Origin of the sequence: Paraburkholderia sp. A1BS-2L (assembly GCF_051125205.1) — a bacterium.
Classification (GTDB): domain Bacteria; phylum Pseudomonadota; class Gammaproteobacteria; order Burkholderiales; family Burkholderiaceae; genus Paraburkholderia.
On record NZ_CP120429.1, the window covers coordinates 684,120 to 799,462 of the forward strand.

At 62.8% G+C, this 115,343-nt stretch carries 93 protein-coding genes, 7 pseudogenes and 2 riboswitches (2 of these 102 cut by a window edge); of the genes and pseudogenes, 37 read left to right on the forward strand and 63 right to left on the reverse strand.

Annotated features, from left to right (window positions below):
- Together P5W98_RS17935 and P5W98_RS17940 are read left to right on the forward strand one after the other, a co-directional pair.
- Positions 1-973 carry the 3' portion of a putative glycoside hydrolase gene (locus tag P5W98_RS17935; RefSeq protein ID WP_421026685.1) on the forward strand. 329 nt of this gene lie to the left of the window's left edge, so only the last 973 of its 1,302 coding nucleotides appear in the window; its start codon lies off the left edge, out of view; its stop codon occupies positions 971-973.
- Complete coding sequence (locus P5W98_RS17940; RefSeq protein ID WP_421026684.1) at positions 928-3,363, forward strand: serine hydrolase; 2,436 nt, start codon at positions 928-930, stop codon at positions 3,361-3,363. Before P5W98_RS17935 ends, P5W98_RS17940 begins: the two co-directional genes overlap by 46 nt.
- Positions 3,364-3,481: 118 nt before the next feature.
- On the opposite strand, the gene P5W98_RS17945 is transcribed toward P5W98_RS17940, so the two are convergent.
- Positions 3,482-6,025 carry a Lon protease family protein gene (locus P5W98_RS17945; protein WP_421042702.1) on the reverse strand — a complete coding sequence of 848 codons (2,544 nt, stop codon included), beginning with the start codon at positions 6,023-6,025 and terminating at the stop codon, positions 3,482-3,484.
- A 605-nt stretch (positions 6,026-6,630) separates the two neighbouring features.
- Between P5W98_RS17945 and P5W98_RS17950 the strand changes: the two are divergent.
- The 4 genes and pseudogenes from P5W98_RS17950 to P5W98_RS17965 all read left to right on the forward strand — a co-directional run.
- A pseudogene (locus P5W98_RS17950) lies at positions 6,631-6,760 on the forward strand (DUF3141 domain-containing protein); the annotation flags it as partial.
- Positions 6,761-6,778: 18 nt separating this feature from the next.
- Positions 6,779-9,673, forward strand: a complete 2,895-nt coding sequence (locus P5W98_RS17955; protein ID WP_421026683.1) for a heavy metal translocating P-type ATPase — start codon at positions 6,779-6,781, stop codon at positions 9,671-9,673.
- Positions 9,670-10,047 (forward strand): cupredoxin domain-containing protein, encoded by a 378-nt coding sequence (locus P5W98_RS17960; protein WP_421026682.1) that lies wholly within the window; start codon positions 9,670-9,672, stop codon positions 10,045-10,047. The genes P5W98_RS17955 and P5W98_RS17960 overlap by 4 nt, the downstream gene beginning before the upstream one ends.
- A gap of 53 nt (positions 10,048-10,100) precedes the next feature.
- Positions 10,101-10,322 (forward strand): hypothetical protein, encoded by a 222-nt coding sequence (locus P5W98_RS17965; RefSeq protein ID WP_421027083.1) that lies wholly within the window; start codon positions 10,101-10,103, stop codon positions 10,320-10,322.
- Between the two features lie 59 nt (positions 10,323-10,381).
- Here P5W98_RS17965 and P5W98_RS17970 read toward each other — a convergent pair whose 3' ends face one another.
- The 9 genes from P5W98_RS17970 to cbiE form a co-directional block, all read right to left on the reverse strand.
- A complete protein-coding gene (locus P5W98_RS17970; protein ID WP_421026681.1) occupies positions 10,382-10,879 on the reverse strand; it encodes a TPM domain-containing protein in 498 nt (165 codons plus the stop codon).
- A gap of 2 nt (positions 10,880-10,881) precedes the next feature.
- Positions 10,882-11,742 carry a TPM domain-containing protein gene (locus P5W98_RS17975; RefSeq protein WP_421026680.1) on the reverse strand — a complete coding sequence of 287 codons (861 nt, stop codon included), beginning with the start codon at positions 11,740-11,742 and terminating at the stop codon, positions 10,882-10,884.
- Positions 11,739-12,371, reverse strand: coding sequence for a LemA family protein (locus P5W98_RS17980; RefSeq protein WP_421026679.1), 633 nt, complete (start codon positions 12,369-12,371; stop codon positions 11,739-11,741). The genes P5W98_RS17975 and P5W98_RS17980 overlap by 4 nt, the downstream gene beginning before the upstream one ends.
- 165 nt (positions 12,372-12,536) lie before the next feature.
- Positions 12,537-12,809, reverse strand: a complete 273-nt coding sequence (locus P5W98_RS17985) for a hypothetical protein (protein WP_421026678.1) — start codon at positions 12,807-12,809, stop codon at positions 12,537-12,539.
- 153 nt (positions 12,810-12,962) lie between these two features.
- Positions 12,963-13,757, reverse strand: coding sequence for a precorrin-6A synthase (deacetylating) (gene cobF / locus P5W98_RS17990; RefSeq protein ID WP_421026677.1), 795 nt, complete (start codon positions 13,755-13,757; stop codon positions 12,963-12,965).
- A 115-nt stretch (positions 13,758-13,872) separates the two neighbouring features.
- Positions 13,873-14,598 carry a precorrin-4 C(11)-methyltransferase gene (cobM, locus tag P5W98_RS17995; RefSeq protein ID WP_421026676.1) on the reverse strand — a complete coding sequence of 242 codons (726 nt, stop codon included), beginning with the start codon at positions 14,596-14,598 and terminating at the stop codon, positions 13,873-13,875.
- A gap of 11 nt (positions 14,599-14,609) precedes the next feature.
- Complete coding sequence (locus P5W98_RS18000; RefSeq protein ID WP_421026675.1) at positions 14,610-15,368, reverse strand: cobalt-precorrin-6A reductase; 759 nt, start codon at positions 15,366-15,368, stop codon at positions 14,610-14,612.
- Positions 15,365-16,468 (reverse strand): cobalt-precorrin-5B (C(1))-methyltransferase, encoded by a 1,104-nt coding sequence (locus P5W98_RS18005; protein ID WP_421027082.1) that lies wholly within the window; start codon positions 16,466-16,468, stop codon positions 15,365-15,367. Before P5W98_RS18005 ends, P5W98_RS18000 begins: the two co-directional genes overlap by 4 nt.
- Positions 16,469-16,470: 2 nt before the next feature.
- Complete coding sequence (cbiE, locus tag P5W98_RS18010; RefSeq protein WP_421027081.1) at positions 16,471-17,730, reverse strand: precorrin-6y C5,15-methyltransferase (decarboxylating) subunit CbiE; 1,260 nt, start codon at positions 17,728-17,730, stop codon at positions 16,471-16,473.
- Positions 17,731-17,804: 74 nt separating this feature from the next.
- Positions 17,805-17,982, forward strand: a riboswitch (cobalamin riboswitch).
- A gap of 134 nt (positions 17,983-18,116) precedes the next feature.
- Between cbiE and cobG the strand changes: the two genes are divergently transcribed.
- From cobG to cobJ, 4 genes are read left to right on the forward strand one after another with little or no spacing between them, the layout of a single operon-like run.
- Positions 18,117-19,514, forward strand: coding sequence for a precorrin-3B synthase (gene cobG / locus P5W98_RS18015; RefSeq protein ID WP_421026674.1), 1,398 nt, complete (start codon positions 18,117-18,119; stop codon positions 19,512-19,514).
- Entirely contained in the window at positions 19,507-20,133 is a 627-nt protein-coding gene (locus tag P5W98_RS18020; protein WP_421026673.1) for a precorrin-8X methylmutase, read from the forward strand. Before cobG ends, P5W98_RS18020 begins: the two co-directional genes overlap by 8 nt.
- Positions 20,133-20,864: a precorrin-2 C(20)-methyltransferase gene (locus tag P5W98_RS18025; RefSeq protein WP_421027080.1), complete on the forward strand. Its 732-nt coding sequence runs from the start codon at positions 20,133-20,135 to the stop codon at positions 20,862-20,864. The genes P5W98_RS18020 and P5W98_RS18025 overlap by 1 nt, the downstream gene beginning before the upstream one ends.
- Positions 20,852-22,576, forward strand: coding sequence for a precorrin-3B C(17)-methyltransferase (cobJ, locus tag P5W98_RS18030; protein WP_421026672.1), 1,725 nt, complete (start codon positions 20,852-20,854; stop codon positions 22,574-22,576). The genes P5W98_RS18025 and cobJ overlap by 13 nt, the downstream gene beginning before the upstream one ends.
- An 18-nt stretch (positions 22,577-22,594) precedes the next feature.
- On the opposite strand, the gene P5W98_RS18035 is transcribed toward cobJ, so the two are convergent.
- From P5W98_RS18035 to cobW, 4 genes are all read right to left on the reverse strand, one after another.
- Positions 22,595-23,095: a vWA domain-containing protein gene (locus tag P5W98_RS18035; protein WP_421026671.1), complete on the reverse strand. Its 501-nt coding sequence runs from the start codon at positions 23,093-23,095 to the stop codon at positions 22,595-22,597.
- A gap of 185 nt (positions 23,096-23,280) precedes the next feature.
- Positions 23,281-24,348 (reverse strand): ATP-binding protein, encoded by a 1,068-nt coding sequence (locus P5W98_RS18040; RefSeq protein WP_421027079.1) that lies wholly within the window; start codon positions 24,346-24,348, stop codon positions 23,281-23,283.
- A 26-nt stretch (positions 24,349-24,374) separates the two neighbouring features.
- Complete coding sequence (cobN, locus tag P5W98_RS18045) at positions 24,375-28,178, reverse strand: cobaltochelatase subunit CobN (RefSeq protein WP_421026670.1); 3,804 nt, start codon at positions 28,176-28,178, stop codon at positions 24,375-24,377.
- Positions 28,179-28,200: 22 nt separating this feature from the next.
- On the reverse strand, positions 28,201-29,298 hold the full coding sequence (gene cobW / locus P5W98_RS18050; RefSeq protein ID WP_421026669.1) for a cobalamin biosynthesis protein CobW: 1,098 nt from the start codon (positions 29,296-29,298) through the stop codon (positions 28,201-28,203).
- Between the two features lie 124 nt (positions 29,299-29,422).
- Positions 29,423-29,704: riboswitch (cobalamin riboswitch) on the reverse strand.
- Positions 29,705-29,769: 65 nt separating this feature from the next.
- Between cobW and P5W98_RS18055 the strand changes: the two genes are divergently transcribed.
- From P5W98_RS18055 to P5W98_RS18065, 3 genes are read left to right on the forward strand one after another with little or no spacing between them, the layout of a single operon-like run.
- Positions 29,770-30,408: a cobalamin biosynthesis protein gene (locus P5W98_RS18055; RefSeq protein ID WP_421026668.1), complete on the forward strand. Its 639-nt coding sequence runs from the start codon at positions 29,770-29,772 to the stop codon at positions 30,406-30,408.
- On the forward strand, positions 30,395-30,997 hold the full coding sequence (gene cobO / locus P5W98_RS18060) for a cob(I)yrinic acid a,c-diamide adenosyltransferase (protein WP_421026667.1): 603 nt from the start codon (positions 30,395-30,397) through the stop codon (positions 30,995-30,997). The genes P5W98_RS18055 and cobO overlap by 14 nt, the downstream gene beginning before the upstream one ends.
- A 2-nt stretch (positions 30,998-30,999) precedes the next feature.
- Positions 31,000-32,307 carry a cobyrinate a,c-diamide synthase gene (locus P5W98_RS18065; RefSeq protein ID WP_421026666.1) on the forward strand — a complete coding sequence of 436 codons (1,308 nt, stop codon included), beginning with the start codon at positions 31,000-31,002 and terminating at the stop codon, positions 32,305-32,307.
- 108 nt (positions 32,308-32,415) lie between these two features.
- On the opposite strand, the gene P5W98_RS18070 is transcribed toward P5W98_RS18065, so the two are convergent.
- The 3 genes from P5W98_RS18070 to cbiB are packed head-to-tail and all read right to left on the reverse strand — an operon-like array spanning position 32,416 to position 34,736.
- On the reverse strand, positions 32,416-32,667 hold the full coding sequence (locus tag P5W98_RS18070; RefSeq protein WP_421027078.1) for a DUF1289 domain-containing protein: 252 nt from the start codon (positions 32,665-32,667) through the stop codon (positions 32,416-32,418).
- Complete coding sequence (gene cobD / locus P5W98_RS18075; protein WP_421026665.1) at positions 32,667-33,734, reverse strand: threonine-phosphate decarboxylase CobD; 1,068 nt, start codon at positions 33,732-33,734, stop codon at positions 32,667-32,669. Before cobD ends, P5W98_RS18070 begins: the two co-directional genes overlap by 1 nt.
- Before the next feature lie 6 nt (positions 33,735-33,740).
- Complete coding sequence (gene cbiB / locus P5W98_RS18080) at positions 33,741-34,736, reverse strand: adenosylcobinamide-phosphate synthase CbiB (RefSeq protein WP_421027077.1); 996 nt, start codon at positions 34,734-34,736, stop codon at positions 33,741-33,743.
- Between the two features lie 175 nt (positions 34,737-34,911).
- Between cbiB and P5W98_RS18085 the strand changes: the two genes are divergently transcribed.
- Complete coding sequence (locus P5W98_RS18085) at positions 34,912-36,381, forward strand: cobyric acid synthase (RefSeq protein ID WP_421026664.1); 1,470 nt, start codon at positions 34,912-34,914, stop codon at positions 36,379-36,381.
- A 545-nt stretch (positions 36,382-36,926) separates the two neighbouring features.
- Positions 36,927-37,346, forward strand: a complete 420-nt coding sequence (locus P5W98_RS18090) for a hypothetical protein (protein WP_421026663.1) — start codon at positions 36,927-36,929, stop codon at positions 37,344-37,346.
- Here P5W98_RS18090 and P5W98_RS18095 read toward each other — a convergent pair.
- Complete coding sequence (locus P5W98_RS18095; RefSeq protein WP_421026662.1) at positions 37,343-38,074, reverse strand: hypothetical protein; 732 nt, start codon at positions 38,072-38,074, stop codon at positions 37,343-37,345. The two genes, P5W98_RS18090 and P5W98_RS18095, sit on opposite strands and share 4 nt — an antisense overlap.
- 265 nt (positions 38,075-38,339) lie before the next feature.
- On the opposite strand from P5W98_RS18095, the gene P5W98_RS18100 reads away from it, so the two are divergent.
- Complete coding sequence (locus tag P5W98_RS18100) at positions 38,340-38,912, forward strand: cytochrome b (protein ID WP_421026661.1); 573 nt, start codon at positions 38,340-38,342, stop codon at positions 38,910-38,912.
- A 38-nt stretch (positions 38,913-38,950) separates the two neighbouring features.
- Positions 38,951-39,202: a hypothetical protein gene (locus tag P5W98_RS18105; RefSeq protein ID WP_421026660.1), complete on the forward strand. Its 252-nt coding sequence runs from the start codon at positions 38,951-38,953 to the stop codon at positions 39,200-39,202.
- On the opposite strand, the gene P5W98_RS18110 is transcribed toward P5W98_RS18105, so the two are convergent.
- A complete protein-coding gene (locus tag P5W98_RS18110) occupies positions 39,194-41,260 on the reverse strand; it encodes an ATP-binding protein (RefSeq protein WP_434718535.1) in 2,067 nt (688 codons plus the stop codon). The two genes, P5W98_RS18105 and P5W98_RS18110, sit on opposite strands and share 9 nt — an antisense overlap.
- Positions 41,261-41,306: 46 nt before the next feature.
- Between P5W98_RS18110 and P5W98_RS18115 the strand changes: the two genes are divergently transcribed.
- Positions 41,307-41,774: a hypothetical protein gene (locus P5W98_RS18115; protein WP_421026659.1), complete on the forward strand. Its 468-nt coding sequence runs from the start codon at positions 41,307-41,309 to the stop codon at positions 41,772-41,774.
- A gap of 5 nt (positions 41,775-41,779) precedes the next feature.
- On the opposite strand, the gene P5W98_RS18120 is transcribed toward P5W98_RS18115, so the two are convergent.
- From P5W98_RS18120 to P5W98_RS18140, 5 genes are all read right to left on the reverse strand, one after another.
- A complete protein-coding gene (locus P5W98_RS18120) occupies positions 41,780-42,502 on the reverse strand; it encodes a phosphonate utilization associated transcriptional regulator (protein ID WP_421026658.1) in 723 nt (240 codons plus the stop codon).
- Positions 42,503-42,855: 353 nt separating this feature from the next.
- Entirely contained in the window at positions 42,856-43,863 is a 1,008-nt protein-coding gene (locus P5W98_RS18125; RefSeq protein ID WP_421026657.1) for a putative 2-aminoethylphosphonate ABC transporter substrate-binding protein, read from the reverse strand.
- A gap of 248 nt (positions 43,864-44,111) precedes the next feature.
- Complete coding sequence (locus P5W98_RS18130) at positions 44,112-45,248, reverse strand: 2-aminoethylphosphonate--pyruvate transaminase (protein WP_421026656.1); 1,137 nt, start codon at positions 45,246-45,248, stop codon at positions 44,112-44,114.
- Positions 45,249-45,315: 67 nt separating this feature from the next.
- Positions 45,316-47,037: a putative 2-aminoethylphosphonate ABC transporter permease subunit gene (locus P5W98_RS18135; protein WP_421026655.1), complete on the reverse strand. Its 1,722-nt coding sequence runs from the start codon at positions 47,035-47,037 to the stop codon at positions 45,316-45,318.
- Complete coding sequence (locus P5W98_RS18140) at positions 47,034-48,125, reverse strand: putative 2-aminoethylphosphonate ABC transporter ATP-binding protein (protein WP_421026654.1); 1,092 nt, start codon at positions 48,123-48,125, stop codon at positions 47,034-47,036. The genes P5W98_RS18135 and P5W98_RS18140 overlap by 4 nt, the downstream gene beginning before the upstream one ends.
- 315 nt (positions 48,126-48,440) lie before the next feature.
- Here P5W98_RS18140 and phnA (P5W98_RS18145) point away from each other — a divergent pair, with 315 nt between their 5' ends.
- Together phnA (P5W98_RS18145) and P5W98_RS18150 are read left to right on the forward strand one after the other, a co-directional pair.
- Positions 48,441-49,676 carry a phosphonoacetate hydrolase gene (gene phnA, locus P5W98_RS18145; protein WP_421026653.1) on the forward strand — a complete coding sequence of 412 codons (1,236 nt, stop codon included), beginning with the start codon at positions 48,441-48,443 and terminating at the stop codon, positions 49,674-49,676.
- A gap of 875 nt (positions 49,677-50,551) precedes the next feature.
- Positions 50,552-52,351, forward strand: a complete 1,800-nt coding sequence (locus tag P5W98_RS18150; RefSeq protein WP_421026652.1) for a methyl-accepting chemotaxis protein — start codon at positions 50,552-50,554, stop codon at positions 52,349-52,351.
- Between the two features lie 70 nt (positions 52,352-52,421).
- Here P5W98_RS18150 and P5W98_RS18155 read toward each other — a convergent pair whose 3' ends face one another.
- From P5W98_RS18155 to P5W98_RS18190, 8 genes are all read right to left on the reverse strand, one after another.
- Positions 52,422-53,219, reverse strand: coding sequence for an SET domain-containing protein-lysine N-methyltransferase (locus tag P5W98_RS18155; protein ID WP_421026651.1), 798 nt, complete (start codon positions 53,217-53,219; stop codon positions 52,422-52,424).
- A 191-nt stretch (positions 53,220-53,410) separates the two neighbouring features.
- Positions 53,411-55,393: an acetate--CoA ligase gene (acs, locus tag P5W98_RS18160; RefSeq protein WP_421026650.1), complete on the reverse strand. Its 1,983-nt coding sequence runs from the start codon at positions 55,391-55,393 to the stop codon at positions 53,411-53,413.
- Between the two features lie 69 nt (positions 55,394-55,462).
- Complete coding sequence (gene adk, locus P5W98_RS18165) at positions 55,463-56,125, reverse strand: adenylate kinase (protein WP_421026649.1); 663 nt, start codon at positions 56,123-56,125, stop codon at positions 55,463-55,465.
- 114 nt (positions 56,126-56,239) lie between these two features.
- On the reverse strand, positions 56,240-57,547 hold the full coding sequence (locus P5W98_RS18170; RefSeq protein ID WP_421027075.1) for an amino acid permease: 1,308 nt from the start codon (positions 57,545-57,547) through the stop codon (positions 56,240-56,242).
- Positions 57,548-57,766: 219 nt separating this feature from the next.
- Positions 57,767-59,446 (reverse strand): Na/Pi cotransporter family protein, encoded by a 1,680-nt coding sequence (locus P5W98_RS18175; RefSeq protein ID WP_421026648.1) that lies wholly within the window; start codon positions 59,444-59,446, stop codon positions 57,767-57,769.
- A 93-nt stretch (positions 59,447-59,539) separates the two neighbouring features.
- Complete coding sequence (gene phnY / locus P5W98_RS18180) at positions 59,540-60,988, reverse strand: phosphonoacetaldehyde dehydrogenase (protein WP_421026647.1); 1,449 nt, start codon at positions 60,986-60,988, stop codon at positions 59,540-59,542.
- 76 nt (positions 60,989-61,064) lie between these two features.
- On the reverse strand, positions 61,065-62,327 hold the full coding sequence (phnA, locus tag P5W98_RS18185; protein ID WP_421026646.1) for a phosphonoacetate hydrolase: 1,263 nt from the start codon (positions 62,325-62,327) through the stop codon (positions 61,065-61,067).
- A gap of 11 nt (positions 62,328-62,338) precedes the next feature.
- Positions 62,339-63,511, reverse strand: a complete 1,173-nt coding sequence (locus tag P5W98_RS18190) for a 2-aminoethylphosphonate--pyruvate transaminase (RefSeq protein WP_421026645.1) — start codon at positions 63,509-63,511, stop codon at positions 62,339-62,341.
- A 308-nt stretch (positions 63,512-63,819) separates the two neighbouring features.
- Here P5W98_RS18190 and P5W98_RS18195 point away from each other — a divergent pair.
- Positions 63,820-63,984: pseudogene (locus P5W98_RS18195) on the forward strand (IS6 family transposase); the annotation flags it as partial.
- 439 nt (positions 63,985-64,423) lie between these two features.
- Here the strand turns inward: P5W98_RS18195 and P5W98_RS18200 are convergent.
- A pseudogene (locus P5W98_RS18200) lies at positions 64,424-65,251 on the reverse strand (LysR family transcriptional regulator); the annotation flags it as partial.
- Here P5W98_RS18200 and P5W98_RS18205 point away from each other — a divergent pair.
- The 5 genes and pseudogenes from P5W98_RS18205 to P5W98_RS18225 form a co-directional block, all read left to right on the forward strand.
- Positions 65,240-65,743 (forward strand): annotated as a pseudogene (locus P5W98_RS18205) (LamB/YcsF family protein); the annotation flags it as partial. The pseudogenes P5W98_RS18200 and P5W98_RS18205 overlap by 12 nt on opposite strands.
- A gap of 21 nt (positions 65,744-65,764) precedes the next feature.
- A complete protein-coding gene (locus P5W98_RS18210) occupies positions 65,765-66,007 on the forward strand; it encodes an acetyl-CoA carboxylase (protein WP_421027074.1) in 243 nt (80 codons plus the stop codon).
- 4 nt (positions 66,008-66,011) lie between these two features.
- A pseudogene (locus P5W98_RS18215) lies at positions 66,012-66,248 on the forward strand (biotin carboxylase N-terminal domain-containing protein); the annotation flags it as partial.
- 49 nt (positions 66,249-66,297) lie between these two features.
- Positions 66,298-67,146 (forward strand): 5-oxoprolinase subunit B family protein, encoded by an 849-nt coding sequence (locus P5W98_RS18220; protein WP_421026644.1) that lies wholly within the window; start codon positions 66,298-66,300, stop codon positions 67,144-67,146.
- 222 nt (positions 67,147-67,368) lie between these two features.
- Positions 67,369-68,742, forward strand: a pseudogene (locus tag P5W98_RS18225) (purine-cytosine permease family protein).
- A 58-nt stretch (positions 68,743-68,800) separates the two neighbouring features.
- On the opposite strand, the gene P5W98_RS18230 reads toward P5W98_RS18225, so the two are convergent.
- Entirely contained in the window at positions 68,801-69,091 is a 291-nt protein-coding gene (locus tag P5W98_RS18230) for a LysR substrate-binding domain-containing protein (protein WP_434716972.1), read from the reverse strand.
- Positions 69,092-69,265: 174 nt separating this feature from the next.
- Between P5W98_RS18230 and P5W98_RS18235 the strand changes: the two genes are divergently transcribed.
- Entirely contained in the window at positions 69,266-69,481 is a 216-nt protein-coding gene (locus P5W98_RS18235) for a hypothetical protein (protein ID WP_421026642.1), read from the forward strand.
- 301 nt (positions 69,482-69,782) lie between these two features.
- On the opposite strand, the gene P5W98_RS18240 is transcribed toward P5W98_RS18235, so the two are convergent.
- Positions 69,783-70,520 carry a BON domain-containing protein gene (locus P5W98_RS18240; protein WP_421026641.1) on the reverse strand — a complete coding sequence of 246 codons (738 nt, stop codon included), beginning with the start codon at positions 70,518-70,520 and terminating at the stop codon, positions 69,783-69,785.
- A 383-nt stretch (positions 70,521-70,903) separates the two neighbouring features.
- Here P5W98_RS18240 and P5W98_RS18245 point away from each other — a divergent pair, with 383 nt between their 5' ends.
- The 3 genes and pseudogenes from P5W98_RS18245 to P5W98_RS18255 form a co-directional block, all read left to right on the forward strand.
- Entirely contained in the window at positions 70,904-71,059 is a 156-nt protein-coding gene (locus P5W98_RS18245) for a hypothetical protein (protein WP_421026640.1), read from the forward strand.
- A 33-nt stretch (positions 71,060-71,092) separates the two neighbouring features.
- Complete coding sequence (locus P5W98_RS18250) at positions 71,093-71,563, forward strand: YbhB/YbcL family Raf kinase inhibitor-like protein (protein WP_421026639.1); 471 nt, start codon at positions 71,093-71,095, stop codon at positions 71,561-71,563.
- A 253-nt stretch (positions 71,564-71,816) separates the two neighbouring features.
- Positions 71,817-71,945: pseudogene (locus tag P5W98_RS18255) on the forward strand (DDE-type integrase/transposase/recombinase); the annotation flags it as partial.
- A gap of 7 nt (positions 71,946-71,952) precedes the next feature.
- Here P5W98_RS18255 and P5W98_RS18260 read toward each other — a convergent pair.
- Complete coding sequence (locus P5W98_RS18260; protein WP_421026638.1) at positions 71,953-72,198, reverse strand: hypothetical protein; 246 nt, start codon at positions 72,196-72,198, stop codon at positions 71,953-71,955.
- A gap of 156 nt (positions 72,199-72,354) precedes the next feature.
- Between P5W98_RS18260 and P5W98_RS18265 the strand changes: the two genes are divergently transcribed.
- Positions 72,355-73,314 carry an IS5 family transposase gene (locus P5W98_RS18265; RefSeq protein ID WP_421026637.1) on the forward strand — a complete coding sequence of 320 codons (960 nt, stop codon included), beginning with the start codon at positions 72,355-72,357 and terminating at the stop codon, positions 73,312-73,314.
- 88 nt (positions 73,315-73,402) lie between these two features.
- Here P5W98_RS18265 and P5W98_RS18270 read toward each other — a convergent pair whose 3' ends face one another.
- From P5W98_RS18270 to hisD, 11 genes are all read right to left on the reverse strand, one after another.
- On the reverse strand, positions 73,403-73,831 hold the full coding sequence (locus P5W98_RS18270; protein WP_421026636.1) for a hypothetical protein: 429 nt from the start codon (positions 73,829-73,831) through the stop codon (positions 73,403-73,405).
- Between the two features lie 1,155 nt (positions 73,832-74,986).
- Positions 74,987-75,850: an SDR family oxidoreductase gene (locus tag P5W98_RS18275; RefSeq protein ID WP_421026635.1), complete on the reverse strand. Its 864-nt coding sequence runs from the start codon at positions 75,848-75,850 to the stop codon at positions 74,987-74,989.
- Positions 75,851-76,097: 247 nt separating this feature from the next.
- Positions 76,098-77,726: an electron transfer flavoprotein-ubiquinone oxidoreductase gene (locus tag P5W98_RS18280; RefSeq protein WP_421027073.1), complete on the reverse strand. Its 1,629-nt coding sequence runs from the start codon at positions 77,724-77,726 to the stop codon at positions 76,098-76,100.
- Positions 77,727-77,826: 100 nt separating this feature from the next.
- On the reverse strand, positions 77,827-78,078 hold the full coding sequence (locus P5W98_RS18285; protein ID WP_421026634.1) for a hypothetical protein: 252 nt from the start codon (positions 78,076-78,078) through the stop codon (positions 77,827-77,829).
- Positions 78,079-78,125: 47 nt separating this feature from the next.
- Positions 78,126-79,064 (reverse strand): electron transfer flavoprotein subunit alpha/FixB family protein, encoded by a 939-nt coding sequence (locus P5W98_RS18290; protein WP_421027072.1) that lies wholly within the window; start codon positions 79,062-79,064, stop codon positions 78,126-78,128.
- 25 nt (positions 79,065-79,089) lie between these two features.
- Positions 79,090-79,839: an electron transfer flavoprotein subunit beta/FixA family protein gene (locus P5W98_RS18295; protein ID WP_421026633.1), complete on the reverse strand. Its 750-nt coding sequence runs from the start codon at positions 79,837-79,839 to the stop codon at positions 79,090-79,092.
- Positions 79,840-79,895: 56 nt separating this feature from the next.
- Positions 79,896-80,642 (reverse strand): SDR family NAD(P)-dependent oxidoreductase, encoded by a 747-nt coding sequence (locus P5W98_RS18300; RefSeq protein WP_421027071.1) that lies wholly within the window; start codon positions 80,640-80,642, stop codon positions 79,896-79,898.
- Between the two features lie 91 nt (positions 80,643-80,733).
- Positions 80,734-80,988: a BON domain-containing protein gene (locus P5W98_RS18305; RefSeq protein ID WP_421026632.1), complete on the reverse strand. Its 255-nt coding sequence runs from the start codon at positions 80,986-80,988 to the stop codon at positions 80,734-80,736.
- Positions 80,989-81,183: 195 nt separating this feature from the next.
- Complete coding sequence (locus P5W98_RS18310; protein WP_421026631.1) at positions 81,184-82,299, reverse strand: porin; 1,116 nt, start codon at positions 82,297-82,299, stop codon at positions 81,184-81,186.
- A gap of 364 nt (positions 82,300-82,663) precedes the next feature.
- Positions 82,664-83,098, reverse strand: a complete 435-nt coding sequence (locus tag P5W98_RS18315; protein ID WP_421026630.1) for an acyl-CoA thioesterase — start codon at positions 83,096-83,098, stop codon at positions 82,664-82,666.
- Between the two features lie 122 nt (positions 83,099-83,220).
- Complete coding sequence (gene hisD, locus P5W98_RS18320; RefSeq protein ID WP_421027070.1) at positions 83,221-84,528, reverse strand: histidinol dehydrogenase; 1,308 nt, start codon at positions 84,526-84,528, stop codon at positions 83,221-83,223.
- Between the two features lie 238 nt (positions 84,529-84,766).
- On the opposite strand from hisD, the gene P5W98_RS18325 reads away from it, so the two are divergent.
- Together P5W98_RS18325 and P5W98_RS18330 are read left to right on the forward strand one after the other, a co-directional pair.
- Entirely contained in the window at positions 84,767-85,879 is a 1,113-nt protein-coding gene (locus P5W98_RS18325) for a CaiB/BaiF CoA transferase family protein (RefSeq protein ID WP_421026629.1), read from the forward strand.
- Between the two features lie 101 nt (positions 85,880-85,980).
- Positions 85,981-87,129, forward strand: a complete 1,149-nt coding sequence (locus P5W98_RS18330) for an acyl-CoA dehydrogenase family protein (RefSeq protein ID WP_421026628.1) — start codon at positions 85,981-85,983, stop codon at positions 87,127-87,129.
- A 167-nt stretch (positions 87,130-87,296) separates the two neighbouring features.
- Here P5W98_RS18330 and P5W98_RS18335 read toward each other — a convergent pair whose 3' ends face one another.
- Genes P5W98_RS18335 through P5W98_RS18355 form a run of 5 tightly spaced genes read right to left on the reverse strand, consistent with a single transcriptional unit; the run spans position 87,297 to position 92,251 of the window.
- On the reverse strand, positions 87,297-88,199 hold the full coding sequence (locus P5W98_RS18335) for an SDR family NAD(P)-dependent oxidoreductase (protein WP_421026627.1): 903 nt from the start codon (positions 88,197-88,199) through the stop codon (positions 87,297-87,299).
- A gap of 36 nt (positions 88,200-88,235) precedes the next feature.
- Positions 88,236-88,691, reverse strand: coding sequence for a MaoC family dehydratase (locus P5W98_RS18340; protein WP_421026626.1), 456 nt, complete (start codon positions 88,689-88,691; stop codon positions 88,236-88,238).
- A complete protein-coding gene (locus tag P5W98_RS18345; RefSeq protein WP_421026625.1) occupies positions 88,688-89,842 on the reverse strand; it encodes an acyl-CoA dehydrogenase family protein in 1,155 nt (384 codons plus the stop codon). Before P5W98_RS18345 ends, P5W98_RS18340 begins: the two co-directional genes overlap by 4 nt.
- Before the next feature lie 15 nt (positions 89,843-89,857).
- On the reverse strand, positions 89,858-91,057 hold the full coding sequence (locus P5W98_RS18350; protein WP_421026624.1) for an acyl-CoA dehydrogenase: 1,200 nt from the start codon (positions 91,055-91,057) through the stop codon (positions 89,858-89,860).
- A 12-nt stretch (positions 91,058-91,069) separates the two neighbouring features.
- Positions 91,070-92,251: a lipid-transfer protein gene (locus P5W98_RS18355; RefSeq protein WP_421026623.1), complete on the reverse strand. Its 1,182-nt coding sequence runs from the start codon at positions 92,249-92,251 to the stop codon at positions 91,070-91,072.
- A 231-nt stretch (positions 92,252-92,482) separates the two neighbouring features.
- Here P5W98_RS18355 and P5W98_RS18360 point away from each other — a divergent pair, with 231 nt between their 5' ends.
- Positions 92,483-94,051, forward strand: a complete 1,569-nt coding sequence (locus tag P5W98_RS18360; protein ID WP_421026622.1) for an AMP-binding protein — start codon at positions 92,483-92,485, stop codon at positions 94,049-94,051.
- Positions 94,052-94,134: 83 nt separating this feature from the next.
- Here the strand turns inward: P5W98_RS18360 and P5W98_RS18365 are convergent, their stop codons facing one another.
- The 4 genes from P5W98_RS18365 to P5W98_RS18380 all read right to left on the reverse strand — a co-directional run bounded on the left by P5W98_RS18365 (position 94,135) and on the right by P5W98_RS18380 (position 98,559).
- Entirely contained in the window at positions 94,135-95,211 is a 1,077-nt protein-coding gene (locus tag P5W98_RS18365) for an MBL fold metallo-hydrolase (protein WP_421026621.1), read from the reverse strand.
- A 137-nt stretch (positions 95,212-95,348) separates the two neighbouring features.
- On the reverse strand, positions 95,349-96,491 hold the full coding sequence (locus P5W98_RS18370) for an acyl-CoA dehydrogenase family protein (protein WP_421026620.1): 1,143 nt from the start codon (positions 96,489-96,491) through the stop codon (positions 95,349-95,351).
- 28 nt (positions 96,492-96,519) lie between these two features.
- Positions 96,520-97,761, reverse strand: coding sequence for a thiolase family protein (locus P5W98_RS18375; RefSeq protein WP_421026619.1), 1,242 nt, complete (start codon positions 97,759-97,761; stop codon positions 96,520-96,522).
- Between the two features lie 27 nt (positions 97,762-97,788).
- Complete coding sequence (locus P5W98_RS18380; RefSeq protein ID WP_421026618.1) at positions 97,789-98,559, reverse strand: enoyl-CoA hydratase/isomerase family protein; 771 nt, start codon at positions 98,557-98,559, stop codon at positions 97,789-97,791.
- Between the two features lie 186 nt (positions 98,560-98,745).
- Here P5W98_RS18380 and P5W98_RS18385 point away from each other — a divergent pair, with 186 nt between their 5' ends.
- Complete coding sequence (locus P5W98_RS18385; protein ID WP_421026617.1) at positions 98,746-101,448, forward strand: LuxR C-terminal-related transcriptional regulator; 2,703 nt, start codon at positions 98,746-98,748, stop codon at positions 101,446-101,448.
- Between the two features lie 33 nt (positions 101,449-101,481).
- On the opposite strand, the gene P5W98_RS18390 is transcribed toward P5W98_RS18385, so the two are convergent.
- The 7 genes from P5W98_RS18390 to P5W98_RS18420 all read right to left on the reverse strand — a co-directional run bounded on the left by P5W98_RS18390 (position 101,482) and on the right by P5W98_RS18420 (position 110,937).
- Positions 101,482-102,309 (reverse strand): enoyl-CoA hydratase/isomerase family protein, encoded by an 828-nt coding sequence (locus tag P5W98_RS18390; RefSeq protein ID WP_421026616.1) that lies wholly within the window; start codon positions 102,307-102,309, stop codon positions 101,482-101,484.
- A gap of 41 nt (positions 102,310-102,350) precedes the next feature.
- Complete coding sequence (locus P5W98_RS18395; protein WP_421026615.1) at positions 102,351-103,115, reverse strand: SDR family oxidoreductase; 765 nt, start codon at positions 103,113-103,115, stop codon at positions 102,351-102,353.
- Positions 103,116-103,118: 3 nt separating this feature from the next.
- The gene (locus P5W98_RS18400) at positions 103,119-104,285 is read right to left on the reverse strand and encodes a DUF1254 domain-containing protein (protein WP_421026614.1); all 1,167 of its coding nucleotides are present in this window, start codon (positions 104,283-104,285) and stop codon (positions 103,119-103,121) included.
- The gene (locus P5W98_RS18405) at positions 104,255-105,553 is read right to left on the reverse strand and encodes a DUF1254 domain-containing protein (protein WP_421026613.1); all 1,299 of its coding nucleotides are present in this window, start codon (positions 105,551-105,553) and stop codon (positions 104,255-104,257) included. The genes P5W98_RS18400 and P5W98_RS18405 overlap by 31 nt, the downstream gene beginning before the upstream one ends.
- Before the next feature lie 85 nt (positions 105,554-105,638).
- Entirely contained in the window at positions 105,639-106,877 is a 1,239-nt protein-coding gene (locus P5W98_RS18410; RefSeq protein WP_421026612.1) for an MFS transporter, read from the reverse strand.
- A gap of 216 nt (positions 106,878-107,093) precedes the next feature.
- Positions 107,094-109,034, reverse strand: a complete 1,941-nt coding sequence (locus P5W98_RS18415) for an alkyl/aryl-sulfatase (RefSeq protein WP_421027069.1) — start codon at positions 109,032-109,034, stop codon at positions 107,094-107,096.
- Between the two features lie 100 nt (positions 109,035-109,134).
- Positions 109,135-110,937, reverse strand: coding sequence for an alkyl sulfatase dimerization domain-containing protein (locus P5W98_RS18420; protein WP_421026611.1), 1,803 nt, complete (start codon positions 110,935-110,937; stop codon positions 109,135-109,137).
- A 258-nt stretch (positions 110,938-111,195) separates the two neighbouring features.
- On the opposite strand from P5W98_RS18420, the gene P5W98_RS18425 reads away from it, so the two are divergent.
- Positions 111,196-113,157, forward strand: coding sequence for an alpha/beta fold hydrolase (locus P5W98_RS18425; RefSeq protein WP_434715547.1), 1,962 nt, complete (start codon positions 111,196-111,198; stop codon positions 113,155-113,157).
- 321 nt (positions 113,158-113,478) lie between these two features.
- Positions 113,479-115,343: the 5' portion of a LuxR C-terminal-related transcriptional regulator gene (locus P5W98_RS18430; RefSeq protein ID WP_421026610.1), read on the forward strand. It continues 733 nt past the right edge of the window; only the first 1,865 of its 2,598 coding nucleotides appear in the window; it begins with the start codon at positions 113,479-113,481; its stop codon lies beyond the right edge, outside the window.

Genomic DNA, 115,343 nt, shown 5'->3' on the forward strand with positions numbered 1-115,343 from the left:
CCGACCCAGGGCGGTCTACCTGTCCGTCTACGGCGTAACGAGCCGCACCTTGCGCAGTGCCGCCGTGGCGCTCAGTACGAGCAATCGCATCAACGCGCTCGTGATCGACGCCAAGGGCGATCGCGGAATCACGCCGTGGCGTAACGCTGCGCGCGACGCCATCGGCGCGATCCGCCATGTGAGCGTGCAGCCGCCCTACATCGACGACTTCGCAGCGCTGGTCGCCACGCTCCACGAGCAGGGCTTCTACCTGATCGCGCGCATCGTCGTCTTCAAGGACGATCCACTTGCGAGCGCCCATCCCGAGTGGGCGGTGCGCGACGCGACAGGCGAGGTGTGGCGCGACCGCGAGTCGCTGCAATGGGTCGACCCTTTCCAGCAGGCGGTCTGGGCACACAACATCGATATTGCGCAAGAGGCCGCGCGCCTTGGCTTTGACGAGATCCAGTTCGATTACGTGCGCTTTCCCGATGCCCCGGGACTGCAGTTCAGCGAGCCGAACACACGCGCGAACCGGACGGCCGCAATCGTCGGATTTCTCAACGTTGCCCGCGCGCGCCTCGTGCCCTATAACGTGTTCGTCGCCGCGGATATCTTCGGGTACGTGTGCTGGAATCTCGACGACACTGCCATCGGCCAGCAGATCGAGCAGCTCGCCGCGCCGCTAGACTATATTTCGCCCATGCTCTATCCGTCAGGCTTCACGTGGGGACTTCCCGGCTTCGATCGCCCGATGGTGGAGCCCGGCCAGATCGTGGGCCGCTCGCTGGCGCAGGCGAAGACGCGCACCGGCCTGCCGGGCGTGCGCTTCAGGCCCTGGCTTCAGGCGTTTCGAGACTATGCGTTTGATCATCGCGAGTTCGGCGCCGAGGCGATCCGAGAACAGGTCGACGCCGCCGATGCCGCCGGCGCCGACGGCTGGATGCTATGGAATCCGCGCAATCACTACGATCCCGCCCAGTTGCCCCATTGAGACGCAAGGGTTTTTATGGCGCGACATGGCTGCTTGCGGCCGCGCTGGCCGTCGTCCTGGCGGGCTGCGCCGAGCGGCCCCCTCAACTGGCGCACGTCGCGAGCGCGCCCGCTTCTCCCGCCCCGCGGCCATCCACGGGTCTGCCCGTGCCGGGTTCGCAAGCGCCGGCCGGGCTCGATGCGATCGTCGCCGCACAGATCGCTGCGGGGCGCATTCCCGGTGCAGTGGTCGTGGCGGGTGACGCCCAGTCGAGCACGTGGGCCTACGCGGCCGGCTCGCGAACGCAGGGCGCGCAGCCCGAGCCCATGACAATGGACACGGTCTTCGACCTCGCTTCCCTCACGAAAGTGATCGCGACAACGACGGCCGTGCTGCAACTCGTGGAAGCCGGCCGCCTCGACCTCGACACACCCGTCACCCGCTACTGGCCCGCTTTCGGCGCGCACGGCAAAGGCAACATCACGGTGCGCGAACTGCTCTCGCATACTTCCGGGCTACCGCCCGAGGTGTCGATCACGCGTGCCGTCGATGCAGCCGACGTCCTGCGCAAAGCCGCCGACGCTATTCCGCGCAGCGCGCCGGGCGCGCGCGTGACCTATAGCGACGTCAACTTCATCGTCCTCGCGAAGCTCGTGGAGCTCGCCAGCGGCGAGCGCTTCGACGCCTGGTGCCGGGACCACATTTTCGTGCCACTCGGCATGGTCGACACGGGCTTCAGACCGGATGCCTCACTTGCAGCGCGGATCGCGCCGACAAGCGGCCTTGCGCGAGGACACGTGCACGACCCGATCGCCGCTCGCATGGGCGGCGTCGCGGGGCATGCCGGCCTTTTCTCGACGGCCGGCGATCTCGCGCGCTACGCGCGCATGGTGCTGCAAGGCGGCACGCTCGACGGCGTGCGAATCCTTCACGCGTCGAGTATCGCCCTGCTCGCGCAGCCCGCATCGCCGCCCCCATGGCGCGGCCTCGGCTGGGAGATCCAGCCCCCACTGGTGGCGAATCGCGACCGGCTTGAGCCGATCGGGGCGTTGAAGCACACCGGCTATACGGGCACGGCCTTGTGGATCGATTTCGCAACGGGCCGCTTTCTGATCGTGCTGAGCAACCGCGTATTGATGGGCCCGCACGGCGACGCCGAGCCCTTGCGCGCACAGGTCAGTTCACTGATGGCAAGTGGCGCGCAGCCGCTATCCGAAGCGCAGCTCGCGCAGCGTCTGCCATGGGCCGCAGCAACGCTCGCGGCAGCGCAGGTCATGCCGCGCGCTCACGGGCCGGTGAAGACAGGTCTCGACCTCCTCGCCGCACAAGCGTTCACGCCCCTCGCGGGAATGCGCATCGGCCTCGTGACGAACCAGAGCGCCATCGACGGCGAAGGCCGGCGCAGCGCCGACGTGCTCGCCCATGCGCCTGGCGTCGCGCTGCGGGTTCTGTTCGCACCCGAGCACGGCCTGAGCGGTGACATCGACGCACCGTTCGACGACACGACCGATGCAGCAACGGGACTCCCTGTCATCAGCCTCTACGGGAGCCGCCAGCGCTTTCCCGCGCACGCGCTCGATGGGCTTGACGCACTCGTATTTGATCTCCAGGACGCGGGTGTGCGCTTCTTTACCTACGAAACAACGCTAGGTTATACGCTCGAAGCAGCCGCTTCGCGCCGCATCCCCGTCTTCGTGCTGGACCGCCCCGACCCGTTGGGCGCGGCGCGCTTCGGCGGCCCGATGCTCGACGCCGGACGCACGTCCTTCACCGGCTACACGGCGCTGCCGCTGCAGCCCGGCATGACGCCTGGTGAGCTTGCGCGCTACTTCAACGCCGAGCGGCACATCAACGCGGACCTGCATGTGATACCGATGAGCGGATACCATCGGGAAATGGCCTTCACCGACACCGGTCTCGCATGGACGCCGCTCTCGCCCAACCTGCGCACGCCGCGGGCGCTCGCGCTCTATCCGGACGTGGCACTGATCGAGGGTGCGAACGTGAGCGTCGGGCGCGGCACGCCGCATCCCTTCGAGTGGATCGGCGCACCCTGGCTCGACGGCGTCGCGCTGGCTGCCGCGTTGAACGCGGCGAATGCGGGTGCGCGCTTCGAGCCGATCGAATTCGTGCCGACCGAATCCACATGGCGCGGCATGCTGTGCCACGGTGTGAGAGTGGCAAGCGCGGACGCTGCGCGTGAGCCTGGTGTGCTTGGCCTCACCCTGGTTGCGCAGCTGCACCGGGGCTGGCCGCAAACCTTTGATGTCGCCGCGACTCGCGCCCTGATCGGCTCGGATGCGGTCTGGGAGGCATTGGTCCGCGACACCGATGCGGTGCAAGCGCTCCAGATCGCGCAGCGACAAACGCACGCCTTCGCGGCGGCTCGCAGGCCCTCTCTGCTGTACTGAACGATGCGCTTCGGGAGTGAAAACCGGGGACTTCTGCCATTCATTCAGCTGCGGAAGACGGATAACCGGGATGCGAGCCGGCCTGCGAGCGCGCAGGCCGGCTCAGCTTGACACTCGCTTATTCCGGGCCGCCATCCGGCCGCTTTCTGCCGGCACGACGAGGCGCCGCTGCAATGTTGATGCGAGTATTTGCCGCCGGATGCCAGCGGCGCCGGCCAGTCATGAAATGCGGCGACTGCAACGCACGACGTGCGTCAGCGAACGCTGCAAGTTTCGCGCACACGCATGCATTGACGGTACCGTCAGGAAAATTCCCTTCAGCGTCGCTGCTGCCGGCCGCCAAACCGGTCAGCAAGCCAAGCGCATCGTCAACGCTGCCGACGGCATAGACCTGAAACCGTCCGCCCGCTGCTGCCTCGACCACGTCCTCGCGCAGCATGAGATGCCTGACATTCGCCTGCGGGATGACGACGCCCTGCTCGCCCGAAAGCCCGCGCGCGCGGCACAGATCGAAAAAACCCTCGATCTTTTCGTTGACCCCGCCAATCGCCTGCACCTCGCCTTGCTGATTCACCGAGCCCGTCACCGCGAGCGATTGTCGAAGTGGAATACCCGAGAGCGACGAGAGCAGCGCGCATAGCTCCGCGAGGGATGCGCTGTCGCCTTCAACCGTCCCGTATGTCTGCTCGAACGTGAGGCTCGCTGCGAGCGATACCGGACGCTTGCCGCAATAGCGCGCTGTCAGGAACGACGACAGGATCATCACCGCCTTCGAATGAACCGCGCCGGCCAGCTTCGCCTCTCGCTGAATGTCGATCACCTCGCCCTCGCCAGCCCGTGTGCGCGCGGTAATGCGCGCGGGCTGACCGAATGTGTAGCCCCCCATCTGGGCGACCCACAATCCGTTGACCTGCCCCACTTTCGCGCCGCTCGTATCGATTAGCAGCGTGCCGCGCAAAGTCTCCTCGAGCAGTTGCATGCGCACACGGTCACAGCGCGCGACCTGGGCTTCGAGCGCCCGCTCGACGTCTCCGCGGCCGACGATATCGCCGCCGCGCTGACGCGCAACATAATCAGATTCGCGCAGCAGGTCTACAAGCGTGCGCATATGGAGCGAGAGCTTGTCTGCGTCGCCAGCATGACGAGCCTGCTCCTCAATCACGCGCAGTACGGCATCGCATCCGAACGGCAGTAGCCCCTGACGACGCACGACTGCGGCAATGAGGCGGGCGTAGAGCAACTGATTCGCCGGGTCACGCTGCATGTCCTCTTCGAAGTCGGCAGGTACCTTGAAGAGCTCACAGAAGTCCGGATCAAGCTCGTAGAGCAGGTAATACAGCCAGCGTTCACCGAACAGGATCACTTTCACGTCGAGCGGCACGGGTTCAGGTTCGAGCGACACCGTGCTCACCATGCTGTACATCTCCGCAAGCGACTCGATGCGAATCTCGTGCTTGAGCAGCGCGCGCTTGAGTCCCTCCCATGCGAAGGGCTGCCGCAGCACCTTGTCCACGTCGAGCAGGAGATACCCGCCATTCGCGCGATGAAGGTCGCCGGGCTTGATCAGCGTGAAGTCGGTGACCAGCGTGCCGAGCATGGCGCGATGCTCGACCCGCCCTATCAGGTTTTGATAGGACGGGAAGTCCTCGAATACGACAGGCGCGCCACCGTGGGCATCGTGGTCCAGCAACACATTGACCTGATAGCGCGCGAGCGCCGAGTCGCCGGCGGGCGATTCGCGGTCCGGCGGCCTGCGGAAATCACCCACGCTATCGAACACATCGAGCCGCACGGCTTCCAGATACGCCTGCACCTGTGGCAGATCCGAATAGCGCTGCATGAGCGTATCCATCAGATTCGCAACGGCTTGCGTCATCGTTTCACGATTCAGTGCGCGCACCCGGTCGCGATGCTCCTTCTGCCACATCGGTATCTGGCGCAGGAGCTTTTCGAGGCGCTCGCGCAGTTGCACCAAATGGGCATCGATCTCCGCGCGCTCACTCGCGGGTAGTTCGTCGTATTCCTTTTCGGTAAGCGCCTCGCCGCGCCGCGTGGGCGCGAGCGAAAAACCGACGGGCGTGCGAATGAGCGCAATCTGCTGTCCGGTCGCATCGTTGCCCAGTTCGACGAACGCTTTCTCCTGTCGCTGCGAAAACTCCGTATCGATCTGCTCCGCGCGTGCGCTGTACACCTCACTTTCGAAAGCTGCGGGAATAACCACCCTCAGTTCGTCAACGAACTGGCGCATATCCTGCTGGAGGCCGAACGACCGGCCGGGAGGAAGCCGCAGTACGTGAGGCCTGTGGGGCTCGGCAAAATTGTTGACGTAGCAGAAGCCGTCCGGAGCGGGCTCTTGAGCGGCCCGGCCACTCAGGAACTGCTCGACGACAGTGTATTTCCCCGCGCCAACCGGCCCCAGTACGAACAGGTTATAACCGTCGTGCGCCATTTCAGTGGCAAAGCGGATGGCATCCACGGCACGCCGCTGCCCGACAATGCCGTCCGGGTCAGCCAGTTCGGCCGTCGTCGCGAACTCGAACAGACGCGCGTCAGTGGTACAGCGCAGTCGGTCAGCGGGAACCTGCAGGGATTCGGCGTCGGACATGTCAAGGTGGAAGATGAGTACGGTATGCACGTAATGGTGCGATACCATGACGATCATCAATTGATCGGCGTCAGTCTTTAATGCCCGCCGATCGAAGGTCGGCACAAGGTGCTTCAGCTCGCTCCACGTAAATCGTTGGCCAGTATGAAATTCACGACCTTCGGCACGATCTCCGTGCGAAATCGTTCACCGTTATTGTCTCCTGTCTGCTTTTATCAGCCCGGACTGACGCGACGGATCGACCCAGTCTGCCACCACGTTAGTGCTTCACTGCCGTTCAGGAATTGACTCGGTCATCATCCACGGATACCCGGCCCAGACGCTCCGCGCGCTCGCGCATTCCGGGCGGGGAGTTTGCGAACTTGGGAATTTTATTGGTCATATCCCGGCCAACACAAAACGACGGCCGGGATACGCCGCCAATGCGAAACTTCGCTGCGCTCGCTTACCCCATCATTTCGGGAACAACAAAATTACTTATAGATCCAGCAACTGCGGGCACACCCCCCATAAGCGTTGACCGGCCTGTGCCATTGGAATCGATCGCGCTTTCTGCCGCCGTTACGCCGCTTGATCTATGTCAATCACTGCGATCCGACAATTGTTAGGGTAAAAACGAGTTCTCGAATCCATATGTCACCCCGGTGTGTCTCGAAGAGCCAGTGCCTCGGATCACGCGTGCCGGCGATGTCTGCTTCAACGCGTGCCTCGATGACTCAAAGCCACCCGTCATCGCCGTCGATCCACACGCCGGGCACGGCCCTGGCATCGGCGGCTTCAAGCGCGACTCCGGTGCAGGCATGGCGATGCATGAAGGCCATATCGTCTACTTCATCATCTTTTTTCCCGAACCCTCATGCGGGCCATCTGGGCATCTTCGTTTCAGCCAGCGTGGCGCGTCTCGAACACCGTGCAATGCTCAAGAGCCTTGCGCAGATCGAGACGCTGGCACCGGGGTTCTACGAGATGAAGATCGGCAATCCGACAAGAAACCCCGATTGTCGTCAGCCGCAGTATTCCATGCACTTCGAGCAGCGTCAGGTTCAGGAACTGGATTTTGACAGGCCGCGTGAAGCCTTCGAACGGGTCCGCCCGCTTTCGGAGCTAAACGAGCGCGAAAGCGGCAATGCACGAATGGTGGAGGATTACATGAACGAAGAACTCGCAACCGTAACGCCGACCGCGGCAATCCATTCCCGTGAACCGGCATCTTCAATGGGCAACGCCCTGGAACACATCGAACTGTCAATCGGCGGCATGGCCTGTCCGCACTGCCCGCCAGCAATCGAGAAGGCTCTGGGCGAGGTCGCGGGTGTGCGCCACGCACATGTCAATCTCGCCAGCCGCCTCGCGAGTATCGATTTTGATCCTATGCGAGCCGGCGTTGCAGATCTCCTGAAATCCATCCGTTCCGCCGGCTATACAGCCGGCACGGCCAAAGTGCGTATGCCCATCCGGCACATGCATTGCAGCTCCTGCATAACCCGCGTGGAACTCGCACTCAAGACAACGTCCGGCGTTATAGCAGCTCAGGCGAGTCTCGGGTCGGGCGCCGCCGATGTGGAATATCTGCCTGAAAAGACGTCCCTGGCAGATATCCGGCGCGCGATCGGGTCAGCCGGGTACCGTGTTGCGGAGCCCAAACCGGAGAAATCGCCCGGGCTGGTGCAGTCCAGCCCCGAGGAAGCCGCCCAGCAGGACGAATATCGCACACTGATGCGCAAGTTCTGGGTTGCCGCGGCGATCTCGATCCCGGTCATGGGCCTGAGCTATCCGGAGCTGATTCCCGCACTGCGCAGCTGGATACCAGAAGGCAGCGACACCCGGCGCCTTGTATGGGCGCTGCTGGGCGTCCTCAGCCTGCCAGCCATATTCTGGTCCGGTTCGCAGTTCTACACCGGGATGTGGGACGCGCTAAGGCACCGCACGGCCAACATGCATACCCTGATCGCGATCGGCATCACTGCGGCGTTTCTCTACTCCATTGTCGCCGTTGCGTGGCCAAGGCTCTTTCCGAACATGTCGCTTGCCGAGGTTTTCTGGGACGTCAGCGACGTCGTGGTTGCGCTCGTCGTGCTGGGTCTTGCGCTAGAACTCAAGGCGAAGGGGCGAACTTCCGGGGCGATCAGGAAGCTGATCGGTCTGCAGGCCAAAACCGCCCGGGTGATGCGGAACGGCAAAGAAGTGGACCTCCCCGTGGAAGAAGTGCTTGTGGGCGACACGGTCATCGTGCGCCCTGGCGAGAAGGTGCCGGTTGACGGCGCGGTGACGGAAGGCGCGAGCGCGATCGACGAATCAATGATCACGGGTGAATCGATGCCAGTGGAAAAGCGAGTTGGCGACGAGGTCATCGGCGCGACGCTTAACAAAACCGGCAGCTTCCGCTTCAGGGCGACCAAGGTCGGCAAGAATACGGCGCTGGCCAATATTGTCAGGATGGTCCGCGACGCACAGGGCTCCAAGGCGCCGATCCAGCGGGTCGTTGACGCGGTGTCGGGATACTTCGTGCCGGCCGTGATGATTCTCGCGGTTCTCGCCTTCGTCGTGTGGTACATCGTCGGCCCGGATCCTCGCTTGGTCTACGCGACGATCGTTTTTGTGACGACGCTGATCATCGCGTGCCCGTGCGCACTTGGTCTCGCCACCCCAACCTCGCTGACGGTGGGTATCGGCAAGGGTGCCGAAAACGGCATCCTGATCCGCTCGGGCGATGCGCTGCAAAGCGCGCAGCGACTCGACGCAGTTGTCCTGGACAAGACAGGAACGATTACGCGGGGCGAGCCGGCGCTGACCGATGTGGTCGTCGCGGGTTCACGCAACGAGGACGAAGTGCTTCGCCTCGCCGCATCGCTCGAGCAAGGCTCGGAGCATCCGCTCGGCGAAGCGATCGTCAAGGGCGCCCGGGCACGGGCCCTTGCACTTCCGGCGACAGGAGGGTTCACCGCAATCCCGGGACACGGGGTGGGTGGCCGCATCGACGATCATGACGTGCTTCTCGGCAATGCGAGGCTGATGCAGGATCGTGGCATTGACATTCAGGCGCTCTCACCTGCCTGGGAGCGGCTTGCCACTGAAGGGAAAACGCCTATGTACGTCGCGATCGACGCACAGGCGGCAGGGCTGGTGGCGGTAGCCGATACAGTCAAGCCGGATTCGAAGGCGGCAATCGAAGCGCTTCGCCGCCTTGGCATCGAGGTGGTCATGCTGACCGGCGACAACAGGCGCACCGCGGAAGCGATTGCGCGGCAGGTCGGCATCGAACGCGTGCTTTCCGAAGTGCTTCCGAACGACAAGGCACACGAAGTGCGAAAGCTGCAACTCGAAGGCAAGAAGGTGGGCATGGTGGGCGACGGCATCAACGATGCGCCGGCCCTCGCCCAGGCCGACGTCGGATTTGCGATCGGAACCGGCACAGACGTGGCAATCGAGGCGAGCGACGTCACGCTGATCAAGGGAAGCCTGACGGGTGTCGTGACGGCCATCGAGATCAGCCGCGCCACCATGCGCAACGTGCGGCAGAATCTTCTGGGCGCATTCGGCTATAACGGCCTTGGCCTGCCGGTCGCGATGGGTGTGCTCTACCCGTTCCTGGGCATCCTGCTGTCCCCCATCATCGCCGCCGCTGCGATGGCGTTCAGTTCCGTGACCGTTGTCACGAATGCCAATCGCCTACGGTTTTTCAATCCACGGAGAATCGCGTCATGACACCCGACCGCTGGATTGTGCTGGTTCTCGGGCTGGCTCTGGTCAGCTTCATCGTCTGGTTTTTCTGGTTGAAGCGCTCGCAAGGCATGCAGGCTGCGCAGACGAGCAGCGGTTACCAGGAGGCGATGATCCTCGTCAAGGGCGGGTACACGCCGGATACGATCGTGGTTCAACATGGCAAGCCGGTGCGGCTGACTTTTCGCCGCGAAGAGACCGCCGGCTGCTCGGACAAGGTCATCTTCGCCGATTTCCACAAAAGCGCGGACCTGCCGACCGGGCAGTTGGTGTCCGTTGAATTGATGCCCGACAAGCCCGGGGAATATGTGTTCGCCTGTCCGATGGGCATGTTTCGCGGGCGCCTGGTCGTCGAATGAGATGGCGCCTATCAACGAAGACGCACCGATCACAGCCAAGGAGGTGAATCGTGATGTATCACTGGACCGGCATGGCCGGATACGGAGCCGCACACTGGATCGTCTTTCTGGTCATGGCCGTGGTGCTGCTCTACCCCATCGGGCGGATTCTGATGCGGATCGGCCTGTCTCCGTTCTGGGCGATTCTCGCGCTCGTTCCGCTCTTGAACCTGCTGGGACTTTGGGTGCTCGCATTCGTCGACTGGCCGAAGCCGGGTTCCGGCAAGTCCAGCTAGATCAGCGCGGCTGCCGCGACTCATGCAAATCCTCCAGGCAATGGTTGGCGGATACCGGATCACAGAACCACCGGCGCATCCGGGAGTTCATCGCGGTTGGGGCCGGTCGCCGGGTAGTGTTTTTTCAGGTGCGCGGCCACCGCCTCAATTCCCTTCACCGCGCCGTCGCAATACGCACCACGACGAAACGCAGCTTCCATCACGTGGCAAATAGCCTGCCACTCTTGTGGAACAACCTTCGCGTGGACGCCTCGATCCGCGACGATTTCGACAGCACGGTCCGCGAGCAGCACGTAAATCAACACGCCGTTGTTGTGCTCCGTATCCCATATCCGCAGCTGCGAGAACACCTCGATAGCACGATCCCGTGCCGATTGCCTGCGAAAAAGATGCCCACTGTGGAGCGCACCTTCGACCGCGAAACAGACTTCGCCAACGTGTCCGGCATCGCAGACCTTGATGGCCTGCCCGATCGCCGTCAGCGTGGCGCGCGGGAATGCACGCCGGACCCTCCAATGGGTTGTCAGCAAGTGCCTGACAATTCGCATAATTTCCATGCTTACCACCTGCCTGATGCGCCGCCACCACCGAAGCCTCCACCACCCCCACCAAATCCGCCGCGCCCGCCTCCGCCGAACCTACCGCCTCGGCGTCCGATGCCGTAAGTTCCCACGTAAGCGCCCATGCCCGCACCCGTCAACGTAAAGAGGAAGGCGATCACGCCTGCCGCCACCGCTGCCAGAATTCCGGCAGCCAGAAGCCACGCAACGAGGGCAGCACCGCCTCCGGCTACGACCGCGCCGGGCAATCTTCCAAATGCGGAACGCAAAACACCACCGAATACGACTGCGAGCATGAAGATCACGGGCGCAAGCTTCCAGAGATCCGGCGAACCCGAGCGTGTGCTGGGCTGCGGAGGAGGCAACGGCTCGCCGTCTGCCACCCGGATCATCTGATCGGCGCCCGCGGCAATACCGCCATAGAAGTCGCCCTCCCGAAATCGCGGCGCGATGATTTCACGAATGATCCGGTTGCTGATGGCGTCGTTGAGTGCCCCCTCAAGGCCGTAGCCGACCTCGATGCGTAGTTTCCGGTCGTCCTTCGCGACGATGAGAAGCGCCCCGTCGTCTACCTGCCTGCGTCCGAGCTTCCACTGCTCGACGACTCGCAGCGAGTACTGCTCTATCGTCTCGGCTCCGGTCGTCGGAACGATCAGCACGGCGATCTGGGTGCCCTTTCTCTTCTCGAATGCCTGCAGCGTCTGCTCAAGTTCGCTCACCTGCTCAGGCGTGAGCGTGCCGGTCTGGTCCGTCACACGCGCCGTCAAGGGCGGTACGGGAACCTCTGCACTTGCGCCCAACGCCATGCATAGCGCAAGCACGGCAATCAGCGCGAACGAGACTTTCGCCAGCACATTCATTTGGCGGCTCCCGCGGCGGCCGGTCTTGCTCCACCGGACTGGGTGCCGAAATCGACGCGTGGAGGCGTGCCGATTTCCGCTTCGTTGGCGACGGAAAAATTCGGCTTTTCCTTGTACCCGAACGCCATGGCCGTGAGGTCAGCCGGAAACGAGCGTACGGTCGTGTTGTATTCCTGGACAGCCTTGATGTATCGGTTCCGAGCAACGGCAATCCGGTTTTCAGTACCCTCCAGTTGAGCCTGCAGATCCCGGAAGTTGGCGTCAGACTTCAGCTGCGGGTAATTCTCGGAGACAACCAGAAGACGCGAAAGCGAAGTGGTCAGTTGCGCCTGCGCGGCTTGAAACTTCGCAAACGCCTCCGGGTTGTCGAGCACCTCAGGAGTCACTTGAATCGCGCCCACCCGAGCGCGTGCCTCTGTGACCTGAGTGAGGACATCCCGCTCCTGCTGGGCGTACCCTTTCACGGTGTTAACGAGGTTGGGCACGAGGTCCGCACGACGCTGGTACTGGTTGACGACTTCTGACCAACTCGCCTTGATCTGTTCATCCTCAGCCTGTATCCGGTTATAGCCACACCCAGCAAGGGACAACACCACTAGCGCGGCCAGGATCAACCCTATGTTTCGCATGTCGTATCCACCCCTGTCTCGCAAACGCCGACTCCCACACCAATCCGGACGCGCGCATCCCGCGGATCGCGCCACGCTGCCCGGGTCACTCCTCGGTCGATGCACGATTGCCACCGCCATGCTCTCGATGCTGCAAGCCGAGGCGCCAGTGTCATTTGACGTAGCTCAAAAGGATAAGCATTTAGCGGAAGTTCGGCCTACAAAACACTTGATCAATTCAACCGGGATCCGCAACGGTATTCCGGTGGCGGCGCGCACCGCCATCACCGAAGCTGCTGAACCTTTGTAGAGGGCGCCGGATACGCCAGAACAGCCGTTCCAGAATGGCTCGGTTGGCACATTGATGTCGTACTTCGGCAACAGAGGAAGGGAATGCTTGATAGCTACCGTGCAACTCAGTGCCAAGACCACAATCGGAGACGAACGGGTCAGGTCCATTGTGGGCGCTCAGGCCGGCCCCATAGGTGATTGGTCACTGTGGCGATATGCGGTTAATGACGGCCCGGTTCCCCATAACGACGCGCGAGATCGGCATACATGGCGTCGGCATGCCGCCCCCCGTTGCGCTGCCGCCAGCGACACCCGTCAAACTCACGCCGCGCTATCCTGCGACTCCGTTTTATCAACGTAACAACGCCGCTTTAGCACGTAGGTATCCATGATCCAGCCGTGTTGCTGTCGAGCGTCAGCACGCAGTCGTTCAATATCGTCAGCTACCTCGCCAAGTTTTCCCGCAACGAGCATCTCGTCGGGCGTTCCAACATACGCTCCCCAGTAAATATCGATATCTTCATCCGCGAGAAGCCGGAAGGCATGCTGCGAATCGAGCATGACTACGACGCTGTCGACATTCTCCGGAAACCCGCCTGCGAGGCTCCGGCCGTTCGTTATCTGAACCGATTGCCCTATCGCATTCAGCGGAACCCTGTGCTTCGCCGCGAGCGCCTGCACGCTGCTTATACCGGGGATCACCTCGTATTCGAAATCGTGTCGGCCGGTGCGCGATATGGCGCCGAGGATCCGCATCGTGCTGTCATAAAGCGAAGGGTCGCCCCAGACCAGAAAAGCGCCACACTCGCCGTCGGCGAGTTCCTCCGATATCAGCTTTTCATAAACCCGCTGCTTGTCACGGTTCAGTTCCTCGACCGACGATACATAGTTGCCATCTTCTCGCCTGCGTTCCGGAATTGCGGCCTCGGCGATACGGTAGCTACGCTGCTTCACATACCGCTCGATGATTTCCTTGCGCACGGAAATGAGCTTTTCCCTGGATTTTCCCTTATCCAGCAGGAAAAACACGTCGACTGCATTGAGGGCATTGACGGCCTGGATGGTCACATACTCCGGGTCGCCAGCGCCGATACCAATAATCAACAGTCTCTTCATCAGTCACTCCAGTGCTGCATGCGCTATCGCGTGGCGGCCCCGCTCTCACGGCGAAAAAAAATCGAAGTCCTAACCAGTCATTCACGAATTAAAAGAAGGAACGACCGCGTACCAATCAGCCCGGCGCGTACAACGATGAATCGGCAAATCCTTCGGCGGCCAGCACACGCCCGACCAGAATCAGGGCAGTCCGCGCGATGTCGGTCTGCTGCACCTTGCCGACGATATCGGCCAGGGTTCCCGTCACCCGTTCCTCGTCCGGCCAACTCGCGCGGTAAACAACTGCAATCGGGCAATCACTGCCATAGTGCGGCAGCAATTCCGTGACAATCTTCGCGATGTGCCGGACACCCAGATGGATCGCCATGGTCGACCCATGCCGGGCCAGATCGGCCAGACCCTCGCCCTCGGGCATCGCGGTCTTCGTGGCGTAGCGGGTCAGAATCAGCGTCTGCGATACGCCCGGCAGCGTCAGTTCGCAGCCGAGCGTCGCCGCGCAGGCCGCCGTTGCAGTGACCCCCGGAACGATCTCATACGGGATGCCCAGCGCCCGGATACGGCGCATCTGCTCGCCGATAGCGCCATAAAGCGATGGGTCGCCGGAATGCACGCGCGCGACGTCTTGCCCTTTCGCGTGCGCGTCGGCGAGCAACTGAACGATCGCATCGAGATTGAGATCGGCGGTGTTTACGACCAGCCCGGCTCGATGGCCGTCCAGCACCGCGTCAGGAACCAGCGAGCCCGCATAGAGGATCACCGGACAGCTACGGATCAGGCGCTGGCCCTTGACCGTGACAAGTTCAGGATCGCCGGGTCCTGCGCCGATAAAGTAAACCGTCATGCCTCACTCCGTCATAAGCCGGGGCGGATGGTACGGACAGTTGCGACGGTCCGCAACGTCTCTATTTCGGCAAGCAGGACTTCGATCGTGTCGAACGCGCGATCGACCTCGGGCAAATGCGGGCGCGCCAGCATCACGACCGGCAGTCCGCGCTCGCGTGCCACCTCCAGTTTCGCCTCGGTCGCTGCACCGCCGCTGTTTTTGCTGACCACGACATCGAATCCGCTGGCATCGAACAACGCCCGCTCGCCCTCATGCGTGAACGGACCGCGCACGCCGATCACCCGCGCCCGAGCGTTTCCAGGGTGATCGTCGAGGCAGCGAATCGTCCAGTGTTGATGCGCGGGGATCTCGTCGAGATGCAACAGCGGCTCCCGTCCCAGCGTGAACAGCGGGCGCGAAAATCCGGCAAGCGCTCTGCACAGCTCGCCCCATCCGTTCACGAAACGCCAGTCATCGCCGGATTGCGGCTGCCAGGCCGGACGACGCAGTGCCCAGCACGGCACACCCGCAAGCCGGCCCGCGCTCGTCCCATTCGCGCTGATACGCGCCGCGTACGGATGCGTGGCATCGACGATCAGGCCGATACGCTGAACGTCGACATACCGGGCCAGCCCTTCGACTCCGCCAAAGCCGCCGACGCGAACCTTGCACGCGAGATCCTGCGGCACCCGGCCTAATCCGGCCAGGCTGTAGACGTCGCCTGGCCCGAGGCGCCGTGCGATCTTCAGCGCATCACCGGTGCCGCCCAGCAGCAGAACCCGGGTCATTGCGCGACTCCGACGAAATTCCCCACGCGGTCGATAGCAAACACTTCGACGCTAACGTCGGGCGGCACGACCCCCTGTGCGACGCGCAGAGCATGCCGGCACACGACATCGCCGAGCGCAATGCCGCGCCGGGTCGCCATCACAAGTGCCTGCTGGCTCGTGTTGGCCGCGCGGATATCGTTCTGCAAGGTCTCATCGGCGCCCGATTCCGCCGCCCATTGCGCGAGCAGCGGCAAGTCGATGCTCGAGCTGCGGCTATGCAGGTCGAGATGACCCGCCGCCAGCTTGCTCAGCTTGCCGAAACCGCCGCACAGGCTCAGCTTCTCGACCGGCGCGCGGCGCAGGTGCTTGAGCACGGCACCGACGAAATCCCCCATCTCGATCAGCGCGATGTCGGGCAGGCCATAGTGCGCGCGCATGGCGTCCTCGCTCGCGTTGCCGGTGCAGGCGGCAATATGCTGGTAGCCATTGGCCCTTGCAACGTCGATGCCCTGATGGATCGACGCGATATAGGCCGAGCACGAAAACGGCCGCACGATGCCGGTCGTACCGAGGATCGACAACCCGCCGATGATGCCGAGCCGCGGATTCATCGTCTTGAGCGCCAGCGCCTCACCGCCCTCGACGCCAATCGTGACCTCGAAGCCGCCCGCGTATCCATACTCCGCCGCGAGTTCTGCAAGGTGCTCGCACATCATCCGGCGCGGCACCGGATTGATGGCCGGCTCACCGACCGGCAAGGTCAAACCGGCGCGCGTGACGGTGCCCACGCCGGGGCCGGCATGAAACCGCACCCCCGGCTCCGTGCTCAATTGCACTCGGGCGAACACGACCGCGCCATGCGTGACATCGGGATCGTCGCCGGCATCCTTGACCGTTCCGGCTTCCGCCCCATCCGCCGCATCGCGCCCATTGATGAAGCGGCAGAACGCGAGCGGCATCGGCACATGCTGGCCTTTCGGCAGGACGATTCGGGCGACATCGGTGCAAAGGCCGCCCAGCAACAGACGCGCAGCCGCCAGCGACGTAGCCGTCGCGCAACTGCCCGTCGTATAGCCGCTGCGCAGCGGACGCGGCGCTTCCGGCGTTTCGTCGCGCATCGTCACGGCTGTGCCTCCGCCCCGGCCCGGGTCGTGGCGGATTTCGTCACGTCCAGCAACGTAATCGGCAAGGTGGCACGCCACGTATCGAAACCGCCGAGCGGCTGGGCCTCGCTCAACGCAATGCGCGTCAGGGTGCCGCCATGGCGGTTACGCCAGTCGATCAGCACCGCCTCGCCCTGAAGCGTGACCGCATTGGCCACCAGCCGGCCGCCATCGCGCAGCGCCGCCCAGCACGCATCGATCACTCCCGGCACGGTCACGCCACCGCCGATGAACACCGCATCTGGAGCAGGCAGTCCTGCCAGCGCATCGGGCGCCCGGCCCGCCACCAGTTGCAGATCCGGCACACCGAGCGCGTCGCGGTTGTGCGAAATGAAAGCCTGCCTGCGCGCATCCGACTCGATCGCGACGGCACGGCACGCCGGATGCGCGCGCATCCATTCGATGCCGATCGAGCCGCACCCTGCCCCAACATCCCACAGCAACGCACCAGGAAGCGGAGCAAGCCGCGCAAGCGTGATCGCGCGCACATCGCGCTTGGTCAACTGGCCGTCGTGCCGGAAAGCATCGTCCGGCAGACCATGCGTCAGCGGCAACGACCGGCCCCCGTGCCCAACGGGCCCCCCAGGCGTATGGCAAGCGTGACAGGTTAGCGCCACGATGTTCAGCGCACCGATCGACGTGTCCTGCCAGGCGTCTGCGCGCAAATGCAGGCGCTTCTCGCGCGGTCCAGCGAGATTTTCGAAGACCGCCATCTCGGTCGCGCCGAATCCGCGTTCGTTCAGCAGTCCGGCGATCGCAGACGGCGTTGCGCCGTCCCGGCTCAGCACCAGCACGCGTGCGCCCTCACGCAAATGCGCGTTCAGCACAGCGATGGGCCGGTTCACAAGAGACACCGTCTCGACATCCTGCAACGGCCAGCCAAGGCGCGCCGCCGCGAGCGATAACGAAGACGGGCCGGAAATCACGCGCATCTGATCAGGCGGGATCACACGCGCGAGCGTGGCCCCCACGCCGAACATCATCGGATCGCCGCTTGCCAGCACGCAGACCGGCGTACCGCGATGCGACTCGATGCTGCCGATATCGAACGGTTTCGGCCACGCTTGCCGACGCGCGCGAATCCGCGCGGGCAGCATGGCCAGATGCCGTTCACCGCCGATGACAACGCCGGCATCCAGCAACGCTCGCCGGGCCGCACGCCCCAACCCCGCGAAACCGTCCTCGCCGATACCCACAATCGTCAGCCAGCAACCCATCACACTCCCGTTCGTCATCCGCTACCCGTGACTGGCCAACCGCCTGTGCGCTTCGAGGCCTTCCTGAAAAAAGGCATAATACCCGCTTTGCCGGTGCCCTTCGGGGCTTCAAGGGAACACAGTTGAAGCTGTGGCTGCCCCCGCAACTGTAAGCAGCGAGTCCACACCCCCAGGGTGCCACTGGAGAACCGGGAAGGCCGGTGTGGACGACGACCTGCGAGCCAGGAGACCTGCCGGCCCATCGATCGTGCAAGCCATCACCGGGCGGGGTGTACCGGTGCGCGTTCTCTCCCTGTCGAGACAACGTGGCAGTCGTACGACGCCAACTTCGTTGAACCTTGAGCCACGTTTCACAGCCTTCGTTACGGCCATCGGCCTGCCCTGCGTTGTCGCGCATCGTCGCTGCGCGCGACGGCGGGCTGTGTCGCGTCAAGCTGCCCGGCGGCGTGCTGCACGCGGCGCAGGCGCTCGCCATCGCCGATGCAGCCGGGGCGCATGCATCGGGAATCGTCGAGCTGACGAATCGCGCCAATCTGCAATTGCGCGGCGTGAAATCGGGTCACGAAGCCGAACTGAGCCGGCGACTGCGCGATGCGGGCCTCGGGCCGCATGTTCCGTGCGCGCTGACCTTGCCCCCATTGCAGGCCGCATCGCAGGCCGCATCGCAGGCAACGGCAGCCGACGACGTGCGCAATCTGCTGCTGAGCCCAAGCGCCGGCATCGACGAACACGCCTTGTGCGACACGCAACCGCTCGCCCGGGAGATCCTTCTCCTGCTGCAAAGCGAGCCACGTCTTGCTGCGCTGTCCCCCAAATTTTGCGTGCTGCTCGACGGCGGCGAGCGTCTCGCCGCGCTCGATCATCCCCATGATCTCTGGTTCGCTGCAATGGAAGCGAAAGCCGATGACAACCCGTGGTTCGCCATCGGTCTTGCGGGGCAGCCGCCTGCGTGGCAAGACAGTGCGGCAAACCCCGCACTGGCCGCGGTTCGCGCGCGCGATCTCCCCACCATGATCATGGCGCTGCTGCACACGTTTCTCGACGTCGCCGCGCCCGACGAAAACCGCATGCGCGACCTTCTCCGCCGGCTGTCTGGCGCAGATCTCGTGACACGCGCCGCCGCCCGCGCTGCCATCGAACTGCGATGCGATTCCACGGTTTGCGCATGGCGTCGCGCCCCCGCCGACCCTGGCCGCCGATTCGGCGCCTGGCGGCAACGCGATGCCCGCCTGTCGCATGTCGGCGGCCAGCCGCCGCTGGGCCGTATCGATACGCAGGGTCTGCGCGCACTCTCGCGGCTTGCCCAGGACCACGGCAACGGCACGTTCAGGTTGACGCCATGGCAAAGCGTGCTGATACCCGATGTGCCAGCCCCGGCTATCGAGGATGCCAAACAGCGCCTCGCGTCGCCCGGATTCCTGCTCGATGCTCGGGCGCCGCTCGCGCGGCTCATCGCATGCGCCGGCTCGACAGGCTGCGCGAAAGGGCTCGCCGATACCAAGCGCGACGCGCTCGATCTCGCGCAACGGCTGCCCGATGGCGTCGCAGCCCATCTGAGCGGCTGCCCGCGTTCGTGTGCGGCGGCGCACTGTGCGCCGTACACGCTGCTGGCCGTCGAACCGGGTCGTTACGACCTCTATCGCCAGGAGCCGTCGCCGGCCTGCGTGCCCCTGGCCACGTCCGATGCCGCCGGACGCTTTGGCGTGCGCATCGGCACAAATCTGACCATCGAAGCGGCAGCCCGACTGCTAGGCGCTGCCGCCCGGAGCACACTTGATGACTGACTACGTTCGCGACGGACAAACGATCTACCGCCAGTCGTTCGCCACGATACGCGCCGAAACCGACCTGTCCCGCATCCCGCCCGACCTCGAAAAACTCGCCGTTCGCGTGATTCACGCGTGCGGGATGGTCGATATCGTCGATGCATTGCGTTTCTCCGATGGCGCGGGCGCAGCCGGCCGCGACGCGCTTGCCGGCGGCGCGCCGATCCTCTGCGATGCACGCATGGTTGCGCAAGGCGTCACGCGCGCGCGTCTGCCCGCTTCCAATGAGGTGTTGTGCACGCTCGGCGACCCGGCCGTGCCGGAACTCGCGCGCACGATCGGCAACACGCGCTCGGCGGCGGCGCTCGAGCTCTGGCGCTCAAAGCTCGAAGGCAGCGTCGTCGCAATCGGCAACGCACCCACCGCGCTGTTCCACCTGCTCGACATGCTCGACGCCGGCGCACCGCGCCCTGCACTGATCCTCGGATTTCCCGTGGGATTCGTCGGTGCGGCGGAATCGAAGGCCGCGCTCGCCGCCGACAGCCGCGGCGTCCCCTACGTGATCGTCGAAGGCCGGCGCGGCGGCAGCGCCATGGCCGCCGCCGCCGTCAACGCACTGGCATCGGAAATCGAATGATGAATCACCGTGGGCAACTCTTTGGCATCGGCGTCGGGCCCGGCGATCCGGAACTGCTGACGCTCAAGGCACTCCGTCTGCTCAAGGCGGCGCCGGTCGTCGCCTACTTCGTGGCCAAGGGCAAGAAAGGCAACGCGTTCAGCATCGTCGAATCGCACCTCGACGGCGTGCAAATCCGGCTGCCGCTCGTCTACCCGGTCACAACCGAGGCACTCGAGCCGCCGTTGTCGTACGAGACGATCATCGCCGACTTCTACGATACGGCGGCAGCCGTGATCGGCGAGCACCTGGATGCGGGCCGCGACGTAGCCGTCGTATGCGAAGGCGATCCGTTCTTCTACGGCTCTTATATGTACCTGCACGACCGGCTGGCCGGCAAGTTTCGCGTCGAAGTCGTGCCGGGCGTCTGCTCGATGCTGGGCGGAACCGCGGTGCTCGGCACGCCGCTCGTCTATCGCAACCAGAGCCTCGCCATCCTCTCGGGCGTCATGTCCGAGGACGAACTGCGCAGCAAGCTCGCGCAAACCGACGCCGCCGTGATCATGAAGCTCGGCCGCAACTTCGCCAAAGTCCGCGGCGTGCTCGATGAACTGGGGCTCGCGAGCCGCGCGCTGTACGTCGAACGCGCCACGATGCCGAACCAGCGTATCGTGCCGCTGGCACTTGTCGACCCGATGGCTTCGCCGTACTTCTCGCTACTCGTTGTGCCGGGGCAGAAATGGCAGGGATGAACACCACGCCGCCCGTGCTCGTCGTGCTCGGGCGCAGCGCATTGCCTGTGGCACGACGCATCAAGGAGGCGTGCCCCGGCGCGTCGATCCACGGGCTGCTGCCGCGAGTCGAAGGCGAAGCCGATGTCGCCTTCCCCCAACTCGGCGCACATCTACAGACGCTCTACGCACAAGGCGTGCCGATCATCGCGCTCTGTGCGGCCGGCATCGTCATCCGCTGCCTCGCGCCGATGCTCGACAACAAGGGCACCGAGCCGCCTGTGCTGGCCGTGGCCGAGGACGGCAGTGCGGTCGTACCCCTGCTCGGCGGACTGGCGGGTGTCAACACGCTGGCCCGCAAGATCGCGCAGGCGCTGGACGTCGCACCTGCCATCACGACGAGCGGCGAATTGCGATTCGGCACCTGTCTGCTCAATCCGCCGGATGGCTATGTGCTCGCCGATCTCGATCAGGGCAAGCATTTCGTGTCCGATCTGCTTGCTGGCGAATGCGTGCGTATCGAGGGGGTTGCGCCGTGGCTGGACGACGCGCCGATCCCCAAGGACGAGCGCGCCCCGCTCACCATCCGGGTCACGCCACGCGCGACAGAAAGCAGGCGCGGCGAACTCGTCATCCATCCGCGCAGCGTGGTGGCTTGCGTGCCGGAAACGGAAGCGGCCGCAGACGCGCAAGCGGGCAGCGCGGCAGCCATTGCCGCAGCCATGTCGGCGCACGGGCTTGCGCCCGATGCGCTCGCGGTCCTGCTGGCGCCTGCTTCACGGATGGTAGACCCGTCGCTGGAAGCGGCAGCATCATCGCTCTGTATTCCTCTGCGATTCGCCGATGGCGGTCCGAACGTTGCACAAATGCTGGCGGACTCGACGAGCCCGCGATACGAGATCCGTGCTCATGCCAGCGGCGTGACGCTCGCGGTCGCGCCAATGCCTGTCACTCCTTCGCAGATCGGTCGTCGCCGGGGGCGTCTGAGCGTCGTCGGGCTTGGGCCCGGCAGTGCAGGGCTCATGGCCCCCGACGCGCGCGCGGCGCTGGATGCTGCGACCGACATCCTCGGCTATGAAACCTACGTGAAGATGGCCGGCCCGTTTCGCGACGCGCAACACCTGCACTGCACCGACAACCGCGAAGAACTGCTGCGCGCCCGCCACGCGTTTGAACTGGCCTGCGAAGGCCGGCAGGTTGTCGTGGTGTCGTCGGGGGACCCGGGCGTGTTCGCGATGGCCGCAGCCGTCTTCGAAGTCCTCGACACGAGCAGCGATGCGCGCTGGAAAACCGTCGATCTGCGCATCGTGCCGGGCATCTCCGCCGCAATGGCCACGGCGGCAAAGGCAGGCGCGCCGCTTGGACACGACTTTTGCGTGCTGTCGCTGTCCGACAATTTGAAGCCGTGGAGCATCATCGAAAGCCGCCTGCGCCACGCGGCCGAAGCGGATCTCGTGATGGCGCTCTACAACCCGATATCGCGAGCCAGACCGTGGCAGCTCGACCGGGCCCTCGAGATCGTGCGGGAACAGCGCTCGCCCGCCACCCGCGTCGTGCTCGGCCGGGACATTGGCCGTCCCGGCGAAGCGCTGATCACGACGACGCTTGGCGCGCTGCAATCCGCACAGGTGGACATGCGGACGATGGTCATCGTCGGTTCGTCCACGACACGCGGCGTTGCGGGCGGAGCAAACGGGGAATGGATTTACACGCCGCGATGGTATGAAGCGTGAGGATTCACTGGCGCACACTCATGAAATGACCACCAGCTCCTCCGGCAGCAGGTAGTCCGCACCCCATGCGCGGGCGAGTTGCTCACCTCGCCCCGCCGCTTCCCGGGCGCAGTCGATCACTACCACCCGATCCGCAGCCAGCGGTCTGGCGGGCTGCTCCCGGCTGCGTCCGTCGCTCACTACCCACAACACCCGTTGCTGTGATGGCTTACGCCGCTTCGCACGCGCCAGCAGACCCGCGGCCGTCGCAACGCCGAGCGCAAACGGTGTGCCGCCGCCGCCGCCCAGCGGCTGTATCCAGCGCTCGTTCCACCAGCGCGGGACGGCTGGCCCGAACCGCACATCGGCGCGCCCTCCACCGAATGAAATCAGCGAGACCTCTTCGCGCTCGGCCGCAGCATGATCGAAGCACGCCACGAGCAGACCTTTGGCGCGTGCGAGACGCCCGCCACCGAGCATCGACGCCGAGCAGTCGAGCAGGAAGCAATGCAGCGTGCCATCCGCCGACTCGTGGCGCACGAAGCGCAGATGATCCGCACGCAGCGGCGAGCGCCCCTTGCGGGCGAGCGTCGCTGGCCATGCAATGCGCTGTCCGCGCGCGCCTGGCTCGCGTGGCGCTGCGCGAGGCGCGGCCTTGCGCGTGCCGGGTGTGCCAGCTATCCATCGGAACCCGCTGGGATCAGCGGCGGCGCCCTTCCGATGGATCAGCGTTTTTTTGTTGAAAGCGGGATGACGCCCTTGACGCGCGTGATGCCCGCCGGTTCGGGTGGCAGATAGCCCCAGTCCGCGTCGCCATCGCGGCGGGGTTCCGTCGCAGATGCGGCGTCCGTTCCGGCAGACTGCCCGCCTTCGCGGCCATCCCCACGCCGATCGTCGGACCGACCACCGGACCGACCACCGGAATCCGCCGAACGCATGTCAGGCGACGGTTCGCGCCGGCGGTGACACAGCACCAGTTCTGCAACGCGCTCGACATGAGCGCCGGTCACCACCGGCGCAGCCTCCAGCGCCGCCAGCGCCCGCGCGGCGCGCAGCATCACCAGATCGGCCCGCAGTCCATCAACGCGGGCTTCGATGCAGCGTGCGCTAACCGTCTCGTGCACTTCGTCGGCAAACGTCAGCCCCGACAACGCCGCGCGCGCCGCGCGAATCTGCTGCGCCAGCTGCTGCTGTGCCGTTGCCCAGGTTTGGCGAAACGCCTCGGGATCGAGATCGAACGCCATGCGCGTGCGAACGATCTGCTGCCTGAGCGGTGCATCGAAGCAGTTTTCGAGCTGCACCATCAAGCCGAAGCGATCCAGCAACTGCGGACGCAACTCGCCTTCTTCCGGATTCATCGTTCCGATCAGCACGAACCGCGCCGCATGACTGTGCGAGACCCCATCGCGCTCGACCACGTTGATGCCGCTCGCGGACGCATCGAGCACGACATCGACGAGCCCATCGGCCAGCAGGTTCACTTCATCGACGTAAAGCACGCCGTCATGGGCGCGCGCGAGCAGCCCTGGCGAAAACTTCAGCGCACCGCCTCGCAGCACCAGGTCGAGGTCGAGCGTGCCAACCAGGCGGTCTTCGCTCGCTCCCAACGGCAGCGTCACGAAGTGGCCGTCGGGAAGCAACTCCGCCAGCGAGCGTGCCGCGGTCGATTTCGCCGTGCCTCGCGGCCCGCTGATCAGTACACCACCGATCGACGGATCCACCGCGACCAGCAGCAGTGCTTCGCGCAACGCGTCCTGCCCAATCAGGGCAGTAAGCGGAAACGGCTGCGGCATCACCGCGGATATCGACTGCGTCTGACTCACTGTAGCTTCTCCTCGATCTGCTGCTCGGCGGCCAGCAGGTGTGCTTCGATCTTTGCGCGGTAGTCGCCCGGCTCCTGCCACAGGCCGCGCCCGATGGCTTCGAGCAGCCGCTCGCACACCGAGCGCAGCGCGTGAGGATTGTGCCGCTGCATGAATGCCCGCGTGTCGTCATCGTTGACGCAGGCATCGGTCACGAGCGCGTACTGGTGATCGGAAATCACGCGCGCCGTCGCGTCGTAACCGAACAGATAATCGACCGTCGCGGCAATTTCGGCAGCACCCTTGTAGCCGTGCCGTTTGATGCCGTCGAGCCATTTCGGATTGACTACGCGCGATCGGATCACGCGAGCGATCTCTTCGCTCAAGGGCCGCACACGGGGTGCATCCGGGTTGCTGTGATCGGCGTGGTAGATCTCGGGCTGCTGTCCGGAGAAATGCCGCACGGCCGCGGCCATGCCCCCCTGGAACTGGTAATAATCGTTCGAATCGAGAACGTCGTGCTCGCGGTTGTCCTGATTCTGCAGCACGACATCGACGCTTGCGAGCCGCGTCGCGAACGCCGCCGGCGCGTGCTCTCCCGCGCTGGTCTGCGCATACGCATAGCTGCCCCACTCGCGGTACGCGCGCGCCAGATCCGCGTCGGTCTGCCAGTCACCTTCGTCGATCATCTGTTGCAGCCCGGTGCCGTAAGCCCCCGGCTTCGAGCTGAACACCCGCCAACCCGCCCGGCGGCGCGCTTCCTGCTCGTCCAGCCCGCGAGCAACCCAGGCATCCCGCTCGCGCAACACGCGCGCACGGATCGGATTGACATCCTCCGGTTCGTCGTCGAGTTCGGCCACCGCCTGCACCGCGGCGTCGAACATGTGCATCACGTTTGCGAATGCATCGCGGAAGAATCCCGACACGCGCAGCATCACGTCAATACGCGGTCGGCCGAGCGCGCTCGAAGGCATGATCTCGAAGTCCGTCACGCGGTGGCTGCCCGGCGCCCACTTCGGGCGCACGCCGAGCAGCGCGAACGCCTGCGCGATGTCGTCGCCGCCGGTTCGCATCGTCGCCGTGCCCCACACCGACAAGCCGATCGCGCGCGGATAATCGCCGTGCTCCTGCAAATGGCGTTCGATCAGGTGTCCGGCCGATTTCACGCCGAGTACCCATGCTGCCTGCGTCGGAATCGCGCGTGTATCGACCGAATAGAAATTGCGTCCGGTAGGCAGCACGTCTGGCCGGCCGCGCGAGGGCGACCCGCTCGGCCCCGGTGGAACGAAGCGGCCTTCGAGGCCGCGTGTGAGGTGACGAAGCTCTTCATGGCCGCAGGCGTCGAGGCGCGGCAGGACATCTGCGAATGCGCGCTCCAGCACCGCCGACGCATGCGTGAACGCGTGTTGATTCAGCGCGAGATCAGACGCATCGCCGCCCATATCGTCAAGCAGCTTCGCCGCCAGCAATTCCAGGCGCTCGCGCGTATCGCCGTTATGCCGCCACGGCGCATCGCTGACCTGCGCCAGCAGCGCGGGGCGCGGCCCGGTCCACGGCGAGGACCCTTCGGCCGTCAGCGGATCGAATCGCTGGGCGATGCCCAGGTCTTTCGCAAGTGCATCGATCAGCCCGGCATTGCGGCCTTTTCCATCACCGATCGGTAAACGCATCAGCGCGAGCAGCGTGTCGCGTCGCTCGCGCCCGGCAGGCGAACGGCCGAACACGTGCAGGCCATCGCGAATCTGCGCTTCCTTCAATTCGCATAACCAGGCATCGACGCGCGTGAGCAACTCGTCTTCCTCGTCCTGTCCGCGCGGCTTCGAAAGACTCAGTTCTTCGTGCAGACGGTGCTTGACGATCGTATCGAGGATCGTGCCTCGAAGCAGCTTCGCACGACGCGCATCGACCATCAGCGCCTCGTAATATTCATCGACCTGCCGCTCCAGGTCCTGCAACGGGCCATAGGACTCGGCGCGCGTCAGTGGCGGCATCAGGTGATCGATGATGACGGCCTGCGCCCGCCGTTTCGCCTGGCTCCCCTCGCCCGGATCGTTGACGATGAACGGATAGAGGTGCGGCATCGGCCCGAGTGTCAGGTCGGGCCAGCAACTGTCGCTGAGTGCGACGCTCTTGCCAGGCAGCCATTCGAGGCTGCCGTGCTTGCCGACGTGCACGAGCGCATCGACACCGAAAACCTCGCGCAACCAGAAGTAGAACGCCAGGTAGGCATGCGGCGGAACGAGATCGGCGTCGTGGTAGCTCGCGTAGTCGCCCGCCACCCGCGAACGCGACGGCTGGATGCCGATGAACACGCGAGCGCAGCGCCAGCCGGCGATCATGAAGCGCCCCTGGCGAACCGTCGGGTCGTTTTCCGGCGGACCCCAGCGCGCGTTCAATGCGTCGCGTATTTCGACGGGCAGTGCCGCGAACGACCTCAGGTAATCGTCGAGCGGCAGGCTCTGCAATGCCGGACGCAGATCGCGCACCTCCGGATCGTTGGTCACGCCCTGCGTGAGGCGGGTCATCAGCGCCTCGCCGTCGTCGGGCAAGGCATCGACGCGATAACCCTGCTCACGCAGCGATCTCAAGATCCCGACGACCGAGGCAGGGGTGTCGAGCCCCACACCATTGCCGATGCGCCCCTCGCTGGCCGGGTAATTGGCCAGCACGAGGGCCAGTCGCTTTTCGTCGTTGCGCAGGCTGCGCAACCGGCACCAGCGCCGGCTCAGCTCCGCAACGAACGCGACACGCTCCATGTCCGGCTGGTAGCGCACCACGTCGACTTCGGTATGGGGGCAACGATACGCGAGCCCCTTGAAACTGATTGCCCGCGTAATGATGCGGCCGTCCACTTCGGGCAGCGCCACATGCATCGCGATATCGCGCGAATTGAGGCCTTGATTGTCCTTGACCCAATGGTCGCGATTCCCGCCGCTCAGGATGACCTGCAAAACCGGCGCGTCCACACCGAATACGGGCAACTGCTCCGGATCGTCTGGCGTCGATGCCGCGAAGGCCGTCGTGTTGAGCACCAGCCCGACGTCATGCTCGTCGCACAGCCGCGCAACGACATCGCGGCTCACGGCGTCCTTGAGCGAGGTGATCGCAATCGGCAGCGGATTCAGCGCGCGTGCTTCGAGCGCATCGATGAGCGCATCGAACACGGCCGTGTTCGCGGCCTGCAGATGCGCGCGATAAAAGAGGATCGCCACAACAGGCGCCGTGGCCTGCCAGCGGGCCTGCCAGTCGGCGGCCGTCGGCGTATCGCGTTCTGGATGGTAGAGCACGGCATTGGGCACCGGCATCGGCAAGGCCGGTTCGTCGCCCCAGTCGAGCGCATGCCAGGCAATCGCGCGCATGAAGGCTTCGGCGTTGGCCGGTCCGCCCTCGCGCAGGTATCGCCACAGGCGTGTGCAGAACTCGGGACTGGCCGTGCTCTGCGCGATCAGGTTCGGATCTTCCTGGAGGTCGCCCGAGAACATCACGAGCATCTGTCCGCGTTTTTCCGCGAGATCGACGACCCGCTCGATGCCGTAGGGCCAGTAAGCCTCGCCGCCGAGGTGATCGACCACCACGACGCGCGCATGTTGCAGCACGTCGTCGACGTAAAAATCGACCGAAGCAGGCTGGCGCAGCCAGGTGACGTTCGCGAGCCTCAGGCTCGGAAAATCCGGCCCGAGCCGCTCGACGACGCTCGCCAGCAGCGACAGCGTCGTATCGGCCGAGCTGAGCACGACGATGTCGGCCGGACGTTGATCGATGCGGATCACGCCCGCCGTGTCGTCGACGAAGCCGCCCGGGACCGTTCGCAACAGGTGCATGCGATGCCTGCCGTGAATGCGCTCAGGCCGGCGCGGTGACAGACTGCGCGCCGGGAGCGGCATCAAGCGCGGCATCGAGCGCGCGCTGAAGCACCGCTTGATCCAGATCCTCGCCGATCAGGACGAAGCGGCTCGTACGCGCTTCGTCATCGCGCCAGCGGCGATCGAAATAGCTGTCGAAGCGCGCGCCCACACCCTGGATCACGAGACGCATCGGTGCGCCCGGCAGCGCCGCGAAACCCTTCGCGCGATAGATCGTGTGGTGCTCGACCAACTGCCGCAACGCGGCGATTGCGGCATCGCGCGATGCAGGCGCGCCCGACACGACGACCGAGTCGAAATCGTCGTGATGGTGATCGGCATCGTGCGCCGAACCGTGATGATCGTGACGCTGATCGATCGTCTCCTCGGACGCCGAGTTCAGGCCGAGCAGCACCGGCAAATCGAGCCGGCCATTGTGGGCAGGGACGATCTTCACATGCGCGGGAATGTCTTCGCGGATCAACGCGGCCACGGCCGCCTGTTGCGCGCCATCGAGGAGATCGGTCTTGTTGAGCACGACGAGATCCGCCGCGCTCAACTGGTCCTCGAACAGCTCGTGCAGCGGCGATTCATGATCGAGATTCGGATCGGCCTTGCGCTGTTCGTCCACGGCCTCGGGATCTTCGGCGAACTGCCCGCTCGCGGCGGCCGGGCCGTCCACGACCGTGACCACCGCATCGACCGTGAAGCTGCTGCGGATCGACGGCCAGTTGAAAGCCTGCACGAGCGGTTTGGGCAATGCGAGCCCCGACGTCTCGATCAGCACATGGTCGATCTGGTCGCGTCGCTCGACGAGTGCTTCCATGACCGGGAAAAACTCTTCTTGCACGGTGCAGCACAGGCAGCCGTTCGCCAGCTCGTACAGCTGGCCTTCGGTTTGCTCGCCGGATTCATCGCAGCCGATCCCGCAGCCCTTGAGGATTTCGCCGTCGATCCCGAGCTCGCCGAATTCGTTGACGATCACGGCAACGCGCAGGCCGTTCGCGTTGGACAGGATGTGGCGCAGCAGCGTGGTCTTGCCGCTGCCGAGAAAGCCCGTGATGACGGTCACAGGAATCTTGCGCATGGAGGTGGACATGAAAGGTCTCGATGGCGGTGGTCGCGTGCAACATCACTCCCGTGCCGTTGCTGGCATGAGGCTTGAGGCGTGACGAAAACGCGTGATGAATGCGATGGTTCGGCAGCGCGCCGCCTACCCGCAGCGCGTGTCGTCTTCTCCGGCCGGTCTCCGGGCTGGCGAAAAGCCGCTTCACCTTCCCGCGCGACCTGTGGATGGACAGGCGTTGAGCGCAGTGGTTGCGCACATACGTGGCACGTATGTGTAGAAGTCGGCCGTGTATCGCTCTCGAGCGACACGTTCGCTTACCGTTGCGGGGGCAGCACAGGTGGGGTCGCCGCAGCGCATCGCTGCATCGAACCGCTGTTTCCCGTTTAACTGCGCACGTCGGAACGCGTGCGCGAGCACCAGATTAGCCGGGAGTGTAGGTGCCGCCTGCGCGCCAGTCAAGAAAGAGGCGAGCCTCGGGCCTTGCAGCGGGCGTGTGGTATCGTGAAAAAAGAGATCTTCGGCTATTTGCCTGTTGTCCAGGGACAGGCAACGTTTCATCCCCTTTCGTTTCATCCCCTTTCGACGCGCCTCCGAAATATGCATGCTCCTTCCGCCAGCCTCGGCTCGCCGGCGATTCTGGTGATCGGCAAAGTGGCGCCGCTGGCCCGCACCGATGCCCTGCCCCCTGCGGGGCGGCGACCGGGTCTGTTGACCATCGGCCTGGGCTTCCGGCGCGATGTCACTCCCGGCCAGATCGAGGCCGCCGTCAGGATGGCGCTTGGGATGCTGGAATCAGGCGACATGGCCGAAGTCATGTGCGTGGCCACACTGCAAGACAAAGTGCACGAGCCGGCCCTGCTGGCGTTCTGCGAGCAGCATCGGATGCCGCTGGTCGGCGTCCGGGCGGAGGAAATACGTGCCTGTCTCGACGAAAATCCGTCGCTCACGCGTTCGCCGGTTGCACGCGAGAAGCTCGGCGTCGCGGGTGTATGCGAGCCTTGTGCGCTGCTCGCTGCCCCCGGTGCCCGGCTGCTGCGCGGCAAGCTCGCGCTCGATGGCGTCACGGTTGCCATTGGCACGGTCAGCCCGATGCAGCCGGATCACACAGACAACAAACAAGGACATCATGAAGACCGATAGCGAATCCCATCTGCGCATGACCCAACGCCGTCGCGAAGGACACGAAAAGAAGCAGGCTGCCGCCACGCATGAAAAAGGCCTGCTGATCGTGCATACCGGCAATGGCAAAGGCAAGAGTACGGCGGCTTTCGGCATGGCCGTGCGAATGCTGGGCCACAACGAGCGTCTCGGTGTCGTGCAGTTCATCAAGGGCGCGTTGCATACGTCCGAGCGTGATTTTCTCGGCGCACATCCGATGTGCGATTTCGTCACGATGGGTGATGGCTATACATGGAACACGCAGAACCGCGAGGCCGACATGGCCACGGCCCGCAAAGGCTGGGATCAGGCCGTCGCAATGATCCAGAGCGACAACTACCGGATGGTGATCCTCGACGAACTCAACACTGTCCTCAAGTACGAATACCTGCCGCTCGATGAAGTGCTCGCTGTGCTGAGCGCGCGTGGCCCGGCGCAGCATGTCGTAGTCACCGGCCGCCACGCGCCCGATGCGCTCATCGAGGCAGCCGATCTCGTCACGGAAATGCGCCTCGTGAAGCATCCTTATAAGGAACAGGGCGTAAAGGCGCAGAAAGGTGTGGAGTTCTAACCATGCCGTCCTGTCCAGCGCTGTTCGTCAGCGCGCCCGCATCCGGCCAGGGAAAGACCACGATCACGGCAGGCCTTGCGCTGCTGCACCGCCAGCTCGGCCGGCGCGTGCGCGTCTTCAAGACGGGACCGGACTTCCTCGACCCGATGATACTGGAGCGTGCAAGCGGCGCCCCGGTCCAGTCGCTCGACCTCTGGATGGCAGGCGAAGACGGGTGCCGCCGGCTGCTGGCCGAGGCCGCTGCGCAGGCGGATCTCATCCTGATCGAAGGCGTGATGGGACTCTTCGACGGCACACCCAGCAGCGCCGATCTCGCAGCTAAATTCGGCGTGCCCGTCGTCGCCGTGATTTCGGCGAAGTCGATGGCACAGACGTTCGGCGCCATCGCATTCGGTCTTGCGCATTACCGCACGGATGTGGCGATATATGGCGTGCTGGCCAATCATGTCAGTTCGGTGCGTCACGCGCAGATGATCCAGGCGGGCATGCCCGGCGGGCTGCGCTGGCTCGGGCATCTCGCCCCATCCGCGCAGATGGCGCTGCCGGAACGGCATCTGGGGCTTCATCAGGCTGGCGAAATCGACCAGCTCGAATCGCGTATTGCCTTCACGGCCCAGGCACTCGCCGATACGGCGCTGGCCGAATTGCCCGCGGCTGTTTCGTTCGATGCAGCGCCGCACGATAGGCACCACGCGCAGCCGAGGCTGCTCGAAGGCACGCAGATCGCCATCGCTCGCGACGCAGCCTTCTCGTTCATCTATCCAGCGAACGTGAGCCTGCTGGAAAGCCTGGGCGCGCGCGTCGCGTTTTTCTCGCCGCTGGCAAACGAACCCGTCCCCAGTCATGCCGATGCGCTGTATCTGCCCGGCGGCTACCCCGAGCTTCATGCTGCCACGCTGGCCGGCAATGCAATAGCCGCCACCAGCATCCGTGACCATGCAGCTGCCGGCAAGCCTGTGGTTGCCGAATGCGGCGGCATGCTGTATCTGCTCGAAGAGCTGACCGATACCGAAAATCGCTCCACTCCGATGCTCGGGCTGTTGCAGGGACGCGCGGCAATGCAGAAACGGCTGGTCTCGCTCGGTATGATGGCGCTCGAAACGAAATTTGGCGTGCTAACGGGCCACACGTTCCACTATTCCAGCATGACGACTCCCCTGCAACCCGACCGCCACGCCACCCGCGCGCAGACCGGCGCGCCCGGCGAGCCGGTGTTCCGCTCGGGCACGATCGTCGCAAGCTATATGCATGGATACTGGCCGTCCAACCCCGCCCTCGCGGCAGCGCTTTTTTGCGGCAAATCCTTTTAAGGAAACCGAACGGATGGCGGTGCACCGTGGCCGATGGCCTGCGCGATCAGGAATACGTGGGCTAGCCACCCTCGCGGCAGGACTGCGCCTCGGCTGGGGCTCGATCTTCTATCCGGAAGTGATTCGCCAGCTGTCACGGATTCTCGTTGCAAGCTCATCGAGCAGCGCGAGCCGGTCCGGATCGCCCATCGTTTTCCATGCCCGGATTTCGGCCCTGTTGCGCAGACAGCCTTCGCAATAACCGCTCTGCTGATTCAACCGGCAAACGTCGATGCACGGGGAGCCGACCGGACGCTGCGTTTTCGCCTGTTCGATCTTCTGCGCGAGACTCACGTGCGGGGTTTGTTCGACGTTATCCATCACACCCCACCCGCATTCACTTCGCGGCTTACCGCGCGCAGCGCAGCATCGAGCCGCGCCCATCCTGATTCGTCCGCGGGCAGGCCGAAGCGCAGCCCCCGGACGACGTCGAACCGCCGTGTCCAGACGGCATGACGGGCCAATCCATCCTGCCACTGTGGCGCACGCTCATGGCGCACCCACGCGAAGAGCGGTGTGTGCTGCACCACGGGGAAAAATTCCCCGAGCAAGTCCGCCAGCCGCTCTCCCGCAGTCGCGAGACTGGCCCGCGTTTGCGTCTGCCAGTCCGTATCCAGCAACGCGGCGCGCGTCACGATACGCGCAGGCCCAGCTAGGCTCCACGGACCACGCAGGCTGCGCATAGCCCGAATGACGTCCTTATCCGCCAGCACGAAACCCACCCGCGCACCAGCCAGCCCGAAAAACTTGCCAATCGAGCGCAGCACGATCAGCCCGCCACGACCAGCGAACTTCGCCACGCTCAGTTGCGGCATCGACTCGACAAAAGCCTCGTCGATCACCAGCGTACCCCCACGCATCGCGAGCTCCTCATGCCAGGCCATGATGACGTCCGGCGTAAACCGCTCGGCTCCCGGGTTGTTGGGATTGACGATAACCAGATGCTTCAGATCCGCTGGCAGCGGCTTCCCCGGTTCCAGTACGAATGACGCTACGTCGCCGAGATCGGCAACTTCCCGCGTGACGAAACGATCGACGGGAAACCCCGCGCGCTCGCAGGCAGGCGCGTATTCCCCGTACGTGAGCAGCCCGATGCCGATCCGCCCTTTGGGAAGCACCGCCGGCAGCATCCGGATCGCTGACTGGGTGCCTGCCACGGCGAGCGCCTCCAGCGCACCATAATGCGCGGCAGCGATGACCTCCAGATCGTCATCGTCGTCGGGCAACCTGAGCCATGCCTGCGGATCGACGGGCGGCACGGGATAGCCGCAGGGATTGATGCCCGTCGAAAGGTCGAGCCAGTTTTCCCGGGCGATGCCATATCGGCGAGCAGCCTCGCCGAGATTGCCGCCGTGCGGCACTTGTGTTGCGTGATCGAGATTGAGCATTGGTCTTCAGAAAATTGCGGCGGCACCCGCCAGCACAGCCATGACCGCAAGCCACACCGCGATGGAGCGTTTGACGAGCGACAGCGCACGGCCGACATCGGCGGCGCCCGGTGCATGGCCGCATCCGAGTGCCGGCCGCGCTTCAAGCACGCCATGGTACCAGGCCGCCCCGCCGCACGCGACGTTGAGACTGCCCGCTCCGCTGGCCATCACTGGCCCGGCGTTGGGGCTGTCCCAAGCTGATGCCTGAGTCCGCCAGCATGCGATGGCCGACCTGGAATTGCCGCACAGCGCATACGTCAACGCCGTTAGACGGGCCGGCAGATAATTCGCGACGTCGTCGAGGCGTGCGGCAGCCCAACCGAAGTACCTGAAACGCGGCGTGCGGTATCCCCACATCGCATCGAGCGTGTTGATGAGGCGAAATGCGAGCGCCCCGGGACCACCGGCTACCGCGAACCAGAACAACGCACCAAAGATCGCATCGTTGCCGTTCTCCAGCGCGGATTCAATTGCAGCCCGTGCAACAGCCTGCTCGTCCGCAGCGGATAGATCGCGCGTCACGACCCGGGAGGTCAATGCGCGAGCATTCGCGAGATCGCCAGCACGCAGTGCCTGCCCGACCGGCGCAATGTGATCGATCAGGCTACGCGCGCCGAGCGCGAACCACAGTGCAGCGACGTGCAACGTCCATGAAAGCATCAAGGGCAACCGATGCGTCAGCACGACGAGGAGCGCGACCGGCGGAATCACCGCGAGCGTCCAGGCCCCCACTCCCGCCACACGGGCGAGCAGCGGGCGCACGGGCACGGGCGTGGCATGTGCATGCGCGTCGGACTTGTGCGCGGCCGCGCTGTGCGGATTGCAGGCATGGGCGATGCATGCAACCCACCGGCCAAAACCAACCAGTGGATGAAACCGGGAAGGCTCGCCGAATATTGCATCGAGAACGACCCCAGCGAAGCCCAGCATAAAGACGACCGATGCGCTGAGCCCGACGATCATCTGGCGCTCCTGCACACCGTCCAGCGACTTCGTTTCGATATGTTCACTTGCATTCCTGTTTTCCCGATTTCTCAGATATTCCACTGCGGGTGACATAATACGGCCCCGCCCCTGCGCCGTAATAGACTCAGCAATCCCGGCGCGGCGATTCCACACTGTTCAGGTAAGCGGCATGGCCAAAACGTTGATGATCCAGGGAACGAGTTCCGACTCCGGAAAGAGCACCCTCGTCGGGGCGCTCTGCAGGATTGCCACGCGTGAAGGCAAACGGGTCGCGCCGTTCAAGCCGCAGAACATGTCGCTCAACAGCGCAGTGACCATCGACGGCGGAGAAATCGGCCGCGCGCAGGCCTGGCAGGCGCTTGCCGCCGGCATCGCCCCCGAAGTCGACATGAACCCGGTCCTGCTCAAGCCGAACAGCGATACCGGTTCGCAAGTCATCGTGCAAGGTCATTCGCGCGGCAATCTCGATGCGCGAGCCTATCACCACTACAAGCCCATCGCCATGCAGGCAGTGCTCGAATCGTACGATCGCCTGAGCGCGAAAAGCGATCTCGTGCTGGTCGAAGGGGCCGGCAGCCCGGCCGAAGTCAACCTGCGTCAGGGCGATATCGCCAACATGGGGTTCGCCACCGCCGTCGGCTGTCCCGTCGTGCTGGTCGCGGACATCGATCGCGGCGGCGTGTTCGCGCAGATTCTCGGCACGCTGGCCTGCCTGCCCGAAAACGAACGCGCGCTTGTGAAAGGTATCGTCATCAACAAGTTTCGGGGCGATGTAGCACTGCTGAAACCCGGTATCGACTGGATCGAAGCACAAATGAACAAGCCCGTGTTCGGTGTGGTGCCGTTCGTCCCGGGTTTGTGGCTCGACGCCGAAGACATGCTGCCGAAACAGAGCCATAGAGATGGGGTGTCCGGCGAGGTGCTGCGCGTCGTCGTGCCGGCACTGCCGCGCATCAGCAACCACACTGACTTCGATCCGCTGCGTGCGCATCCGCAAGTCGATTTCCGCTTTGTTCGTGCGGGCGAGCCGCTCCCGGCGGCGGATCTCGTGATTTTGCCGGGCAGCAAGAGCGTCCAGCGCGATCTCGCCTGGCTGCGCGAATACGGTTGGGACACGCATCTGCGTCGTCACCTGCGCTACGGTGGCAAGCTGATCGGGGTCTGCGGCGGACTGCAGATGCTCGGGCGCGAATTGCACGATCCGCTCGGCATCGAAAGCCCGTTGACACGCACGGCGGGTCTTGGGCTGCTCGATTACGTCACGACGCTCGAACCGCACAAGCAGCTCATCAACACTGCCGGCACACTCCTCGTGGACGGATCAGCACCAGTACGCGGCTACGAGATTCATATGGGTGTCACCGAAGGCCCCGCCCTGTCCCGCCCCGGACTACGCCTTTCCAACGGCGACGCAACGCGCGACGACGGCGCGCTCTCAGAAGACGGCCAGATTCTGGCAACCTACCTGCACGGCTTGTTCGATTCGCCTGACGCCTGCACGGCGCTGCTTCGCTGGGCGGGGCTTGGCCATGTGGAGCGCATCGATCATGACGCGCGCAGGCTCACATCCATTGACCGGCTCGCCGATGCGGTCGCTGCGAGCGTCGATCTCGATGCCCTGTGGGGATGCCTCGTCTGAACGGAGCACCATGGCCACATTGCGCGCGATGCTTGAATTGCCCTTTCCAAGCAAGCGCCTGCCCCCGTTACGCGCATTGATGGCGGTGCCGCGCAGTTGACCCGGACGCCATAGGCATCCTCTTTATCGTCCCGGCAGGATTCCACATAGGCACTCAGTTTCGCTTCCGCGACGCGGGCGATGACCTTCATCGCGCACCTCGTCACAGCTTTTTTCAGTCCCGGTCGTATCCGGCCAACATGAAACGTCGGCAGCGATACGCCGCCAATGCGTAGCGCCATCGAAATGAATAACCGCCTGCCGTTCGCTGCCGCAAGCGCAATGCTGCCAATACAATCCGCGATTGAGGAAGGACGCCAGTGGCTTTCATGGCGCGGCCCAGCCACGCGCGCCGTTGCGCATGCCCAGCCAGGTTAGCTGTGCCCCGCGTTTCGCTTCAACGCTCTAGCGTTACCTGCGGTTACAGATTTGACAAAACATGGGAGCACTCTCGGAAGGCCCACGATTAGAATCCGCCGTTAATAGAGTGACTAAAGGAGTGACAGATGGAGCGCAAAATTGCAGGCCTCGTCGGTACATTGGCCGGCCTTGCCAGCCTTGGCAGCACCGGCGCACACGCAGCGGCCGATGCCAACGCAATGCCGCAGGAGCCTTTGTCGGTAACGTCCTATTCCGATCTGCTTCAACCGATTCCCAACGCCACCGAGATGCTGCATGCCCATAATGCGGAGCTGATGGAGCAGGCCCGCAATGCGCCAGCCAGAATGGAGCGTGTGCAGTGGTACCGGGACGAACGACGCTACCACCACCATCATCATCACCACCATCACCACCACCACCATCACCATCGCGGGTATTACGGGCCGGCCCCGGCGTATTACCCTCCGCCCGTCTACTATGCGCCGCCCTCGCCGCCTGCGGTCATCATGCAGCCGGGAATCGGCGTGCAGCTGTACGGCGATTAATCGTCTTCCGCGCGGTCCCTCGCGCGGGCGGCGCCAAGGATGCGGCGGTAGGTCCCGTCAAAGACCGTGTTGGTGGATGACGTCCACCTCGTGTCCTGTCCCAGCGTGTCGCGGCTGGCGTGAATCCGCCTCGATTGCATTTCCCGCTCTGCCGCTTCTTCCTCGCTCATGGCTTCGAGCGAGAGATCAGGCTCGGCCGGCACCACGCAGAGCTGCATGAAAGGCTCGCCGGGACGGAATACATGCACGACCCCTTGTGGCGGCGTCTTGAACACCACGAAGTTGATCATCGGCCACCAGGAAGTGCGCAGCAGCGCCGGCACGGCGAGCGGCACATCGTCCGCCTCGCTCAGGTAGAAGCGCGGATGCGTCTCGGTGCGCACCGCATAACCCTCGGGCACTTTCAGGTCGAGCAGAAGCTGGTAGGTGTAGTAGCCTTCACCGAAAGCGCGGAACGGTGGCCAGTTCTCGCCAGTATTCGGGTTCGGGCCAATATCACCCTCGAAAGCAGCTTTGCCATCCTGGCGGCTGACTCGAACCTCGTTATCGTGGGGGTAGAACAGTTCGATGCCGTACTGCGCCCCCTCCACGAACGGCAGGCAGTGCCAACCCTGTTCGCGGGAGCCATCCCGCCGTGGCTCCTTGCTGCCGCCCCAGCCGGGTACCTCCACACGGGTACGGCGGGGCGCAAGACGCGGTTGGTAGTAGCGGTATTTGACGTTGACCATGATGATGCTCAGGCAATTGGAAACAGAATATGAGGCAACGCAGCCTCGCACGTCGGAGTAATTTATCCGAACACCCCGCGCCAGTACCAGTATTTCATTCGCACTGGCTGCCGAAAACGTTCCGGCACCGGTGCGCCATCAGGCTCCGACCAGACCCCAATGAGAATTGGCGCATCGAGTTGCGAGTACGTAAATAGCCGCATGAGTCTGCGATAATGGAGATTGCCCATTACCGCTCTGCAGACCTGCAAGGGGGAGATGCATCATGACGAGAGAGCCTATCACTCGCTATGGTTCGATGGCCCAATTCCTTCACTGGTGCACGGCAATCCTTGTCCTCGTGGCGTTCTTCTATGGCCCCGGCGGCCCTGAACAGCGCGTCTACTCATCGGTGCACGAGTTCGACCGACAACTTCACGAGACTTTGGGATTGGGCGTCTTCGCACTGACACTCATCCGCTTGCTATGGAAGACGATCGACACGCGTCCCGAGACGCCCCCGATTTCCCGCTGGATGGTTGTAATAGCAACTATCGTTCAAGGGGTACTATATCTGCTTCTCCTGGCGCTTCCCTTAACCGCCATCACCGGCGCGTGGCTGGAGGGGCATCCACTGACGCTCGTCGCCGGGGCCCAGATTCAACCCTTGCTCGGCGCATCACATGAAGCGGGGGCGGTCTTTGCGTCGATCCACAAGTGGCTCGGCGACGCGATCATGTGGCTCGCGGGACTTCACGCTTGCGCGGCGCTTCTCCATCATCTCGTCCTTAAGGACAACGTCCTGACCACGATGCTTCCACGCTGGCTTCCGGTCGGACGAGCGAGAACTGGCCGATAAGTTTCGACTGCTTTAGGAAGGCCTATCTGGATCGCTATGTGGAGATGGGCAAGCCGAGCGGCAAACCAGCACTGGAGCGTCGGCGTGAAATCATTGAGGAGGTGTTGGAAGAAGCCTGTGATCCGACGGCATGTCGATTCTCGTTCGAGATGTTCGCGCTGGCTCACCACTCTGATATCACGCGCGACTCGTTCGCACGGAACGCCATCCACGAGCGTTCGATTCGGCACTTGAGTGACGCGCGTGGGGCAACCTGGCCGCTTCCCACGCTTCTCCTGCCACTACTTTAAAGCCACCCGCGCAAACCCGAGAGTAAGACCGAAAGCGTCGAGAATTGTCGCCGAAGTCCTGGCAATTCGCTTCGCCGTTACCCCGGAGGTCTCTCGCGTAGTGCGCTGGCGAAGCCAGCGCACTACCGTCCAAACCAATCCCCCGCCAAGCACCGTCAAGCAATCCTCCTCCGCTTCCGTTCGAACACCTTCATAGGGCGGAAGGATACGGCCAGCGACGAACGTAACCAGGTCATCAAAAAACGCAGACGTCGCCGCGTCGTTAAATACGGTCAGATAAAAAGATTGATGGGCACACATATGCTCAAGAATCAGAGCAGTTTCCATTTCCATTGATTCGACGAAGGCGACGTTCGGCGGGCTCAGCAGCGTGCCTTGCTCCTCGACGAATGTGAAAGCATTTTTGAGTCTCACCAACGCCGCCCGCTGAGCAGCCACTTGCAAATCGGGAAAGTGCTGATAGAACGTGGGGCGCGCGACGCCAGCGCGCTGCACCAACTGGGCAATGCTGCATTTGTTCAGCGGGGCCTCAAACGCGACGGCTTCCGCGAGCGCATCCATGAACTGGTCGATCTTGATCGGTTTGGTCAGATAGCGGAAAAAGCCGGCTTTCAGGCCCTTTTCGATATCGCGCGGCATGGCGTTCAAACTGAGCGCCACCACCGGCATTGCCTTTGTCATGGGGTTTCTGCGCAAGATACTCAGCGCTTCGATGCCGCTGATATCGGGCAGATTGATATCCATCACGATCACCTGCGGCAACGCCGTGCACGCCAGTTCCACGCCGCGCTGCCCCGTCACCGCACTGAGCATGCGCATGTCCGCGCATCGCGCAACCAGTTGCTCGACGAGTTTCAGATTGGCCGGATTGTCCTCGATATACAGTACGGTATGCGCTGGCGCCTCGGCTGCACCGTTGCCGGCCGCCGGCTCGCCTGCCGTGTCGGATCGGGCGGCGGCAAGCGTGGCGATTTCCGGTGCGCTAGCCGTATTGAGTTCGATCCAGAAGACACACCCGCACCCGACGGTACTTTCAACGCCGATGGCGCCCCCCATCAGCTCCGTTAGCCGCCGAGCCACCACAAGGCCTATGCCCGTGCCTTCCTCGGTGCCCGCCTCCTGTCCCAGACGATTGAATGGCTGGAAAAGCTGAGACAACTGTTGAGGCGACAAACCGGCGCCCGTGTCGCTGACACTCACGCGAACGCGCTCTGCGGCAGGCATGCTGCAACTCACCTCGACGGTGCCCTGCGGGCGGTTGTATTTGATGGCGTTCGAAAGCAGATTGATCACGATCTGCTTGAAGCGGGTGCGGTCGGCATGAACATGGCAGCCCGCATCCACATGCGGAAAGCTCACACGAATGCCCCGTTGTTGCGCCTGCGGCTCGATCATGGCCGCGCATTCCTGCAAAGCCTCGCTCAACAATACGGGTTCGGGCGAAATGGACACCTGCCCCGATTCGATCTTCGCCAGATCGAGCACTTCGTTGATCAGCTCGAGCAGGTGCCATCCTGCGCGCAGAATCTGGTCGACGCTCGCCCGCTGGGACGGCGTAGGCGGCGGCGACTCGGAGGCCATGAGCTGCGCGAAGCCCAGTATCGCGTTGAGAGGGCTGCGCAGCTCATGGCTCATGCTGGAGAGGAAGTCCGATTTTGCGCGGTTGGCGCGGTCGGCCGCGGCCAGCGCCTGCTTCTGGTCTTCGATATCCGTGACGGTCCCCACCCACTTGACGACCCGCCCCTGCGCATCTTTCACCGGCGATATGCGATCGAGATGCCATCGCCAGGCGCCATCGGCGGAGCTTTTTATGCGCACCTCCATTTGATATTCGACGCCCCTCGACAGCGCCTGCTTCCAGTTCTCAACCGCGGATTGCATATCGTCCGGGTGCAGGATCTCGGTCCAGCTCCATCCCTCCAGTTGCGAAGCCGCCAAACCTGAATACGTTTCGAGCCGCTGGCTGATGAAATCGACCGAGCCGTCCGGGTCGGCGGTCCATACGACGTGAGGAATCGCGTCCGCGAGCGACCTGAAACGTCGCTCGGCTTCGTCGATCTCGGCTTGCGAACCGGAGCGTTTGGCGGATTAAGGCTGGTTGTGCATGCCCCCCCCCAAAAACACGCCGGTGCGTCCGCGTGAGCAGCGTGACCGGATCGCGGCCTTTATGGTGCTGCGGGTGTATCAAGCCGTCAATCGGGAGGAATTATTCCGACGACTCGCTGCTCGTATCGCCTTGGGCAACGGCGTTCAGCCGTGCTTCGCCGCTCAGCCCCGCATGAAGAAAGGGCCAGTGAATGCGCTCGACAATGCAGGACGTGGAAAACGCCAGTGTGGCGCTCGCGCGCGAAACCAAGGGCGTGCAGAGCCTGCCGCATTCGGCCGATGCGTAGGCGAGGCGCTGTCAATGGCGAAGTCGCTCTATTGGACCGGATCGGCGGGATTTCTCGAGGTGCTCGTCGCCGAGCGCGCGCAGTTCGCGGCGCAGGACCCGCTGAAGTTGACGCACATGATTCGCAAAGGGCAGCTGCACGACGAGCGCGGCATCAAAACTGCGGCAGAGCCGAATTAAGCCCCTCAACCGGCCTCTGGCATCGAATCCCGCTCGGGGTTGGCCCGTTGGACCTGACGGCATCGCCGTATGCGTTCTCGGCCATGGTCCAGATGGCTTCGGATCAGGCTTTCAGTCAGAACCGAGTCACCGGCGGCAATGGCCTCGATGATGGCTTCGTGCTCGTCGACAGACTGATCGATCGCTTCTGTCTCAAGCGTCAGGGCTGTTTGCCGGAACAGGCTGAGTTCCCGGACAAGGCGCCGGTACGTTTCAAGCAATTTTTCGTTGCCGACCGCAGCGGCCATCGTGTCATGAAACTGCAGGTTCAGGTGACCGTAGGTCTGTCCATCGTGACTGTTCTGCGCGCGTTTCATTGACTCGACAATCTGGCGCAGCGCGCTCAGATGCTCGGCCGAGATACCGTTGGCCAGCAACCTGCCGATGTGTTCGTCCAGCATGGCGCGGACCTGATAGATTTCTTCCGCTTCCTTTAAGGACAACGCCTTTACCGATACACCGTGATTCTTTTCGGTGCGCAGCAGCCCTGCTTGTTCGAGTGCGCGAAATGCTTCTCGCACCGGGCCACGCGAAACGCCCAAACGCGTAGCCAGTTGCGCCTCATTCAGCTTGTCACCAGGGGCGAGTTCGCCGCGGAGAATCAGGCGCTCGAGTTCATCCTGCACGAGCGTCGTCAGCGAGTGCTTTTTAAGTAACTGAATGGTACCGACGGATGGCGTCTCGTTCATGGCGAACCAAGCAAGGGTAATAACCAACCCTATCAGAATAAACCGTCAACTGTCAACAAAATGGCGACTGACCGTTGGAGGTCGCGACCAACGCCGATTCAATTTCCAGGGTCCCTGGACGGTGGCCTGAATGCCTGGCCTCGGCAATATGCATGAACCATGCAACGCGCGGTGTCGCTCGCCGTTTCGAAAGCGATAGCCCGGATCAGGCGTTGCGGGCGCCGTCATGTCGATGCAAACGCCCAACCCGAACATCACTTTCGCGCACGGCTATTAACACCCGTCAACCTGATCAACTCAACAGTTGATCGGCGGGTACGCAGGCATGAGTCGCTTCGCGCTGCATTCCGGGGTTACTGCTTGGCCTCACTCTTCGACGCATAGCGCTGGGCCCATTCCGCAAGGATTTTGGACCGGTTGTTTGCGGCCCACGTGAAGTCGTTCTTGACGAGCAGGTTTGCGTAATTGCCCGGGATATCCGGCAGCGGCTTGGCCGTTCCGGGCACAGCCGTGATCGCATAGCTTTTCGCATAAAGCATGTTCGCTTCCCGGCTTGAAGCAAAGTCGGCAAGCTTTTTCGCCGCGTCCAGTTTCCTGGTGTTCTTCATGATCGCGAACGCCTCGAGATCCCAGCCCAGCCCTTCCTTGGGAAACACGAGATCGATCGGCGCACCCTGCGCCTTGAGGGTTGCCGCGCGGTATTCAAACGAGATGCCGACCGGGTATTCTCCGGATGCCGCCATCGTGCACGGTGCCGAGCCCGAATGGTTGTACTGCGCGATGTTCTTGTCGAGCGCATCCATGTATTTCCACCCGCCCTGCTCGCCAAACAGTTGCAGCCACGCGGTCACGTCGAAATATCCGGTCCCCGAGGAGGCCGGGTCCGCCATGATGATCTTGCCCTTGTAGATCGGCTTCGTCAGGTCCTGCCAGCTCTGCGGCTTCGGCAGATGTTGTTCCGCGGCTGCCGCGGTGTTGAAGCAGATCGTTGCGCCCCATACGTCCATGCCGAACCAGTTCGGCGGTGTTTTCGGGTCACGGTACGCAGCGCTCATGGCAGGCAGGTTCTTCGGCGCATATGGCAACAGCATGCCGTCGCTTTCGAACTTGGCGATGCTGGTGGCAGCGAGGCCCCAGATCACATCGGCTTGCGGGTTGTTCTTTTCGGCGAGAATCTTGGCCGTGATCACGCCAGTCGAGTCACGCACCCATTTGATCTCGATGTCCGGATTGGCGCGCTCGAACGCGTCGGCGTATGGCTTGAGTTGCTCGTCTTCCAGCGCCGTATAAACCAGCAGAGTGGTCTTGGCCTCTGCCCTCGCCGTGCTGCCGACCAGCAGCGCGATCGCTGCAGTCGTCATTAGCGCGATGGTACGGACACTTCGCAGAGGGGACACGCTGCACTGAGGGGTGACGCTATGCTTGAACATTTCATTTTCCCGCTATGGTGAAATTCACATGAACCTCGCCGCCGCCAGCGTATAAACACACGGGGGCGACAAGGTAGCCGCTCACAACAGTGGTCTCTCCGCCCTTACCGCCCTGGCCCGGCGAAAATGCCACCAATACCCGGTTGTGCCGCCCGAGCGACACAACCGTCTTCGCGTGACTAGGCGGCGGCAACTTCCTGGGCTGAAATCTGTTTCACACCCATTTCCGCCAGTGTTTCCTCGATCGCCCTGACTGCGCTGCACATCACATCGCAGTCGATGTCGCCAATGCATCCGACGCGGAACGTATCGACCTCCGTCAGCTTTCCCGGGTAAAGAATGAAGCCCTTCTCTTTGACCTTTTCGTAGAACGTACGGAATTCGTAGGCCGGATCCTCCGGCGCGTGAAACGTCACAATGATCGGCGCCTGGACGTCGCGCGGCAGGAACGTGCGAAAGCCCAGGTCCTGCATCCCGCTGATCAGCGCGTCGCAATTGGCCTGGTAGCGTTTGCCGCGAGCGGGCTGACCGCCCTCGGCCTTGAACTGATCCACGGCTGCGCGCAATGCGGCAACGACCGATGTCGGCGGCGTGAAACGCCATTGCGACGTTTTTTCCATATAAATCCACTGGTCGTAAAGATCCATGGACAGCGAAGCCGAATTGCCTTTGCACTTTTCCAGCGCGCCACGCCGCATGATCACGAAGCCCATTCCAGGAACGCCTTCCAGGCATTTCCCCGAAGCGGCCACGAGCGCATCGAACGGTGTCGTGCGCACATCGATCTCGATTGCGCCGAACGAGCTCATTGCGTCGACGATGAGCCCCTTGCCAAGCCGCGCACAGACCTGCGCAATTTCCTGCAAAGGGTTGAGGGTGCCCGTGCCGGTCTCGCAGTGCACCTGCGCGACATGGGTGATCGCCGGATCGCGCTTCAGCGCCGCTTCGATCATGGCGCCGGTCGGCAAGGTGCCTTCCTCGAGCGGCAGTTCGACTACGGCCCGCCCCATGTACTCGCAGATGCGTATCACGCGCTTGCAGTACGCGCCGTTTTGCGGCACGAGCACCTTGCCGTCGCGCGGAACCAGCGTGCCGATCGCCGCCTCCACCGAGAAGGTTCCGCTGCCCTGCAGCGGTACGCAAACGTGCGTGTCACGCCCGTGCACGATGTCCACCAGATCGGCGCGCAGGCTGCCGGTGATCGAATTGAAATTGGTATCCCACGATCCCCAATCGCGCAGCATTGCCGTTTTGGTGGTCAATGTTGTTGTTAGCGGGCCCGGGGTAAGAAGAACGGGATCCAGTTCAGAATTCACAATTGCCTCCGTACTGTTAGTAAACCTAATAGATTTCAAATCTTGCCAGCGGCCCGCGCGAGACGACTCAGCGCGACGTATAGCGCCAGCGCTGCGTGCGCGCCAATAGAACGCGGTTCACAAGTGCATACAGCACGCACACGAGCGTCGAGGTGACCACGATCAGGGTAGCCATCGCTGCAGCCGGTCCGATCTGCCCGGCCTCGTCGAGATTCAGGATCGCCACGGACGCCGGCTGCGTGGCCGGCGAATACAGGAAGGCAACCGCCGAAATGGTCGTCATGCCGTTGATGAAGAAGTAGCGGCTGATCTCGAGAATGGCCGGCAGGCAGACCGGCACCGTTACGCGAAAGAAAGTTACGTAAAACGGCACTTTCAACGACGCGGACACCGCTTCGAACTCGCTGTCGATCTGCTTGAGCGCGGTAATGGCGGTCAGATGGCTCGACGAGTAGTAGTGAACGATCGTGACGATGGCGAGAAGCGGCAGCGACCCGTACAGAAAATTGAGCGGGTTGGCCGGATGATTAAAGAAGAAGATATAGCCAATGCCCAGTACGAGCCCCGGCACACCCATCGGCAGCACGGCGCAAAGGTTGATGACCGGCCGCAGCGAGTCCATGCCCCGCGTCTTTTCGACCAGATAGGCACCCCCGAACACCAGCGCAGTACCGCCGATGGCAACCAGCGCCGCCATTTGCAGACTATTCCTGTACGCGCTGATAATGCCTGCGCCGATCAGGCCCATCCGGTAATGACTCAGGCCAAGCGACAGGTTGTACGGCCAGAAGTGGACGAACGAGCCATAGATCGAAATCCCGACAATCGCCATCATCAGCAGGCACACGAGACTGCAGTAAGCGAGCATCGCCATGTCGAAGCCGCGCGAGGGCTTCGGCTCGAACGGTACCGACCGCGCACCGAGCAGCGAACGCTGTTTGCGCCTGACGAAACGGTCCGTGGCAAAGCTGAGGAGTGCCGGCACCAGCAGCAGGATGCTCACTACCGCACTGGTGTTGAAATCCTGCAGTCCGACGATGAGCTTGTACACGTCGGTGGACAGCACGTTATACGAGCCGCCGATCACGATCGGCACACCAAAGTCGTTGACGCAGATCGTGAATACCACCATCGTCGCGCTGATCAGTCCGTACTTCGCGCCAGGCAGCGTGATAGTGAAGAATTTGCGCAAACGACTCGTGCCCATGGCGTCGGCGGCTTCATAAAGTCGTGCGTCCGTCAGCGACAAAGCGGTGATCAGGATCATCAGCACATGGGGCATCGCCGCATAGACGAGACTGGCGATGATGCCCGGCGCACCGTAGATGCTGTGGCCGCCCATCCAGCGCCGCAGCACGCCGGCGTTGCCGAACCAGTAGATGAACGAGACTGCCGAAAGCAGCGTCGGCGCAAGCAGTGGAATCAGGGCGATATTACGCACGAGCCCCTTGAACGGCATGCAACTGCGCGTCAATGCGTACGCGAATGTGAAGGCGAGCGGAATCGTGATCGCCGTGACCGAGACCGCAATGGTTAGCGAATGCGCGACCGAGTTCCACAGCGCCGGCGTTCGGAAATACGTCGTGAAATTGGCAAGGCCGACGAACCGTCCATCACGGTCCTCGACGCATCTCATGACCACCATCGAGAGCGGCGCAAGCAGTGCGAGCAAAAGAAAGCATGCCATCAAGAGCATGCCCGCATGGCCGATGCGATCTTGCCAGTGGATGCGTTGCCGCACTTCGGTAAGCGTCATGTCCTTTCCTGGTTCGGTGAGGGTCGTGCTCATTGCACCCTCCGCTGGTCTTCACCGAAGATCCGCACGCGCTCGCCGAGCACGGCGAGATTGAGTGTCGATCCTTCCCGCAAATCGAATGCGGTCATATCGTGGTACGAGAGATCGGCCAGCACCTCCGCTCCTGTCACGCCGTCTACCTGAACGCTGACCCGGCAGAACGCCCCCAGAAATTCCAGCTTTTCGATGCGCCCGCTCAACGTGTTGCCGGCTTTCGCGTCGACGCCCCGCACGACAAGATCCTCCGGTCGCAGAAACAGCGACACTCGCGATCCGCCCTTGAGCGACTCGCGGACCTTCACGCATTTCAGGCCGACGTCGCCCACCTGGATGGCGCCGCTCTCGGTCACGACGGCCGGCAGAATATTGGCCTTGCCGACGAAGTCGGCAACGAACGGCGTCGCGGGCTCGCGATAGATCTCGGTGGGCGTGCCGACCTGCTCGATCACGCCATGGTTCATCACCACGATGCGGTCGGCCATCGAGAGCGCTTCCTCCTGGTCGTGCGTCACCATGATCGTCGTCACGCCAAGGCGCTGTTGCAGATCGCGGATCTCCTGACGCAGGCGCACACGCACCCGTGCGTCCAGCGCGGACAAGGGTTCGTCGAGCAGCAGCAGACCGGGCGAGGTCGCCAGCGCCCGCGCGAGCGCAATCCGTTGCTGCTGGCCGCCGGACAGTTGCCCGGGATGTTTCGGGCCGCTGTCGGGCAGACCAACGGTCGCGAGAAGTTCAGCCACGCGCTCGCGGATCACCGCCTTGCCCACCTTGCGGTTCCTCAGTCCGTACGCGACGTTCTCGGCGACCGTGAGATTCGGAAACAAGGCGTATGACTGAAACACGATGCCGTAGTCGCGCAGCATGGGCGGCAACGTCGAAATGTCCTTGCCTGCTTGCGCGATGGTGCCCGAGGTTTGCGTCTCCAACCCCGCGATGATCCGCAGCAACGTGGTCTTGCCGCAGCCCGACGGGCCCAGAAAGCAGACCATTTCACCCTTGAAGATCGTCAGATCGACGTTTCTCAGAACTGGGGTCGAACCGAACTGCTTGTGTATCCCTTCGATGCGCAGGTACTCCGACATCGTCATCCTCCTGGAAATTACTGTTGCGCCAACGTGCTTTGGCCCTTCCCGGCCTTGGCCATACGGCTGCCGCACTTCCTTGTTGGCACGGTGACCGCGACTTCGCAGTCCCGTGGTCTCCTCTTCGTTCAGCGTAGAGTGTTTTTTGCTTTCTGCATGTTGTTGACAATCTACGGTTCACCATATTTAATGTCAAGCATGCAGCAACCGCTTTTCGAGGACTCCAGTGCAAACCCCTACGCACCTCGCTCCCCGAAACCCGACACATGGCAATGCCAGTCTTAACCCTCAACTGATCACACAAAGGGCAACCTCATGAACACGAACGCAGCAACCGTCAATGTCAATGGGCGCAGTTATCGCTGGATGGACCAGCCTCTCGTCGTGGTCTGTGTCGACGGTTGCGAATACGACTATTTGACGGAGGCGGCTCGAGCGGGGGTGGCGCCGTTTCTGGCCCAGATCCTGGAAAACGGCACGGCACTCAAGGGCGACTGCGTGGTGCCGAGCTTCACCAATCCGAACAACCTGTCGATCGTGACGGGCGTGCCGCCCGCCGTGCACGGTATCTGTGGAAACTATTTCTTCGACCGCGAGAGCGGCGCCGAAGTGTTGATGAATGACCCCAAATACCTGCGCGCGCCGACCGTGCTGGCCGCGTTCGCCGACGCGGGCGCGAAGGTCGCGGTCGTTACCGCGAAAGACAAGCTTCGCCGCCTGCTTGGCGACCAGCTGACCGGCATCTGCTTCTCGTCCGAGAAAGCCGATCAGGTGACCGAAGAGGAAAACGGCATCACGGACGTGCTGGAGCTTGTAGGCAAGCCGGTGCCGGATGTGTACAGCGCCGATCTGTCCGAGTTCGTATTCGCGGCCGGCGTTCGCCTCCTCGAGACCCGCGCCATCGACTTGATGTATCTGTCGACCACGGACTACGTGCAGCACAAGTGCGCGCCCGGCAGCGCCGGGGCCAACGCGTTCTATCAAATGATGGACCCGTATTTGCAGCGCATGGCCGAGCTGGGCGCCACCATCGCGATCACGGCCGACCATGGCATGAACGACAAGCATGACGCGACTGGCAAGCCAAATGTGATCTATCTGCAAGACGAACTGGACGCCTGGCTCGGCACCGGCGTAGCACGTGTCATCCTGCCGATTACCGATCCGTATGTCGTGCACCACGGCGCACTGGGCTCGTTTGCCACCATCTACCTCCCGGCTTCGGTCGATCATGCTCGCGTACTGGCAAAGCTTCGCGAGTGCACCGGCATCGAGCTGGCGTTGAGCGGTGCGGAAGGCTGCGAGCGCTTCGAGCTACCGCGTGATCGACTCGGCGACATCATCGTGGTCTCCGCGCACCATGTCGTGCTTGGAACCAGCGAATCGCGCCATGACCTGTCGGGTCTCGACGCCCCGCTGCGCTCGCACGGCGGCCTGTCCGAGCAGACCGTGCCGCTGCTTTTCAGCCGCCCGGTCGCGCGAGCCGTATCGCTGCGCAAGCGCCTGCGCAACTTCGACATCCTCGATCTCGCGCTCAATCACCTTCAATAACTGAACGCCGATCCTTCCTGCTGTCCACGGCGGGCGTAGCGAACAGCAGGAAGGTCGCCACTGTCTTAGCGCTTGCGCCGCCCGGCGCGGCATTGTCGTGCGGCGCTGCGGGACGATGGCATCGCTTGCATCAACGGGACGCGACTCAACCATGAATACGCGTGAAAGCTGCTTACGCTCCTTGATCGAGAAATGGCTCCCGCCCATGCCCGAGACCACCGTGCGTGTCATTCGGGCCGGTCGCACTCGTCCCAACCGCGGGCGCTGCGTGCGCGTCACGACATTGGGAACACGTGAGCCGTTTGTCGTGTTCTTCTTTCAGCATGAAGACGGCTCTTGGCAGGTTTTTCCTCCTGAAGGGCGACGGCCATCGGCAGCCTTATATCGATGTGCTTTGTAAGCGCCACGCACAAAAGCGAGGCCGATGCACAGACGGCTTCGACGAGCTGAATTCGGTATTTTCAATCGGGAAATCCAGCGATGACCAATGACAGAAAAAACGGCAGCACGAACCGGGACGTCGAGCCCCCGCGCGAGGCGTCCGGTACGCAAGCGCGCCTGACGAGAGACGATCGCCCCGAAGGCGTAACCCATAAACGCCGGACCAACTGGGCCTGGGCACACGTCGGATCGGGTTACGACTGGATGGATTCGCACCACTTTTGCGCTGACCTCTCCGGGGCTCTGGGGTAAATTGTTCAATAGCCGGATAAATCTATTTGACAGGATGCCTGATTTATCCGGAAGCGTCGCACCCCCCGTGATCTGCATGGCGGAGGAACTGGATCAAGTTCTCTCCGCCCTGGCCGTATACCGCCTGTGAGGCATCCTCCTCACCGACCACGGCTCACTTCATACTCCGAAAGAACACCCCTATGTTCTCCTCAATTCGCACGCGCATTGTCGCCCTGTGTGTCGCCATCGTTGTGATTGCGCTCGCTGCCAACGCGGTTCTCAACTATCTCATTGCCAATTCGTATAACGCCGCTTCGATAGCGAGCACCCTGGACGCTGTTGAAAGCGGCCATGCGACCGGCATCGACGGCTGGGTCGCCGCCAATAGCCAGATGATCGACTCGCTTCAGGACGCTGCGCTGCAAGCCGATCCGCTCACCGCGTTCAAGCAGGTCGCCGCCGCCGGCAAGTTCACCAACGTGTACGTGGGCTACGCGGACAAGACATGGAAGTTCACCGATCCCACCGGCATCCCGCCCGATTACGATCCGACCCGCCGCCCCTGGTACAAGCAGGCCGCCGCAGCCGGCAAGCCGGTCGTGACGCCGCCGTATGTGGACGCGGGCACGGGCAAGCTGGTGGTTTCGTTCGCCGTGCCCGTGGTGCGCGACGGCACGGTGAAAGGCGTGGTGTCGGGTGATGTGGCGATGGACAGCGTGATTGCCAACGTCAAGGCGATTCATCCGACGCCCGCGAGCTTCGGCATGCTGGTCGACAGAAGCGGCCATATCGTCGCGCATCCTGACTCCCGGCTGACCCTAAAGCCGGTGTCCGAGCTCGTGCCCTCTCTCACCAGCGACAAACTCGCCGAGCTCTTCGGTGCGGAACATCCCGTCGAAGTCGGCGTGAACGGCAGCACGAAATTGCTGCGTGCCGAAGCCATTCCCGGCACCGATTGGTACGCGGTCGTCGCGCTCGACAAATCGGAAGCGACTGCAGGCATGCGATCGCTGCTGACCGCTTCGGTCATCGCGCTGATTGTGATCGCCGCAATCGCCGCCGTCATCATGGCCGCGCTCACCGCTGTCTCGTTCCAGCGCCTCTCGAAAGTGCGCGATGCAATGGACGCAATAGGTTCGGGCGAAGGCGATCTCACACAACGCCTGCCGGCCACTGGCAACGACGAAGTCGCGCAGATCGCGCGCTCGTTCAATACCTTCATCGGCAAACTCGGCCACGTGATGCGCCAGATTCGCGATGCCAGCGAATCGGTACGGGTGGCCGCGAATGAAATTGCCGCGGGCAACGTCGATCTGTCGGGCCGCACCGAATCCGCTGCGGCCAGCCTGCAACAGACCGCCGCGTCGATGGAGGAAATCACCTCGACGGTCACGCAATCGGCCAGCGCCGCGAAGCAAGCCGACGACACGGCCGTGTCCGCGTCGCAGGTCGCTTCGCGCGGCGGCATCGTGATCGCCGACGTGGTTGCGACGATGGGCGAGATCGAACAGGCATCAGTGAAGATCTCCGACATCATCGGTGTAATCGACGGCATCGCGTTCCAGACCAACATCCTCGCGTTGAACGCTGCGGTCGAAGCGGCGCGCGCCGGCGAGCAGGGCCGCGGCTTCGCGGTGGTAGCCGGCGAGGTGCGCAGCCTCGCGCAACGCAGCGCGCAGGCCGCGAAGGAAATCAAGGCGCTGATCGAGATGACCGTCGCGAGCGTGACCTCCGGCTCAGGCCAGGTGCGTCAGGCCGGCGACACGATGACGGAGATCGTCCGCAACGTCGCCAACGTGACCACCATCATTTCCGAGATCACCCAGGCGGCCAACGAGCAAACGCGCGGCATTCAAGAAGTCAATCGCGCGGTCAGCCAGCTCGACGAGATGGTTCAGCAGAACGCCGCACTGGTGGAAGAATCCACCGCCGCAGCCACCGCGTTGCAAAGTCTGACCATCAGCCTCGACAGCGCCGTCACGCAATTCAAGCTGGATTGAGCTACGCCAAAAGCAATGACATCCTCTGGAATAGCGGCCGTGCAGCTTCCGGTTGTCCGCGCTCCCACCGCTATGCCAGCATCTCGACGTCGAGCGACGCGACCGCCTCAACCAGGATTCGTTCGTCGCGGTTCACGGGCTGAGGTATCCCCTGAGGCGCGAACACCCTGGCGCCCGTCTCGAACGGTATCTGCGACAGCGCACACCTCCCTGCTTCCGTTGCCAATCTGGGCACCCACGTTTGCTCGCCATAGAACGCACGCCCTGGTTGAAGCCAGCACACGAGGATCCTGTTTCCAGCGAGACGCTCGAGCACGCGGATCCGGGCGAGCGCAGCAGGCGGCGCTTCGAACGGAGCAGGCGCTACACCGGGCACGGGGCTGACCGTCTGCCGAAGTCGCCACACTTCGCGCCGAACCGCGAACATCGTCCCCCGGCAGGGCGTCGCGCCGCAATGGCAGGCGAACATCTTGAACATCGCGGGGTTTGGCAGCGCGTCGGCAGCGAGCGCGTAGTCGATCGTAATTTCTGTCGCTGCGGCAAGCGCAAACCGTGTACGGATAAAAATGCGGCCATTGCGGTCCTGCAACTCGCAATTCGGTTTGCACGAATGGTTTATCCAACGCGCAGGATTGCGTTCGCGCGCGCCAACCACGACACGTCCATCCTTCAGGCCAAGAAAGAAGGCGTTCCCTGAAGCTCCACCTCCGGCCAGAAGCTTCGAAAAACCCGCGCCCCAATCCATCGACTTGCCCTTGTATTCAATCAAACACTCACCAGCACGCAGTGCGTGTCGAGCAAAGACGCCGCGGCCACGGAGCGATTGCCGCACGATAACGTGAGGCAATCTCTTCTCGCTGACTGTCATCGGTTCCTCAACAAGGGCCAACGCCATCGGAAGCAAAGTCGCGGCGCGCCCGATCACCGGGCGACGCCGCAAGCAAGTCGATCAACGGAGAACACGTAGCCGCGTACTACGAGCCCACGCGGCAGCATGTTGGCAAGCGTTACGTCATCCTCATCATTCATGCGATTAGCGACGGCTGCCCGCTATCTGATTCAAAGCGCCTCGCCAAGCTGATCGAGAATCGCCGGGTTTTCCAGCGTGGAGACGTCCTGGGTGATCGCCTCGCCCTTCGCGAGCGAGCGCAAGAGGCGCCGCATGATCTTGCCCGAGCGCGTCTTCGGCAGGTTCTCGCCGAAGCGGATGTCCTTCGGTTTCGCGATCGGTCCGATCTCCTTGCCCACCCACGCGCGCAGTTCTGCGGCGAGCTTCACCGCATCGTCGCCGTGCGGGCGCGCGGCCTTGAGCACCACGAACGCCACCACGGCTTCGCCGGTCGTGTCGTCGGGGCGCCCCACCACGGCGGCTTCGGCCACCAGCGGGTTCGCCACCAGCGCCGACTCGATCTCCATCGTGCCCAGGCGGTGGCCCGAGACGTTCAGCACGTCGTCGATGCGGCCCATGATCGTGAAGTAGCCGGTTTCCTTGTCGCGCACGCTGCCGTCGCCCGCGAGGTACAGCTTGCCGCCGAGTTCCTCGGGGAAGTAGCCCGACCTGTAGCGCTCAGGCTGCCCCCACACGTTGCGGATCATCGCGGGCCACGGGCGCTTCACCACGAGAATGCCGCCCTGCCCGTTGGGCACGTCCTGGCCCGTTTCGTCGACGATCGCCGCCATGATGCCCGGCAGCGGCAGCGTGCACGAGCCCGGCACGAGCGGCGTCGCGCCCGGCAGCGGCGTGATCATGTGGCCACCGGTTTCGGTCTGCCACCACGTGTCGACGATCGGGCAGCGCTTGCCGCCCACGTTCTCGTAGTACCACATCCATGCTTCGGGGTTGATCGGCTCTCCCACCGTGCCGAGGATGCGCAGCGATGTGAGGTCATAGCTCTTCGGATGCACCTTCGCATCGGCTTCCGCGGACTTGATCAGCGAGCGGATGGCCGTGGGCGCGGTGTAGAACACGGTGACCTTGTGCTTCTGGATCATCTCCCAGAAGCGGCCCGCGTTCGGGTACGTGGGGATGCCCTCGAACATGACCTGCGTCGCGCCGATCGTGAGCGGCCCGTAGGCGATATAGCTGTGGCCCGTGACCCAGCCGATGTCGGCCGTGCACCAGAACACGTCCGCGGGCTTCGAGTCGAAGGTCCACTTCATGGTCTGCGCGGCCCACAGCAGATAGCCGCCCGTGCTGTGCTGCACGCCCTTGGGCTTGCCGGTCGAGCCCGAGGTGTAGAGGATGAAGAGCGGGTGCTCCGCGCTCACCGGCACCGGCGGGCAGGTGTCGCTCCCGGCAGCCGAAAGCTCGTGCATCCAGTGGTCGCGGCCTTCGGTCCAGCCGACCTTGCCGCCCGTGCGCTGGTAGACGATCACGCTCTGCACGGCTTCGCAGCCGCCCATGGCGATGGCTTCGTCGGCGATGTTCTTCAGCGGCAGCGCCTTGCCGCCGCGCATCTGCTCGTCGGCGGTGATGAGCGCGACCGCGCCCACGTCCACCATGCGTTCGTTGAGCGACTTCGACGAGAAGCCGCCGAACACCACCGAGTGCGTCGCGCCGATGCGTGCGCAGGCCTGCATCGCCACCACGCCTTCAACCGACATCGGCATGTAGATGACCACGCGGTCGCCCTGCTTCACGCCGCGTTTTTTCAAGGCGTTGGCGAAGCGCGAGACGCGCGAGAGCAGGTCCTGGTAGGTCACGTTGGTGACGGTGCCGTCGTCGGCTTCGAAGATGATCGCGACGCGCTCGCCGTTGCCCGCTTCCACGTGGCGGTCGAGGCTGTTGTACGAGGCGTTGAGCTCGCCGTCCTCGAACCAGGTGTAGAACGGCGCCTTCGACTCGTCGAGCACCTTCGTGAAGGGCTTTTGCCACGTCAGCGTTTCGCGCGCGAGACGCGCCCAGAAACCCTCGTAATCGCGTTCGGCTTCGGCGCACAAAGCCTTGTATGCATCCATGCCGGACACCGTAGCGTCCGCCACCGTTTGCGCGGACGGCGCAAACACGCGATGTTCCTGAAGAACCGATTCAATCGCAGACATATCAACTCCGAATTTTGTATCGAACGCGCGGAGTCGCTTTTTCACTCGCGCCGCCTCGTTCAGTCATCCTCAATGCAGCGCGGCAGCAACAGCTCGGCGGATCTCCCCGATCGAGCCCACTCCAGACACCTTGCGGTAAACCGGCGCGGGAAGGCCGCTTTGGGCACCGCGGCGGGCCCAGTCGACGTAGTAGCCAATTAGCGGCCGGGTCTGCGACTCATACACTTCAAGGCGCGTCCTGACCGTGTGCTCCTTATCGTCATCACGCTGGATCAGAGGCTCGCCCGTGACGTCGTCGACACCCTCTACCTTCGGCGGATTGAAGCGCACGTGGTAGGTCCGCCCTGATACCGGGTGCGTGCGGCGCCCCGCGATGCGCTCGACGATTTCTGCCGCCGGCACATCGATTTCAAGCACATAGTCAATCGCGACCGATGCATCCTTCATGGCCTGAGCCTGCGCGAGCGTGCGTGGAAAGCCGTCAAGCAGATAGCCGTTCGCGCAGTCGGGCTGCGCGAGGCGTTCCTTGACCAGACCGACGATGAGCGCATCCGGCACCAGCTTGCCATCGTCCATGTAGCCCTTCGCTTCCAGACCGAGCGGCGTACCAGCCTTGACGGCAGCGCGCAGCATGTCGCCCGTCGAGATCTGCGGGATGCCGAACGTTTCGTTGATGAATGTGGCCTGAGTGCCCTTGCCGGCGCCGGGGGCGCCCAACAGAATCAAACGCATGCTGGATCTCCAGTTCCGAACCCGGACAATGTGACAACCTGTTTGAAAAAATCAGCGATGGGCCATTTCGCATAACAGCAAACCGCCCATCGCGTTGCGAACTCGACGCAGTGTTTAGTGAAGGGCAAGCGCCGCGCGGCGTTGCCGCCAGTAACCCACCACGGCAAGTGCGAGGCTGGAGCCCAGCGTTGCAACCACTTCCTGACGGTGATCGGGGCTGTAGAGCATGACCACGCAAGCCGCGGCGATCATGACGATTACGGCAAGTGCCAGGAACGGATGAAACCACATCTTGACCCGAAGCTGCGCGGCCGTCAGATGGCGACGCAACCGAACCTGACACACGGCGATAACGAAGTACACCAGAAGCGCGATCATGCCCGTCGTGGACAGCAGCGCCTCGAATACGTACTTGGGCGCCAGGTAGTTGGCAGCAACGCCGGCGAAAGCCACGATAGTCGATGCCAGCACGGCATTAACCGGGACGCCGGCTGCATTCGTATTCGTCACGAATGAGGGTGCCTGCTTGCGCTTGCCGAGCGAGAACAACATCCGCGAGCACGTGTACAGCGAAGAGTTGAGGCAGCTGCCCACGGCGGTGAGAATGAGCGCGTCCATGATCGGCTTTGCGTAGGGCACGTGGAACGCCTGGAGCACCGACTGGTACGAGCCGATCTCTACGAGCGCGGGGTTGTTCCACGGGATCACGCAAATGATGACGGCAATCGAACCAATGTAGAAGAACGAGATGCGCCATATGACCGACTTGATGGCTTGCGAAATTTGTCGCGCGGGATTGGCGGACTCGGAAGCAGCGATCGTGACGATTTCGGTGCCCAGGAAGGTCGACATCGTGGTGAGCAGCGCGCCGACAACCGGCAGGAAGCCGCGTGGCATGAACCCGCCGTGGCCGAAAATGTTTTCGACCGGTGCTGTTCGAACTTTCGGCAGGAGTCCCGAAAGAGCGACGACGCCGCATCCTATGAATGCGATGATTGCGATGACCTTGATAACGGCGAACCAGAATTCGAGCTCGCCGTAATGCTTGACGCTGACCAGATTCGCGCCGGTCATGAGCAGTGTTACCGCCAGACAACACTCCCACACCGGGATCGAAGGGAACCAGCTATTCAGAATGCTGGCCGCGGCGGTTGCCTCCAGCGGAACCACGAGCACCCAGAACCACCAGTACATCCATCCGATGGTGAAGCCGGCCCACGGGCCAATAGCCTTGTCGGCATAGGTGGAGAAGGAGCCGGAGTCGGGCATGGCGCAGGCCATCTCGCCCAGCATGCGCATGACGAGCACAACCAGCAGGCTCGCGAACAGGTAGGCCAGCACGGATGCCGGACCCGCCTCGGCAATGGCGTGCCCGGAGCCGACAAAAAGCCCGGCGCCAATGCAGCCGCCGATCGAAAGCATGACGACGTGGCGCTGCTTCAGGCCCGCGCCGAGAGCGTGATTACTGGGCGTTTCGTGTGAGTCTCTGCCGGCCTGATGCTCCAGACCTTCAGAACCAGCTACTGCTGCCAACGTTGCGGACCCGCCGGTCCGCGAAGAATTCAGTTGCTGTTGCATGTCTCTTCCCGTGTCTCCATCTAATTGTCGAAAACTACTTGATTCGTGGGGAAAGCGGTTACATCAGAACATCGAATGACTCACTGCGGCAACACTCGCATTGCCGGATTCCGCGACCTTTGCGTCCGCTGTCTCGCGTTCCAGCAGCGGATAGGCAAGCGCACTGATATGCGACTGAATGCGCACGAGATCGCGCAGCACGTCCAGGTGCAGCGAACTCGAGGCGATGCTGTCGGGCAGGCCCTCGCGCAATCGTTCGAGGTGACGCTCGCGCGCCGATCGTTCGAGGCGGCGCAGCGCCTGCTTGTCCTCGACAAGCTGTGCCGCGGTCTGCTTGCGCCTCGATACAAGCAGCGCCTGGGCGCGATGGAAGCTGCCGATTACCGAGCGATGCATCGCTTGCAACTCTTCGGCGCCGTCGGGCGAAAAGCTCAACTGCGACTTGATCTTCTTCTGCGCGAGTTCCAGCAGATTCTTGTCGATGATGTCGCCGATATGCTCGAGGTTGATCACCGCCGTCATGATCGTCGAGGCCCAGCACCGGTCCTCTTCGCTCAACGGCTCGCGCGTGAGCCTGGTGACGTAGCGCTTGATCCCGTCGTGCAGCACATCCACGGCGTCGTCGCGGCTCGCGATGTCGTTTACGGCATGGCGGTCATTGGAAAGCATGACCGGTATGCTTTCGCGCAGCATCGCTTCGACAAGCTCGCTCATTCTGATCACTTCGCGCGACGCGCAGGCGAGCGCCTGCGACGGCGTTTGCAGTGCGATTTCGTCGAGGTAGCGCGGCGCATCCGCATCGCCGGCGAGACGCGGCGCCGGCAGCAGCCGTTCCAGCAAGCGCGCCACCGGGTCGAGCAGGCCGATGAACACAATCGCAATGGCCACGTTCAAGCCGGTATGGAAGTTGGCGATCATTCGGCTCGCCTCGCCGGGCAGGCCTTCGAGCAACCGCGCGAGCGGCCCGCAGGCAGCGAGCATCAGGACACACACGCCGCCGCGCAGCAGCAGGTTGCCCGCGGGCAGCCGGCGGCGGCTGCGGTCCTCACCTTTCGCGGCTTCAAAATACGGGTTGAGCGCGCTGCCCACATTAGCGCCCAATACCATGGCGAGCGCGCTGTCCATGGGAATGGAATGCAGGTTCGCAAGCGACATCACGAACAGCACGACCGGGATGCTCGAATGCGCAGCCCACGTGAGCAGGCACGCAAGCACGGCGTTGAGCACGGGCTCTCCGGCCAGCGCACCGAGCACCGTGCGCAGCGCGGGCGCAGTTTCGGCAGGCTGCACAGTCGTGACAAGCAGCGTGAGTGCGAGCAGCATGAGGCCAAGGCCGATCAAGGCGCGGCCGATGTCGCGGTTGCGCGAGCCTTTACCCCTCTCGAACAGCGCCATGCCTACCAGCAGGCACGCGGGCGAGATCCAGCTCAGGTCGAGCGTGAAGGCCTGCACGATGAGCGTCGAACCCACGTTCGCGCCGAGCATGACGGCGAGCCCGGTCACGGGAGCCATGAGCCCACGCGCAGCGAACGATGACGCAATCATGCCCGTTGCGGTGCTGCTCTGCAGCGCCCCCGTGATCGCGAGCCCCGCGCAAAACGCGTTGAAGCGATTGCCGAGGCTGCGGGCCATGAATCGCCTGAGCGACGCCCCAAACGCGCGCATGAGCCCGGACTCGACCATGTGCAGGCCCCATGTGAGCAATGCGACACCGCCTGCGAGATGTAGCACGATCAGAATCATCCAGTACCTCCTTTTGGAATCAGCCACGGTTGCTGTGCAGCGCGGCAGGCAAGCCAGCCCCGGCCGCGCCGGCGCGTCAGCGCGATACCCGTGTCACTCCCAGGGCATCGACCACGTTCTCACGTTCGTGTAGCCCTTCATCGCCTCGACCATGCCCTCCTTGTGGCCGTTTCCCGAGTCCTTGATGCCGCCGAACGGTGACATCTCCGTGCGATAGCCCGGCACTTCCCAGACGTTCACCGTGCCCACGTCGAGTTCCCGGATGAACCTCGTCGTATAGTCGAGCCGGTTCGTGCAGATGCCCGAAGAGAGGCCGTATGCCGTCGAGTTCGAGATGCGGATCACCTCTTCGATGTTGTCCGGCACGCGGATGATCGGAATCACCGGGCCGAACGTTTCTTCGTGCACGAGCTCGCAGTCGTAGGGCACGTGATCGACCACGGTGGGCGCAAACAGCGCGCCCTTGCGCGGTGCGCCGTACAGCACGCGTGCGCCATGCGCTTCGGCGTCGGCCACGCGGCGCTCGAAGAGCTGCGCGGAGGCTTCGTTGATCACGGTGCCCACGTCCACGCTCGGGTCCATCGGATCGCCGCACTTGAGCTTCTTTGCGTGCACGAGCACACGTTCGACGAATTCGTCGGCCACGCTCTCCACCACGAGAATGCGCTTGACCGCCGTGCAGCGCTGGCCCGAGTTCTTGGTCGCGCCCATGACCGCGAGCTGCGCGGCGCGCTCGAGGTCGGCGTCTTCCATGACGATGAGCGGGTCGTTGCCGCCGAGCTCCAGCACCGTGCGGCGGTAGCCTGCATGCTGCGCGATGTACTTGCCCACCCGCACCGAGCCCGTAAAGGTGACGAGGTCGCAGTGCGGGTCCGTGATCATCGAGTCGCCCATGGTGCGCGGATTGCCGGTGACCACGCTCAGCATCTCGGGCGGCAGGCCCGCTTCGTAAAGCACGTCGGCGAGCGCAAGGGCGGTGAGCGGCGTGAGCTCGGTGGGCTTGAGCACGATGCGGTTGTTGGTGGCAATCGCCGGCGCGAGCTTGTGGCTCACCATGTTCAGCGGGTGGTTGAACGGCGTGATGGCCGAGATCACGCCGAGCAGCGGCAGGCGCGTCGTGAAGATCTTGCGGTTCTTGCCGTTCGGGCTGATGTCGCACGAATAGATTTCGCCATCGTCCTTGATGGTTAGCTGCGCGGCGAAAGACCAGACATCGTAGGCACGGCTTGCTTCGTATAACGAATCTTTCCAGCAGAGTCCCGACTCTGCAGTGATTAGGCGTGCGAAGTCCTCCTTGCGATCGCGCAGCACCTCGGCCGTGGTCTGCAGGATACGCTGGCGCTCGAAGCGCGTGAGCTTCGGCTGGTAGGCATGCGCTTTGGCAAAGGCTTCCTGCACATGCTCGGGACGGCCAGCGGGCACGACGCCCACCACTTCGTTCGTGTACGGGTTGAGAACTTCGATCACTTCGTCGGTCGAGACCTGCCGGCCGGCGATGCGCATGGTTTCCTGCTTGAATGCGGGTTTGGTCATGACATTCATCACTTACCTCGTTCTGGGATTCGTTGATGTACGCCTGCGGAGAATGTGAGCCGCGGCGTGCGGAGCGTTGCTTGCGTTATGCGATGGCGACTTGTGCGACGTGGTTCAGCGCGACGTCGAAGATGTCGAAGTTGCGCAGCGCGCGGCCCTGCGGCCAGTCGATCTTGCGGTTCACGAGCAGCGGCACGTCCTGCTCCGAGAGCCCCCCGTGCGAGCGCAGCGGCTCGGTGAGTCCGGAGAAGTCGTGGCGCGCCGCGCTCGTGCCGAAGACCTTGCTGCGAGTACCGACCACCACGATGTCGCCCACACGGTCGGGCGGCAGCTCGAAGCGCTCGCAGGCGGCCGCGTTGTCGAGCGCGAGCTCCACGCCATCGGTCTTGCGCAGGCGTTCGAGGAGCGCCGCCGCGTCCGCGCCTTCGGGCAGATAGACGGTGGCGAACGAGCCGAGCGCGCCGTGGTGCGCAACGTAAGGGTCGGTGATCGGCAGGATCACACGCGCCTTGCCCTTGCCAATCCACTCGTCGAACAGGTCCTGGAGGTAGAGCACGTCGGGCTCGCCGTTGGCGCGATGCTTGTCGTTCATGCCGTGGTCGGCGGTGATCGCGAGCACGCAGCCGGCCGCGTCGAGCTGGCCCACGTAGTGGTCGAACATCGCGTAGAAGTCGTTGGCCTTCGGCGCGCCGGGCGCGGCCTTGTGCTGCACGTAGTCCGTCGTCGAGAGATACATCAGGTCGGGGCGGAAGGTATCGAGCAGCTTCACGCCCGCCGCGAACACGAATTCCGAGAGGTCGGCCGAGTACACGTCGGGCAGCGGCTTGCCCACGAAGGCCAGCACGTCGCCGATGCCGTTGGCCTCGCGCGTGGCCTGGTCGGCCTTTTCGGCGGAGAACCCGATCGCGCGGCCGCTCGAAAAATCGAGCCCCTTGCCCAGCAGCGTGCGCAGCTTGTCCTTGGCGGTCACGACCGCCACTTTCGCGCCGGCTCTAAAGAAGGTCTCGAAGATGGTGGGCGCGCGCAGGAAGCGCGCGTCGTTCATCATGACTTCTTCGCCACTCGTGCGGTCGTAGAAGTAGTTTCCCGCAATGCCGTGCACCTTCGGCGGGCGGCCCGTGAGGATCGAGAGATTGTTCGGGTTCGTGAAGCTCGGGATCACGCACTGGGCGATGCGGCTCGTGCCGGTGCGCAGCAGCTTCGCGAGGTTCGGGGCGCATCCGGCCTTGACGGCCTCTTCGATATAGGCGGGCTCGCAGCCGTCGAGGCAAATCACGACGACGGGAGCGTCAGGAAGCCGGTATTCGCGGCCGTTCACGGCCAGCGTGGTGTCATGCTGTGTGCTCATTGCCCCTGCCCTCACGCCGTCTTTGCAAGGGCGCCGGTCATGCCCATGGATTCGAGGACCTCGCCGATCGCGACGAGTGCTGCGCGCATTTCCTTTTCGCCGAGGCGGCCGATGCAGCCAATGCGGAACGAGTCGGCCACCGTGAGCTTGCCCGGATAGATCACGTAGCCGCGCGCCTTGAGGCTTTCGTAGAACTGATTGAATACGAAGCGCGGGTCGTCGGGTATGTGGAACGTGACGATGATCGGCGCCTGCAGCGCGTCGGGCAGCAGCGGCTTGAAGCCGAGTGCGCGCATGCCTTCGAGCAGGATCCGGCAGTTGTTGCAGTAGCGCGCGCCACGCCCGGCCACGCCGCCTTCGGCTTCGAATTCCTCGAGTGCCTGGTGGAACGCCACGATCACATGCGTGGGCGGCGTGAAGCGGTACTGACTCGTCTTCTCCATGTTGACCCACTGCTCATGGAGGTCGAGCACGAGCGTGGTGGCGTTGCCCTGGGTGCGCTTGAGCGCCTCGCGCCGGGCGATCACAAAGCCGAGGCCCGGTACGCCCTCGATGCACTTGTTCGACGAGGCGGCGACCGCATCGATATGCATGGTCTGCACGTCGAGCGGCAACGCTCCGAATGCGCTCATCGAATCGACGAGATAGCCCTTGCCGTACTTGTGTGCGAGCGCGCCGATCTGCGCGATGGGGTTCAAGATGCCCGAGGTGGTCTCGCAATGAATCGTGAACACGTGCGTGATAGACGGGTTGCTCGCGAGCAGCGCCTCGACCTGCACGAGATCGGGCGGCGTGTCCTCGGCCGTTTCATGGACGACGGTCTTGCGCCCCGCGATCTCCAGAATGCGCTTGGCCCGCTTGCCATAGGCGCCGTTGATCAGCACCAGCACCTCGCCGTTCGCGGGCACGAAGGTCGTGAGCATCGCCTCCACCGCGAACGTGCCCGAGCCTTGCATCGGCACGGTCACCCAGTCGCCGGCGCCGTTGGCGATGCTGGCGAGACGCGCGAGCACCGAGCGGTTGATTTCGATGAAGTTCGCGTCGCGCGAGCCCCAGTCGTGGACCATCGCCGCCTTGACGGTGCGCGACGTGGTGAGCGGGCCGGGGGTGAGCAAAAGTGGATCGCCGGTTTCGGAAGCGGCGCAAGGGGGAACATGAGGGGGCGCGATAGATGTGGCCGCCATGAAGTATCTCCGTGTAGGTCAGTTCTGACGTTGGGTCATTGCACTGTCACGCCACTTTATGAGAAACAACAAAATCAGTCAATATGCCACAAATTGCCACATTACCAGGGAATCTACCGATACCTCGGATGACTGCTCCGGGTGTGCCTCAAGAAGCCATGATGGAGTTCGGTAGCGCGCTGCGCGGGCCGGGGATCGAACGGCGGCAGGCCGTGGCGGCAGATGCTGCGGCGTTGCGGAGGTATCCGCCTTAGCTGCCGTCAGGCGGGACGGCCTGCCGCTCAACAACGGTGATCGGGGCCAGCAGCATGACGAAAACGGACGTTCAGGAGGAGTTGTGCGTTGGGCGCCAGAATCGCGAGATCATCGTTCTGTGCGTTCGCTGGTATGGGCGCTACAAGCTCAGCCTGCGCGAACTGTTGGAGATGATGGCAGGACGGGGATTGGCGCTGGCTTTCGTCAAACGCTGGAACTGACCTGCGGCGGGATTCTGCACGTCATGTGATAGTTACCGCGTAACGGGGTGCTGGAACTGCGCAGAATGTGTTCGGGGGAATTCTGCTCACTCGATTGTCAACAGGCGAGATGGACCCATGTACACGCAGCTTTCGGCCGGCTCATATTGGCATGATACCGTCGTCAATACCGAAGCATACTGCCGGCACTTACCACCTCTCGACCGACAGCAATAGGAAACCAGTGCCAACTTTGCCCAAAACATCGCGAAGATGAATCACACCGAGACGATCGGTGGCGACGACGCTCACGCTCTGTGAGTGCGCTTTCACCGGCACACAATGTCAGTCGTGCAGTGTCGTGCCGAGAAAATCACAAATAAAATTATGCAAATAATAAATGCGGCTCGAACATCGAGAAGACTCACATACCCGCGGTAGCCGACGCGCAAGCGCCTCACCCGTTAGCTCGCGGCTCCATGAACGTATGCCGGAAATACTCGCGCACCGCGTGCATTGCAGGGCTCAATTCCTTGTTCTTGCGCCACGCCAGGCCAACGCTCATCGCGGGAACGGGGTCAAGAAGCATGATCGTTTCGATGCACCGACCTTCAAGCGACCACGGCCGGTAGACCATATCGGACAGAATAGCGACCCCAGAGCCGTTTGCGACCATGCTGCGCACCGCTTCGACTGACGACGTCCGCAGGATCACATTTGGCCGCCAGGGTGTCTCGTTCCAGTACCGCATCGCTGTTTGCGCGGCTTCGTCCACCGTCAACATGACGAAAGGCTCATGCGCAACTTCGGCGAATGTCACACTCTCGCGTTTCAACAACGGGTGATGCGCGCCTACCCACAGCCGGCGGACCGAATGAATCACGGGCTCCAGCACGAGCTCGGGGTTCGAGACGTTCGATGTGAGCAAGACGGCCATGTCGTACTGTCCGGTAATCAAACCCTGTTCAATCGCGTCGCGGTTCAACTCGTGCAGTTGAATGGTCAGGCGTGGATACAGCGCATTGAGTCGCTGTATGTGATGCGGCAGAAAATAGCCCAAGACCGTATAGCTCGCCGCAATGGCCAACGTGCCGGTGAGCGTGCTTTCGAGGTTGGCAATCCGCATGGCCTCGTCCACCGACGCAAGAATGGTGTACGCGTGGTTGAGGAACCGACGCCCGGTATCGGTCAGCGTAACGCCTGAAGCGGTGCGCAAAAAAAGCTGCGTGCCGATGCTTTCCTCCAGTTCCCTGATGGCGCTTGTCACCGCCGATATCAACTCGGTGCACTGCGTGAGTTCGCGCGACTCCAAGGCCTCAGGCTCCAGCACGTCAAGCCGCACGGCGCGCTTTACATGCACGCCGCGCGCGACGAGGCGTTCTCGCGGCTGCTCATAGAAACGCTGCAACAGGTCGATCCCAGTCTGCTGCTCTTTTGCATGGAGTCGTCAGCCACGTACCGCATCGCGCGCGAGATCGGGCAACCAGTCATCTGGGAGTTCTACGCCGATCGCGACTACGACCGCAACGGCTCGACCGTATTCATCCGCCGCGTCAGCCGGCTCGACCCCGAGCAGGTCGCCGAGAAAGTCCTGCGAGCGTGCGTCGAAGGAAAGGTGCGCACGGTTGACGGCGACCACATCGATATCGACTTCGACTCCGTCTGCATCCACAGCGACACCCCCGGCGCACTGGAGCTCGTGCAAAAGACTCGCGAGCACCTCGTTCGCGAAGGGATTCGTATTGCCGGCCCGCAGGCTGCGACGACAAAGATTTGAATCAATTCAAGGAGAGACATGATGGCACTGCACGATATCGTCAGCCCCCTGCCGGGCACGTTCTACCGGCGTCCCTCGCCCGAGGCGGAGTATTACGTCGCCGTCGATTCCGCTGTACAGGCCGGCGCAATCATTGGCCTCGTCGAAGTGATGAAGCAGTTCACCGAAATCGAAGCTAGCGTGTCGGGCCGCGTGATGGAGCTTCTCGTCGAGGATGGGGAACCCGTGGATGCGGGACAAGTGCTGATGCGCATCGAGGAGTGAAACCATGAACATGGAAACTTCAACGACGGAGTTCTACCGTCCCACGCGCATCCGAACCGTTCTGGTCGCAAATCGTGGCGAGATCGCGCTGCGCGTGATTCGCGCGGCGCAGGAGCTTGGCATGCGTGCGGTGGTCGTGGTGAGCGACGCGGACCGCGAGAGTCTCGCCGCCCGCATGGCGGACGAAGCCGTGCATATCGGTTCATCGCATGCGGTGAAGAGCTATTTGAATCCCGCGGCCCGGCGCAAGCGAATGCGATGGCAGGCACAACTAGCGCACGGGAGGCGTCATGACCATACGCTATACCTTTGGCGGCGACGAATTCGTATTCGCTGAGATCAGCGAAGAGATATCGCTGGATGCATTCTTCAAGGGCACGGCGATCACGCGCGAACTCCAACGCCGCAACGTGGCTGGGGTGACCGAAATTTGCCCCGCGAATGCCTCATATCAGGTGCGTTATGACCCGGGCGTCATCGCCCCGGATGCACTTGTCGCGCTGCTTCGGAGCATCGAGACCGAAGTCGGCGAAGCCACGCTCAACATCGACACGCGCATTGTCGAAGTGCCTGTGCTCTACGGCGATCCCTGGACGCACGAGACGCTCATGCGCTTTCGAGAGCGACACCAGGATCCATCTTCGACGGACCTGGAATACGCGGCGCGCATCAACGGCAAGCGTGATGTCGACGCATTCATTGCGGCGCATGCCGGCTCGCCGTGGTTCGTTTCGATGGTCGGCTTTGTTGCGGGACTACCGTTCATGTACCAGATGGTCGAGCGCGAGCGTCAGCTTCAGGTGCCCAAATACCTGCGGCCGCGCACCGACACGCCGAAGTTGACGGTCGGCCACGGCGGGTGCTTCGGCTGTATCTATTCGGTGCGTGGCGCAGGCGGTTACCAGATGTTCGGCGTGACGCCCGCGCCGATTTTCGACCCCGCGCAGCGGCTCGATTATTTGCGCGACTTCATGGTGTTTTTCCAGCCCGGCGACATCGTGAAGTTCAAACCGATCGACCGTGCGGCCTACGACGAGGCCATGGCCGCCGTCGAGGCAGGCACGTTCTCGCTACGCGTTCGGCCGGTGAACCACGCCGCGAGTATCAGCATCGCCTTGCCCTGCTACGCGAAGCGCTAGCACGCTAATCCGTTAGGGGCTCAGGGGCGGTCGGCAGCAGCACCGCTCCCCCGCTTGTCCCTTTCGCGTTTCCGCGTTCCGTGCGGCCTCGGGCCACACGGCGGGAGCGCTCGCACCTTCTTTTTAGCATCGGCTGCCCGATCGGCGTCACGGCAGCCCCGCGGGTTGAATCGCAGCCCGGTACGGACGCCCTTCGCTACATGCAGACTCAAGGAGCAGATCATGGCCAACCTGGCTCAGGAAAGCACGGGAGGAGACGTCGATCTTTCGACGGTTGCCATTCCCGATAGCGCAAAAATGCCCCCCTTTGCGCTGACGATGGCGTGGTGGGCGGTATGTAGCGCGGTGTTCTACATCGTGGTCGGCGCGACGCTTGCGCTGAACTATGGCGCGCGCAACGCATTGATCGGCATGGCGCTCTCGGTCGTATCTTATGGCGCCATCAACATGGTCATCAGCCGATACGCCATTCGCACGGGTTTATCGGTCGCACTTTTTTCACGCGTACTGTTTGGAAGCGCAGGAGCTGCCCTCGCTACGTTGATCTTCTTCGCAACAGCCATTTACTACGCGGTATTCGAGGGCTCGGTCATCGCGGTTGCAGCCAATCATCTGTTTCCCGCTCTGCCATACAAGTGGGCCGCGCTGATCGTGGTCTGCTATAGCGTGCCGCTCGTATTCGGCAGCGTGCAACACTGGCTGGACAAGTTCAACGGCGTTCTGCTGCCCTTCTATCTGCTGGGACTCCTGGCCGCCGTGGGACTCGCGACCTGGGAATACGGCTACAACGCGTCCTGGCTGGATTTCGGCCCCACGGCCGCCGTACCAGCCGACGGCTGGTGGCACTGCTTCGTCTATTACATGGGCGTGTGGGTCCTCATGATGTTCACGTTCGACTACGCCCGCTTCGGACGCAAGGAAGATGCGCGATATCACGGCCGGTACAATTTTGGCATGCCGTTCTATCTCGTCACCTTCCTTGTAAACGGCGCGGCGGGCATTTACCTCGTCAGCACGATTCCTGGCCTTGGTACGCATTCCGAAGTTTCTGTTGTGCTCGCATTTCTCAAGTTGATGGGCATCTGGGGATTGCTGTTCGTCTGGGTCACACAATCACGAATCAACACTGCTAACTACTATCTTACGACCATCAACATGCAGGCATTCTTTCTGAAGGTCGCGGGTCTGCGAGCGCCAAAGTTCGTCTGGGCACTGGTCGTCGGCGTTGTAGTCTATGCGCTGATGATGGCCGACATTCTCTCGAAGATCCTGTTGGCACTCGCCTGGCAAGGTGTCTTCGTTGTCGCGTGGGTGGGCGTAGCGCTTGCCCACATCATGTCAACCCGCTATGTCCAGCTTGTCGGCACCGATATCGAATGTCGGGATACCCACGTACCGCAATTCAATCCAGGCGGCTTGATGGCCTGGTTCGCAGGCGCATTCGTCGGGCTCGCGTTGAACAATGCTTCGGGTTTTCTCGCGTAGCTTTCCGCGCCCGCCACCTTCCTCATTTCATGGATTGTCTATAGCGGCCTGCTGGCCGGTGCAAAGCGGACCTGGTTCGTGCGGACCCATATAAGCGGATCGGCCGAGTAGCGGGGACTCATGTCGAATCAGCATGCCGCGATGACCTGTCAAGAATCGCGGCGCCCGGTTATCCCCGGGCGGAAGAATTACGTCTGACTTTAGGGCGCGCCATACTCCACTCGGGTCTCGCGCGGCGCTTGAGAAAGTCGACCAGCGCGCGCGTCTTGGCAGGCAGCCACGTTCGATTGGAATAGAGCAGCCATGCGACGCCGTCGAAATCGCCAGGCGTCGCGTCGTAATCGGGCAGTACGTCGACGAGCCGGCCCGCGGCCAGATCGTCTGCGGCCAGCCACGCCGGCAGGATGGCGGGGCCCGCGCCCGCGAGCACGAGCTCGCGCTGTGCAAGCCCATTGGTCACGCAGATGCGCGGTCGCGCAGCAGCCAGTCGGCTGGGGATTGGGGCCACACGCGAAATGGACAACGGGTCTACGTTGCGCTGTTTCGCAACGCCCGAAAAATTCCCGTGCCGGCTTGCAGCGACTGAGCATCTGTATCAAGATCAAGTCGCCTCATGAGGAACAGGCGACTTGCCATGACTGACCATCCCGAACCCGATCTCGATCCCGATGCCGATCCCGACAAGCTGAAAGGCCCCGGCGGCATGACGTTAAGGCAGATCCACGATCAGGTGCAGAAGAGCGTTGAGCGGGACCGCGAGGCCCTCGCCGCGCACCACGCATTCGTTCCCCCGCAGAGCCGGTGGCAACGATGGGTCCGGTATGTATGGGGGCGCACCGGACGACGCTAGCAGCCGCTTGACAATGCATGCGCCGAACGGCCCCCCGCATCGGAGTGGCACTCCTGGCGCGAACGGCTCAATGCGGTAGTAGAGCCATAACTGCCGGCTACATTCGAACCGCAGGTCCGTGCGCTGCTGGCCCGGCTGGACGCACTCCGTAGCGCGCCGCGTACCCGTGCGTAGGCAAACACTGCGCGCCATGCTGCTCAAGCTGTCCGAGCACGCAGACGCGCTCGACAATCTGCCATCGCTTCGTACTGCTTTTCGAAGGAGGGGCGTTCACATGGCTGAGGATACGCCCCCAACACCGTCAGGCTCGCACCTCGATCCGGTTGACCACGCCAGAAATTGTGTCCAGGCACCACGCATCCATCTCTGCCTGCCGCCTCTCAGCTTCAGTTGCCACGCATCCCGCGAGCGTAATCCGCTTGTCCTCCACATTGATGGTGATTTGCCCAGCGTGCACGCGCGGATCGGTTTCGAGCACAAGCGTGAGTGCCTCGCAAATCTCTTCGTCGCCATCCGCTTCAGCGGGCACCAACTCCAGCAAGTTCACCACGTCCCGGCACCCGCCGACCCACCACGCGATCGCACTCGCGAGTCGTCGATGCGACAGGCTGATCACCTGGCCCGTCAAGGTCACGACGCCATCTTCAACCGTCACCTCCACAACGCCGCTGCCCTCCTCGCCGGCCTGGTCCATGGTGCCACGCAGCATTTCGAGCTGGCCTTTCACGCGCATGCAGATCACGCAGTTGCGGTATTCGACCGTCTGCAAAATGCGTTCGCAGATCCGCGTGCGCAACTCGCCATCCCCGATCGGCGGCTCAGCGCTAACGCGCAACTGGTCGATGATCGGTTCGCCGGCGCTGTAAGCCCGGGTCAACTGAATCAGCCGTTTCTTCGACGCAACGTCCGGCACCTCGCCGGCAACAGTCAAGGCACCGCTCTCGAAGCGGATATGAATGGGGGAATTGTGGAGTTTCAGGTGCGATTCGCGTTCGAGCGCTGCCATCACCTGCCTGAGGATCGCTTCGGTGCGTTGCATGATCTGCCTCGCGCAAAGGGGGATGAAGCAGCGCCCACCGCGCCGCAGCCCAAAACTAGTCGGGCGAGGTGGGCGCTGCCCATTTCATTATAGATATGGCGTCCGTCCAATCATCGATGCTGCTCTGCGGCATCTGGCCGGTCGCGCACGATTGTGACGGAGCACGGCGCGTAGGCGATCACTTGCCTCGCGCTCAGTCCAACTCACAATCGGTCGCCCGCACCGGTCCTTACGGCGCCCGACGAAATCAGCATCGCAGCCGACGAGCAGCGCGGTTTCGCTACGCCGGAGGTTTGTAACCAGCCTGCTCGAGTTGAGCCAGTCCGTCCTGCAACGACTAGAATTCAAGGATGGTCGCATTCCCATTCCAGAAGGAGGCTGCCATGACTCAGTCAATGATCAGCTTTTGGGTTGCCCTTGTGGTGCTCGTTGTCGTTGCAGCGGCCTTGTCCCGTCGCTACAGGCGAGATCACCCGGGTGAGAGCCTGAGCCAGTGGCTCGACACGCACCATATGGGCTGGATGCATCGCAAGCACTAGCCGGCAGCGCGGAAAGACGCCGAGGAGTACACGATGGCCTTCACCCTCAGCTCGCAGGCTTTCCAGGACGGGGGCGAGATTCCTCGGCGCTATACCTGCAAGGGCGCGGACGTTTCGCCGCCGCTCGCGTGGTCCGGGGTACCCGCCAATGCGAAAAGCCTCGTGCTGATCGTGGACGACCCCGACGCGCCCGACCCAGCCGCACCAAGGATGACATGGGTCCACTGGCTGCTTTACAACATCCCGGCGACGGCGCCCGGCTTTCAGGAGGGTGCCGCGACGGGCGCGCTCCCTGCCGGCACACTCGAAGGGACCAACGACTTCCATCGCACCACATATGGCGGCCCATGCCCGCCGGTTGGCCGTCATCGGTATTTTCACAAGCTCTACGCGCTCGACACCGTGCTGCCCGATCTTCACAAGCCGACCAAGGCGGCATTGGAGACGGCGATGAAAGGTCATGTAGTGGCGCACACCGAACTGCTCGGCACATTCCAGAATTAACACGCAGACGCTGTACGCGAACCCGGGACTGTCGATTCCGCGTCGATGCACAAAACTTTGGATTGCTTTTTAGTTTCTGCACACCATATCACTACCGGGTGACAGGCTTCATGCTTGACGTGGCTTTGCGGACTGAGGTCTCCGCGGGGACATAGCCTGCGAACTCCCCCCCAATGAACTGCACCCCAAAAGTTGGACACCGATCCAACCTTTGGGGTGTTTTCATGGCGAATTATGATGAGCTGTTCAAGCAGCAGACCGAACGACGCCGATCAAGGTCCGGCAGAACAGGTATCTGAACAACGTCATCGAACAGGACCATCGTGCCGTCAAACGTATTGTCAAGCCGATGACGGGTTTCAAGCGTTTCCGGTGCGATCGCGCGAGCGTTACGCCGCTTGCCGATAGCCCATCGCCGGCCGTTCGCCGCGCGGCGGGAAGACCTGCCAGAAGCCGTCGTCGTGCCGGAAGAAGAAAAGCGCTCGAGGACACGTCGGATGCGAGACCTCTACGCAGACGAACCGTCTGTGGCCCGCCGCAGTGCGGCCGAACTGCGTCACATGGGCGGGCACGGCCGGGGTCGGCGCCAGCCACTTCTCCACCAGCCCGTGCAGGCTTCGTTTCCGCGCACTCATCTCTTGTTTCCTCGTTTCATTCGACCTCTCGAATGGGCGTTGTTGCAGAAATTGGGGCGCTTCCAGGTGGACTGACGTTTACGTGCAACGCTCGGGTTGACCAGGATGTTAACTTCGCATCGAGCTGCGTAGATTCTCGATTTTTTCCCCGAGAAGATGCGCAAGGACGAACGCAAGGCCAGCGAACCCAAAGGGGTGTACCGCGTCAGGAACTGGCGGGATTACAACGCGGGCTTGATCGCAAGAGGCGATGTAACCATGTGGATTGATGAAGGCGTACTGACGCAGGTACCCGAGGCTGGCCCGACCAGGCACGGCCGACCGCGTGTCTACAGCGATGCAGCGATCCAGATGCTGCTCAGTCTCAAGCAAGTCTTTCATCTGCCGCTGCGCGCACTGCAAGGCTTCGCCCAGAGCTTGCGCAAGCTCGCCTTTCCGAGCTTGCCGGTACCCAACTACACGACCTTGAGCCGTCGCGCCCAGACCCTCAAGGTCGCGCTGCCGGCGCAACGTCCCCATGAGCCCATGCACCTCGTGATCGACAGCACCGGGCTGAAGGTTTACGGCGAAGGCGAGTGGAAGGTGCGCAAGCATGGCTGGTCCAAGCGTCGCACCTGGCGCAAGGTGCACCTCGCGATGGATGCGAACACAGGCCAGATCTGCGCCGCGCTGATGACCCATCAGGACGAAGGCGATGGCGAAGTGTTGCCCGATCTGCTCGACCAGATTCCGGCTGATGTAATGATCGATACCATCGCAGGCGATGGCGCTTACGACACCAAGCCTTGTCACGCGCAGATCGCCGCGCGTGGCGCCAGCCCGTCGATTCCGCCGCGCGAGGGAGCGAAGCCGTGGCCAGACCGCACGCCCGGCGCCACCTGGCGCAATGCAGCTATTGCCGCTATCGAAGGAAGCAGCAGGCGCGAATGGAAGCAGGCGAGCGGCTACCACCGGCGATCGCTCGCCGAGACCTTGATGTACCGGCTCAAGGTACTCACGGGCTCCTGTCTGTGGGCGCGCGCGACGGGCTCGCAAGCCACCGAGGTATCAATCCGTGCGGGTGTACTCAATCGCATGGTAGCCCTCGCTCGCCCGCAGTCCGTCCGTATCGCCTGAGATTGAGAGCACACAGATCATGTCGTCTCTACGCCTGATTTACGCAACAACGCCTCTCGAATGTCCCGCCCGCTCGGCATTGCGTTGCTCATGCGGCCGCCCTGACGAGTTCATCGGACAGCCCGAACTGGCGCGCGATCGTCAGAAGTCGCTCACGCCACTCCCATCTGCCGAATACGTCGTGTACGTTTTGCAGACAACTGAGAAGCTCGATCGTGACCGGGTCGTAGACGTTGATCCGCGAGCGAAGCAGCGCCCTGCGCAGCGCGGCGACGCCAACATCCATGTACGCCGGGATTGTGTGCAATGACTGTGTGCCGATATAGCGGACCGGAACGCCTTCGATCGCGGTTGTGTAATCGGAGGCCTTGATAAGGCAGCCGACAGGACATCCTCCACAGTAGCCGCGATATGCGCCGCCACCGTGTGGAAGCAGCGCCGCGCGGCCCTGGCAGAAGAGGTGCTCCACTGCCTGGTCGAAGATCTGCTGATAGGTCAGAAAATCACGGCTTTTCATGTTGCGGCTCCGCCAAATCTGTCAATGATTCGTGTCTCCAGTATGGCTGGTCGACGGTGCCTTGAAATCTGCCATAGGGAGTTCCCCCTTTGGGGGTATTGGCACCAATCAACCGCGAAAGCCACGACGGATTTGTCGCCTGAAAGTAGATTTGCTCGCGCGAGTGCAGTTCGTCTGGTACTTCGTTACAAACAATTCTTCCGAGAGGTACAAGGCTCAGTGCAACTAGAGTGCTGCCCGCCGATTCGCGTTGCCCTGGCGCTTTTTCGACGCGTACCCCATGCAAACGTGCGAGTGGGCGCGGCCCTTAAATGGAATCGAAAACCAGGCCATTTCGGACCGGGTAGATTAGGTCAAATTCAAGCGCGACGCGATTTCACTGAATTGGTCCATGCCGAGAAGCGTGGCGATCAAATCACTCTTTCGGGCCGTTGACATCGCGGCGGTGCGTGAAGGGTTGTCAATTGCCGGCGTAGGTTTTTCGCGGAGAAAGACATATGGCGTAGGTTCGTTCCCAACAGGGAGAAAACCTACGCCAGCATCGCCGATTCACACAGAAAAAGGTAAGCAGAGGCTAATCAACCCAGCGCTCGCACCCAACAGAATCTCTTTTAAATCAGCTACTTAGATCTAAATTCAGCAATTCCGACCGCTCCTCACCAATCCGAATATTTCTTTTCTTTCATTCGTTCATTATTTTTTCGGATATGTGAAAAGGCGGGTGCCATGCCGCTACGAAATTCTAGAAAACGCTTATTTTTCAACCATCTAAGCGCCGACACCGGCATTCATCCGAATGTCGATCTGACTATTCGTTTTCTTCGAAGTAGTCGCGCGGCCTTGTCTGGCAGGACATCGAGCAAAAACCTACGCCAAAACTTACGCCGGATCTCTTCGCAACTCCTTGGACATCGATGTCGCATTCCGGCAACAGAGGAAAAGGAAGCTTGATAGTTACCGCATAACTGGGTGTGCAATCACCGCGCAGAATGCCCGCAGCACCGTGAAGCGCCGGGTCATGGCGGCCGCTACATGGAGCGCACGGCCCGGTAGTCGCCTGGAGTTTTCCCCGCTGAACGCTAGAAGTTCTACAAAGGAAGGTGTCTGCATGCGATCCGGATTCATTGCCGCTTTCAATGAATGTGGCTGCAAACATCAGTCCTTTAACATCGCTGGCAGCGAAGACAGATGAAATCCGCAAAACGGCGTGCTGCGTTCATGTGCGGCAAGCGGCTGGCCACCCGGGGCGTTGATCGCTCCGCCGTCGACTCGCAGACAACTGCCGGTGATGTATGCCGCCGCCGGGGAAAGCAGGTAAACAATGCACGCCGAGACCTCGGCCACATCGCCATACCGCTGCATGGGAATGCCGCCGATGTGCGCACGGATGGCAGCCGCGCCATCGGCACTGTAGTTGTCGAAGCCGCTGGACGCGATCAGGCCTGGTGCCACCGCGTTGACACGCACGCCAGAAGGCGCCCATTCGACAGCCGCCGTTTCCGTCAAGTTGAGCATTGCGCTGCGGGCGGCAGCGGAATGAGCGAAGCCGGGCAGCCCATGATCCACGGCGGCGATCATGTTGACGATGACCCCGCCGTGCCGTTCCATCCAACGCGTGTAGACCTCTCGCATGAAGATGAAGCCGCCCGTCAGGTTAGTACGGACCACGGCTTCGAATCCCCGCGTGCTGAAATCTTTCAAGGCGCCGTAATACTGGCCGCCTGCGTTGTTGACGAGACCGTCGATGCGCCCCTTCAGCGTCAGCACTGATTCCACTGCGGACTCGACTGCTGAATCGTCGCGAATGTCACAACGATGAGCGGAAGCTTCGCCGCCCTCGGCTAGCAACTCATCCCGAACGGCATGCAGTTTCTCGACATTGCGGCCAACCAGCGCGACATGAGCGCCAAGAGAAACGAGCTCGTGCGCCGTGCAGCGCCCTATTCCGCTTCCACCGCCAGTGACGATAACAGTCTGCCCGGCGAACAGATCGCGCCGAAATACTGAGTGGTAGGGCATAAGCGGTCTCAAAGTAAAGCAATAGACGAATAACGCTCAGTGGGTCTCGGTGGTGCGGGGGGCCTTGATTCTCCGGTGCTCGCCGGGACAGCACCACCGCCCGCCCCTACGGACCGGCTGTTACTTGATGAAGCGCCTGCCTTCGATATGCCAAGAAGCGCGTGGGGGTCGCCTGAAAACAAATGATTTGAAACTGATCTTTTCGGGCTATCTCGCTGCCGGATTAAACCTGTCACCGCTCCGGCCGTTACATATTCGGGTAGTTGGGGCCGCCACCACCCTCGGGCGTCACCCACACGATGTTCTGCGTCGGATCCTTGATGTCGCAGGTTTTACAGTGCACGCAGTTTTGCGCGTTAATCTGCAGGCGATCCTCGTCTGAATCGTCCTTGACGAATTCATAGACGCCTGCTGGACAGAAGCGCGATTCGGGACCCGCGTAAGTTTTAAGGTTGATGCCCACCGGAACGGTGATGTCCTTCAGCGTGAGGTGGGCCGGCTGGTTCTCTTCGTGATTCGTATTGGAAATAAACACAGAAGAAAGGCGATCGAACGTGAGCTTGCCATCGGGCTTCGGATACTCGATCGGCTTGCACAGCGACGCCGGCTTGAGCATCTCGTGATCGCGATGCTGGTGATGCAGCGTCCACGGCACATTGCCGCCCATGAGCTTCTGCTCGATGCCCACCATCAGCGTGCCCAGGTACAGGCCCTTGCTCATCCACTGCTTGAAGTTGCGCGCCCGGTACAGTTCCGTGTAGAGCCATGACTGCTTGAACGCTTCCGGGTAGGCGGCAAGCTCATCGCACTGGCGGCCCGCCTGCACCGCGTCGAACGCCGCTTGCGCAGCGAGCATGCCGGTCTTGATCGCCGCGTGGCTGCCCTTGATGCGCGCCGCGTTCAGGAAGCCCGCGTCGTCGCCCACCAGTGCGCCGCCCGGGAACACGAGCTTCGGCAACGACATCAGCCCACCCGCCGTCATCGCGCGTGCGCCGTACGAAACGCGCTTGCCGCCTTCCAGGTATTTGCGGATCGCCGGATGCGTCTTGTAGCGCTGGAATTCCTCGAACGGCGAGAGATACGGATTCTGGTACGCGAGACCGACGACGAAGCCCACCATCACCTGGTTATTGTCCGTGTGATAGAGGAATGAGCCGCCGTAGCTGTCCTTTTCGAGCGGCCAGCCGGCCGTGTGGATCACCAGACCCGGCTTGTGCTTCGCCGGATCGATCTCCCACAGCTCCTTGATGCCGATGCCGTAGACCTGCGGGTCTGCGTCCTTGCCGAGCTTGAAATGCTCGTTCAACTGGCGGCCCAGATGCCCGCGGCAGCCCTCGCAGAACAGCGTGTACTTCGCATGCAGTTCCATGCCGAGCTGGAAGTTCTCGGTCGGCTCGCCATCCTTGCCGACGCCCATGTTGCCAGTGGCCACGCCCTTGACCGAGCCATCGTCGTTGTAGAGCACTTCGGCGGCCGGAAAGCCCGGGAAGATTTCCACGCCCAGCGCCTCGGCCTGCTGGCCCAGCCAGCGCGTGACGTTCGCGAGGCTGATCACATAGTTGCCGTGGTTCTTGAAGTTGTCCGGCAGCGCCCAGTTGGGCACCGTTTTCGCGCCATTTTCCGAAAGGAAAAGAAATTGATCTTCGGTAACGGGCACGTTCAGCGGCGCGCCCTGTTCCTTCCAGTCGGGAATGAGCTCGTCGATGGCGCGCGGATCCATGACCGCGCCCGAGAGGATATGCGCCCCGATTTCCGAGCCCTTTTCCAGCACGCATACGCCGATTTCGACGCCTTTTTCCGCTGCCAGCTGTTTCAGGCGGATCGCCGCGGACAGGCCTGCCGGGCCGCCGCCCACGATCACCACGTCGTATTCCATCGACTCGCGTTCCGTTGCGAGCTCATCTTCCAGGATTGTTGGGATCGACACCGAACATCACCTCCATTTCTAACTGCTGGATGCACTCTGCCGCGCACGTTCACGTGCGCTGAATGCCATACTGGCCGATCGCGGGCAACCTATTTTCGGGAGGAAACACCCGCCACGCACCATCGTCATGCCGAAAAAACACGATCTCGTAGACGCTCGACGTGCACACCGATTCAACGCGCACGTAGCGCCAGGTCTTGTATCGCGAGCGACTGAATTGCGTCACACGCGCCCTGCTCGTCGAGATCGGTCCAAGCCACTTTTCGACCTGCGCACGCAGCGAGCCGCCCCGGATTTCCATGCTTGCCTCCAATAAAGCGATTCAGTCGCCTCCTCAACTGGAATCACTCAAGACTGAAATGCGTTCGCCAGATTTGGCACCTGTTCGAACAGATCGCCGACGAGGCCGTAATCGGCCACGCTGAAGATGGGCGCCTCTTCGTCTTTGTTGATCGCCACGATCACCTTTGAGTCTTTCATGCCCGCGAGGTGCTGAATCGCGCCTGAGATGCCCACCGCGATGTAAAGCTGTGGCGCGACGATCTTGCCGGTTTGGCCCACCTGGTAATCGTTGGGGACGTAGCCTGCGTCCACTGCTGCGCGCGAGGCGCCGAGTGCAGCGTTGAGCTTGTCGGCGAGCGGCTCCAGCACTTTCGTATAGTTCTCGCCGCTGCCCAGACCCCGGCCGCCCGAGACGATGATCTTCGCGCTCGTGAGTTCCGGACGGTCGAGCTTCGTGACTTCACGGCTCACGAACTGCGAGAGGCCGGAATCTGCCGCTGCGTCGATTTTTTCCACGGTCGCGCTGCCGCTTTCTGCTGCGACGGCATCGAATGCCGTCGTGCGGACCGTGATGACCTTGATGGGATCTTGAGATTGCACCGTCGCAATCGCATTGCCTGCGTAGATCGGACGCTCGAACGTGTCCGGGTTCTCGACTGCGGTGATATCGCTGATCTGCGCGACGTCCAGTTTCGCGGCGATGCGCGGCGTGACGTTCTTGCCCGCAGCCGTCGCCGGCGCGAGGATGTGCGAGTAGTGCTTCGCGATGGAAAGAACCGTCGCTTCGACGTTTTCGGCAAGTCCTGCTTCGAGTTGCGGCGCGTCGGCCAGCACTACCTTCGCCACGCCGGCGATCTTCGCGGCTGCGTCAGCAGCAGCTTGCGCGTTGTGACCCGCGACCAGCACATGCACGTCGCCGCCGATCTTCTGCGCGGCAGCCACGGTGTTCAGCGTCGCAGCCTTGATGGTTACGTTGTCGTGTTCGGCTATTACCAGATTCACCAGATTCGTCATTTCTTTCTCGCTTACCTTACAGCACCTTGGCTTCGGTCTTCAGCTTCTCGACCAGCGTCTTTACGTCGGCAACCTTCACGCCTGCGCTGCGCTTGGGCGGTTCGGCAACCTTCAGGGTCTTCAGACGCGGCGCTACATCGACAACGAGATCCGAGGGCTTGACCGTTTCCAGCGGCTTCTTCTTCGCCTTCATAATGTTCGGCAGCGTGACGTAGCGCGGCTCGTTCAGGCGCAGGTCCGTCGTGACCACGGCGGGCAGCTTCAGCGACAGCGTTTCCGCGCCGCCATCGACTTCACGCGCGACCGTGGTCTTGCCATCGGCAACCGTGATCTTCGAAGCGAACGTCGCTTGGGGCAAGCCAGCCAAAGCAGCGAGCATCTGGCCGGTCTGGTTCGAATCGTCATCGATGGCCTGCTTGCCGAGAATGACCAACGAGGGTTGCTCCTTGTCGACGAGCGCTTTCAAAAGCTTCGCGACAGCCAGCGGCTGCAGGTCTTCATTCGATTCGACGAGAATCGCGCGATCCGCGCCGATCGCGAGCGCCGTGCGCAGCGTTTCCTGCGCTTGCGCGACACCGGCGGACACGACGATGACTTCCATCGCCACACCGGATTCCTTCAGACGAACTGCTTCTTCAACAGCGATTTCATCAAACGGGTTCATCGACATCTTCACGTTGGCGATGTCGACGCCGGTGCCATCCGACTTCACACCAACTTTCACATTGGCATCCACTGCCCGCTTGACCGCAACCATGACCTTCAAAATGCTCTCCTGACCTAAGGAACCTGCCCGTATCGTCTTTACATCCCTGTGTGCAATTAGCGCATGCCGCAATCGATATCGATGGTCATTGCGTTCAAGTAGGCGTTTTCGACGATATGCTTTACCAAGCCCGCGAACTCCGCCGGCCTTCCCATGCGCCGTGGAAACAGCATCTTTTCCACAATCCCGTCTGAAACCTTTTGCGGCATCCCCGCGGACATGCCCGACTCGAAAAGACCAGGCGCAATCGACACCACGCGGATGGCATGCTCGGCCAGATCGCGCGCGATCGGCAGCGTCATTCCGATCACCCCTGCTTTGCTCGCGCTATAGGCGGCTTGTCCCATCTGTCCCTGCCGCGCGGCACCCGACGACGTATTGATGATCACGCCGCGCTCGCCCGTTTCATCAGGTTCGTTGGCGGTCATGGCAAGGGCCGCGTAGCGAATGACGTTGAACGTACCCGTGAGATTGACGCCGAGCACCCGGTTCCAAAGGTCGGAAGAAAATAGCTGACCTTTCGAGATCGTCTTGCCCGGACCGAGAATGCCCGCACAGTTGACTGCAACGTGAACCGCTCCGTGCAGCTCGACCACGCGCTCGATACCCGAGCGCACACTGGTTTCGTTCGACACGTCGACGGCTATGCCATTCGTGCTGACACCGAGTGCCTCGTCGAGCCTGGTTTGGTCGAGATCGAAGCCCACCACCTTCGCGCCTGCCGCTGCAAGCGCCTTGCAGGTCGCGAGCCCCAGCCCGGAGGCCGCCCCCGTAACGATTGCCACCTTGTTTTGCAGATTCATCTTGCTTGCCCTTCCCATTGCGATCGATTTTTCCGCAGCCGCCCGCCCGGACACCTGACCTCCAGGTGCCCGGGGGCGAACGCCGCGTCCGCTATTGACTTCCCGACAGACCAATGATCGCCAGCGCATTCTTTACCGACGTCACGCCGTGAACACTCTGCGCCGCCTGGCTTGCCAGATCCACTTCGGCCTGTTCCGGAACCGACCCTTCGAGCGTCACAATTCCCCCTTTCGCCTGGACGGTGATGCGCGTGGTATTGAGCCCTTTGGTCCGTGTAAGCGCGCGGACAACCTCCTTGCGCAACGCCCGGTCGGCGGCCTTGCTGTCGATGTCCGGCGTCGCCATGGCTGACGATGCCGCCGGACTGCTGCCCTGCGCATCAGCACTCAGAGGCACCGCAATTGCGCATGCCACACCGACAATTATTCGAATACCTAACGATTTTATGTATTTTCTCTCTATGCGATCTCGTCACCCTATCTTCGTGGGTCCGTCTGATGCCGTGCGCGCGTATGCATTTTCATGCGCGGGCGCACAGCATCAGAAGCGATGACTCATCCCCAAGGCGACCATAGTCTGTGTGGCATTCGCCCCGCTGACTGCAATACCGGGCCAGCTCATCGTTGAGGTGCCGTTGTTCTTCATGTAACCCGCGCGTGCGTAAATTGTCGTGCGTTTCGATAACAGATGATCGATACCGATTTCGACGCCCGGCGTATTGTCATGCACCCCTCGCACGTTGCGCTCGATGCCGGCGATTTCGATCGTATCGGCCGATGTCGCCTGAATCGTCGCGCCTACTTCCGCAATGCCATATGAATGGGCCGCGCCAAGGCGCGCAGCAAGCGATCCTGCGGGAGCATCCTTCGAGCGGTTATATGTATAGTTCGCCTGCAGGTTGACGATGCCTATGCGGTACGCGAGCGCCGCGACGAAGCGCTCCGTGCCGAGCAGATTCAGCGCGACCGGCAACCCCGGCACCGACTCGCTACCCGAATGCTGGTTCTGGTATGCAAGGCCCGCGTAGAAGCCATAACCCGAGTACGTCAGCGCAACATCGAAGATATTGCCCATGGTCTGCGGAATTGGCAGCGTCGTCGTTGCAGCGAAGCCATACATCGCATACAGCTTCAACCCTCCAACGACAGGCGACTGATAGACGATCGAATTGCTGCTGCGGCCCTGAGCGCTCTGGGTGGCAATCGTCTTCATATCGACAGCGGAGGCCGCGGCGGCCAGCGGCGACAAGACTTCGTTGCCGCGAAAAGGATCGGTTGGATAAATCGCCCAGAAGGTAGGCTGATACTGGCGGCCTAACGTGAGCGACCCGTATTGAGCATGGTTCAGGCCAACCCATGCCTGGCGGTAAAAGAGCGCGGAGCTATCCACGAAGAATCCGCCGTTGCTGATGTTGTATCCGTTCTCCAGGGTAAATACCGCTTTCAGGCTACCACCGAGGTCCTCGCTTCCGCGCAGGCCGAAGCTCGACCCCGTATTGCCGCCGCTGCGCTCCGACCACGAATGCTTTGCGCCGTTACCGAGGAACTGGATGAACGTGTCGGCCACACCGTATACGGTGACACTGGACTGCGCGGCCGCCGATCCCGCCGCGACAAGCAGTGACATCCCTATCATATATTTAGAGCTACTACGCATGCATGTCTCCTCCGTCTAAAGCCGTGCCCGGTTGGACACGAATAAAGCAATGTCACGCGCTTCTGTAAACTCGACTATCCAGGATAGGGCCGCGTATTGCCTCGTCACCCGAATTTCGCAACTGTGATTTATCGATTTACGCGCGCTTTGTTCTGCTTTTGCACAATCTGATTCCGAACCGAAAACCGCACGAAAAATGCCCCGGTGCGCCTCGATGCGTATGTGTGTCCCATCGAGATCGAAACCACATGCCAAGCATAGATGTCTCTTCGCCGCCCTTGTCCCCCTCGCGAATAGGGGGTGGCGCTCGCGCCGCTCCAGCCGTGGATCCGTTTCGCGCGGGCAGCCGCTCGAGGGAAGCGCGTCAGGCCGTGAGCGGCGTCAGCACCGCAAGCAATGCATCGGATAGCGGCTTCGGACGCCGCGTCGCGCGATCGACATAGACGTGAACGAAATGGCCCTGCGCCGCGGGCTGGGAGTCACCTTCCCGAAACAGGCCAATTTCGTATCGCACGCTCGACGTGCCAATCTTCATCACGCGCAGTCCTGCGTCGACGCGCTCCGGGAAAGCGAGCGACTCGAAGTAATTGCACTGAGTTTCGACGACGAGTCCGATAGCATCGCTCGCCCCAAAATCGAGCACTCCCGTCCGTAGCAAATATTCGTTGACGACCGTGTCGAAGTAGCTGTAGTAAACGACGTTATTGACATGCCCGTAGACGTCGTTGTCCATCCAACGGGTCGGAATGCAGAGAAAATGCGGATAGGCGTCGCGCCCTCGCGCGCTCGGTTTGTTCATGTCTGGCTGGCCTGTTCGAATAAATCTGGACGCTATATGGCCGCATCGGTGTCATGGTGCCCGGGGCCCACCGCGATACGCGGCAGCCCCGGCCCTGCGGCTTTGAACACCTCGATGCGCGATCAGACCGCCACGCCCGCGTAAGGAACGGCTTTGTTGCCATAGCGCCGCACCCGCAGATTGGCTTGCTCGCCATGCCCCGCAAAGCCTTCCAGCGCGCAAAGACGCGAGCAGTATTCGCCGATCATGGCCGACGCCTCGTCCGTGATCACCTTCTGATAGGTGCAGGTCTTGAGGAATTTCCCAACCCACAGGCCGCCCGTATAGCGTGCCGCCTTGCGCGTAGGCAGCGTGTGATTGGTGCCGATGACCTTGTCGCCAAACGAAACGTTGGTGCGCGGGCCGAGAAAGAGCGCACCGTAGTTCGTCATATTTTTCAGAAAGTAGTCGGGATCGCGCGTCATCACCTGCACATGCTCGGAGGCGATTTCGTCTGCGATGCGCACCATCTCTTCGTCGCTTTCCGCCACGATCACCTCGCCATACTTCTCCCACGACTTGCCTGCAATAGCGGCCGTCGGCAGGATCTCGAGCAGCCGTCCGACTTCCTTCATGGTTTCACGCGCGAGCCTTTCCGAGGTCGTGAGAAGGATCGCCGGGGAATCCGGGCCGTGCTCTGCCTGGCCGAGCAGATCCGTCGCGCACATTTCCGCGTCCACGGTTTCATCCGCGATGACCAGCGTTTCCGTAGGTCCAGCAAAGAGGTCAATGCCCACACGACCGAACAGCTGCCGCTTGGCTTCGGCAACGAAGGCATTGCCGGGTCCCACCATCATGTCAACGGGTGCGATGCTCTGCGTACCAATCGCCATCGCGCCGATTGCCTGAATGCCGCCGAGGCAAAAGATCTCGTCGGCGCCTGCCATGTGCTGCGCAGCCACGATTGCCGGCGCGGGCTTGCCCTGGAAAGGCGGCGCGCAGGTCACGATACGCGGCACGCCCGCGACCTTCGCCGTGATCACCGACATGTGGGCCGACGCGAGCAGCGGATATTTGCCGCCGGGCACATAGCAGCCGGCCGCGTTGACCGGCAGGTTCCGGTGACCGAGAACGACGCCGGGCAGCGTTTCCACTTCGATGTCGCGAATCGAATCGCGCTGATGGCGCGCGAAATTCTCGACCTGCTTCTGTGCGAATTCGATATCGGCAATATCGCGCGCACTGAGTTGTGACAGACATTGATCGATTTCGCTTTGCGAGAGCCGGTAGTCTTCTCGTTCGAGCTTGTCGAAGCGCACCGAAAGTTCCCGCACGGCCGCGTCGCCGCGCGCTTCAATATCCGCGAGCGTGGCTTCGACGGTCTCGCGCACCTCGCGCGCTGCCGCTTTCAACACTTCAGCTTCCGCACCGCGCTTGAGCCAATTGGCCATTTTCATTCCTCATCGTTCAAAGTGGGTTGATTCGTTCCGGCGCGAGGGCTGCTGCCCACCCGTCCTCCACCGAGCCGATGTTTCGCGAGGCGTAACAGGCGCTCCCGGCAACGCGCCGTCGCCATGCAAGATTAGGCCGCGCAGGCCGCGCGTCGTCCCCCTCAAGAATAGGGGGCGTCGCCAGCGGCGGCGCTCTCTATGATTGGCCGCATCACGAGTCAATGTATCGGGACTATTCATGACAACACAACGACAAGGCCCGCTCGCCGGGCTCAGGGTGCTGGAAATCGCGGGCATCGGCCCGGGCCCGTTCTGCGCGATGCTGTTCGCCGATCTCGGAGCGGACGTGGTCGTGGTCGAGCGCCTCGAAGCTGCGCCCGATGCGCTCGATCTCGGCAGCGCGCAGATCGCCAATCGCGGCAAGCGTTCGGTCGCGGTCGATCTCAAGACGCCCGAAGGCGTCGACACCGTGCTGCGGCTCGTCGAAAACTGCGATGCGCTAATCGAAGGCATGCGTCCCGGCGTGATGGAGCGCCTCGGTCTCGGGCCCGACGCGTGTCTTGCGCGCAACCCGCGCCTCGTCTACGGCCGCATGACCGGCTGGGGACAGAATGGGCCCCTCGCCCACGCGGCAGGCCACGACCTGAACTACATCGCGCTCTCCGGCGCGCTCTGGTATGCAGGGCAGCCCGGCGAAGCGCCTGTGACGCCGCCGAGCCTTGTAGGCGACGTCGGCGGCGGCTCGATGTATCTCGCGGTCGGACTGCTTGCGGGCATCATGAACGCCCGCGCCACGGGGACAGGCCAGGTCGTGGATGCGGCCATCGTGGATGGCAGCGCGCACATGACGACGCTGCTCCTCGCATTGCAGGCATCGGGCCAAATGCGCACGGAACGCGGCCAAAGCCTGCTGGACGGTCCGCATTGGTACAACACCTATCGCTGTGCCGACGGTGGGTTCATTTCGGTGGGCTCACTCGAGCCGAAGTTCTATCGCGAGTTGTGCGCAAAGCTCGGGCTCGATGCGGACCCGCAATTCGACAAACCCTACGATGCGCGCAAATGGCCGCAATCGCGCGAGCGCTTCGCGAACCTGTTTGCGCGGCGCACCCGCGACGAATGGTGCACTCTGCTCGAAGGCAGCGACGCCTGCTTTGCGCCGGTTTTGAGCCCCGACGAGGCCGCCGGACATCCTCATATGCGCGCGCGCGAAGTGTATCTGCGCGAAGACGGCGTGCTCCAGGCAAGTCCCGCGCCGCGATTCTCTGCGACGCCCGCCAGCCGTCCCGGTCCGATTCCGAGGCGCGGCGAGCACACCGACACGGTGTTGCGCGACTGGTCTGCCTGCTGAAGTCCCTCCGCTGCCCGGGGCGCGCCGACGCAGCGGTGTCCCCAACAACGCAGCGGCTCTTTTGTCTACAACACCGCATTTCACGCGAAGGAAGCCTGTCCATGACCGATAGCACCCGCTCGTTTCTCAACGAGCAACAGATCATGATCCGCGAAACCGCGCGCCGCGTGGCGAGCGAAATCATTGCGCCAACCGCCGCCGAGCGTGACCTTCAATCGGCCTGGCCGCACGCGGAGCTTAAGGCGCTCGCCGAGCTCGGCTTTCTCGGCATGCTGATCCCCGAGGCGTACGGAGGCACGGGCGCAAGCGTGCTCGACTTCTGCATCGCGCAGCACGAGTTCGCCGCGGTGGACGCCGGGCTCGCCACGATTGTTCATGTGCACAATTTCACCGCGCTCACGATCGCGGAGCACGGCACGCAAGAGCAGAAGCAGCGCTATCTGCCCGCCATGGCGCGTGGCGAGTCGATTGGCGCGTTTCTCCTCACCGAGCCGCATGCCGGCTCGGATACCGCAGCGCTTCGCGCCAGCGCGCGCCGCGACGGCGATCACTACGTACTCAACGGTACCAAGCAATTCATCTCGAATGGCAGCGAGGCCGGCATTGGTGTCGTCTTTGCCATCACCGACAAGACGGCGGGCAAGCGTGGCGCGAGCACGTTCATCGTCGACCCGAAGGCGCCGGGCTATCACGTCACGCGAATCGAAAGCAAGCTCGGTCAGCACACGGCGCACACTGCACAAATCGCTCTCGAGGACTGTCGGGTGCCTGCGGAAAACCTGCTCGGCGCAGAGGGCAACGGCTACCGCACGGTCATGAGTGGCGTATCGGATGGCCGTATCGGCATTGCCTTCATCGCGGCGGGCGTCGCACGAGGCGCGCTCGACGCGGCACTGAAATACGCACGCGAACGCGAAGCCTATGGCGCTCCACTCAACCGGCTCCAGGCTGTCGCATTCGATCTCGCCGACATGGCTGCGCAGGTCGAAATTGCGTGGCAGTACTGTCTGCATGCGGCGCGCCTGCGCGATGCCGGCATCGACTGCGGCAAGGAGGCTTCCATCGCCAAGTTGTTCGCGAGCGAGATGGCCGAAAAGGTCTGCTCGGAAGCCGTGCAGATCCACGGCGGCTATGGCTACCTCAGTGACTTCCCCGTTGAGCGTTACTTGCGCGACGTGCGCATCTGCAAGATCTACGAAGGCACAAGCCACATCCAGAAGTTGATCATTTCGCGCCATCTCGACGCCTGACAACGCTTCCGGCGTAGCGAAGCGCAAACTGCTGGCCCGCACGGCGATCACCCGTGCGGGCCTTTTTCATTGGGCTGCCGAGCCGCTGAGGCGATCTCCCGACACACCGTGCCAATAAAAAAGCCGCCGCGAAATCGCGGCGGCTCTTTCGTCGAGCGCAGACGCGCTCACATTCCGCAAACCAGCTTCAGGAAAGCCTGCACCTGATGGCCCGACTCCTCATACGGACGAGCCGTGGCCCAATTCTCGATGTCGCCAAAGCGCGCCGCGATGCCTTCCGGCGTGACGGCTTCATCGGGCAACAGCACCGGCGCCGTTTCGACGATGGTGGCCGCCGCGAACGCGCCGCCACCTGCCGCGATGATCGTCTTCGACGGCGCATTGTCGCTGGCGAGGAACAGCACCGCCGGTGTCACGCGTTCGGGCTGGATACGCTCGAGCATGGCCTCCGGCAGGATGTCCTCGGTCATGCGCGTCGCCGCAACCGGCGCGATGGTGTTCACGCGGATATCGTTTTTGCGCCCCTCGGTGGTGAGCGCGTTCATCAGGCCGATCACGGCCATCTTCGCTGCCCCGTAATTCGACTGTCCGAAGTTGCCGTACATGCCTGAAGACGAGGTTGTCATCACGATGCGGCCGTAGCCCTGCTCGCGCATGATGTCCCACACAGCCTTCGAGCAATTGATCGAACCCATGAGGTGCACGTCGAGCACGGCTTTGATATCGCCCATCTCGAGCTTCGCGAAACTCTTGTCGCGCAGGATGCCTGCATTGTTCACGAGAATGTCGACGCGGCCGAATTCCGCCACGGCGCGCTTGACCATCGCTTGCACCTGCTCATAATCGGCCACGTTGGCGCCGTCGGCAATCGCCGTGCCGCCCGCCTTGCGGATTTCCTCGACTACCGCGAGCGCGGCTTGCGATGAGCCGCCGGTGCCGTCGCGTGCGCCACCGAAGTCGTTGACCACGACTTTCGCGCCACGCGCAGCGAACGCCAACGCGTGCGCGCGTCCCAGGCCCGCGCCCGCGCCGGTCACGATCGCGACCTTGCCATCGAAACGAATACTCATGCTTGAATCTCCTCGAAGGGTGTCAATACGGAAAGTTCAGGGAAAGAGGCGCACGATCGATTCCGCGATGCAGGCAGGCTTGTCCACGCCCTCGCATTCGACCGTCATTTCGACCTTGATCTGTGCGCCCCCGCGATTCACTTCCGTCCATTCCATGAGCCGGAAGTGCGCGCGCAGACGTTTGCCCACGGGCACAGGCGCGATGAAGCGCACCTTGTCCAGCCCGTAGTTGATGCCGCTTTTCGTCTCCTTGACCTCATATGCCGTCGCGAAGAAAGCGGGCAGCAGACTCAGCGTCAGGAAGCCATGCGCGATGGTCCCGCCAAACGGGCCCGCCTTGGCGCGCTCCACGTCTACGTGAATCCATTGATGATCCCAGGTAGCGTCGGCGAACTGGTTGACACGCTGCTGATCGATCTGCAGCCATTCGCTCGTGCCGATCGACTCGCCAACAAAGGCCTGCAGATCGACGATTTTTTCAAAACTCTTCATGCCTGGTTTTCCTTGTGAAGCAGGTCTTTCTGCAACTGAGCCGCGCAGGCTGCGTCATGCCGGTCGCTGCTGCCGAACAGCACGTCCGCGACAACCGCACGTTTATAGTAGTGGCCGACCTGGTATTCCTCCGTCATGCCGATGCCGCCGTGCAGCTGGATCGCCTGCCCGCACACGAAGCGTGCCGCGCGGCCAATCAGCGACTTGGCCTGCGAGACGGTGCGATGCCGGGTGGGCTCGTCGTCGTTTTCGAGCGAGGCGAGCAACGCGTAGAGCATCGAACGCGCGAGCTCCAGCTCGGCAGCCATGTCGGCGAGCCGATGCTGGAGCACCTGGAAGCTGCCGATCTGGACTCCGAACTGCTTGCGTACCTTCAGATATTCAGCCGTGATCTCGATGGCCTTTTCCATCGCGCCCACCAGTTCCGCCCCGAGCGCGGCCGTTGCGTGCGCGAGTCCGTGCCTGAGCGCCGTCAGCCCGCGCCCCGGTTCGCCGAGCACGGCCTCGCGCCTCACTCGTACGCCGTCGAAAATCAGTTCGGCGGCGAAGCTCCCGTCGTGCAGCGGCAGGACGCGGCGCGTGAGCCCCTCGGCGTCGGCTGCAACCCGCAGCAAGGTGATGCCGTCCGCGTCCGAGGCGCGCGCCGAAACAATGAAATGATCCGCGTTGGCGCCGCCCAGCACGAGCGTCTTGGTCCCGCTCAGCACATAGTCTTCGGGGGTCGCCTTCGCAACCAGATTCACCGGCTCCGCGAAGCCGCGCGACTGCGGCTCGCTATAGGCGAGCGCATACTTGCTCGAGCCATCGGCCAGCGCCGGCAGCCACTGCTCGCACTGCGCCGGCGTGCCGGCGGCAAGCAGCGTTTGCGCCGCCAGCACCGCGCAGCCGAGGTAAGGTTCGATCACCAGTGCGCGACCGAGCTGCTGGGCAATCAGCACCGTGTCGATCAGCGAGCCGCCGAGTCCGCCGCACGACTCGGGCAACGCGGCCGCCAGCCAGCCATTGTCCGCGAAGGTGCGCCAGTGCGCGTCGCATGACGTCGTGCGGGCCTTCAGGAGCGCCGTGCGCGTCTCGAAGCCATAGTCCCTGTCGACGAAGCGCCGGACGCTGTCCTGCAGCAGTTGCTGCTCTGCATTGAGATTGAAGTTCATGATTGATCCGGCGACTCAGAGTTGAAACAGCATCCTGGCGATGATCCCGCGCTGGACTTCGCTCGTGCCGCCATAGATCGTCGACGCACGGCGGAAGAACATTTCGTTCGCGATACCGCGGCCGATGTCCTGAAGCGGCATGGGTGGGTTCGAGCAATCGTCGTGCGGCTCCGGATACGCTAGCGCGCCATAGTCGCCGAGCGTCTCCACCAGCAATTCGCTCATGCGCTGCTGCAATTCGGTGCCGCGCACCTTGAGGATCGAGCCCATCGCGTGAGCGGCCGGGCTGTGATCCTGCTCCATCGCCGCGACGCGCTTGACCATCGTCGCGACCGCGGTGACCTCCGCCTCGAGGCGCGCCAGCCGCAACGCGAATTCCGGCTGTGCGATGAGAGGCGCCGTCCCAACCCGTTGCGTCGCTGCGAGCGCGCGCAGCTGGATCAGGTAGCGGCGCAGTATCGGCAAATCTGCTGCGCTTGCATGCTCGTTGTTGAGCAGAAACTTCGTGATCTTCCAGCCATCGCCCTCCGCGCCGATGCGGTTCGCCACCGGCACGCGCACGTTGTCGAAGAACGTCTCGTTCAGATGATGGCAATCGTCGATGCTGCGAATCGGACGCACGGTGATGCCGGGTGTCTTCATGTCGACGAGCAGGAAGCTGATGCCGGCCTGCTTCTTCACCTCCGTGTCGGTGCGCACGAGCAGGAAGATCCAGTCGGACTCGTGCGCATAGCTCGTCCAGATCTTCTGGCCATTGACGACGTAGTGGTCGCCGTCGCGCACCGCGCGAGTGCGCAGCGAGGCAAGGTCCGAGCCCGAGCCGGGCTCCGAGAAGCCCTGGCACCAAAGGCGTTCGCCGTTGAGAATGAGCGGCACATGCTCGGCCTTCTGCTCGGGCGTCGCGAACTCGTTGAGCACCGGCCCAAGCAGCTTCTGGGCGAAGCCGTCCTGGGTCGGCGCGCCGGCCGCAACGCACTCTTCGTCGAATACAAGTCGCTGCAACACGGTCCAGCCGGTGCCGCCATCGCGTTGTGCCCAGTGAGGTGCGCCCCACCCTCTGGCATTCAGGATTTTTTGCCAGCGCACGAGGTCCGGCCGCATCGATCGAACACTGCCCACCGGCTTGCCAGCGAGATCGCGTGGCAGATGCTCGCGCAGGAACGCGCGCACCTCCTCACGGAACGAGTCGAGCCCGGTATCGGGTTGAAAGTCCATCGGCGTCTCCCCTCAATTGCGATACATCGTGACTACGCAGGCACCGCCGATACCGACGTTGTGCTGCAGCGCCACGCGTGCGCCCTCCACCTGGCGCTCTCCCGCGGCGCCGCGCAGTTGCTGGACGAGTTCCGTGCATTGCGCGAGGCCCGTCGCGCCAATCGGATGCCCCTTCGAGAGCAGGCCGCCCGAAGGGTTGACGACGTAGCGGCCGCCATAGGTGTTGTCGCCGTCGTCAATGAACTTCTCCGCACCGCCTTCAGGGCACAGGCCGAGCGCTTCGTAGGTGATCAGTTCGTTGTGGGCGAAGCAGTCGTGCAGTTCGACTACGTTCACATCCTCGGCGCCGATACCGGCCGCCTCGTAGACCTGCTTCGCTGCGTCCTTCGCCATGCCGAAGCCGGCCACGTCGCGCAGGTCGTCGCCTTCCAGCGATTCCGGGCCATCGGTCGTGAGCGCCTGCGCGGCGATCCAGACTCGCGAATCGAGTCCATGGCGGCGCGCGTAGTCCTCGCTGCACAGCACTGCCGCCGCCGCGCCGCATGTGGGCGGGCACGCCATCAAGCGCGTCATCACGCCCGGCCACATCACCTGGTCGGCCAGCACGTCTTCGGCGCTCACGACCTTGCGGAATACCGCGAGCGGGTTGTTGGCCGCATGGCGGCTTGCCTTCGCACGAATCTTCGCGAAGCTCGCGAGCGGCGTGCCGAAGCGCTTCATGTGCTCCATACCCGCTCCGCCGAAAATGCGCAGCGCCGGCGGAATGTCGGCGGGCACGCCCAGGCGGTCGCATTGTTTGATGAAGAGGTCCGCGGGCAACGGCCGGTCGTTGAAATAGCTGCCGAGCGCGCCGGGGTTCATCTGCTCGAACCCGACCACGAGAGCGATATCGAGCGCGCCCGCTTCGATGGCCTGGCGCGCGAGATAAAGCCCCGTCGAACCGGTCGAGCAATTGTTATTGACGTTGATGATCGGCAGGCGCGTCATGCCGACGTGATAGAGCGCGCGCTGACCCGCCGTGGAATCGCCATAGATGAAGCATGCGTAGGCCTGCTGGATCGCCTCGTAGGTGACACCGGCATCGGCCAGCGCGAGACGCGCCGCCTCGGCGCCCATCAGATCATAGGTTTCACTGGCACCCGGCTTGCGGAACGGGACCATGCCCACGCCCGCGACGACGACTTTGCGCGTCATACGTTCTCCTTCAGTTGTTGTGTCCGCCGATCGGCCGGACCGGCACTGGACCATCATAGGCAGCGTCCCGATCGGCGGCACCCCTCTTTTGAAGGGGTGCGCGCGCCGTGTGCCCGCAGGTATCACCCCAGGGTCTGCCCGCCCCCACCAAACGAGGGGCGATCCTCATGCCGCCCACACCTATATTCCGCGAACCGGCAGATCCCTTCCTACTCCGCGGAGACGCACGCTGTGATCATCAACTTTGCCCGAACCGTCGAACAATTGTCCCTCTGCTACGGCGCGCGCGAAGCGCTCGTGAACGTCGAACGAGGTCGCCGGTACAGCTTTTCCGAGCTCCATTGCCTCACAAACCGCGTCGTCAACATGATGCGCGAGCGTCTCGGCCTGCGGCGCGGCGACACCTGGCTGTGCATCCTCGAAAACGACAACCTGTCGCTCCTGCATGCGTGGACAGCGCTCAAGGGCGAGGCGACGGCCGCCTGGACCAACCGGCTCGACAGTGCCGACGAGCACCGCTGGCAGGCTGAATTCGTGCGCCCGAAAGTCGTCTTCCTTGAAAACGATCTCATCGATCCCTACTTCGAGATGTTGCGCTCGCTCGGTGCGACGGTGGTCGCCATGGACCCCTTGCCAGCCGCGCGGGAAGGCCTGCACTACTTCTGGGACCTGCTGGACGGCGTGAGCGACGCGGACCCTGGCATCGAAAGCGACGCCGCGCGCGATGTCCTCATTTATCGCTTCACCGGCGGAACGACGGGCAAAGGCAAGTGCGCACAGTACACGATCGCAAACTGGCTCGCCTGCCGCGATTCCTATTATCTCGAACGCGAACAGGTCTTCGACGCGCAAACGCGTTTCCTGCATATGGCGCCGATCAGCCACGGCTCGGGACTCGGCATGCTTCCCACCCTCTTTCGCGGGGGCTGCACCGTCACCCAGAACGCGCCGGATCTGGCCCAGTGGTGCCGCAACCTCGAAGCCGAACGCGTCACGATGGCGATGCTGGTCCCGACACTGCTATACCGTCTGCTCGACATGCCTGAAGCGAGCGCTCACGATCTCTCGTCGCTGCGCACGATTCATTACGGCGCCGCACCGATGAGCCCGGCGAAACTCGGGCCGCTGCAAGAGCGCTTCGGCAACATTTTTGTTCAGGTCTACGGATCGACCGAATGCCTGCAGCCCGTAGCGACGCTCAACAAGGCGGATCACGCCGCAGCCACGCCCGCGCGGCTCGCCTCCGCTGGGCGGATCGCATGCGGTATCGAACTGCTCGTCGTCGACGAACGCGGCATGCCGGTGCCCGCTGGCGACATCGGCGAGATCTGGATCCGCGCAGCGTCCACGATAGTCGGCTATCTGAACAATCCCGAAGGCACGGCCGCCGAATTCAGCAACGGATTCTGGAAGTCAGGCGATCTCGGCTACCTCGACGAGGAAGGCTATCTGTACATCGTCGACCGGAAGAAGGACATGATCATCACGGGCGGATTCAATGTTTACGCCATCGAAGTCGAGGCGGCGCTCAACGCCCATCCGGCCGTCGCGATTTCCGCGGTCGTGGGCGTGCCGCACGACGAATGGGGTGAGGCAGTCCATGCGGAAGTGGTCCTGAAAGCCGACGCGGCAATCGATACGGACGAGTTGATCGCCTACGTGAAGGCGCGCATCGGCAGGTTCAAGGCGCCCAAGTCGATTGCTTTCGTCGAGGCGCTGCCGCTAAGCGTCGTCGGCAAAGTGCTGCGCCGCCAGATTCGCGAAAGATACTGGGGCCAGAAACGGCGCCGCGTGAGCTAAGCGGCGCGTCTCACACTTGCCGCCGGTTCGCCCCTTCGTGAATCGGCGGACTTTATCCCGAACTCTATCTCGGACTTTATCTGTCACGCGGCACTCGCGACGTACCACCCTACGCCGTCGTCATCGACGTCGCAGCGCGCCTCGCCGCGCTTCACGAGGTAGTTCAGAAAGGCCAGTGCCTCTCCCGTTGCCAGCGTCATGGTCGTCGGATCATCCATGCCGATGCTGCGCGCGAACAAGGTGCCGAACACATCGACGGCGCGCTGCGGCCTCGCGAGCTTTTCGCGCAGACGCTCCAGGCTGCGCGACACACCCTGCGCGAGCCGCGCGAGGCGCTCGTGCAGGCCGAAAAAGGGCTCGTTATGCGCCGGCAGCACGAGTACGCCGGCGGGCACCATCGCACGAAGTTTATCGATGGACGCGAGCCATTCCGCCAGTGGGTCGGCGTGTGGCTCGAGCGGATGGACCGAGACGTTCGACGAGATGCGAGGCAGCACCTGGTCTCCAGAAATCAGGAGTTCCAGCTCGGGGCTGTAGAGGCATGCGTGCTCCGGGGTATGACCGCGCCCAACCACTACCTGCCAGTCGAAAGCGCCGATTGTGATGCTCGCGCCGTCTTCGAGGCGGATGAAGCTCTCGGGCAGCGGGTGAATCATGCGGCTGTGCCGGCCAAACCGCTTGCGGTAACCCTCGATCGCGCTCTCGTCCCAGCCCGCGTGGCGATAAAAGCGCACGCCGTCGAGCGGCGCTTCGCACCCGATATCGGCCACATTGGCGCGGCACGTCAGGTACTCGACGCGCGTCATCCACAACGGGCAGCCGAAACGCCGTGTGAGCCAACCCGCCATGCCCACATGATCCGCATGCAGGTGCGTGACCAGCACGCGCGTCACGGGACGATTGCCGAGCGGCCCCGCGAGCAACTGCTCCCATACCTGCGGCGAGTCGGGCAAACACAAGCCCGTATCGACGATCGCCCAGCCGTGACCGTCCTCGATGGCCCAGACATTGATATGTGCGAGCGCCACAGGAAGGGACAGGCGCATCCATAGCACCGATGGCGCGACCTCGATGGCCTCTCCAACTGCAGGCGTCGTGGCAAACGGATAACGCAGGACGGCGCTGGAAGACTGCGGAATCATCGAATCGTCACGGCTCATGCGCCCTCCTGGCGGCGTGGACATCCGGCACGGTCGTGCCGCCGGTACGTCTGCAAATAAAAAAGGTTCTTCGCGCAGGCACGCGAAGAACCACTGCACAGGCCGGCAAAATCCAAAGCCGGACATCGATCGATCCATCAGACGAAAGCAGCGACCCCGGTCAACGCGCGCGAGATGATGAGCTGCTGGATCTCGGTCGTGCCGTCGGGAATCGGGATGATGATCGCTTCGCGCAACAGACGCTCGACGTTGAACTCCTTCGTGATGCCGTTTCCGCCGTGCAGCTGCACCGCGTCGCGGCAAACCTGCACCGCCGCTTCCGTCGCGAAAGCCTTTGCCATCGAAGCCTGCAGGTCGCAGCGCACGCCCGCGTCGATCAGGCCGAACACGCGCTGGCACATCAGACGTGCCGCGTCCACCATGATCGCCATATTCGCGATCTTCGCAGCGATGAGCTGGTGCGCGGCAATCACCTTGCCGAACTGCTTGCGCTCCTTCGCATAGGCGATGGACTCCTCCAGCGCGGCGCGCATGATGCCGACCGATAGCGTGCCCACATGGGCGCGTGCGTTTTCGAACACCTTCATGGTGTTGCGCAGGCCTTCGCCTTCTTCGCCGATCAGGTTGGTCGCCGGCACGCGCGCATCGGTAATGAAGATCTGCGCCGTCGACTGCGAGCCAAGCGCGATCTTGTCGATATTGCGCGACTCGTAGCCATGCTCCTTACGGTCGATGAGAATATGCGAAAGACCCTTTTCGCCGCGCACGGTGCAAATCAGCACGTCCGAGTAGACGCCGTTCGTGATCCACGTCTTCTCGCCGTTGACGATGAAGTGGTCGCCGTCGCGCACGGCGCGCGTCTTGAGCTCGGCGACGTTCGATCCGACGTCGGGCTCGCTGATGCCAATCGAGCCGAAGATCTTGCCGGCGAGCGCGTCGGGCATGTAGCGTTCGCGTACTTCGGGGCGCGCGTTGCACAGCATCGACGTGAGCCCCATGTTGAGCATCACGCATAGCGCGATGTCGCATGAGCAGGCCACCAGTTCCTCGAACAGCATCCCCTGGGTGGTGAACGACCAGCCCATGCCGCCATACTCCACGGGGATGGTGCAGCCAGGCAGGCCGAACTCGGCGATGCGCTGGGTGAGCTCGCGCATCTTTTCCTTCGGGATGAAACGGTCGCGATATTCGCGGGCGACGGGCTTGACTTCCGACTGCAGGAACTTGCGAAAGCTCTCGACAGCCAGCGTCTGCTCTTCAGTGGGCAGTTGATACGACATGGTGTGTATTCCTGTTTTCGTTACTTTGTCAGTCGCGGCCGAAAATGCCGATATGGTCGATGCTTTCTTCGACGCCCCACAGCCCGCCGCCATTGCCCTGGATCGCGAAACGGGCGCCGTCCACCTGGCGCGCGCCGCATTCGCCGCGCAATTGCTCGACCAGTTCGAAGATCTGGCCGAGGCCTGTCGCACCGATCGGATGGCCCTTCGATTCGAGGCCGCCCGATGGATTGATCGGCAGACGGCCGCCGATCGTGCTCTCGCCACGCTCGGCCATCACACCGCTCTCACCCGGCTTGCACAGACCGAGGTTCTCGCACAACGCGATTTCTCCGATCGACGATGCGTCGTGCAGCTCCGCCACGTTGATGTCCTCGGGCCCGATGCCTGCTTCTTCATACGCGAGCTTCGCCGCGTGGACCGTGATGTGGTTCGCGAGATCGTCACCCGAGCGCTGCGATGCCGAGCGCACGATCGTCGCGAGCACGCGCACCGCGCGGCTGCGATTGAAGCCGTAACGCTTGAGCGCGGATTCCGTGCAAAGGATCGCGGCGGCGGCGCCGTCGGAAATTGGCGAGCACATGGGCAGCGTGAGCGGATACGTGATCGGCGGCGCGGCGAGAATCTCCTCGATCGACATCGGCTTGCGGTATTGGGAGCGCTCGTTGTGCACGGAATGGCCATGGTTCTTCGCGGATACGGCGGCGAACTGGCGCTGTGTGATGCCGTAGCGCGACATCAGTTGGCGCCCGATTCCGGCGTACACGTCCATGAACACGCTATAGGGCTTGTCGGACTGGGTGCCGTCCGGCACGCTCACTCCCTTGCCCAGTTCGACCATCTTCGCCGCGTTGGCCTCGGCCGTCTCGACGTCCCATGCGGAGTCGAACACCGAGAACATGCGCGCCTTGTCGCTCGAGTACATCTTTTCCGCGCCGACGGCGAGCACGACGTCAGCCATGCCCGCGCGAAGCTGCGTCACCGCGAGGTGAAAGGCGCTGCTGGCCGACGCGCACGCGCTTTCGACGTTGTGGATCGGGATGCCGCCGAAGCCCAGCGGAATCAGGGCCACCTGGCCGCGGATCATGTGCTGGCCCTGCATGTGCCCCTGCGTCGTGTTGCCGAAGTAAGCGGCCTGAATCCAGTCGCGCTCGCAACCCGCGTCCTTGAGTGCGTCCTCGACGGCCCAGCCCGTCAATTGCTTGACCGATTTGTCGAGATGCCGGCCAAAAGGCGTCATGCCCACGCCAACGATATAGATTTTTTCCATTTTCAATGCCTTTGCTTCGTGTTGATCTCAGCAACCTTTGAACTGCGGCTCGCGCTTCTCGGCAAACGCGCGCAGCCCTTCCTTGATGTCGTACGAGCGCTGGTGGTCACGCAGCTCCAGCAGCTCATGGCGCAGCGCGTCCGCCGCCGACTTGTCGGCCGCCTCGCCTGCCACGCGCTTCATGCGCGCGAGCACGAGCGGGCTCTTCTTCGAGAACTTGTCGGCCAGCGCCTGCGCGCGCGTCTTGAGCTCTGCATCGGCAAGCACCTCGTTCACGAGGCCGTAGCCCTTGAGTTCGGCCGCGTTCATCGAATCGCCCGTGAACAGCAGATAACGCGCGACGTTCGCCGGCACCTTGCGCGGCAGAATCGCGGCACCGCCGGCGCCGGGAAACACGCCAAAATTCGAATGCGCGTCACCGAGGCGCGCCGATTCGGCGGCAAGCACCACATCGCACGCCAGCACCACTTCAAGGCCGCCCGCCAGCGCGAGTCCATTGACCGCCGCGATCACCGGCTTCGGGAACGCGCGCAAGGTGTCGAAGAATTCGACGATCAGCTCGAGGAACTCACGCTGATCCGGCTGCGTCGGCGCGGCGGCCTCGATCAGATCGGCGCCGGCACAGAAGGCGCGACCATTGCCGGTCAGCACCACCACCCGCACCGAGTCATCGTTGCGCCATGCATTCAACTGCGCGGTCAGGCCCGTTGCCATCTCGCGATTGAGGCTGTTCATCGCGGCGGGACGATCCATCGTCAACCAGCCCGTCGCTCCTACCACTGCCTGCGAATAACTCATTTCCCCTCCGGAATTCGTGAACGCACGTTCTTGACGCTGCGGTTGTGGTAAGTTAATTTCCGCCAGTTCATTAATCACCCCTCGTTCTGAGGGGGAGCATTTCGGGCCGGCATTTGCGAACGTAAGGGCACCGTTCCCGCACATGAATCTGCACCGCGTGCCGCATCGCACTGACTGGGTGACGACTTGAATACGCCTTTCCCCAAACACCTGGTTTCCACCAAGTTCTCGCCGCCGCGCATCGGCGCCAAGCACGTCCTGCGCGCGGATCTGCTCGCCCAGTTGCAACGCGTGCAGTACTGCCGCCTCGCGCTCGTCACAGGCAGCGCGGGCTATGGCAAGACGACGCTGCTGGCGCAATGGCGCCAGGCGTGCCTGAAGGCGGGTGCGGAGGTGGCGTGGCTGTCGCTCACGGGCGAAGACAAGAGCTACATCGACTTCTGTAGCGCACTCTTTGCTGCAATGCAGCGCGCGGGCATGGCTGTCGAAATGGATCTGCCGCTCGAGAACACGAGCGCGGCGGCCATGGATGCATCGATTGCGGCCATCGTCGAGGCCGCAATCGATCTGCCCAAGGACCTGTACATTTTCATCGACGACTACCAATACGTCGAAGCGCCGCTCGCGCACCGCTTCATGCAAAAGCTGCTCGACCACGGGCCGGGCAACCTGCATCTGGTGATCGCCTCACGTGTGACGCCGCCGCTGAGCCTGAGCCGCCTGCGCATGATGGACCAGACGGTTGAGCTCGAGAGTGCCGGGCTGCCCTTCGATCTCGCCGAAACGCGCACCTTCGTCGACGAAAACCTGGGGCCAGGCAAGATCAATGCGGACGAACTCACGCTAATCCATGAGCTGACAAGCGGCTGGCCGTCATGCATCCAGCTCATCGTCATCATGCTCAAGAACCGGCCCGAGACGCGCGCGATGCTGCGCGACCTCGTCTGGCGCTCGAGCGATCTGCAAACGTATCTGAGCGAGGAGGTGATGGCTCACCTCCCCGCAGAACTGGCCGAATTCGCCGAAGCGCTCTCGATCCTGCGCCGCTTTAACGCCTCGCTCGCGCACGCGGTCACCGGCGTGGAGCACGCGGCTGAACTGCTTCAGCGCATGGAAGACGAAAACCTGCTGATCATCCGCGTCGACTCCGACGACCGGACTGCGTGGTATCGCTTTCATCCGCTCTTCGGCGAATTTCTCGCGACCCGTCTTGCGCGCCGGGAGCCGGCTGCCGTGTGCGAGCTGCATCGACGTGCGAGCCGCTGGTACGCCGGACACGGATTGCTCGCCGAGGCCGTGCGCCACGCGAGTGCCGGTGAAGACGTGGAATTTGCCGCGTCGGTTATCGAGCGCGCGGCGCCCGCTACATGGAGTCTCGAATACCTGAGCCCCACGCTCCACCTTCTCGAACGGTTGCCGGAGGAGACACTGTTCAGGCACCAGCGGCTGCTGTTCATCGCCTGCCTGACCGTGGCGCTCACGACCCGTCCGGCCAAAGCCAAAGCCTGGCTTGCGCAACTGCAGGACAACGCACTCAGCACCTACCCGGAGATCGCGCGCAGTCTGCCATTGATACATGCCGCCATTGCGTTCCAGCATGACGACACGCAGCACATGATCGATCTGCTCGAACCGCTGCTCAACGAGCCGATCGAGAATCCGTTCCTGCAATACCTGCTGATCTCGGAGCTGTGCGCGGCTTATGGCGCCGCGGGCCGGTACGCCGATGCGAAGCGTCTGCTCGATCGCCACCCGGTTCCCCCTGCGGACCGCGACAATGACATGGCGCTCGTCGCGCAGGCGACGCGCGCGAGCAGCATGCTGCTCGAAGGCAACGTACGCGAGGCCCAGCGAGAAAGCGCCGCGCTGCTCGAGCGTTCGGTTCATGCCGTAGGCCGCTACTCGATCAGTGCCAACGTCTGCGCGAGCGTACTCGCGGACGCCTGGTACGAACTCGATCGCATCGACGATGCCCGCGAAACCATCGCCAATCGCCGCGGGCTGCTCCAGTCTTCAGGCCCCGACGTGATGATTCGCGCATCGCTGTGCCGCGCGCGCCTCGATTTGCTGCAGGAAAGCCCGGAGGCGGCGCTCGCGTTCCTCGAGCAGCAGACTGCGCATCTGCGCAGCATGCGCCAGATCCGGGCGGTCGCGCACATGCTCGCCGAGCAGATCAAGATCCTGCTGCTCAAGCGCGACCATGCGCGTGCACGGGATACCCTGGGACTGCTGGACGAGATCGAGCAGGCGCATCCTGCGGAGCAGGGCTACCGTGCGGAAATTCCCGCTGTCGTCGCGCTGGCTCGCGCGCGCGTGTTGTGCCACGATCAGCCCGAGGAGGCGCTGCGGGCGCTGCAGGTCACGCGAAGCCACGCCGTGGAGTTTGGGCGCGGGCGCCTGGCGGCGCTCGCCGATCTGCTCTCGGCGACGATCTTCGCGGAGCAAAAAAACGACTCCGATGCCAGGTTCTGTCTGTCACGCGCGGTCGAGGCCGCTCAACACCTGGGCCTCGTGCGCACCTTCGTGGACGAAGGTGCGGCAGCGGGCAAACTGCTCGCAAGGATGGTGCGCGAACGCAAACTCGAGGGCGCGGTCCTTCAGTACGCGAGCATGCTGCTCGACAAGTTTCCCGATAGCGTCGTCCGGGACGGCCTTGCAGGCGCGCCGGGCCGTGGCGGCGCGTCAAAGCTGCAGCCGCAGTTGACCCAGCGCGAAGTGGAAATTCTGGGCCTGGTCGCGCAGGCCATGTCGAACAAGCGCATCGCGCTCGCGCTGAACATTACGCTCGAAACGGTAAAGTGGAATCTGCGCAATATCTTCGCCAAGCTTGGCGTGTCGAGCCGGTACGACGCGATGATATGGGCGCGCAAACAGGATCTGATCAAATGACGCTTCCAGCCACTTTCATTGGCCCGGGAAGCGTCACATACGGTCCCAGTCGAACCGTCGCGGTCTGCCGGTAACGAACGCAGCGATGGCTTCCGCGAAATAGGCCGTGGCCGCCGCGTCGGCCTGCCCTTCAGCCTCAAGCTCCGCGAACTCTCGATAGGACGTTTCAAAGCTCCGGTTGAGGAGCCGCTTCGCGATACCCGTCGCGTCGCGCGACGCCTCCCTGAAACGCTCTGCGAAGCGGCACGCCGCTTCCACGAGATCGTCGGCGTCGTGAATGGCATGCACGATACCGAGCTGTTTCGCTTCCTCGGCGCTCATGCTGCGCGCGGTCATGACGAGCTCCTTCGTTGTGGACAGCCCGACGATCCGGGGAAGCTGATATAGCGCCGCCAGATCCGGAATCAATCCAATCTTCCCGAACGACATGCAGAATGTCGCGCGAGGCGACGCGAAGACGAAGTCGGCAGCCAGCGCGAGCGAGAATCCAGCGCCCGCAGCCGGCCCTTCCACCGCCGCAATGACGGGCATCTCGAGGTCTCGAAGCCGCCCGAACCATTCATGAATATCGAGCACGAGTGCCCGTACATCCATCGGCGCGGGCCGCCGGGAATCGTCGGTGCTGCTGTCTTCCGTTGCCTTCAGATCGGCGCCTGAACAGAAGCTGCCGCCCGAACCGGTCAATACGAGCGCCGCGATATCGCGTCTACCATCGAGCCAATCCAGCATGTCCCGATAGTCCCGGCGCAATGCGACACCCAGCGCGTTGCGCGACGAAGGGTGCTGGTGAGAGAGCAGCGCCACCCCATCCCTTACGACAAGCCGGCTCCGCCGCAGCGGCAAAACGGAACGCTCAGGCACGTTTTCTCCAGATCGACACAGATGGCATCGACGCTTTCCCGTTAGATCGTCAGGCCGCCGTCCACCACGACACACTCGCCATTCGTATAGCTGGCCGCATCGGACACCAGATACAGCACCGTGCCAGCCATCTCGCGCGGTTGTGCGTGGCGGCGCAGCGGGATATCGGCCAGCCAACGCTCGTAGATGTCCTTGTTCTCGAACAGCGCACCCGCAAACTTCGTTTCCGTGAGGCCGGGGAGCAGCGCATTCACGCGAATGCCGAACGATCCGCACTCCTTTGCGAATGCTTTCGTCATATTCACGACTGCCGCCTTGGTGATCGAATAGATGCCCTGTCTGTCGCCCGGCTGCAGTGCGTTTATCGATGCCGTATTGACGATGGCCCCGCCACCCTGTTCCTTCATCATCTTGCCCGCTTCGACCGACATGAAGAAATAGCCGCGCACATTGACCTCGACTGTCTTGTTGTAGGCGGCGAGATCTGTGTCGAGGATGTGCCCGAAATAGGGATTGGCTGCCGCGTTGTTCACGAGGATGTCCAGACGCGCATGCCTGCTGCGAATATGCTCGAACGCGCCGGCAATGTCCTCCATCCTGCCGACGTGGCAGGCAAGCGCTTCGGCACTCCCCCCCGCCTGCACGATTCGATCGGCAACCGCCTGACAATCCGCAATCTTGCGGCTCGACACGATCACGTGCGCCCCCTGCTCCGCAAGCAGTTTGGCAATCTCCTCGCCAATCCCGCGGCTCGCTCCGGTCACGAGCGCAATCTTTCCAGTCAAGTCAAACAAATTCCTGCCCACGTCTCACTGCTCCCGTTGCATCGTTGAAAAATTTCGATCGCCCTGGCACACCGGCTGCGCAAGCGGGAAAGTCCATTCGCCGCGCAGCACCGCCCCGCGCGGCCGATACAACCGAACCAGATAATTCCAGCCGGGCATCGTCGGCAGACAGTTTGGAGTTCTTCCATCGCAGCCACCGAACTGGATCGTCACTGTGCCGTCGCTGCCCCGCTTCGCCGTGAGGTTGTTCACCGAATAAGCCTCCAGCCCGTTCGGCTCGAAATAGCCATCGGCGTTATAGACACTCACGGACCAGAAACCGTCGACCGGCACCTCTCCCACGGTCATGCGGTACACGGTATGGCCATCGTTGTACGCTGGCGTAATCGGCAAATAGAGCGTGTCTTGCTCGGGGATGCCGCCCCAGGCCATCGCCGTTCCCACCAGATGGTGTATCTGATGCACCTGCTCCCGAGTGCCGAACATCCGGCGGGTGTCGGACAGGCTCGTACCCAGCACCAGCAAAGCGTCGCGGATCGTCTTCAATCCGGCCCGATCCCAATTCGGCACTTCGAAGCTACCGACGTCCCGCTGCGATACCTCGATGGCATCCTGCAAGGCATGGGCGCGCCGCATGTCGACCGGATCGTCGGGGTTGGCAAGGATGCGAACGCCCATGAGCACGTAACGGGTACCCAACTGTTCGATGTCGAAAGTATGCGAGCCCGAAACATAAACCAACGGGTACGTGTAGTGGTCCTCGTCGATGACCTGCAGCGAGCGGTAATGCTCCCCCGCGTCGGGCAGCGTAACCGTGACGGGGCCGGCACCCAGGTCGAACACCGCTGTCGAATAGAGCGTATCGCGGTTGGGGCGCACGACGGTCTGTTTGTCCAGCTCGACCATCGCGCGACGATGGACGAACCGGCCCAAAGCGCCCCGCCCCGCGACCGCGCAGAAGTACTTGTCGGTTTCCGCCCGAATGTAATTGTCGAGCGTCACTGCCACCACGTTCGATGTGCCTTCAGCAATCTCTGCACCGCGCGTGGATGAATTCACCATGCTGTGCGTCGATGCGGAAGGCTGAGTTGTCTGCAATGTCACGATTGCACTCTTATCGCTGGTATCGAGGAACGTCACTGGCCGCTTCCCTGAAAACGTCATCGGAACCGCAGCACCGGCGGCTTCCATGTGCCGCTCAGCACCTCGGACTTCGGCAGATAAAGCCGCAGCGCGATCTTCAGCGGGCCATTCGGGGCCGGCAGCCAGTTGGATTCCTCATCATGTGCGGGCCGTTCATGCTGGATATAGATCGTCACGGCGCCGTCGGGATCACGCTTGAGCGCGGGCAGCATCGCCGAATTGACAAGGTAGCGTCCGATCGGATTGTCCACCAGCAACTGCGACGGAAGTTCATACGGCGTCAAGGACCAGAACGCGTCGACCGGCGGCAGTTGCCCCGGTTCGAATCTCAGCATGTAGCGATGTTTGCCGGTGTCGTACGGCTTTCCAGCCTCATCCATCAGATACCCGTGGTAGTACGCCTCCTCCACCGAATGTCCATAGATGCCTGCTGCCGTGGCCGTCATCCGATATGTGTAGTTATTCCTCAAATGCTCGCGTGAGCCAAGGATGTCGCCGACATTCACGGTTGAACCGTATTGCCTGCGGACCTCGGCGACCGCTTTCCATGCATCCGCCATGCCGTCGCCGATCGCCTGCCGCTCTTCCGGCGACAGACGCTTGGCATCGAACGTCCTGCCCGCGCCAATTCCCAGTTTCTCGAAACGCGCCAGCAGTTCCCGCTCCGAAGGGTGCGTCGGGCAGAAACGCAAGATGAAATTCAGCAACGCGAAGAATTCGAGCGACGTGCGTTCTTCCTGAGCGGAAAGCGGTTTCGCAAAGACGATGGGCGGCGCGGGTGGCGGCGCGGGCCTGCCGAGGTATTGCGACAAGCTCTGCACCGTGTATCCCGATTGCACCTCTTTCACCGCTTCAAGGTCGTCCGGGCCGTAGAGCTGGGTCCGGTACATCACGAGGCCAAGTTCGGTCTCGCAACGAAACACCTTTTCTATGCCATCGGGCGTATCGCCGTTCCATGCTGGCCCGGCCAGCATGATTCGCGCGCCTCCGTTTCCTGTGGTGCGGGTACCGGCGTAGGCAAAGTTGAATGTGTAAAGGTCGATAAACTGCGCAGAAAAATAGCGGCCACCCTCGACCGGCGGCATCGTCAGGACCAGCGGCTCCGTGCGCAGGTCCGCGCCCAGGAACGAATACGGCGTATCGGAATTTGGCGTGTGAATGGCCGTATCTTTTGGCGTGTAGACGCGTCCCACATTCACGATCGTATTCCACGGCCCCTTGTACTCGGGATCGTCGCGATTTTCGAAATACGAGTAAAGGATGCGGTAGTTATCGACCAGCGAGAACCCAAACGCATAGGCGTCACTCGCGAGCATTCGTATTTCATCAAGCGCCAAAGAAAGTCTCACCCGTTTACTCCCCCAGTTTTTTGCCTGCGATATTCGTCGGCGGTTCGTGCGCTCAGGCGATGCTGCTCGCCGCCCGCACATGTGTTTGACGCACCCGCTCGGGATGCAGATAGCGGATACCCAGCAGCGCTACGACAATCAACAGTCCTCCACCGATTGCAAAGCCAAGCTGATACCCGAAGGCGCCTGCGCCGTGATAGTGCTCCACCAGTCGCCCCATCACCGTCGGCGAAATCGCGCCCGCGCTGGTGGCGATGCCGAGATAGATTCCCATGATCGAGCTGCGCTGGACTGCCGGCACCAGTTCCGCAAGGACAGCGGGAACGAACCCAAAGCAGATCGTCGGGAGGCACGTCGCAACGCTAAGCAACAATGCCTTGGGCAAGGGCGCGACGTTAATCACGGCCAGACCGATGAACAACATGCCTGCGAGAAGAAAAGCCGCGGTAATGAAGTTGACGCGCGCCGTCCGGCTCGATGCGCCGCGAGCAAGCATGCGATCCGACAGCAAGCTCAGCACGATGTTATAGGGCGCCGTTAGCAGTGCTGCGAACGAAAAGAGCCGGCCTGAAGTCACGGCGTCGAAGCCCAGGCCCAATTGCAGATAGGCAGGCAGCCAGGTCAGGAACAACGCGCTTGTCCAGTAGGCCGCGAGACCGATCAGGAAGAGAATGAACACGGACGGTACGGTCAGGATGCTGCGGTAAGGCACTCGCTGCGCCGACTTGTCGGACATCGAAACGCCACCGGTCTTGTCAGAAGCGCCGCGTGGTCCGTCCAGGGTGCCCTCCCGGCCGAAGACGAGCCACAAGAGACACCAGACCGCGCCAATGACCGCGAGAAGTATGAAGTTAACTCGCCAGCCAAAATGCTTTGAAACGAGCGGAATCACGAGGCCAGCCAGCACGAGGCCGAACGCGGCGCCCTGATTCAGAATGGCCAGCGGCAGGTTTCGCTTCTCGTTGGGAAACCATTTGAAAAGCGCATGCATCGCAATGGGCATGGATGGCCCTTCTGCCGCGCCGAGCGCCACGCGGCAGATCAGAATGGTCATGAGACCATGAGCGAAAATCAGCGGAACCTGCAGTACAGACCAGCTGGCCACCAGCACGAGCAATATCCACCGTGCGGGATATCGGTCGGCCAGGAAGCTAAGGACCACACCCGCAATCGAGAATACCCAGAAGAAGCTCCCCGCCAGCAGCCCGAACTTGAATGCGGAAATCTTGAGTTCCACCATCAGTGGCACGGCCACCATCCCGAGAGCGATCTTGTCGAGAAAATTGATCAACGCCAGTCCGGTAAGGAGCGAGGAAATGCTCCATGCCCGAAGTGGCCGATATGCTGCATTAGTCATCCTTGATTGCCCCCGTATTCCAGTGATTGACGTGTGCAGCCCCGATGCGAAGCCTCGCAAACGTCAGGAAGTCGTTTCGGACCCGACCGTATAAATGCATTTCAGAGCGCCCTCCGCGGGCGCGCAGGTCGGCCAATAGCCGGCCGGTGCTCAAGGCTCGACGACATTGAAGTGGCCAGTGAATGTATCGAGCATGCCGAGCATGTCCACGAAACGCTGCGATTCACCCTCGAGATGAATCTCACCGCAATCGATGGATTCGGCGAAGCCGGATTCGCCGCACAAAATCCGGTTGAGCAACGCGCGCGTCATGGTCAGCGCAACGTGCGCAGGTTGTCGCGACGCCTGCGTCGAATGCGTGAGCACTCCGTTCTGAAGATTCAAGGAATAGCGGCTGCCTGTATCGGCGAACTGCCAATCGATACGCAACGCCAGGTGCTGCGCCTTCAATCCATCGATTCTTATCGAGAGGTAGTCGAAAAACATCTCGTCGGTCATCGCGCACACCATGTCGGCGCTACGCTTGTTGAAACCCGACGAAAGCCCAAGTCCTTCGCGCAGTTCCCGCGCGCCCAGCAGAAATGCATTGCGCCACGTGGCGGACTCGGCCTGGAAACCCATCTGCTCGAGCGCAGCGGCCCCCAGCTCGCGCGCGTCGCGCAACGCGGGCTGCGCGAACACCAGATGGTTCATCACCTGCGCGACCCAGCGGTATTCGCCACGCTCGAAATCGCGGCGCGCGCGTTCGAGCATCGAATCGGCCCCGCCCATGTATTCGACATAGCGCGGTGCGGACATCTCGGGCGGCAACGCATGGAGCTGGCTCGGGTTGCCGTCGTACCAGCTCAGGTAATGCTGATAGATGGCTTTGACATTGTGCGAAACCGTTCCGTAGTAGCCCCGCGTGTGCCACTGCGAAGCGAGGCTCTCTGGTAACCGCATCTGTTCCGCGATTTCTGCGGCGGTTAAGCCATGATTCATCAGACGCACGGTCTGGTCATGCAGATACTTGTATACGTCGCGCTGCTGTTCCAGATAGGCGGTGATGCGCTCTGCGCCCCATGTCGGCCAGTGATGCTGCGCGAAAACCACGTCCGCATGCGGTGCGTATCGCTCCAGGGAACGCTGGAGGTAACGCGACCACAGAAACGCATTACGCACCTGTGCCCCACGCAGCGGACATAGATTGTGCAATGTACGCGTACCGTTCTCCGCAAGATTCAGCGCACGCAGTTGCGGAAAGAAAAAATGCATCTCCGCAGGCGCTTCGCTGTCCGGCGTGAGCTGGAACACAATTTCGACGCCGTCGATCACATGCGTTTCGCTTTCGTTGCGAATCAGCAGCGTGGGCTCAATCAGCGTAAGCGTTCCTCGCGGGCCATTCTTGCCGAGTCCGGAGTCGATCTGACAACACGCATTGCGCTCCAGCGTATGGCCGAACTGGAATTGCGCCCGGCGTGCCATCGCGGTTCCGGCGAGAACATTCTCGGACACGGCCTCTTGCATGAACCCTTCCGGCGCAATGACGGCGATTTTTCCGGCCCGTACGTCGGCGACATCCGCGACGCCTTTCGCGCCACCAAAATGATCGACATGACTATGGCTGTAGATCACCGCCACAACCGGCTTGGCGGGCCGGTGCTGCCGATAAAGGCCGAGCGCGGCCTGCGCCGTTTCCTTGGTCGACATCGGATCGATAATGATTAGGCCGGTGTCGCCTTCGATTATCGTCATATTCGAGAGGTCGAAGCCGCGTACCTGATAGATGCGCTCCGTGACCTGGAACAGGCCGTGAATCGCGTTCAGACGCGCGAGCCGCCATAACGCGGGATGGGCCGTATCGGGAGCCTGCGGTTCGTCCAGGAAACCGTAGTCGCCGAGGCTCCAGACAAGACGCCCATAGGCATCGCGTACTTCGGCGTCCGGGATTGTGCCGATGAAGCCGCGGCGCGCATCCTGCTCGTCGAGAGGATCGTCGGGCGGCAATTCACTCAGCGCCTGTTGCTGTGCTGCACGCGTCGCCGCCGTGGCAAATCGCTGGACTGCGGCGGCGGCCTTTGACTCGATCTCGCGAACGTTGCTAGTGGACATGATACGTTTCGATTTTCCGTATTGAAGTTCGAAATCCAACTGCCTCGACTCCTGCTTTCGCCGTCCCACAGCCTCCAGTTCCGACCCGGGACGCCCGCCATCAGTCCATCGGCGGAATGCTGAAATTCGTCTTCGGATCGAGATGGTCGAAGCGGCCGAGGAACGTATGTACCCGCTCGCGGCTGCCTTCGATATGCGTCGTCGGATCGGCCAGCAGTGCGTCCACATCGTATTCGCCGTTGTAGAACTTCGCCCATGCAAGCCGCGGCAGCACGATGGTGTCCTCCGCCTGCCGATAGTGGCTCGCCGGATTGGCCAGGAATTCCGCCACGCCGTTGCGCACATGCAGTCCGTAAGTCCTGTCGACATCCGTGAATCGCACCGCCAGCACGCAGTCGACGCCCTCCGCCTTGACCGGGTCGATACGCACGCGGAAATGGTTGACCAGCACCGCAGGGTCCGCGAGCATCAGGCGTGCAATGGGCAAGAAGAGCACGCGCGGAATCTTCGTGCTGCCTTCGAGGGCGCGTGCCTGAGAAATCAGGAAGGCTCGTGCGATCGAGCCCGTCGCCACCTGCGCCATCTTGCGCAACGCCGTGGCCTTGGTGCGGCGCACCGCGGGATCGCGCGGATCGAGACGGTACAGATAGTTGGCAAGTTGCGCCGCCCACGCGAATTCGTTGTTGTCCAGTGCCTTCCCGGCAGCCGCCATCAGTTGCTCGCGACCGCCGGCGAGCTCCGCCATCTTCTGGGCTTCCACCACGGTGGGCAGCGTGTTGATGTTGGCCGCATCGCCGTCGAACCATCCGAGCGCGTGCTGGAAGATGGCCTGCGGAAAAGCGGACAGTTCACCGTACACTTCCGCGTTCTGCGGGATCTCCTTGAGCGCACCGGGCAGCACCAGCGTGTGCTTGAGGTCCTGCAGGCTGAGCCCTTTCAGTGCGCCGCGCACGGTCTGGTCGTAGATGAAGGCAAGAGCGTCCATGTACCCGGTTACGGTCCTGTGCGACGCTTCTTTTCCCATGATCGGGAAAGTGTGGGTCGACAGCACGTATTCGGGATCCAGGTCGCGGATCTCTCTCAGACCCGCAATCCAGCTGCGCGGATCGCGAAACGCCGCGCCGCGCAGCGGATAGACGTTCGGAATCGCATGCCAGAGCATGTTGGTCAGCGCCACTTTCTGCTCCGGCAGCCATACCGTGATGCAGTCGTCCGCATCGGAACCATATTTCGTAAGGAAGCGCATGCGCACGCCATCGATCACGGCTTCTTCCTCGTGCTGGACGAGTCGCGTCGGCGGCAGCATCGCGCGTTCAGGCTTGAAGTCCATCAGCGGCGCGATCGCCGCATCCGGACCTTCGGCGGGCATGAAATTGTTGAACTGCTGCATGGCGCGGACGTTCTGCACAATGTCCAGTTCCGGAATCGGCAGATCGGGCGAAGCGAGGTTTTTCGGCAGATTCGGATGCGCGACGATCTCCACATCCTTGTTGCCCTCCGCGATCACGCCTGCGCCCCAGATATAGTGCCAGTGACTGTAAATGATCGCCGTAACGGGCTTTGCGCTGACCTTGCGGATGTCGTGCAGGATCGTTTCGGCTTCCTTCACACTGAATCCGGTGTCGTAGACGATCAGCCCGCGCTCGCCTTCGATGACATGGACGTTCACCAGGCTATGTCCAATGATCGACCAGACGCCGTCTGTGATTTTGCGTACCTCCGGGACATGCGGCTCCGATGCGTACAAGCCCTCCAGCGCCGCGCGATTGACGACAGCGCCGTTTGACGCGGTGGCGAGTTCCACGGGCGCACCCATGTAGCGCGCGATGGTAGGTGCATGAATTCCCGGCATTGTGTCTGCGTGTGCCATATCGATGTCGTCGTTGAAGGGTCTTTGGGTCATTGTGAGTCGAATTCCGGTTTCAGGAATACCGTAATCTGTCGGCTGGACGAGGCAGGGACGCAACCCTGGTTACGCTGCGTTCCAAGCCGTGCTGGACATCATCTAAACACAGAAATCGGCGCCCTCGCCCCCTCGAAACAAGGGGGAGAAACGACCCGGTAAAACGGTACGCTTCATATCCAACGCGTACAGCGACACTGTCTGCGCCCGCCGAGCGAGACGTACTTCCCTCTCGAACCTGTTGCCAAGGAGCTGCGCATGCCCCCAGAGATCCGTCACCATTACGTGACGCTCAATACCCATACGTTTCACTACGCGAGCTGCGGCGAGCCCGATCGCCCGCTCCTGCTGTTCGTACATGGTTTTCCCGAATGCTGGCTGGCATGGCAAGCGCAGCTGGCCTGGTTCGGACAGCACTATCACGCAGTCGCGCTGGACACCCGCGGCGTGAACGAATCGAGCGGTCCCATGCAGACCGATGGCTATGGCGTTCAACATCTGGTCGACGATCTGCGTGCGCTGCTGGACCATCTCGGCCACGAGCAATGCGTGCTGGTGGGGCATGATTGGGGTGGCGCGATTGCGTGTGCATTCGCGCTTGCTCACCCAAACCGCCTGCGTGGTCTCGTCATGATCAACATTCCGCATCCGGCAGTGTTTCGGCGGGAGCTCGCAACCAATCCGGATCAGCAAGCGGCAAGCGCCTACATCCAGCTGTTCGCCAAGGAAGGCTCGGAAGTCGGGATCTGCGCAAACGACTTCGAGTATCTGAAGGGCTTCATCATGACCGGCGGGGACTACGACGGCCTTCCGCCGTGGTTCGACGAGGCGCTGCAGGCCGGGTATCGACGCATGTGGTCGACGCCTGGCTCCGTGCGCGCCGGTCTGTCCTACTATCGCGCGTCAGTGGCGCGTCAGACCAATAGCCAGGGCACGGAACTCGCTCCCCTGCCAACCGACGCCCAGGCACTGCTCGTGAAGGTTCCGACGCTGGTCATCTGGGGCGAGCGCGATCGGCTTCTCCTCACGGGATGCCTGAATGGCGCCGAGCAATACTTCGCAGACCTGCGGATTGAACGCATTCCCGAGGGTAGTCACTGGGTGGTGCACGAGCAGGGACCGCGCGTGAACGGTCTCATCGAATCGTTTCTTGACCGCACTGGACACGAGCGCGCCGTCGTGCCCGAAAGCGCGTTGATTCACGTCGCGACGGATGCCACCGGAGCGCGGAACTGCGTATCGAGAGGGAGTGAATGCATGGAACAGAAAACCGTTCCCCAGATTGCCGAACTACTGCGCGATGCCCCGAAGAACTGGGGCAAATGGGGCCCCGACGACGAGGTCGGCTCGCTGAATTACCTGACGCACGCCGAAGTGCTGCGCGGCGTCCAGGCGGTGCGCTCTGGCAAGACCTTCACGTTGCAGATTCAGATGGCGCACCCGGAAGGCGATCCGGTCCGGCCCGGCCGGATGCAGGCGTGCCGCATGAATGTGATGGACAAGGGACACTGGATGTGCGGCAAGGGACCTTTGTTCCCGGGGCTCGCCCAGTACGCGGACGACATGATGATCATGTATCTGCAAGGTTCGACGCAGTACGACGCGCTCGGCCACGTGTGGCACGACGACCAGCTTTGGAATGGCTACGATGCGCAATCGACCATCGGCGGTCTGTCGAAGGCGAGCGTGCTGCCGATCGCGGAACGCGGCATCGTCGGGCGCGGCGTGCTGGTCGACATCGCACGCCATCGGGGCAAGGCGGTGCTCGATCCGGGCGAGACGTTCACGCACCGCGATCTGCTTGATGCCGCCGACGCCCAGGACGTGAAAATCGAGAAGCGCGATATCCTCCTGATCCGCACCGGCTGGATCGGCTCTTTCTATCAGCGCGACAAGGCTGAGTTCTACAAGGATTACGTCGAGCCGGGTCTGACCTATAGCCCCGAGCTCGTCGAGTGGTTCAAGGACATGGAAATTCCAAATCTCGTGACCGACACCATGGCGAACGAAGTCACGATCGATCCGGCCTCGGGCGCCGCACTGCTGTTGCACAACGCGCTGATGCGCAACCTCGGCGTCACCTTGACCGAGATCGCGCAGCTCGATCCGCTCGCCGCCGACTGTGCGGACGACGGGCAATGGTCATTCCTGTACGCGGCCGCGCCGCTGAAGATCGTCAACGGCAGCGGCGCGCCCGTGAATCCGGTTGTCATCAAGTAACCGGAACCGCCGTTCAGTCCGTCGGCTTCGCCAGACCAGGCTTCGAGCGCAACAGAACTTCCACTGCATCGTTTCACCGTTGCGGTCGTGGCAAGCTAGTGTTTAACCATGCCTTTGGCTTCTTCCAGGAGAGGCTGTCCGTTTGCAGATCTGCGATGAGACGGTACAGCGCTCTTGCCAGAGCGCCCAGGCAACCGGGCATCGACTGGTAACGCCTTGAATCCCTCTTTCTCCAAACGCCTGGTTTCTACCAGGTTTCCCCCGCCGCGCATCGGTGCCAAATACGTCACACGCACAAGCTTGCTCGAGCAGTTGCAACGTATGCGATATTGCCGCCTTGCGCTCGTTACCGGTAGCGCGGGCTACGGCAAGACGACCTTGCTCGCGCAATGGCGCGCGGCCTGTCTGAAAGCCGGTGCGAAGGTCGCGTGGCTTTCACTGACGGCCGACGACAATAGCTTTACCGACTTTTGCACCGCCATTTTCGCGGCAATGCAGCGCGCCGGCATTCTCGCCGGGACAGGCCCGCTGGTCGACAACGGGAGCGCTGCCGTACTGGACGCGTTCGTCGCCACAATAGTCGACGCCGTGGCCGAGTTGCCGGGCGAGCTGTATCTCGTCATCGACGATTACCACCACGTCGAGGCTCCCCTCGCGCACAAATTCATACAGAAGCTGGCAGATTACGGACCGGGAAATTTTCATCTCGTGATCGCGTCCCGCGTCTCGCCACCGTTGTCCCTGAGCCGGCTGCGCGTGATGGATCAGCTCGTAGAAGTCGAGAGCGATGGGCTACCGTTCGATCTGCACGAAACACGCACCTTCATTGACGAGAATCTGGGGCCAGGCAAGCTCAACGCGGACGATGTCACGCTCATTCACGAACTGACGAGCGGTTGGCCGTCCTGCATCCAGTTGATCGTCACCATGCTGAAGAATCGTCCGGACACGCGCGCGATACTGCACGATCTCGTCTCGCGCTCGAGCGATCTGCAGACGTATCTGAGCGAAGAAGTCATGGCCGACCTCCCGGCTGAACTCGCGGAGTTTGCGGAAGGTCTCTCGGTGGTTCGGCGCTTCAACGCGCAGCTCGCGCGCTCGATCACCGGAAACGAGCGCGCCGCCGACCTGTTGCATCGCATGGAAGAGGAGAATCTGCTGATCATGCGTGTCGATTCGAACGATCGGCGTGCATGGTATCGATTTCATCCGCTTTTCGGCGAGTTCCTCGCTACTCGGCTCGCCCGGCGCGATAGCGCGGTGGTGCGTGAACTGCATCGACGCACGAGCCGCTGGTTCGCCGAGCACGGTTTTTTCGCCGAATCGGTGCACCACGCCAGTTCAGCCGACGATGTGGAATTCGCCGTATCGATCATCGAACGGGCGGCGCCCGCGACGTGGAACGCGGAATATGTGGGGCCGACCCTGCGCCTGCTCGAGCGTCTGCCTGAGGAAACGTTGTTCAGGCATCACCGGCTGCTGTTCATCGCCTGCCTGACCGTTGCGCTCACGACGCGCGCGGCGAAAGTCCAGACGTGGCTGTCCCGCTTGCAAACGGATGCGCTATCCCGGCATCCGGAGATCGCGCGCAGCCTGCCGCTGATCCAGGCCGCCATCGCGCTACAGCACGACGACACGCATCGCATGATCGAACTGCTGGAGCCGCTGCGCGATACAACGATCGAAAATTCACTTCTGCGGTACCTGCTGGTTTCCGAGCTGGCTTCGGCTTATGCCGCGGCAGGCCGCTACGCTGACGCGCAACGCTTGTTCGAACATCACCCCATTTCATGGGCAGACCGAAACAACGATATGGCGCTCGTCGCGCGAGCCGCCCGCGCGGCGGCCATGCTGCTCGAAGGCAATGTGCGCGAGGTCGAGCGAACGTACTCGACCCTGCCCGATCAGTGCGTTCGTGCTACCGGCCGCAACTCGATTAGCGCCAACGTGAGCGCGAGCGTGCTGGCGGACGCGTACTACGAGCTCGACCGCGTCGACGACGCGAGGGAGATGATCGCCAATCGCCGCGAGCTGCTGCAGTCTTACGGGCCCGATATCATCATCCACACGTCGCTGGTCCGCGCTCGCCTCGATCTGCTGCAGGAAAGCCCCGACGCGGCGCTCACCTTTCTGCAGCACCAGACCGCCTACCTGCGCGGCATGCGCCGCAACCGCGCCGCCGCGCA

Excerpts from the sequence above, each read along its gene's own strand:
- P5W98_RS18210 (WP_421027074.1), top strand. The coding sequence starts at position 65,765 with ATGGCACTGCACGATATCGTCAGCCCCCTGCCGGGCACGTTCTACCGG.
- P5W98_RS18270 (WP_421026636.1), bottom strand. The coding sequence starts at position 73,831 with ATGAAAAGCCGTGATTTTCTGACCTATCAGCAGATCTTCGACCAGGCA.
- P5W98_RS18275 (WP_421026635.1), bottom strand. The coding sequence starts at position 75,850 with ATGCCCTACCACTCAGTATTTCGGCGCGATCTGTTCGCCGGGCAGACT.
- P5W98_RS18375 (WP_421026619.1), bottom strand. The coding sequence starts at position 97,761 with ATGGAAAAAATCTATATCGTTGGCGTGGGCATGACGCCTTTTGGCCGG.
- P5W98_RS18125 (WP_421026657.1), bottom strand. The coding sequence starts at position 43,863 with ATGACGACTGCAGCGATCGCGCTGCTGGTCGGCAGCACGGCGAGGGCA.
- P5W98_RS18190 (WP_421026645.1), bottom strand. The coding sequence starts at position 63,511 with ATGGCGGCCACATCTATCGCGCCCCCTCATGTTCCCCCTTGCGCCGCT.
- P5W98_RS18090 (WP_421026663.1), top strand. The coding sequence starts at position 36,927 with ATGGAGCGCAAAATTGCAGGCCTCGTCGGTACATTGGCCGGCCTTGCC.
- P5W98_RS18400 (WP_421026614.1), bottom strand. The coding sequence starts at position 104,285 with ATGGAAGCCGCCGGTGCTGCGGTTCCGATGACGTTTTCAGGGAAGCGG.
- P5W98_RS17970 (WP_421026681.1), bottom strand. The coding sequence starts at position 10,879 with ATGGAAATTATGCGAATTGTCAGGCACTTGCTGACAACCCATTGGAGG.
- P5W98_RS18175 (WP_421026648.1), bottom strand. The coding sequence starts at position 59,446 with ATGATTCTGATCGTGCTACATCTCGCAGGCGGTGTCGCATTGCTCACA.
- P5W98_RS18260 (WP_421026638.1), bottom strand. The coding sequence starts at position 72,198 with ATGAGTGCGCGGAAACGAAGCCTGCACGGGCTGGTGGAGAAGTGGCTG.
- P5W98_RS18245 (WP_421026640.1), top strand. The coding sequence starts at position 70,904 with ATGACTCAGTCAATGATCAGCTTTTGGGTTGCCCTTGTGGTGCTCGTT.
- P5W98_RS18085 (WP_421026664.1), top strand. The coding sequence starts at position 34,912 with ATGGCCAAAACGTTGATGATCCAGGGAACGAGTTCCGACTCCGGAAAG.
- adk (WP_421026649.1), bottom strand. The coding sequence starts at position 56,125 with ATGCGTTTGATTCTGTTGGGCGCCCCCGGCGCCGGCAAGGGCACTCAG.
- P5W98_RS17940 (WP_421026684.1), top strand. The coding sequence starts at position 928 with ATGGAATCCGCGCAATCACTACGATCCCGCCCAGTTGCCCCATTGAGA.
- P5W98_RS17965 (WP_421027083.1), top strand. The coding sequence starts at position 10,101 with ATGTATCACTGGACCGGCATGGCCGGATACGGAGCCGCACACTGGATC.
- P5W98_RS18220 (WP_421026644.1), top strand. The coding sequence starts at position 66,298 with ATGACCATACGCTATACCTTTGGCGGCGACGAATTCGTATTCGCTGAG.
- P5W98_RS18040 (WP_421027079.1), bottom strand. The coding sequence starts at position 24,348 with ATGCCGCAGCCGTTTCCGCTTACTGCCCTGATTGGGCAGGACGCGTTG.
- P5W98_RS18285 (WP_421026634.1), bottom strand. The coding sequence starts at position 78,078 with ATGGAAATCCGGGGCGGCTCGCTGCGTGCGCAGGTCGAAAAGTGGCTT.
- P5W98_RS18355 (WP_421026623.1), bottom strand. The coding sequence starts at position 92,251 with ATGACGCGCAAAGTCGTCGTCGCGGGCGTGGGCATGGTCCCGTTCCGC.
- P5W98_RS18235 (WP_421026642.1), top strand. The coding sequence starts at position 69,266 with ATGACTGACCATCCCGAACCCGATCTCGATCCCGATGCCGATCCCGAC.
- P5W98_RS18000 (WP_421026675.1), bottom strand. The coding sequence starts at position 15,368 with ATGACCCGGGTTCTGCTGCTGGGCGGCACCGGTGATGCGCTGAAGATC.
- cobM (WP_421026676.1), bottom strand. The coding sequence starts at position 14,598 with ATGACGGTTTACTTTATCGGCGCAGGACCCGGCGATCCTGAACTTGTC.
- P5W98_RS18350 (WP_421026624.1), bottom strand. The coding sequence starts at position 91,057 with ATGGACTTTCAACCCGATACCGGGCTCGACTCGTTCCGTGAGGAGGTG.
- P5W98_RS18365 (WP_421026621.1), bottom strand. The coding sequence starts at position 95,211 with ATGAGCCGTGACGATTCGATGATTCCGCAGTCTTCCAGCGCCGTCCTG.
- P5W98_RS18150 (WP_421026652.1), top strand. The coding sequence starts at position 50,552 with ATGTTCTCCTCAATTCGCACGCGCATTGTCGCCCTGTGTGTCGCCATC.
- cobO (WP_421026667.1), top strand. The coding sequence starts at position 30,395 with ATGAAGACCGATAGCGAATCCCATCTGCGCATGACCCAACGCCGTCGC.
- cobJ (WP_421026672.1), top strand. The coding sequence starts at position 20,852 with ATGGCAGGGATGAACACCACGCCGCCCGTGCTCGTCGTGCTCGGGCGC.
- cobW (WP_421026669.1), bottom strand. The coding sequence starts at position 29,298 with ATGTCCACCTCCATGCGCAAGATTCCTGTGACCGTCATCACGGGCTTT.
- P5W98_RS18325 (WP_421026629.1), top strand. The coding sequence starts at position 84,767 with ATGACAACACAACGACAAGGCCCGCTCGCCGGGCTCAGGGTGCTGGAA.
- P5W98_RS18315 (WP_421026630.1), bottom strand. The coding sequence starts at position 83,098 with ATGAACAAACCGAGCGCGCGAGGGCGCGACGCCTATCCGCATTTTCTC.
- P5W98_RS18005 (WP_421027082.1), bottom strand. The coding sequence starts at position 16,468 with ATGCGCGACGAAACGCCGGAAGCGCCGCGTCCGCTGCGCAGCGGCTAT.
- P5W98_RS18240 (WP_421026641.1), bottom strand. The coding sequence starts at position 70,520 with ATGCAACGCACCGAAGCGATCCTCAGGCAGGTGATGGCAGCGCTCGAA.
- P5W98_RS17980 (WP_421026679.1), bottom strand. The coding sequence starts at position 12,371 with ATGCGAAACATAGGGTTGATCCTGGCCGCGCTAGTGGTGTTGTCCCTT.
- P5W98_RS17975 (WP_421026680.1), bottom strand. The coding sequence starts at position 11,742 with ATGAATGTGCTGGCGAAAGTCTCGTTCGCGCTGATTGCCGTGCTTGCG.
- P5W98_RS17960 (WP_421026682.1), top strand. The coding sequence starts at position 9,670 with ATGACACCCGACCGCTGGATTGTGCTGGTTCTCGGGCTGGCTCTGGTC.
- acs (WP_421026650.1), bottom strand. The coding sequence starts at position 55,393 with ATGTCTGCGATTGAATCGGTTCTTCAGGAACATCGCGTGTTTGCGCCG.
- cbiE (WP_421027081.1), bottom strand. The coding sequence starts at position 17,730 with ATGGGTTGCTGGCTGACGATTGTGGGTATCGGCGAGGACGGTTTCGCG.
- P5W98_RS18310 (WP_421026631.1), bottom strand. The coding sequence starts at position 82,299 with ATGCGTAGTAGCTCTAAATATATGATAGGGATGTCACTGCTTGTCGCG.
- cobN (WP_421026670.1), bottom strand. The coding sequence starts at position 28,178 with ATGCACCTGTTGCGAACGGTCCCGGGCGGCTTCGTCGACGACACGGCG.
- P5W98_RS18415 (WP_421027069.1), bottom strand. The coding sequence starts at position 109,034 with ATGTCCACTAGCAACGTTCGCGAGATCGAGTCAAAGGCCGCCGCCGCA.
- phnA (WP_421026646.1), bottom strand. The coding sequence starts at position 62,327 with ATGAGCACACAGCATGACACCACGCTGGCCGTGAACGGCCGCGAATAC.
- P5W98_RS18370 (WP_421026620.1), bottom strand. The coding sequence starts at position 96,491 with ATGTCGTATCAACTGCCCACTGAAGAGCAGACGCTGGCTGTCGAGAGC.
- P5W98_RS17985 (WP_421026678.1), bottom strand. The coding sequence starts at position 12,809 with ATGGACCTGACCCGTTCGTCTCCGATTGTGGTCTTGGCACTGAGTTGC.
- P5W98_RS18425 (WP_434715547.1), top strand. The coding sequence starts at position 111,196 with ATGCCCCCAGAGATCCGTCACCATTACGTGACGCTCAATACCCATACG.
- cobD (WP_421026665.1), bottom strand. The coding sequence starts at position 33,734 with ATGCTCAATCTCGATCACGCAACACAAGTGCCGCACGGCGGCAATCTC.
- P5W98_RS18330 (WP_421026628.1), top strand. The coding sequence starts at position 85,981 with ATGACCGATAGCACCCGCTCGTTTCTCAACGAGCAACAGATCATGATC.
- P5W98_RS18025 (WP_421027080.1), top strand. The coding sequence starts at position 20,133 with ATGAATCACCGTGGGCAACTCTTTGGCATCGGCGTCGGGCCCGGCGAT.
- P5W98_RS18420 (WP_421026611.1), bottom strand. The coding sequence starts at position 110,937 with ATGACCCAAAGACCCTTCAACGACGACATCGATATGGCACACGCAGAC.
- P5W98_RS18020 (WP_421026673.1), top strand. The coding sequence starts at position 19,507 with ATGACTGACTACGTTCGCGACGGACAAACGATCTACCGCCAGTCGTTC.
- P5W98_RS18340 (WP_421026626.1), bottom strand. The coding sequence starts at position 88,691 with ATGAAGAGTTTTGAAAAAATCGTCGATCTGCAGGCCTTTGTTGGCGAG.
- P5W98_RS18140 (WP_421026654.1), bottom strand. The coding sequence starts at position 48,125 with ATGTCGGAGTACCTGCGCATCGAAGGGATACACAAGCAGTTCGGTTCG.
- P5W98_RS18155 (WP_421026651.1), bottom strand. The coding sequence starts at position 53,219 with ATGACAGTCAGCGAGAAGAGATTGCCTCACGTTATCGTGCGGCAATCG.
- P5W98_RS18380 (WP_421026618.1), bottom strand. The coding sequence starts at position 98,559 with ATGAGTTATTCGCAGGCAGTGGTAGGAGCGACGGGCTGGTTGACGATG.
- P5W98_RS17955 (WP_421026683.1), top strand. The coding sequence starts at position 6,779 with ATGAAGGCCATATCGTCTACTTCATCATCTTTTTTCCCGAACCCTCAT.
- P5W98_RS18120 (WP_421026658.1), bottom strand. The coding sequence starts at position 42,502 with ATGAACGAGACGCCATCCGTCGGTACCATTCAGTTACTTAAAAAGCAC.
- P5W98_RS18280 (WP_421027073.1), bottom strand. The coding sequence starts at position 77,726 with ATGGAATACGACGTGGTGATCGTGGGCGGCGGCCCGGCAGGCCTGTCC.
- phnA (WP_421026653.1), top strand. The coding sequence starts at position 48,441 with ATGAACACGAACGCAGCAACCGTCAATGTCAATGGGCGCAGTTATCGC.
- phnY (WP_421026647.1), bottom strand. The coding sequence starts at position 60,988 with ATGAATGTCATGACCAAACCCGCATTCAAGCAGGAAACCATGCGCATC.
- P5W98_RS18265 (WP_421026637.1), top strand. The coding sequence starts at position 72,355 with ATGCGCAAGGACGAACGCAAGGCCAGCGAACCCAAAGGGGTGTACCGC.
- hisD (WP_421027070.1), bottom strand. The coding sequence starts at position 84,528 with ATGGCCAATTGGCTCAAGCGCGGTGCGGAAGCTGAAGTGTTGAAAGCG.
- P5W98_RS18305 (WP_421026632.1), bottom strand. The coding sequence starts at position 80,988 with ATGGCGACGCCGGACATCGACAGCAAGGCCGCCGACCGGGCGTTGCGC.
- P5W98_RS18065 (WP_421026666.1), top strand. The coding sequence starts at position 31,000 with ATGCCGTCCTGTCCAGCGCTGTTCGTCAGCGCGCCCGCATCCGGCCAG.
- P5W98_RS18250 (WP_421026639.1), top strand. The coding sequence starts at position 71,093 with ATGGCCTTCACCCTCAGCTCGCAGGCTTTCCAGGACGGGGGCGAGATT.
- P5W98_RS18095 (WP_421026662.1), bottom strand. The coding sequence starts at position 38,074 with ATGGTCAACGTCAAATACCGCTACTACCAACCGCGTCTTGCGCCCCGC.
- P5W98_RS18300 (WP_421027071.1), bottom strand. The coding sequence starts at position 80,642 with ATGAATCTGCAAAACAAGGTGGCAATCGTTACGGGGGCGGCCTCCGGG.
- P5W98_RS18405 (WP_421026613.1), bottom strand. The coding sequence starts at position 105,553 with ATGCTCGCGAGTGACGCCTATGCGTTTGGGTTCTCGCTGGTCGATAAC.
- P5W98_RS18115 (WP_421026659.1), top strand. The coding sequence starts at position 41,307 with ATGCCCCCCCCCAAAAACACGCCGGTGCGTCCGCGTGAGCAGCGTGAC.
- P5W98_RS18070 (WP_421027078.1), bottom strand. The coding sequence starts at position 32,667 with ATGGATAACGTCGAACAAACCCCGCACGTGAGTCTCGCGCAGAAGATC.
- P5W98_RS18135 (WP_421026655.1), bottom strand. The coding sequence starts at position 47,037 with ATGAGCACGACCCTCACCGAACCAGGAAAGGACATGACGCTTACCGAA.
- P5W98_RS18100 (WP_421026661.1), top strand. The coding sequence starts at position 38,340 with ATGACGAGAGAGCCTATCACTCGCTATGGTTCGATGGCCCAATTCCTT.
- cobF (WP_421026677.1), bottom strand. The coding sequence starts at position 13,757 with ATGAAGAGACTGTTGATTATTGGTATCGGCGCTGGCGACCCGGAGTAT.
- P5W98_RS18335 (WP_421026627.1), bottom strand. The coding sequence starts at position 88,199 with ATGAGTATTCGTTTCGATGGCAAGGTCGCGATCGTGACCGGCGCGGGC.
- P5W98_RS18170 (WP_421027075.1), bottom strand. The coding sequence starts at position 57,547 with ATGCTTTCGATCGGCGGCTGCATTGGCGCCGGGCTTTTTGTCGGCTCC.
- P5W98_RS17945 (WP_421042702.1), bottom strand. The coding sequence starts at position 6,025 with ATGATCGTCATGGTATCGCACCATTACGTGCATACCGTACTCATCTTC.
- P5W98_RS18345 (WP_421026625.1), bottom strand. The coding sequence starts at position 89,842 with ATGAACTTCAATCTCAATGCAGAGCAGCAACTGCTGCAGGACAGCGTC.